This window comes from Shinella granuli, from assembly GCF_004341885.1.
Lineage (GTDB): Bacteria > Pseudomonadota > Alphaproteobacteria > Rhizobiales > Rhizobiaceae > Shinella > Shinella granuli.
Genome location: NZ_SLVX01000006.1, coordinates 166,367 through 275,780 on the forward strand (window position 1 = coordinate 166,367; position 109,414 = coordinate 275,780).

A 109,414-nucleotide genomic window follows, 5' to 3' on the forward strand; every position below is an offset into this window, starting at 1 on the left:
GTAAGGAATCCCTCCGCGACGAGCAGTTCGTAGATATCCTCCAGCCCGTAGGTCCGGCGGCCGAACATGGCCATCTCGACCGTATGCCGCCGGGCGGCGAAGTTCGCGATGTTGGATTTCGCCTCGACATTGCGGAAGACCGCCAGGGGATCGTAACAGCGCCGTGCGACCAGCGTGTCGAAGAGATCGAAGCTCTGGATGCGTGCGTGATAGTCCGAGCCGTTCTCTTCCAGGACGTGCACGACATCGGTCGCGGCATAATCCGCCGTCGGATTGTGGAAGAAGCCGGACAGCTCCGCCTTTCCGTCTTCGCAGGACCGCACCTTCAGGATGCAGGTCGCCTTGCCGTTGCCGTCGAGAATCCTGACGGTGCCTGCTTCCAGTTCCCAGGATTTCTCGTTGCCGTGCGAATAGCCGACGATGAACCCGTTCCGGTGGAAGACAAAGGATTCGCTGATCGTCGGGCCGGCCGGCTCGACCCGGAAGGTGAAGGTTCTGGACGTGAGCCATTCCGGAGTAACGTCGAAAGCATGCAGGGCTGGCGTGGAGAGCATAAGAAAATTCCCGTGATGGCCTTGCAAGAGACTACGGCGGAAAACTTGCGTCAGGCTGCCTGCTTCCCGGAAGGATTGCCTTCCATGCGCGGCTCGGGAATGCCGGTTTCAGCCGTCCCGGATGGATGCGGACAGGACTGCGGGGGGACCCGTGCCGCAGGGAACCGTTATTTCATGCTCCTCCATTAAGTCACCATTAACCACGACGCGTCTATGGTTAACGGAAACAGGGGTAGCGGTGAGGATTAAGCCTGCGCCAGGGCGTGCAACGCACGGGCAGCACGGTGGATGCTTCATTTTGCCCCGCAACGAGCCGCTTCGGGCCCGTGCTTCGGCGCGGCGGGGCTCCCATACAGTCAGTTTCGGGCAGGAGACACGCCATCGACAATGGCGGCGCGCCTGCGCATGCGTGCGGAGTAAAAAGTTGCGTAAGCGTAGCATTCGTCATGCCGGGGCCGGCCGCTTCCTCGCCTATCTGAAGCGGGAGTGGAAAATCCCCCTGGTCGTCGGCCTCGGCCTCGTCGCCACCTTTCCGACGCCCGCCGCCCATACGGACCTTGCCACCTATCTCGCCGGCCTCAACCGCAAGGGCGGCAACCAGACCATGGTGCTGACCCGCTCGCCCGCCGGTTCCATCCACGAGGTCGAGATCGCCTTCGCCGACGCCATGACGACCGGGGGCGTGGAAAGCGGCGCGGGCGTGGAGCTTCCGGGCGGCGTCACGGCGGCGCTGCGCAGCGAGCACAAGGGGAAGGGCGGTATCCCCGACGAGGACCGCGTCAACCGGCGCGACAAGAAGGGCCGCATCATCGCCGTCCTGCCGGTGACGCCGCCGAAGGGCTTTGCCGCCGGCTCGATCCTCGAGCGCACCAGTTTCCTGCTCTCGCCGGCCTTCGACACCGGCCAGCGCATGGCCTTTTCCAAGCCCGACATCAAGGGCAAGGAAATCGAGATCGCCACCGCCTTCTACAAGAAGAGGCCGGTGCACAAGGATCCCGGCGTCTCGCCGATGATCGCAAGCCTGGTCACCAACGACAATGCCGACGTGCTGGCGACCGCCTATGCCCGCGTCGAGCCGGATTATGCCCGGGAATCGCCTTTCGATTCGATCCTCAAGCCGAAGAAGGAACTCGGCCGCTTCGTGCCCGATATCTCGCCGGACGATCACGCCTGGGCGGCCACGCCGCTGCCGGCGGAGGTCTTCACCGCCAAGGAGCAGAAGTGCCTGGCCGAAGGCATCTATTTCGAGGCGCGCGGCGAGGAGCTGAAGGGCCAGGCCGCCGTCGCGCAGGTCATCCTCAACCGCGTGCGCAACCCCGCCTATCCGAAGACCATCTGCGGCGTCGTCTACCAGAACGAAAACTGGCGCAACCGCTGCCAGTTCTCCTTCGCCTGTGACCGCATCCCCGACCTGATCCTCTCGCCCTGGCACTGGAAGGCCGCCAAGGAGATCGCCATGGCGGTCACCGCCGGAAAGATCTGGTTCGACGACGTCGGCTCGTCCACGCACTACCACGCGACCTATGTGAACCCGCCCTGGGGCCGCACCATGAAGCGGGTGGCCAAGATCGGCAAGCACATCTTCTACCGTACCTATGGCGGCGGCTGGAGCTGACGGGCGGCGTGTGGTGAGTCCGCGCCACAGCCTTCGCGATTCCCGGGACGATCGGTCGCGCCCGATGCGCGATTCCGGCTAATTCATTGATTTTTCACAAAATATTTGGTGTTGCGCAAAGCTTCGCCATGCCTTGACTATGCTGGCACCTAAAACTATGTTGCGGCCGACTTCGAAAGGGGTCGGATATGGCTTGAATCCTAGCCTGCAATATGTCCGCAATGGGGCGAAAGCGCCGCGGAAGGGTATGAGGAGCACGCCATGGCCGACGATCAAAAGGAAAGTCTGGAAGACCGGCTGAAGCGCCTGGACGCGGAACTCGCGGAACGGCGCAAGGACGACGGGGCGGATAGGGCCGCAGAGGCACGGGCATCGGAGAGCCGCAAGGGCTACGCGGTGGCCATGAAGCTCTCGAGCGAGTTCGTCGCTGCCGTCATCGTCGGGGCGCTTCTGGGCTATCTTTTGGACCATTTTGCGGGTACAGGGCCGTGGGGGATGATCGTTCTCCTGCTCCTCGGCTTCTGCGCCGGCGTTCTGAACGTCATGCGCGCGGCCGGCATGGTGGCATCGCCCCATCCGGTCGACAGGCTGGCGGGGCGGGAGCCCGGCAAGGCCGGCAGCGGGCGGGACGAGACCAAACCGAAGGACGGCGCCTGACGGCGCGGTCCCATTCATGGGTGACTTCCGCCGCAAGGCGGGCAAGCGAGAGAGATAGACGGTGGCAAACGATCCGACCCATCAGTTCCTGGTCAACAAGATTGTTCCGATCGAAATCGGCGGCATCGATTTCTCGTTCACCAATGCCTCGCTCTTCATGGTCGCCACCGTCGCGGCCGCCGCGGGCTTTCTCTACTTCACGACCGGCCAGCGCGGCCTCGTTCCGAGCCGCATGCAGTCGGTCTCGGAAATGTCCTACGAGTTCATCGCCTCGATGCTCCGGGAAGGGGCGGGCAGCCATGGGATGAAGTTCTTCCCGCTGGTCTTCTCGCTCTTCATGTTCGTGCTGACGGCGAACCTGCTCGGCATGGTGCCCTATTTCTTCACGGTCACCAGCCAGATCATCGTCACCTTCGCTCTGGCCATCCTCGTCATCGGCACCGTGATCGTCTACGGTTTCTACAAGCACGGCTTCGGCTTCCTCAAGCTCTTCGTGCCGTCCGGCGTTCCCGGCGCGCTTCTGCCGCTGGTCGTCTCGATCGAGGTCATCTCGTTCCTCTCGCGTCCGATCAGCCTCTCGATCCGTCTTTTCGCCAACATGCTGGCGGGTCACATCACGCTGAAGGTCTTCGCCGGCTTCGTCACCTCGCTGAGCGCCCTCGGCGCTCTCGGTGTCGCCGGTGCGATCCTGCCCCTTCTCATGACCGTCGCCCTGACCGGTCTCGAATTCCTCGTGTCGTTCCTGCAGGCCTACGTCTTCGCAGTTCTGACATGCATGTACCTCAACGATGCCGTGCATCCGGGTGGTCACTAAGGAAACAGTCGTCGGCGCCCTCGGGCGTCGCTCATAAGCCGCAACAACCCATTCAAGGAGTTCAACATGGAAGCGGAAGCAGCAAAGTTCATCGGCGCAGGTCTTGCCACGTTCGGTCTCGCCGGCACGGCTCTCGGCCTCGGCAACATCTTCGGCAACTACCTGGCCGGCGCTCTGCGCAATCCGTCTGCTGCTGACAGCCAGTTCGGCCGTCTCGTATTCGGCTTCGCCGTTACGGAAGCTCTGGGCATCTTCTCGCTGCTCATCGCTCTCCTCCTCCTCTTCGCCGTCTGATATCGGCCGAGGACTGGACCATGGCCTCCGGGCCGTGGTCCATCGTACGTTCCGTACAAGATCTGAGAGTGCCCCCTGGAGGTGAGCATGTCCGTGACCCCGGCATCGGCCGAGTCCACCCCTTTCGAAATCGCCCAGGCGGAAACTCCTGCGACGTCGCATGAGACCCCTGCGGATACGCATGCGGCCCAGCCGGCAGGCGAAGTGCACACCGAAACGGGTGTTGCCCATGGCGACGAGCACGCCACCGGCGTTTTCCCGCCCTTCGATCAGACCACGTTCGCATCGCAGCTCCTGTGGCTGGCGATCACCTTCGGTCTGTTCTACCTTCTCATGTCGAAGGTCGTCATTCCGCGCATCGGCGGCATCCTCGAGACGCGCCATGACCGCATCGCACAGGACCTCGACGAGGCCTCCCGCCTGAAGGCGGAAGCCGACGCCGCGATTGCGTCCTACGAGCAGGACCTTGCCAGCGCCCGCGCCAAGGGCAATGCCATCGCCTCGACCGCCCGCGACGAAGCCAAGGCCAAGGCCGACGCCGAGCGCGCCAAGATCGAAGCCTCGCTGCAGGACAAGATCGCCGGTGCCGAGGCCCGCATCGCCGAGATCAAGGCCAAGGCCCTTGCCGATGTCGGCGCGATCGCCGAGGAAACCACGGCAGCCCTCGTCGAGCAGCTCATCGGCGCCAAGGCTACCAAGGCCGAGATCGCTTCCGCCGTGAAGACGGCCGCAGGCGAATAAGGAGGACACCATGGCATTCGACGCAACTTTCTATGCCTTTGTCGGCCTTCTCCTGTTCCTTGCCCTCATCGCCTACCTCAAGGTTCCCGGCATGATGGCAAAGGGTCTCGACGCCCGCGCGGAGAAGATCCAGAACGAGCTGGCGGAAGCCAAGCGCCTTCGCGAGGAGGCCCAGCACCTGCTCGCCGAATACCAGCGCAAGCGCAAGGATGCCGAGGCGGAAGCCGCCAGCATCGTCGCCGCCGCTGAACGCGAGGCGAGCGCCCTGACGGCCGAAGCCAAGCAGAAGACCGAGGAATACGTCACCCGCCGCACGGCGCTCTCCGAGCAGAAGATCCGCCAGGCCGAGGCCGACGCGATCAACGCCGTGCGCGCCGCCGCCGTCGACCTCGCCGTCGCCGCCGCCGAGAAGGTCATCGCCGCCAAGGCCGATGCCGCCACCGGCAAGGCACTGTTCGACAACGCCATCAGCGAAGTGAAGGCCCGCCTCAACTGAGGCTGCCCGCACGATCATCTGAAAAAGGCCGGAGCGATCCGGCCTTTTTTCGTTGTGTCCATGCCGTGACGACGTGTGTCATGTGCCGGCCCGATGCGCCTCGCCGATCTCGCGCTCGGTGAGAATGCGGTCGATCAGGCCCCATTCCAGCGCTTCCTCGGCCGTCATGAAGCGGTCACGATCCATGGCCTGCTCGAACTCCTCGTAGCTGCGCCCGCAATGGCGGGCATAGAGCCGCGTCATGCGCTGCTTGGTCTTCAGGATCTCCTCGGCGTGGATGAGCATGTCCGAGGCCTGGCCCTGGAAGCCGCCGGAGGGCTGGTGGACGAGGATGCTGGCATTGGGCAGGGCGGCCCGCATGCCGGGCGCCCCGGCCATCAGCAGGAACGAGCCCATCGAGCGGGCCGTGCCCATGCAGAGCGTGTGAACGGGCGCGCGGATGTAGCGCATCGTGTCGTACATGGCAAAGCCGCTGGTGACCATGCCGCCGGGCGAGTTGATGTAGAGCTGGATCGGTTTCTGCGGGCTCTCGGCCTCCAGGAACAGCAACTGCGCGCAGACGAGGGCGCTTACGGCGTCGTTCACCTCGCCGTTGAGGAAGATGATCCTCTCGCGCAGCAGGCGGGAATAGATGTCGAAGGAGCGTTCGCCCCGGCTGGATTGCTCGACGACCATAGGGACGAGTTGCATCGTTTCGCGCATGGGCGAACTCCTGTCTTCCGGATTGTTTGCGGGAGGGGTGGGTTAGGTCAGGCGGCGCGCATCAGCGTGCGCCCGTTGCCATTGTCGTTGATGGGCCGTGGCACGACGCGCGCATCCGCAAGGCCGTGGACGATCCGGAGCGTGGTGCCGCCCTGCCCGTTGGGACGGAGCTGAAACGCGACGAGGCTTTCGAGATGGGGCGGCTCATCGTCCCGCAGCCTGTAGCGGATTTCCTTGCCCGGCGTCGTCAGGACCGGCTCGGCGTCGGCGAGCGCGCCGCCCGGCAGCCATCTTTCGCGAAAGGCGGGAATGCTGATCGCCCGCCAGACCTTTTCGGTCGGTGCGTCGAGCTCGTATTCCAGCACGAGATCCGTCGCCTGCTCGGCCTGCCTGTCGCTCATTGGTCCATGTCCTTCAGCAAATCCTTCAGGGCGTCGATCCGTGCCGGCCAATAGGCCCGATATTTCGCGAGCCATCCGGCAATGCGCGCGAGCCCGTCCGGGTCGACCTCGTAATTGATGAACCGTCCCTGCCGCTCCTCGCGCACCAGCCGCGCCTGGCGCAACACCGCCAGATGCTGGGACATGGCGGGCTGGCTGATCTCCATGCCCTCGCGCAGCGCGCTGGCATTCATCGCGCCGTCCGCCAGCTTCTCGAAGATCGCGCGGCGCGTGGGATCGGCAAGCGCCTTGAATATCTCGTTCTCGATCATGAGAATGAGATAAGCATACACTTATCTGATTTGCAAGGACCCGGTCGCGCAGCCAGGAGGAAGCCCGTCCCGCCGGGCTCAGTCCTGCCGGAGCGGGCGGAAGCTCATGCGGTGCAGCCGGCAGGGGCCGATATCCGTGATGGCCCTGCGGTGCACTTCGGTGGCGTAGCCGGCATGGATGGCGAAGCCGTAGCCGGGATAGGTGTCCTCGGCGCGGGCCATCATGCGGTCGCGCATCACCTTGGCGACGATGGAGGCGGCGGCGATGGAGAGCGAGCGGGCATCGCCCTTGACGACGGCGCGGCCCTCGCAGGCAAGGCCGGGCGGCACGTCGCGGCCATCGGCCAGCACGAGCTTCGGCGCGACCTCCAGGCCCGCGACGGCGCGGCGCATGGCGTCGAGGCTCGCCTTGCGGATGTCGATGGCATCGATGCGGCGCGACGAGCTGGAGGCGACGGAGACGAAGGCCGACTGCAGGATCAGGGTGAACAGCGCCTCGCGCCTGGCGGCATTGAGCTGCTTGGAATCGTTGAGGCCGCCGGGGATGTTGTCCGGGTCGAGCACCACGGCGGCGGCGACGACGGGACCTGCCAGGGGGCCGCGGCCGGCCTCGTCTGTGCCGGCCACCGGCCAGATGCCGCGTTTCAGGGCAGCGGTTTCCATCTGGAAATCCGGCCCTTCGGGCAGGTCGAAAAGAAGGCGGGAATCGGAGGATGCGGTACGGGACATGCGGCGAACCTCGCACATCCATCCGATTCCCTGCAAGCCCTCCGGCAGGAGGCGGACGCCGGAGGAGCGCCGGTGTGCCCCGGGGAAAGGCAGACCGGAAGAAGAGGCCGGGCGCGGGCGCCCGGCGGGGTTTCGTTTTCGCAGCTCTCCTTTTCAGGCCGAACCGGATGGGCTGGGTTTCCCGGCGCCGTCAGTCCTTTCGGGAAAGCCGGGCCTGCTTTCCCCTGACGAATGCCGGCGGGGTAAGGAGCAAGGCCCCTTGCGCCTCACAGCAGCGAGAGCTGCACGCCGCTGCCCGAGGGCGGCACGAACTGGTCGCAGGCAAGGCTGCGGCGGGTGCGGGTCAGCTCCAGCCGCTTGGCCGTCATCTCGAAGCGGCGGGCGATCTGCCAGGCATAGGGACCGGCGCCCTTCATGCGCTTGCCGAACTCGGCGTCGTAATCCTTGCCGCCGCGCATGGAGCGCACCAGCGACATGACATGGCGGTAGCGGTCCGGGTAGTGGCGCAGCAGCCAGTCGCGGAAGAGGGGGCTCACCTCCAGCGGCAGGCGGAGCAGCACATAGCTCGCCTCCAGCGCGCCGGCGGCCTTGCCCGAATCGAGCACGCGCTCGATCTCGTGGTCGTTGAGGCCGGGAATGATCGGCGCCATCATGATGGCGACGGGAATGCCGGCCTGCGAGAGCGTGCGGATGGCCTCCAGCCGGCGCGGCGGGGTGGCGGCGCGCGGCTCCATGGTGCGGGCGAGCTTGCGGTCGAGCGTGGTGACGGAAAGCCCCACCCAGGCGAGGCCCCGCGCCGCCATGCGCGCGAGGATGTCGATGTCGCGCAGCACGAGCGCCGACTTGGTGACGATCGAGACCGGATGGTTGGCCGCGTCCAGCACCTCGAGGATCTGCCGCATGATGCGCCATTCCTTCTCGATCGGCTGATACGGATCGGTGTTGGTGCCGATCGCGATGGCGCGCGGCTTGTAGCCGGGCTTGGAAAGCTCGCGTTCCAGCAGCTTCGGCGCGTCCGGCTTGGCAAACAGCCGTGCCTCGAAATCGAGGCCGGCCGACAGGCCCATGAAGGCATGGGTCGGCCGGGCGAAGCAGTAGATGCAGCCGTGCTCGCAGCCGCGATAGGGATTGATCGAGCGGTCGAAGGGAATGTCGGGCGATTCGTTGCGCGTGATGATGGTGCGCGGCTTTTCCACCTGCACCTCGGTGCGGAAGGGCGGCAGTTCCTCCAGCGTCTGCCAGCCGTCGTCGACCGTCTCGCGCGTCACCGGCTCGAAGCGGCCGGTGAAGTTGAGGCCCGCGCCCCGGCCGCGCCGGCGCTCGCTGTCGACGCGCATGCCCGTCTCGGCCATCAGCGCTTCGGCAATGTCTTTCGCATGGCCGGGCGCAAGCGCGCCCTGCCTCAGGCTGGCCAGATCGTTCATGAGTGTCTCCGCCGGGGGCAGGCCCCGATTCAATGATTATATTCCTATCGCGCAAATGAGAACAATGCAAGAACAAATTTCGGGGCGCCGCTAACCATGCCGCCTAACCATGCGGGAAACTTCGCGGGTTCCCGCGGTGGCAATCGATGCTGCAATGCGGTATGGGAGGACATGCTGACCATCATCATGGAATGCCGGGACAATGAGGCCGAGCTTGCGCAGACATTGTCGGCGCTGGTTTCCGGCGCCGTCGAGGGCGTCGTGCGCGACGTGATCGTGCTCGACCACGGCTCGCGCGACGGCTCCTCCAAGGTGGCGGATGCCGCCGGCTGCCGCTTCCTGACGAGCTGGGACATGAAGGACGTGGTGCGTTCGGCCCGCGGCGACTGGCTGCTGCTGCTGGAGCCGGGCGCCCGGCCGCTGTCGGGCTGGGTGGATGCGGTCGTCGACCATGTGTCGGTCAACCGCAATCCCGCGCAGTTCCTCGGCTCGCGCAGCCATCGCCGGCCGTTCCTCCAGCGCCTTGCGCGCCGCCGCGCGCCGCTGGAACAGGGCTACCTCGTCAGCAAGCGCCAGGCCTCGGCCGCGGTGCGCACCGGCATGGCGCTCGCCGACATCGCCACGGGCGCCGGCGTGCGCCGGCTGGCCGTGGAGCTGGTTCCCGCCTGGGCCGTGAAGGCCATGCGGGCGGGGATCGATTGAGCCAGGGCAGGAAATTCATCGCGGAACAGGCCGGTGCGCCGGGCAGCGCGATTGCGAAATCGGCGCCGGCATCGATATAACGCCACGCCCCCCCGGAGGGGAGCGGGTCAGCCGGCCGTGCGCTTCAGGTGCTCGTCGAGCCGCGGCATGATTTCCACGAAGTTGCAGGGCATGTGGCGATAGTCGAGCTGCGCCTTCAGGATGCCGTCCCACGCGTCCTTGCAGGCGCCGGGCGACCCCGGCAGCGCGAAGATGAAGGTGGCGTTGAGAACGCCGCCGGTCGCGCGCGACTGGATCGTCGAAGTGCCGATCTTGTCGTAGGAGATGCGGTGGAAGACCTCGGAAAAGCCGTCCATGCGCTTTTCGAACAGCGGCTCCAGCGCCTCCGGCGTCACGTCGCGGCCGGTAAAGCCCGTGCCGCCCGTGGTGATGACCACGTCCACCGCATCGTCGCGCGTCCAGGCTTCCACCTTGGTGCGGATCGCGGCCACGTCGTCCGTCACGATGGCGCGGTCGGCAAGGCGGTGTCCGGCCTCCCTGATGCGCGCGACCAGCGTATCGCCGGACCGGTCGGTGTCGAGGGTGCGCGTGTCGGAGACGGTGAGCACGGCGATGCCGACCGGGATGAAGGGCCTCGTCTCGTCAATATGCGCCATCGTCGGCTCCCTTGCCTTGCGCTTCCAGCGTGCTCGTGGCGGTGAAAAACCAGTGCGGGTGCCGGCGCGAGAGCGCCGCCGCCGCGGTCTCGGCAGCCGCGTCCGTATCGTATAGCGCAAAGCAGGTCGCGCCGGAACCGGACATGCGCACCAGGCCGGCGCCGGTGGCCGCAAGGCTTTCGGAGATCGCGGCGATCTCGGGGCAGAGCCGGCGGGCAGGGGGCTCCAGGTCGTTGCGCAGGCGCGCAAGCGCTTCCGCCCAGCCGGCAGCGCCCGCAAGGGCGAGCGGCGGGTTGCGCCGGGAGGCAAGCGCCTGGAAGACGGCCGGCGTCGAAATGCCGACGAGCGGATTGGCCAGCACGATGGGAAGGGCCGGCAGGGCGACGGGGGTGATCGCCTCGCCGACGCCGCGCGCGCGCAGCGGGCGGCTGGCAAGGCACATCGGCACGTCGGCGCCGAGGCCGAGGGCAAGCGCATCCAGGCCGTCGGCGGGCAGCTCCGCTTTCCACAGCGAGATGAGGCCGCGCAGCGTCGCGGCGGCATCCGCCGAGCCGCCGCCGATGCCGGAGGCGATGGGCAGGTTCTTTTCGAGATGGATGTGCACGGGCGGGGCCGCCTGCCCGGTCGGGGCGAGCGCCGCGCGCAGCCGGTCGCGCGCGCGGGTGACGAGGTTGTCGGCCTCGGCCGAAAGCGCCCCGCAGAAGCGGCCGGACAGGGTGAAGCGGTCCTCGGCCGCCGGCGCAAGGCCGATGCGGTCGCCGAAGGCGGTGAAGGTCACGAGGCTGTCGAGGAGGTGATAGCCATCCTCGCGCCGGCCGGTGACGGCGAGCGCGAGGTTGATCTTGGCCGGGGCCGGCTCGACGACCACGAACCCCGACAGGGCGTCGGCGTCAGCCATGCGGCGTCAGGACTTGCGGTCGGCTGCCGTGCCCTCGGGCGAGGGGTTCTGCACCGGCTTTTCGTCCTTGGCTTCCGCGGAGGCCGGCTCGGTCTTCTGCAGTTCCGGCAGGCCGTTCTCGATCTTCAGCTTGATCTTCGGGATTTCCGCCTCTTCCGGCTTCAGGCCGAGCGCGCGGTTCCACTGGAAGGTGGCTTCCAGCTTGCGGCCGACGCGCCAGTAGGCATCGCCGAGATGGTCGTTGATCGTCGGGTCGCCCGCCTTCAGCTCCGCCGCCCGCTCCAGTTCCGCCACGGCGTCGGAGAAGCGGTTGAGGCGATAGTAGGCCCAGCCGAGCGAATCGACGATATAGCCGTCATCCGGCTTGATGCTGACGGCCCGGCGGATCATGTCCAGGCCCTCGTCGAGGTTCATGTTCATGTCCACCCAGGAATAGCCGAGGTAGTTCAGCACCTGCGGCTGCTCGGGGTTCAGCTCCAGCGCCTTGCGGAAGTTCGGCTCGGCCTTCTCCCATTCCTTCAGCCGCTCATAGGCGATGCCGCGCTGGAAGAAGATGCTCCAGTGGTTGCGTGTGGGCGCGAGGCCGATGGCGGCGACCGCGCGGTCGTAGAGACCGGCCATCTCCTTGTAGTCCTTGGCGTCCGACAGCACGCTGCCGAGCGCGAGATAGGAGCGCAGGTCCGCCGGATCGGCCTCGATCAGCTCCTGCAGATGCTTCTTCGCCTCGGGGACCTTGCCCGTATCGGCAAGGTTGAGGCCGAGCTGCAGCTCGGAAATACGCCGCATCGGCGACTTTTCCGGCACGGCGCGGTAATATTCGATCGCCCGCTCCGGCTTTTTCTGGTTCTCGGCCAGCCCGCCGAGCAGCACCAGCATGTCGTCGCTGTCCGGGTCGAGCGCGCGGGCCGCCTGCAGGTAGAGCGAGACGATGTCTTCCGCGCCGTCGCGGTTGAGCGCGCCGCCGATCGAGAAGAGCACGGCGGCGGCGCCCTGCGCGGCGGTGCGCACCTGCTGCTCCTGCTTCTCGCCGGCCTCGATGCTCTGGCGCAGCGCCTTCAGCGGCGCATAGCTGGTGATGAAGTTGTCGCCGACCGAGATGGCGTCGAGCGCCTTCTGCTTGTTGCCCTCATGGGCTTCGAGGCGGGCGAGCGCCATCACGGCGCGGATGAAGGTGTCGGGCGCGGCGCTCGCGCCGTTGCGGTCGAGGATCGCGTCGTTGAGGCGCGCGCGCGCCGTCGCCTTGTCGCCGGCCGCTGCGGCCAGCGCCCCGGCATGGTAGTTCTTGAAGATGGCGAGCCAGTCCGGCCCCTCCATGCCGCTAATCAGCTTCAGCGCTTCCTTCGGCTTGCCGTCGCCGAACTTGGCCCAGGCGAGCAGGAGGTCGTTCATCATGCGGTCGAGATCGTTCGGCCCCTTGTAGACGAGGATCTTCTCGGCGCTCTTGTATTCGCGCTTGCGGATCGCCTCCATGCCACGCACCACGGCGGTGATGCGCTCGACGGCGGGGTCGTTGCGCAGCGCGTCGGCAAGCTTCACGCCCTCCTCGAAATCGCCGTTCATCAGCTGCGTCACCATCAGGCGCTGCTTGACGTCCTTGTTGGTGGGATCGAACTGCAGGGCGATCTTGTAGAGCGCGACGGCGGTCTCGTATTCCTTGTCGTAATCGGCCGTGCGGGCGGCGAGGAAGGCGCCCGAGAAGGTGTTGACGCTCAACGGGTCGAACGGCCTTTCCTCGGCGGCGGCCGCAGGCTTTTCCTCCGCGTAAGCCGCCAGAGGGCCGGTGAGCGCGATGCTGGCCGCGATCGCCACGCCGGAGAGAAGCCGAAGGAGAAGGGAATGCCGCATCAAAATGCCTTTCGCCAGAAGCTGTGCCGAAGCCCACCATGGGGATTGCCGTGACAAATTCAGCCACGATCGTGCCCAAATCAATCACGGACTCATGACGGCAGAGAATGGCTTTTTTGGCGCGATGCGGCAAGAAAATCCTGCCGGACCGCGTATTCGCCGATCAGCTGACGCGGGCGATGGAGAAGTCGATGACTTCGAGCAGCGCGTTCTTCCAGGGCGAGGCCGGCAGGGGCGCGAGCGCGTCGCGGGCGATCATGCCGTAGTGCTGGGCGCGGGCGATGGTGTCCGTCAGCCCGCCATAGCGGGTGATGAGGCCGAAGGCGCGTTCGAGGTTCGCGTCGTCGCTCTTGCCGCCCTCGATCGCCTCGCGCCAGAAGGCGCGGTCTTCCGCCGTGCCGCGGCGCCAGGCGAGGATGACGGGCAGGGTGATCTTGCCCTCGCGGAAATCGTCGCCGGTGTTCTTGCCGAGATCGGCCGCCTTGCCGCCATAGTCGAGCGCGTCGTCGACGAGCTGGAAGGCGAGGCCGAGATTCATGCCGTAGGATTTCAGCGCGTTGCGCTCGGCCCGGCCGGTATTGGCGATGATGGGACCGACTTCCGAGGCGGCGGCGAAGAGCGCCGCCGTCTTGGCGCGGATGACCTGGAGATAGTCGTCCTCGGTCGTCTCCATGTTCTTGGCGACGGAGAGCTGCAGCACCTCGCCTTCGGCGATGACGGTGGCGGCGGTGGAGAGCACGTCGAGGGCTTCCAGCGAGCCGACCTCGACCATCATCTTGAAGGCCTGGCCGAGCAGGAAGTCGCCGACGAGCACGCTCGCCTGGTTGCCCCAGATCATGCGGGCGGTGGATTTGCCGCGGCGCATGTCGCTCTCGTCGACCACGTCGTCATGCAGCAGCGTCGCCGTGTGCATGAACTCGACGCTGGTGGCGAGCTTGACGTGCTGGTCGCCGTCATAGCCGAACATCGCGGCGGAGGCGAGCGTCAGCATGGGGCGCAGGCGCTTGCCGCCGGAGGAGATCAGGTGGTTGGCGACCTCCGGGATCATCGCGACGTCGGAGCCGGCTTTCGACAGGATGAGCTGGTTCACCCGCTCCATGTCGGCCTTTGTCAGATCGACGAGCGGCTTCACAGACGCCTGTTTGTTTTTGCCTTCTTCAAGCGGTATCACGACGCCCAAATGCCCGGACTCCTGTTCATTTTTGTTGAAAGACAATAGAAAGCGGGGCTTCCTGCGGCAAGAGGCGAATTGTCCCGCCTCGGGAATTATGGCTGGAAAACGACCGGAATGATCGAATTGATCCGCACCAACGACGCCGTCCTGCTCTCCTTCGCGGAAAGCCTGATGAAGGAGGCGGGAATCCACTGCCTGATCGCCGACCAGGCGATGAGCATCCTCGAAGGCTCCCTCGGCATGCTGCCCCGCCGCTTCCTGGTGGAGAGCGACCGGGCGGACGAGGCCCGGCGGATCCTCAAGGATGCGGGGCTCGAAGCGGAGCTGCGGGCGTGAGGGCCGTGGTTTTCACGGTGAAGGCTGCATTCGGAGCACCCCCCTCTGCCCTGCCGGGCATCTCCCCCTCAAGGGGGGAGATCGACTTGGGGCAAGGCCGTGCCACGATCCAATCTCCCCCCTTGAGGGGGAGATGCCCGGCAGGGCAGAGGGGGGATGGCCAAGCCCGGCCCCGCGCGCAGGGGACGACCTGCCCATGACCGTCACCGAAACCGTCGACGCCTTCCACTACGGCCGCTTCCATGTCGTCCAGCCGAAGGGCATCGGCCATCGTTCGGGCATGGACGCCATGCTGCTCGCCGCGCTGGTGGCGGGGAAGGGGCCGATGCGCGTCGCCGATCTCGGCGCGGGCGCGGGCGCTGCCGGCCTTGCCGTCGCCGCATGCAACGAAAGGGCCGAGGTGCTGCTCGTCGAGCGCTCGCCGCTGATGGCCGGTTTCGCCCGCAAGTCGGTGGCGCTTCCGGAAAACGCCGCCTTTTCGGCCCGCGTCGGCGTGCTGGAGGCCGATGTCGGGCTCGCGGGCACGGCGCGTGTCGCGGCGGGCCTTGCCGACGAGGTCTTCGACCATGTCATCATGAACCCGCCCTTCAACGACCGCATCGGCAGCCGCACGCCCGACGCGCTGAAGGCCGAGGCCCATGCCATGGAGCATGACCTCTTCGAACGCTGGATCCGGACGGCGGGCGCGATCCTGAAGCCAGGCGGCCAGCTCTCCCTCATCGCCCGGCCGGAATCGATCGCCGAGATCGTCGCCGCCTGCGGCCGCCGCTTCGGCGGCATCGAGATCACGGCCCTCCATCCCCGCCCCGGCGAACCGGCCCTGCGCATCCTCGTCACCGCCATCAAGGGCTCGCGCGCCAGACTGGCGCTGCGCATGCCGCTCGTCATGCACGAACCCGGCCGGCACGCCTTCACCCCCTTCGTCGACGACCTCAACAACGGCCGGGCAAGCTATCCGCGCCTGTCGCGTTGACAATTTCGGGGAGATCGAAGAACCTGTATTACAAAAGGCAGATTTTTCCATGGAAAATCAGAGGAATCTTTCCGATCCCATCACACTGAGACTGCCAAGCGAGTTGCTTGCCGAAATTGAGGCGGTCGCGCGCAGTTGCGGGCGTTCGCGCAGCTGGGTGATGGTGCGGGCGATGAAGGCCTATCTTGCCGCCGAGGGGCAGGAGATCCTTGAACTTGACAGGGCGAGGCGGGCGGCAGCTACGGATGGCGCCACGGCGCTGGACGACCTCATCGCCGAAATGGACGACAACCTGCCGGGCAACGCCGCCTGATGCGCAAGGTGCTCTTCGCGCCGCCGGCAAGGCTCTTTGTCGAACAGGAAATCCGGTATCTGCGTGATCGCAACCCCGCCGCGGCGGCCGCGTTCCGGGCAAGCATGGCACGGATTGGCAAGCAGCTCGCGCGCTTTCCATATTCGGGCTTCCTGCGCCAGGACATTCCCGTAAGCGGCATCTACCGCATCGTGCTCGGCGATTATCGCATCGACTACGAGCTTTCGGACGATGCCGTCCTCGTCCTTCTCGTTCGTCATGGGCGACAGGCCGAGCCCGGCTTGCCGGTTGATGACGATGCGGACTACGAGGCGCCCTAGGCGATTTCTGCTGCCAAATCTTGCGTTTTCGCCCGTCATGCATACATCAGCCGGGCAAACGAACAGGAAACAGGATCGCGCGATGGCCGGATTTTTGAAGACGCTGGTGCCGAAGAGGTTCCGCAAGGAGGGGGTCGCGATCCCGGTCGTCCGGCTGCAGGGGGCGATCATGGCGTCCGGCAGCCAGTTCCGGCCGGCGCTCAATCTCGCCACCGCCGCGCCCGCGCTGGAAAAGGCCTTCGCCTACAAGCAGGCGCCGGCCGTCGCGATCTCCATCAATTCGCCGGGCGGCTCGCCGGTGCAGTCGCGGCTGATCTTCCAGCGCATCCGCGCGCTCGCGGCGGAAAGGAACAAGCGCGTTCTGGTCTTCGTCGAGGACGTGGCGGCGTCCGGCGGCTATATGATCGCGCTCGCCGGCGACGAGATCTTTGCCGACCCGACCTCGATCGTCGGCTCGATCGGCGTCGTCTCGGGCGGCTTCGGCTTTCCGGAAATGCTCAAGAAGATCGGCGTCGAGCGGCGCGTCTACACGGCCGGCACGAACAAGGCGATCCTCGATCCGTTCCAGCCCGAGCGCGAGAACGAGATCGAATATCTCAAATCCCTCCAGCTCGAGATCCACCAGGTCTTCATCGACATGGTGAAGGAGCGCCGCGGCGCAAGACTGGCCGACGACCCCGATCTCTTCTCCGGCCTGTTCTGGACCGGCGGGCGCGGCCTGGCGCTCGGCCTCGTCGATGGCCTTGCCGACATGCGCTCGGAGCTGAAGAAGCGCTATGGCGAGAAGACGCGGCTCGAGCTGGTCTCCGCGCCGAAGGGGCTGTTTGGTCGCAAGGCGCCGGGCATCGGGGGGCTTTCCGGCGACATGGCGGAGCGTATAGGCTCTGCGGGCGTGGCCGCCGTGGCGGGCCTCGCGGAAGAAAAGGCGCTGTGGGGCCGTTTCGGCCTTTCCGGATAAGGCGCATGTGAAACAAGGGGAGGGGCGATGGCCCAGATCATCTTTCTGCTGCTGGTCGTCGGCCTTGCCTGGTTCGGCTATCGCAAGTTCGTGGCCGATGCCGAGCGCCTGAGCAAATTGCGCAAGCGTTCCGAAGAGGAACGTCGCACCGGCGCCACCGGCACGCTCGTCAAGGATCCGGAAACCGGCGAATACCGCCTGCGCCGCGACGACGAGTAGGGCGATTCCGGCAAAAGTGCGCAGCGGTTACGTCCGCGATTGGCGGGAGCGCCGGAAAACCGGCCGCCTTGGCGTGGCTGTGTGTCATCGCGGGATCGCAGGAAGGGGCTTGCCGTGCGGTCCCGGCACATTAACCACGCTCCGTAAGGTTAACGCGGGATTTAAGCTTTCGCAGCCGCCGGCCGGCGTTGCCCCCGCGCGCAGGAAGGCCGATCTAGCGGTCAGGGTCGCCATGGCGGCGTCCCGGCAGTGAACGGAGAATAGCCATGGCCTCGCTCGACCTCGACTGGATTCGCACCATCGTCGTGACGGGTGGTGCCGGCTTCGTCGGCTCGCATATCGTCGACGATCTCCTTGCCCATTGCCCGAACGCGCGCATCCGTGTGCTCGATGCCTTCACCTATGCCGCCGACATGTCGCATCTCGACGCCGCCTTCCGCACCGGCCGCGTGACGTTGCAGGAAGGCGATGTCGGCAATCTCGACCTCGTCACGGAAATGCTGAAGGATGCGGACCTCGTCGTGCATGCGGCGGGCGAAAGCCATGTCGAGCGTGCCTTCTCGGTGCCGGAGCGCTTCACGCTGGCCAATGCGCTGGGCACGCAGGTGCTGGTCGAGGCGATGGGCCGCCGCCGCGTGCCGCTGATGATCCATGTCAGCTCCGCCGAGGTCTATGGCACCGGCAATGGCCAGCCGGTGGGCGAGCTTGCGCCGCTCCTGCCCGACAATCCCTATGGCGCCTCCAAGGCGGCCGCCGAAATGCTGATCGCCGGCCTGCGCCGCTCCTTCGATCTCGATATCCGCGTGCTGCGCCCGGTCAACATCGTCGGCACGCGCCAGAACACCGAAAAGCTCCTGTCGCGCTTCCTCGAGCTTGCCGCCGTCGGTCGGCCGCTGCCGGTGCATGGCGACGGCTTGCAGACGCGCGGCTTCGTCACCATGGCGGATTTCTGTTCGGCGCTGCGCGCGGTAGTGGCGCGCGGGGCGAAGAACGCCACCTACAATGTCGCCGGCGACGATTTCCTCGATATCCTTTCCGTCGCGCGTCTGGTGCTCGATGCCGTGCAGGATCCGGTCTCCGGCGTCAGCTTCATCGCCGGCAGGCCGGACAATGCCGGCCGCCCGCCGCTCGACACGCGGGCGCTGAACGCGCTCGGCTGGCAGGCGAAGGGCACGCTGCGCCGCGAGCTTCCCATGCTCGCCGCCTGGTACGGCGCGCGCATACCGGCGGGCCTGCGCCGCCAGGTGCGGCAGGTACCGAACCTTGCCCCGCAGCGCGTGCAGGCCGTCACCCAGGCCGCCGGCTCCGGGCTTTTCCGCTCGCTCGAACGGCATTGATGCATGCGGGGAGAGGGGCCGAAACCCTTGACCCCCAGGGCGCATCGTGGCACCAGTCCGGCACCTTTCCAAGAATGCCCGGACGAAACCGATGACCTCTGCCGCCCTGCCTGACCACATGAACCCGACACGCTCCTTCCAGGGGCTGATCCTGACGCTGCACAATTACTGGGCGGACAAGGGCTGCGCGGTGCTCCAGCCCTATGACATGGAAGTCGGCGCCGGCACCTTCCACCCGGCGACGACGCTGCGCGCGCTCGGCCCCCGCCCGTGGCGCGCCGCCTATGTGCAGCCCTCGCGCCGCCCGTCCGACGGCCGCTACGGCGAGAACCCGAACCGCCTGCAGCACTATTACCAGTACCAGGTCATCCTGAAGCCGAACCCGTCGAACCTGCAGGAGCTCTATCTCGGCTCGCTCGCCGCCATCGGCCTCGATCCGCTGCTGCATGACGTGCGCTTCGTCGAGGACGACTGGGAAAGCCCGACGCTCGGCGCCTGGGGCCTCGGCTGGGAATGCTGGTGCGACGGCATGGAGGTCTCGCAGTTCACCTATTTCCAGCAGGTCTGCGGCATCGAATGCGCGCCCGTCGCCGGCGAATTGACCTACGGCCTCGAACGCCTCGCCATGTATGTGCAGGGCGTCGACAATGTCTACGACCTCAATTTCAACGGCCGCGAGGGCGATGAGAAGATCACCTATGGCGACGTCTTCCTGCAGGCAGAGCAGGAATATTCCCGCCACAATTTCGAATTCGCCGACACCGCCATGCTGCACCGCCACTTCATCGATGCGGAGAAGGAATGCCAGGCGCTGCTCGCCGCCGGAGCGCCGGGCGATGCGGAAAACCAGCGCCTGCACAAATGCGTGCTGCCGGCCTACGACCAGTGCATCAAGGCGAGCCACGTCTTCAACCTGCTCGATGCACGCGGCGTGATCTCCGTCACCGAGCGCCAGAGCTACATCCTGCGCGTGCGCACGCTGGCGAAAGCCTGCGGTGAGGCCTTCCTCCTGACGGATGCCGGCGGCGTGAACTGGACGAAGGACGCGGCCTGAGCCGCAACCGTTTCCAAGGGAGAGGAACATGGCGACAGAAAAAGTAGCGATCATCACGGCCGGCGGCAGCGGCATGGGCGCGGCGGCGGCAAGACGGCTGGCGGCGGACGGCTTCAGGATCGCCGTGCTCTCCTCCTCCGGCAAGGGCGAGGCGCTGGCGGCCGAAACCGGCGGCTTCGGCGTCACCGGCTCCAACCAGTCGAACGACGACTTGCAGCGCCTCGTCGACGGCGCGCTGGAACGCTGGGGCCGCGTGGACGTCCTCGTCAACAGCGCCGGCCATGGCCCCCGCAAGCCGATCCTCGACCTCACCGACGAGGACTGGCACGCGGGCATCGACGTCTATTTCCTCAATGCCGTGCGCCCGACGCGCCTCGTCACCCCGGTCATGCAGAAGCAGAAATCCGGCGTGATCATCAACATCTCGACCGCCTGGGCCTTCGAGCCGAGCTCCATGTTCCCGACCTCGGCCGTCGCCCGCGCGGGCCTCGCCTCGTTCACGAAGATCTTCGCGGACACCTACGCGGCCGACAACATCCGCATGAACAACGTGCTGCCCGGCTGGATCGACAGCCTGCCGGCGACCGAGGAACGGCGCGACGGCGTGCCCATGAAGCGCTACGGCACGAGCGAGGAGATCGCCGCGACGGTGGCCTTCCTCGCCTCCGACGGTGCCGCCTACATCACTGGCCAGAACATCCGCGTCGACGGCGGCATCACGCGCTCGATCTGAGGCAGATTCCGCGCCGCGAACCGATGATGTTTGAGGAAAACGGTGCGACATATCCCTTCGCCCCGCTTGCGGGGAGAAGGTGGCCGGCAGGCGGGATGAGGGGCCGAGCGTCTTTCGTTCAGGCGAGGGCCGAAACCTTCACGCCGAGTTCCCAGACGGGCTTCAGCGTCGGCATCGCGCCGGTGGGAAGCTGGCCGGCATAGGTCTGGAGCGCCCGGCGCACACCCTTCGGACGGTCGACCGCGGCGCCCATCGTGTAGGCGAGGAAGAGGGCGGTGAAACCGAGAACGTTGATGGTGAGGACGAGGGCTTTCATGACGGTTGCTTCAAGGTTCGTGTTGTTGGTGAAGCGACTATCGGCCAAGGCGCGCCGCCGCGCGGTTCCCGGGGTGACAGGGCCGGCGGGCGATCGTTCTGCTTGAGGAAAGGAGGCGGCCTCGGAGCCCGCGGGGGGCTTTCCTGCGGCGATGCGAATGCTAAGGTCGGGCCTGGGACAAAGAAGGAGCGGAGACTTTCATGATCGGTCTGGCAATCGCGGCGGTGGTCGTCCTCTACGCCATCATTCTCTACAACGGCCTCGTCAAAGCCCGTCAGGTGAAGGAGGAGGCCTGGTCCGGCATCGACGTGCAACTGAAGCGCCGCGCCGACCTCATCCCCAACCTCATCGAAACCGTGAAAGGCTACGCCGCGCACGAGAAGGACACGCTGGAAAAGGTGGTGGAGCTGCGCAACCGGGCGCAAGCCGTCCCGGCGGGTGACGTCGCGGGCAGGGCCCAGGCCGAAGGCCTGCTCAGCCAGGCGCTCGGCCGCATCTTCGCGCTCGCCGAGGCCTATCCCGACCTCAAGGCCAACCAGAACTTCGCCGAGCTGCAGGAAACGCTTGAAACGCTGGAAAGCGAGATTCAGATGTCGCGCCGCTACTACAACGGCGCCGCCCGCGATCTCAACGTGAAGGTCGAGAGCTTCCCCTCGAACCTCGTCGCCAGCCTCTTCAAATTCCTCAAAGCGCCCTATTTCGAGATCGAGAACCCGGCCGACCGGGCCGTGCCGACCGTAAAGTTCTAGAACGTTCGTTTTGTCGCATTTCCGAACGGAAAACCGGTATCCACTTTTCCTGGAAATGCTCTAATGCCGGAGACCTTCATGACGCGGATTGCAGCTCTCCTGGCGCTGTGGCTCTGCCTTCTGGTCGGGGGCGCGGCCCGGGCGGAGGAGTATTTCGACCGCTACCATTCCGACATCGCTGTCGCGAAGAACGGTACCCTGACCGTGACGGAGACGATCCGCGTCCATGCCGAGGGCAACCGGATCCGCCGCGGCATCTATCGCGATTTCCCGCTCACCTTCGTCGACGCCGGCGGGCGGGAGCGCGAGGTGGGCTTCAAGATCCTTGGTGTCGAGCGCGACGGGCGGCCGGAGCCCTATCGCACGGAAACCATCCGCCGCGGCATCCGCATCTATTTCGGCTCGGCCGACGTGCTCATCGATCCGGGCTTCCACGCCTATCGCCTGACCTACGAGACGACGCGGCAGATCCGCTTCTTCGACACGCATGACGAACTCTTCTGGAACGTCACCGGCACCGAATGGGCCTTCCCGATCGAGCAGGCGACGGCGACGGTGACGCTGCCGCAGGGCGTGCGGGCGGAGGAACTGACCGTCTTCACCGGCCCGCTCGGTGCCACGGGCAAGGATGCGCGCGGCGAAAACCAGGGCAACCGGGCGACCTTCGAGACGACGCGCGCGCTCGGACCGAACGAGGGCCTGACGATCGGCGTGAAAATGCCGGCCGGCAGCATCGACCGGCCGACGGCGGCGGAAGAGCGCGCGCTGTTCCTCAAGGACAACCGCAACCTCTTCCTCGCCTTCGGCGGCCTCGCGCTGGTCGTCGGCTATTATCTCTGGGCCTGGCTCTCCGTCGGCCGCGACCCGCCGCGCGGCGTCATCGTGCCGCGCTGGGATGCGCCGGAGGGCATATCGCCGGCGCTCGTCAACTATATCGACGAGAAGGGGTTCGGCGGGCGGGGCTGGACGGCAATCTCCGCCGCCTTTCTCAATCTTGCCGTCAAGGGCCTTGTCGAGCTGAAGGACCTGAAGACCTCCATCACCGTCACCCGGACGGAAAAGCCGGTCGAGGGGACCCTGCCGACGGGCGAGGCGACCCTCCTGAAGACCATGGGGTCGGCGGGAAGCACCTTCATCATCGACAAGTCGAACGGCAAGCGCGTGCAGACGCTGGGCCACGATTTCAGCCAGGCGATGGAAAAGGAGCACCGCTACAAATATTACCTCGCCAACTGGCCGCAGGTGATCTGCGGCATCCTCCTGTCGCTCGCCTGCCTTGCGGCCCTCCTGATCTTCGGCTCGCTGCCGGAGGAGGGCATCGTGCTCGTCATCCTGCCCGTCTTCGCCTCGGTCTTCGTGTCGATCTTCGCGCTGGCGCTCGGGCAGAACTTCCGGCGGGCGAAAACGCTCGGCGCGCGCATCCTCGCCGTCGTGATGATCGCCTTCGTCGGCTTCGTTCTCCTGACAGTCTTCGGCGGTGTCCTCGTCACGCTGTTCCTCACCAGCGCGGCCGCCGGCCAGATGCCGCTCTTTGCCGCCGTCGGCGGCATCGTCGTCACCAATCTCGTCTTCTTCTTCCTGATGGGCGCGCCCACGCCCCTCGGCCGCAGGATGATGGACGGCATCGAGGGCCTGCGCCAATACCTGACGCTCGCCGAGAAGGACCGCATGAACATGGCCGGCGCGCTGGAAATGTCGCCGCGCCACTACGAGACCCTCTTGCCCTATGCCGTGGCGCTCGGCGTCGAAAAACCCTGGTCGGAAACCTTCGACCGCTGGCTCGCCGCCGCCGCGGCGGCCGGTGCTGCCGCGGCCGCCTACCAGCCCGCCTGGTATCACGGCGACGGCTTTTCCTCCGGCCGCTTCTCCGATCGCATGGGCGGCTTTGCCGGCTCCATGGCGGGCACCATGACCGCCTCCCTGCCGGATCCGCCGAAAAGCTCGTCCTCCGGTTTCTCCTCCGGCGGCGGTGGCGGCTCCTCCGGGGGCGGCGGTGGCGGCGGTGGCGGCGGCGGCTGGTAGACGATCGGCGCGTCAGCCCGACTTTTCGGGTTTGGACGGATGACATTTGGCTTGAGGCTTGCTAAGTCCCCGCCAGTCGAAAAATCCATCAGTCAGTGACCCCCATGCCCGATCTTCTGCTTGAACTCCGCTCCGAGGAAATCCCCGCCCGCATGCAGCGGAAGGCTGCGGGCGACCTGAAGAAGCTCGTCACGGACGCGCTGGTGGATGCGGGCCTGACCTATGAGGGCGCACGCGAATACTGGACGCCGCGCCGCCTGACACTCGACATCCGCGGCCTCAACGCCCGCTCGAGCGACGTGCGCGAGGACATCAAGGGCCCGGCGACCTCGGCGCCCGAGCAGGCGATCCAGGGCTTCCTGCGGAAGGCGGGCCTTGCCTCTGTCTCCGAAGCCCATGTCCATTCGGACCCGAAGAAGGGCGATTTCTACGTCGCCCATATCGTCAAGCCGGGCCGCCCGGCCGACGAGATCATCGCCGAGGTGATGCCCGGCATCATCCGCAACTTCCCCTGGCCGAAGCCGATGCGCTCCGGTGCGGCTTCCGCCAGGCCCGGTTCGCTGCAATGGGTCCGCCCGCTGCAATCCATTGTCTGCACCTTCGGTTCGGAGACCGAGGAAACCCGGGTCGTGCCCTTCGAAGTCGGCGGGCTCGTCGCCGGCAATGTCACTTACGGCCACCGCTTCCATGCGCCAGGCGCGATCACCGTGCGCCGCTTCGAGGACTATGTCGCCAATCTGGAGAAGGCCAGGGTCGTGCTCGACGCCGAGCGCCGCAAGCAGATCATCGCGACGGACGCGAACAACATCGCCTTTGCGAACGGCCTCGAACTGGTCGAGGACGAGGGCCTCTTGGAAGAGGTTTCCGGCCTCGTCGAATGGCCGCAGGTGCTGATGGGCACCTTCGAGGAAGAGTTCCTGGCGATCCCCTCGGAAATCATCCGCCTCACCATCAAGACGAACCAGAAATGCTTCGTCACCCGCAAGCCGGGCGCCGAAACGCTCTCCAACCACTTCATCCTCGTCTCCAACATCGAGGCGAAGGATGGCGGCAAGGAGATCGTGCACGGCAATGGCAAGGTCGTGCGCGCCCGCCTGTCGGATGCCAAGCACTTCTGGCTGCGCGACCAGGGCGACCTGCCGGACCTCGACACGCTGAAGGCCTCCGCCGAAAAGTTCGGCCTCGACCTGAAGAAGCCGCTCGACCAGCGCATGGCCAAGCTCGATGCGCTGAACGTCACCTTCCATGCCAAGCTGGGCACCCAGGGCGCCCGCGTCGAGCGCATCCGCAAGCTTGCAGGCGAACTTGCCCCCGTCATCGGCGCCGATGCGGCGCTCGTCGACCGGGCCGTGGTGCTCGCCAAGGCGGACCTGCGCACCGAGGCCGTCGGCGAATTCCCGGAACTCCAGGGCATCATGGGCCGCAAATATGCCGGGCTCCAGGGCGAGGACGCCGCGGTGGCCGAGGCGATCGAGGATCATTACAAGCCGCAGGGCCCCTCCGACCGCGTGCCTGCGGGCAAGGTCGGCCTTACCGTCGCGCTCGCCGACAAGCTGGACACGCTGATCGGCTTCTGGGCCATCGACGAGAAGCCGACCGGCTCGAAGGATCCCTATGCGCTGCGCCGCGCTGCCCTCGGCGTCATCCGCATGCTGCTCGAAAAGAACATCCGCCTGCCGCTCGCCTCCGTCGCGAAGGATCCGGACCTCGTCGCCTTCTTCCACGATCGCCTGAAGGTCTATCTCCGCGACATGGGCGCGCGCCACGACCTGATCGACGCCGTGCTGACGCCCGAGGCCGACGATCTCCTGATGGTCGCGCGCCGCGTCGAGGCGCTGACGGCCTTCATCACCTCGGAAGAGGGCCAGAACCTGCTCGCCGGCACCAAGCGCGCCACGCAGCTTCTCGCCGCCGAGGAGAAGAAGGGCACTGTCGTCGAAGGCGCCGTCTCGGCCGATCTTCTCCTGCTCGATGCCGAAAAGGCCCTCCATGCCGCCGTCGAGATCGCGACGAAGGACGCTGCCGCCGCCGTCGCCAAGGAAGACTTCCGCTCCGCCATGGAGGCCCTCTCCACGCTGCGCGCCCCGGTCGACCAGTTCTTCAACGACGTGCTGGTCAACGACGAGGATCCCGCCATCCGCGCCAACCGCCTCGCCCTGCTCTCCGCCATCCGCGCCGCCACCGGCACGGTCTCGGATTTCTCGAAGATCGCGGGGTAAGGGAAGGGCGGTAATGGCCGCAAGGATCCTCATCAGCGCCTGCCTTGCCGGCCTGCCGGTGCGCTATAACGGTTCGGCCAGGCCGCTTGTCCATGGGGCGGTCGAGCGGTGGCGGGCGGCGGGGCGGCTGGTGACGCTTTGTCCGGAGCTTTCGGGCGGCTTCCAGGTGCCGCGGCCGCCGGCGGAGATCGAGAGCGGGCTTGACGGCGAGGACGTGCTCGACGGGCGGGCGCGGGTGCTGGAAGTATCGGGCGGGGATGTTTCGGCGGCCTATATCGCGGGCGCGCGCATCGCGCTCGACGTGGCGCGGGAAAATGGCTGCCGGCATGCGCTGCTCATCGACGGCAGCCCGTCCTGCGGCTCCGCCTTCGTCTATGACGGCACGTTTTCAGGCATCCGGCATGCGGGGCAGGGGGTGACGGCGGCGCTCTTGCGGCGCGGCGGCATCGCGGTCTATTCCGATAGGGAGGTCGATCGGCTGGTCGGCGATCTCGGGGAGAGTTGCTGATACGCTTGCGCCCCTGCTTGAGGTCAGGGGCGCAAAACGTCCGCTTTCGCGGATTCCTGTCAGCCTGGAGGGACTGAGAGGCAGGGCGCTTCCAATATGGGGTCAGTTGACCCGAAGTTCAAACCCTGCCGGATCAAACTCCCGTGAAGGGACCATGCCGGCCGTTGCCGTCTTGCCGGCAGCGGTCTCGTCGAGCGCGCTCGTGCGGGCGCCGGCATCGACGGTTTCCACGGCGGTGGCATCTGCGTCCGCCGGCTTTTCCGCCTCGGCGGCCTGATGGGCTTCCACCGGCGCCTTGCTGACGAAGAGCACCGGCGAGCCGCCCATCCAGGCTTCCGTGCGGAAGATCTTGCGCTCGCCGTTTTCCTCGCGGATCTCCACCTTCTGCGTACCGGGCTCGATGGCGTCGACATGGTAGGCGGCGGATTTCGACTTCGGCTTCAGCGCCGGGCAGTCGTCGCAGCGGATTGCCGAAATGCTCGAACCCTCGGACGACGCACTGGCAACGGGCTCGATCGAACCGGCAAGGGCGGGGGCGGCAAGAAGCAGGAAGGCAAAGGTCGGCAGCAGGGTACGCATCAACGGTTCTCCCTTATGGTTGGAGGGAGAATAGCGCCGGCCGGTTACGGTCCCGTCAGGCGAATTGGTAAAATTTGAGCGATCCGGCGTTTTTCGCGCAGGGCCTCACGCCTTTTCGCGGGCGACGGCGCGCCAGCCGATGTCGCGGCGGCAGAAGCCGTTGTCCCATTCGACCCGGTCGAGCGCCTGATAGGCCGCCTTTTGCGCCTCCGCGACGGTCGGGGCGACGGCCGTGACGTTGAGCACGCGCCCGCCGGTCGCCACCAACTGGCCGTCCTTCAGGGCTGTGCCGGCATGAAACACCTTGCTGGCCGCATCGTCGGCCGGCAGCGCGCGGATCGGCGTGTTCTTCTCGTAGGCGCCGGGATAGCCCTTCGAGGCCATGACGACGGTGAGTGCCGCGGCATCGCGCCAGGTGGCGGAAACCGTGTCGAGCCTGCCGGTTGCGGCCGCATGCAGGATCGGCAGCAGGTCGCTTTCGAGCCGCATCATCAGCACCTGGCATTCCGGATCGCCGAACCGCACATTGTATTCGATGAGTTCAGGCCCCTTGGCGGTGATCATCAGCCCGGCGAAGAGCACGCCCTGGAAGGCGTGGCCGTCGGCCGCCATGCCGCGGATCGTCGGCTCGATGATCTCCTTCATGGTGCGCGCGACCATGTCGGGCGTCATGACGGGGGCGGGCGAGTAGGCGCCCATGCCGCCGGTATTGGGGCCGGTGTCGCCGTCGCCGACGCGCTTGTGGTCCTGGGCAGAGGCGAGCGGCAGGGCGTTCGCGCCGTCGCACAGGCAGAAGAAGCTTGCCTCCTCGCCGTCGAGGAAGGCCTCCACCACGACTTCCGCCCCGGCCGCGCCGAAGGCGCCGTCGAAGCAGTCGTCCACGGCGGCCAGCGCCTCGTCAAGCGTCATGGCGACCGTCACGCCCTTGCCGGCGGCAAGCCCGTCCGCCTTGATGACAATCGGCGCGCCCTCGCGCTCGACATAGGCCTTCGCGGCGGCCGCATCGGTGAAGCGCTGGTAGGCGCCGGTAGGGATGTCGTATTTTGCGCAGAGGTCCTTGGTGAAGCCCTTGGAGCCTTCAAGCTGGGCGGCGGCGGCCGAGGGGCCGAAGACGTCGATGCCGGCAGCGCGCAGCACGTCCGCCATGCCCGCGACCAGCGGGGCTTCCGGCCCGACCACCACGAAGGTGACGCCGTTCTCCTTGCAGAAGGCGGCGACGGCCGCATGGTCGTCGATATCGAGCGCGACGAGCGTCGCGCAGTCGGCGATGCCCGGATTGCCGGGGGCGGCAAAGAGCGTTTCGAGGAGGGGGGACTGCGCCAGCTTCCAGGCAAGGGCGTGCTCGCGTCCGCCCGATCCGATCAACAGAACCTTCATGCCCATACCCTCGATCCGTCCTTCGTTGCTGGCGGGTTAAGGGGACGGGGCTGAAAGGTCAAGGGCTGTAGGTCGCGGGAGCGCGCAAGGACGGGATAATGCCGGGCTGGCGGGCAGCAACCGTCTCCCCGCAAGCGGAGGGAAGGCAAGTTGAGGAGAAGGAAGAGGAGGCCGTATTCCCCGATCCCTGCGGTTCGATGGGTCGGGAAACCGGTTCCATCCTCCCCTTCGCCCCGCTTGCGGGGAGAAGGTCGCGGCAGCGGGATGAGGGGCCACCACGAATGGGTACGGTACTGCCCCCTACAGCGTGGCAGCGCCCTTTTCTTCGACGGTACGGCCGAGGGTCTCCAGCTCCGTGTCGATCAGGTGCACGTCCTCGTACCAGCCGTCATCCTCCACCATGGCGCTCTCGGTGGCGGCGCGCTGGAGGGCGCGGGCTTCGGTGCGCAGCTTTTCCAGCTTGGCGATCTTCTCCTTGCGGGAAAGGCCGGTGTCGTTGCGGATTGCCTGCAGCTTCAGTTCCATCGTGCTGACGGTCATCGGGAAACTCCTTGTTCGTTCCCCGAAGAACGCCGGCCCGGCCGATTCGTTCCGCGTGCCGTCCCGCCGGATGGTTAGCAAAGCGGTAATGAAACGCGGCTAATGTTCACGCAATCAAAGGTTTCGGCAGCCCGCGGCGGGCCTGCCGGTGAAGCGAGGATTGTGTTTTGCGTATCCGTGTCTCGACCGCAATGACTGCGGCCGCCCTGCTTTTTGCGCCCGTTTCCGCCCGTGCCGGCGAGGGCGGCTATTTCTGGTCCGGCGACTGGTATCTGAAGGTCGGCGCAGCCGGCTTCGCCGCGCCGCGCTACGAGGGGGCGAAAAAGTACCTGTTCCAGGTCACGCCGATGATCTCGCTCGGCAAGGCGGGCAGCACCGTCCGCTTCTCCTCGCGCAACGACAACCCGTCCTTCGCGCTGATCGACAATGGCGGCTTTCGCGCCGGCGCGACCGGCAAGCTGGTCATGCCGCGCGACAAGGACGATTCGAAGGACCTGCGCGGCCTGACGCCGGTGAAGTTCGGCGGCGAGCTCGGCGCCTTTGCCGAAGCCTATCCGACGGACTGGCTGCGCGTGCGCGGCGAGGTGCGCCACGGCATCCGCAGCCATGACGGCATCGTCGCCGATATCGCGGCGGATGCCTTCGTCGATGTGCGCCCGGACGTGCGCGTCTCGGCCGGCCCGCGCCTGACGGTCGCCTCGAACGACTACATGGACACCTATTACGGCGTGAAGCCGAACCAGGTCGCCAAGTCCGGCCTTTCCGCCTACGATCCCGACGGCGGCATCCACTCGGTCGGCGCGGGTGCGGCGATCACCTGGCAGGTCAACGAGAAGATCGAGACGAGCGCCTTTGCCGAATACAAGCGCCTCGTCGGCGATGCGGCCAAGTCCAGCCTCGTCAGGCAGCGCGGCGACCGCGACCAGGTGCTGATCGGCCTTTCCGCCACCTACCGGTTCGATTTCACGCTGCCGTAGATCCTTTCGGCACGCGCGGGCGCTCCGCGGTGCGGTGCCGGCTTGACCCGCGCCGGGCGGCTTGCGATCTAGGGGCATGATCAGCTCTCCCTCCGATTCCGGCCGCGTCGCCGACGCGCCGTCCCGAAACTGGGTCTACCGCGTGCTGCCGCGCGCGGCCTGGCCCTATGCGCAGCTCGCCCGCTGGGACCGGCCGATCGGCTGGCAACTGCTGTTGCTGCCCTGCCTCTGGTCGACGGCACTGGCGGCCAATGTCTCGGCGGCGATCGGCACCTTCGATCTTGCGCGCTTCGTCACGCAGCTCTTCCTCTTCTTCGTCGGGGCCGTCGCGATGCGCGGCGCCGGCTGCACCTATAACGACCTCGTCGACCACGAGATCGACCAGGCGGTGGCCCGCACCCGCTCGCGCCCGCTGCCGTCGGGCCGCGTCACGCGCCGGCAGGCGAAGATCTTCATGGCACTGCAGGCGCTCGTCGGCCTCGTCGTGCTGTTGCAGTTCAACCTCTTCACCATCGTGCTGGGCATCGCCTCGCTGGCGATCGTCGCGATCTACCCTTTCGCGAAGCGTTTTACCGACTGGCCGCAATTCTTCCTCGGCATGGCCTTTTCCTGGGGCGCGCTGATGGGCTGGGCGGCGGAGTTTTCCGAGGTGTCGGCCGCCTCGCTGGCGCTCTACATCGCCGCCATCGCCTGGACCATCGGCTACGACACGATCTACGCCCATCAGGACAAGGAGGACGACGCGCTGATCGGCGTGCGCTCCACCGCGCGGCTCTTCGGCGAGAAGACCGCCGGGTGGCTCATCGGCCTCTACGGCCTGACGGTCGCGCTGGTCGCGCTCTCCTTCTGGCTTGCCGGCATCGGCATCGTCGCCTGGCTTGGCCTCGGCGTGGCGGCCGTCATGCTTGCCTGGCAGATCGCCACGCTCGACATCGACGATCCGGAACAGTGCCTGGCGCTCTTCAAGTTCAACGGCATCGTCGGCCTCTGCCTCTTCCTCGCGCTCACCATCGCCATCCCGTTCGCCTGATCAGCGGTGCCGCGGCCCGCGCGAGCCGGTCTGCGGGCGGTCTTCGCCGCGCCGCAGCGTCGTCGGGTGGAGGGCGATCTCGAAGCCGCGGCGCGGCGGGCGGGCGCGCTCGACGGTCGCGCTGTCGAGGGTGCGGATGCGGCCGAGGAGGGTGGTGAAGAACTTTGCCATCTGATCTGTCCCTTGCTTCGCGTTCCCAGGTAACGAACCCGGTGTGTCGAACGCTGTTTCCCATGCCGGGGGCGGGAAAAGTGTTCCCGGGGGAACAGGCGCGGGCGCACGAAAAAGCCGGCCGCAGGGAACGGCCGGCTTTTCGGAGGTCATGTCTTCGTCGCTCAGCGCCGGGCGATGATCTCCTGTCCGTCGATCTTCATCTGCACGCCGAGCTTGCCCGTGGTGCGGCGCACGAGGAAGCGCGGGCGGCGGTCGGCGAAGTAGGAGTGGCGGCGGCGCGGCTTGGCGGGGCGGCTGCCGACCGTCAGGTTGTCGTCGAGCGGCCGGGCGATGCCGTCGGCCTCGACCATCAGCATGGGGATGCGATAGGCATCGGCCCAGCTGCGCCAGTCGGCGGCGATGTCGCACAGGTCATGCGCCACGAGCAGCGGGATGCACAGGTCCGGATCGTCGTGATGCAGTTCGAGGGTGACGGTGACCTCGCCGTTGCCATGGTCGATGGCGCGCGCGGCGACGCCCTTGAAGGCGCGGGCCGGCAGGGCGATCGAGAGCGGCAGGCCGCTTGCGGGCAGGACCTTGCGCAGCACGGCGCCGCGTTCGTCGAGCGTGATGGTGGCGTCGGTTCCCTCGGCGCGCAGCTCGAATGTCACCTGCTGCGGAAAGCGCTTGGGATCGAGCCGGAGCGTGGTGCCGGCCCAGGCCGGCTTGGAAACGGTATTCAGCATGTCTTTCGCCCTTGTTTTCCTTGAGAGCCGGTGTCCGGTCTTCTCATCGGGACTTTTCGTCCTCTGAGGGCGAGAATAGGCGCCCCCCCTTCCGAGCCGCTTAAAAATCGCGGTTAAGAAAACTTTGCAGTTCCTGATGGTTAGCAAAACCGCACGGGCTAGGGTTTAGGAGAGGTGAACGCCTTCGACAGGCCGGGACAAGCCTCGCGCGCGAGAGTGGGCCCCGATCGGCCCGCCCGCATTGTCGAAAGAGATTCCCCGATGCTGTCCACCTATACGAGCTACAACCTCATCGCGCGTGACATGCTGGTGTCGCTGGACCGCACCGCGAGCGAGACGATCACCGCGCGCGAGGCTGCGTATTACAGGGAAAACATCGGCAAGGTGACCAGCGTCGACGCGTTCCTCGACGACTACCGGCTCTATTCCTACGCCATGAAGGCCTACGGCCTGGAGGACATGACCTATGCCACGGCCTTCATGCGCAAGGTGCTGGAAAGCGACCCGTCGGACGCGAGCAGCTTCGTCAACCTCCTGACGGATTCGCGCTACCGCGAGTTCGCCACCGCCTTCAGCTTCGAGGCGTCCACCGCCTCGGCGCAGACCGAGGTGCAGCTCGACGAGATCATCGGCCTCTATTCGGCGACTGTCGCCAATGCCGGCGCGGCGATCAAGGAGGAGACGCGCTACTACAATGCCGTCATCGACACGGTGACGAGCGTCGACCAGCTCCTGAACAACGACCGGCTGCGCAGCTACGTCTTCACGGCCTTCGGCATCGATCCGTCGACTTGGTCGCGCCAGACGATCCGCGGCGTGCTGACGAGCGACCTCGACGACCCGGGCAGCTATTTCAACACGCAGTTCGGCGCCAGGGCGACGGCCGCCCAGGCCGCCATCCAGGATGCCAATGACGAATTGGCGACGCTCGAACCCAACGCCGCCAATGCGGCCCGCATCGCCCAGTTGAAGGCCGAGATCGCCCGCCAGAGGGCCGTCATCGCCAGTGCCGAGAAATACGGCACGCTCGCCAGCGCCTTCAATTTCGCCGCCGACGGCACGGCCGTTGCCGGCACGGTGCAGAACGCCGGCCAGAAGACCGGCACGACGGAGCTCTACACGCTCTCCAATCCGCGCGCGACGACGGCCGCCGCGCTGATCCACAAGGAGTATTTCGAAAGCCGGATCGGAAGCATCACGACGGCGAGCGAGCTGGCCGCCGATCCGCGCCTCGTCAGCTATGTCAAGGTGGCCTTCGGCCTCGACAAGCTGTCGATCGTCAGCTCGACCATCACCAACATCCTGACCAGCGATCCCGACCCGGACAACCCCGACAGCTACATCAACAAGTTCGGCGGGGCGGACAAGGAGGCCTATTTCGCCCTGCGCGCCGCCTTCAACTTCCAGGAGGACGGCACGCTGGCGCCCGGCGATGCGCCACAGACCGCCGCCCAGACCGCGACGGTCGCCAGCAGTTACATGAACCGCTACAATGACAAGGACGACGAGGCGGACGCACTGGCCATCAAGCGCTTCAAGAGCCAGATCGGCGCGGTGAAGACCGTGAGCGACTTCGTGGGCGAGGCGAGCCTCTACGACTTCGCGTTGAAGGCCTACGGCTTCGATCCGGCCAAGGTCTCGGCCCTGACGATCAAGAACGTGCTGAAGAGCGACCTCAACGACCCGAAGAGCTATGTGTACCAGCTCGGCGACGAGCGCTTCGTCGAATTCGCCAAGGCGTTCAATTTCGGGTCGGACGGCAATATCACGGCCCCGAAGCTGGCACAGTCCGAATCCGAAATCCTCGTCATGTCGCGCGCCTATGTGACGGCGAAATCCCGTTTCGGAACGGAAGATGACAAGAAGTTGGCGGAGGAGGAGGTGAAATATTACTCCCTCCAGATGCAGAAGGTCGACAGCGTCAAGGAATTCCTCTCCGACGCGCGCCTCGTCGCCTTCGTGCTGACGGCGAACGGCGTCGACCCGAAAAGCGTCGATGCCGAGTTCATGGCCAAGATCTTTACCTCCGATCTCGACGATCCCGACAGTTTCGTCAACCAGCAGCCCGACCGCGCCTACCGCAAGATCGTCGCCTCGTTCAACTTCAATACCGAAGGGCTGGTCGAGCGGCAGGACGATGCGGAGATCCAGTCGCGCCGCGGCATCTACCAGACGATCGACAGCTATGTGCGCCAGAAGCTGGAGGAGGATGCCGGCAACGACAATGCTGGCGTGCGCCTGGCGCTCTATTTCGAGCGCAAGGCGGAAACGGTTTCCAGCCCCTACGACCTTCTGGCCGACGACGCGCTGTTCGAGGTCTTCAAGGTGCTCTTCCAGTTGCCCGACGAGATCGCGAGCGCGGATGTCGACGCCCAGGCCGACATGATCGAGCGCTATCTCGACCTGAAGGACCTGCAGGATCCGGAGAAGGTCTCCAAGATGATCGTGAAGTTCTCCGTGCTCTATGACCTTGAAAACCAGAGCACGATGGATCCCGCGCTCTCGGTGCTCACCAATTCCGGCTCCGCCGGCATCAGCGCCGATCTCATGCTGTCGCTGGCGCAGCTTCGCACCGGCGGCTGATCGCTTGGAGCAATTCCAGCAAAGGTGCGACGCGGTTTTGCGTCCGGAATTGCGTTAAACAAACAGATAGAGCGTTTTCGCGAATCGAAGAAAAGCGAAAATGCTCTAACCCCTGACGACCTTGCCGGGATTCATGATGCCGGCGGGGTCGAAGGCGCGCTTGACCCTTGCCATCAGGTCCATCTCGATCGGGGCGCGCACCGCCGCGAGCTCGTCGCGCTTCAACTGGCCGATGCCGTGCTCGGCGGAGATCGACCCGCCATAACGCAGCACGATGCCGTGCACGAGATCGTTGATCTCGCGCCAGCGGCCGAGGAAGGCCGCCGTGTCGGCGCCGACGGGCTGGGAGATGTTGTAGTGGATGTTGCCGTCGCCCATATGGCCGAAGGAGCAGATGCGCGCGCCGTCTATGGCCTTCATGACCGCCGCGTCCGCCTCCGCCATGAAGGCCGGAATGGCCGAGACCGGCACCGAGACGTCGTGCTTGATCGAGCCGCCCTCCGGCTTCTGCGCCGGCGACATGCTCTCGCGCATGTGCCAGAGCGCCCGGCGCTGCTCCTCGCTGGCGGCGATCACCGCATCGTCGACGAGCCCCGCCTCGATGCCCTCGGCCAGCAGCGCCTCCATCATGCGCGCCGCGGTCTCCGGCGCGTCCGATGTCGAGATGTCGACCAGCACGTACCAGTCGTGCCGGCTGGCGAGCGGGTCGCGCACGCCCGGAATGTGCCGCGTGGTGAAGTCGACGCCGAGCCGCGGCATGAGTTCAAAGCCGGTCAGCGCGGTGCCGCAGCGGCTGGAGGCGCGCTCGAAGAGGGTGAGCGCATCCGCGACGGATTTCAGTCCGGCGAAGGCTACCTCGTGGCCGAGCGGCCGCGGGAAGAGTTTCAGCACCGCGCCGGTGATGACGCCGAGCGTGCCTTCCGCGCCGATGAAGAGATCGCGCAGGTCATAGCCCGTATTGTCCTTCTTCAGCCGGCGCAGGCCGTTCCAGACCTCGCCCGTCGGCAGCACGACTTCGAGGCCGAGGCAGAGCTGGCGCATGTTGCCATAGGCGAGCACCGCCGTGCCGCCGGCATTGGTGGAAAGGTTGCCGCCGATCTGGCAGGAGCCTTCCGAGCCGAGCGACAGCGGGAACAGCCGGTCCACCGCCTCCGCCGCCTTCTGGATCTCCGCGAGCACGCAGCCGCTGTCGGCGACGACGACATTGCCGACCGGATCGATGTCGCGGATGCGGTTGAGCCGGGAGAGCGACAGCACGACATCCATCGCCCCCTCGCGCGGCGCCGCGCCCCCGACATGGCCCGTATTGCCGCCCTGCGGCACGATGGCCGTGCGCGTCTCGGTGGCGAGCGCCAGGATCTTCGAGACCTCCTCGACGGAGCCCGGCCGCAGCACGAGCGGCGAGGTGCCGTGATAGAGCCCCCGGCTTTCGACGAGATAGGGCGCGATGTCGCTTTCCGCGGTGAGCGCATGAGCCGGGCCGGTGATGGCGGCGAAGCGGTCGATGAGGTCGGGGGAAAGCGTCGCCTGGATCATGGCTCTGTCCTCGTTGGCGCCGTGTCGCAAGGGGCGGACGGCCTGAGTCGGAAACGGTGTGGAAACGCCTGAATTTGGCGCGCAAAGGTATGCAGCGGTTTTGCGCCAACGGCATGCCCGAAATCAAGAGGGCAGGGGCGTATGGAGCGGTCGCGATGCGGCCCGGGCGCTCTCCGGGACGGAAGAACCCACTTCGTTTCGGCGCGCCTAGCCGCGCGGCGCGGCGGCGCGCTGCAGGCGGTCGTTGATCGCCTCGCCGAGGCCGCGGGAGGGGATTGGTGCGAAGGCGATGGAGCGGGCGCCGGTCGCATCCGCCTGTTTCATGTAGCCGAAGAGATTGGCGGCCGCCTCCGCGAGGTCGCCGCTGGGGCTGAGGTCCAGCACCAGCGCCGCATCGGCCTCGCCGGGCAGCGCCGTGCCGCCGAAGCGGATCAGCACCTCGCCGGGCGCCACGTCGCGCGCATCGAGCCGCACCGGCGCATCGGGCGCGTAATGCGAGGCGAGCATGCCCGGTGCCTCGATCGCGGCGCCTGCCTTTTCGTTGCGAAGGACCGGCCGGCCGGTGACGCGCTCGACCTCGGCGGCATCCAGTCCGCCCGGCCTGAGCAGCCGGATCGTCTCGCCCTCGACCTTGATGATGGTGGATTCGAGCCCCACGACGGCCGGCCCCGCATCCAGAACCAGCTCCAGCTTCGCGCCGAAATCCTCGGCGACGTGCCGGGCGGTGGTCGGGCTGATGCGGCCGGAGGTGTTGGCGCTGGGTGCGGCGAGCGGCCGGCCGAAGGCCGACAGCAGCCGGCTGGCAAAGCCCTTGGGCACGCGGATGCCGATCGTGTCGAGCCCGGCGCGGGCAAGCGGGTGGATGGCGCTTTCCGGCCGGATCGGCAGCACGAGCGTCAGCGGCCCCGGCCAGAAGGCCTCGGCGATCATGCGCGACAGCGGATCGAAGACCGCGTGCTCCTCCGCCATGGCAAGGTCCGCCATGTGGCAGATCAGCGGATTGAAGCGCGGCCGGCCCTTCATCTCGTAGATGCGGGTGATGGCCAGCGGGTTGGTGGCGTCGGCGGCAAGGCCGTAGACCGTCTCGGTGGGAATGGCGACCGGCACGCCCCGACCGAGCGCCTCGCAGGCCCGTGCCAGCGCCGCCTCCGCATCCGTCCGCGTATCCACGATGTCCGCCATGTCGCCCTTCCTTGTCGGGGCTTCCTTTACAGGGCTTTTCCGGCAAAAGCCAAGGGTCGCCGATTGCCTAAAATGCGAGCGACCGGATTAGATCGGCCGAAAGCGGTGGCTGCTATGGAAGGTTGAAAGATCCAGCAGCAGGTTCGCAATGATGGCGCACAAGAAATCCTCGACGACCGACATCGCCTTGCGCGTCGCAACGGCCATGAAGCAGATGGGCATAGACGGGCTGCCGCGCAATTACGAGCTGGTCTACGAGGCCTATGCCGGCTGCAATCCCGATCTGGTGCGCGACTTCATCGCGCTCGGCAAATACAAGACGCAAGCCGCGCTCGACGAACTCGGCCGCAAATACCTGCCGCACCACCACGAGGCAGGCGTGCTGCAGCGCTCGGCCGGCGCCATCAGTAACGAGATGGCCAATTTCATGGACCTGCTCAGCCAGGAGCGCACCTCGCTGTCGGATTACGGCCGCCTGATCGGCGAGGCCTCGCAGGTCATCCGCGATGCCGGCAGCCTCGGGGAGGGCGCGCTCGGCTCCTCGCTGGAGGCGCTGCAGCGCGCGACGGAACTGCGCGTCACCCACACGGCGGAAATGGCGGAGAAGGTTGCCGCGCAATCGGCCGTCATGGACGGCATCCAGAAGGAGATGGCGGAGTTCGAGGCGATGAAGTTCATCGATCCGCCGACCAAGCTCGGCAACCGCCGCGCCTTCAACAAGGCGCTCGCCCGCGTCTACGCCAATCCCGATCTGCCGATGCTCTGCGGCGTCGCCATTGCCGAGGTGGATGCCGAGCGTCGCTTCTCGCCCGGCCAGATCGAGGCCCTGTCGGACCATCTCGTCACCTTCTATGGCGGCCTCATCCGCCAGGCCTTCCCGGCCGGCGAGCTTGCCGTGCGCTTCGACGGCCTGCGCTTCGGCTTCGTGTTCCACACCGCCGATGCAGGCGAGGTGACGCGGCTGATCGACCTCCTGCGCGCCGCCTTCCAGACGGTGGCGCTGCGCGATCCGCGCACCGGCCGCAATCTCGGCCGCCTGACGCTATCGGCGGGCGTGTGCATGACGGAGAGCGCCGACAGCGCGCTCGACCTTTCCGCGGCCTGCGAGCGCGCGCTGGCGGAGGCACGCAGCGCGGGCGGCGACCAGATCGTCGTCTACGGCCGCGGCGACGAGGTGCCGGCCGGCAAGGAATGGCTGATCTACCGGCCCGCCTGATGGAGGGGGAGGGAGCCTAGAGCGCGCGGATGATCTTGCGCAGCGCCTCGTCGCGTGCGCCGAGCATCAGCACGTTCTTCATGGCGAGCTTCGGATCGTCGGTGCGGAAGAGCACGCCGTTGCCGCGCACCTTGCGGTCGATCTGCAGCCGGCCTTCCTCCTCGGCCGGCGTGATGGCGACGGCGAAATACATGCGCCCCGCCTTCTTCGAGATATCGGCGAAGAACTGTTCCTCCTCGCCGATCTCGGCGAAGAAATTGGCCATGTAGAAGGCCCATTGCACATTCTTGAATTCCGCGAAGCGGGAATTGGCGACGGTGATGTGGCAATAGCCGAGATGCGGCGTCCGGGCGAGCGTGCGGTGGAAGATCAGCTTGGGAAAGCGGATCGACTGATGGAAGCCGTTGATGCGGTCATGCGTGACATTCCCGGCATTCTCCAGCTTGCGGCCGGTGCGCTCGGCCACCTCCTGGTAGCTGAGATATCGCTTCTCGCTCGGGCTCCAGCTTGTGTTCCGGTCGATGCGGCCGGTGCGCAGGAACTCGGTATGGACGGCCGGTTTCGGCTGGTTCGCGCGCTTGTAGGCGACCGCGTCGTAATAACGGAACTTGGTTTGCTGCACGCGCCGGCACTCCATCCTCACGCCCCGATGCGGTGAAGTTTATGGAAACGGCGTTAAACATTCCTTGCCGGGCCGCTCCCTCTTTTTCCGCATGTTTCGGATGGGTCGCAATATGACAATTGTGTCGGCGCGCCCGCCAGGTTGCCCCTGGCGTGGCTTTGGTGCCTGTTATTTTGGCATAATTGATTGAAATATATGCAGTAACAACCGTGATCATCTTGCCGGACGTCGTTTGTCTCCTGTCGTCAAATCGGAATGGCATGTCGCTATCTGACATGTCGTTTGCTGAATCTTGCGCTTAGATAAGAACACTCGAGGTGCCGTTCTGACGAAGAGCGGAGAATTGGGAAGCCGGTTGAAATCCGGCGCTGCCCCCGCAACGGTGGAGGAGAAAAGCGCGGCGAGACGCCACTGGACGGAAAGGTCCGGGAAGGCGCCGCGATGGTCCGGAAGGACGCTCCTGAGCCCGGAAACCAGCCTTGGGTGTGATCGTGACTGGCTGCGGCGGGCGGCCGGGAAGCGTGCAGTCCGTGCGCCCCCGCGCCCGGATGCCGTCTCCTTCCGTGCGCCTCATCCCCAATTTGATATCGAGGATCCGGCATGGACATCAGCAGCGACGTGCTCCGCAAGCTCAAGAACCGGCGCGAGGGCCACAGCCTCGAGCAGGCCTTCTACATCGACCCCGACCATTACAAGCTGGACCTGGAGACGATCTGGTATCGCGACTGGCTGTTCATCGGCCATGACTGCGAGATCCCGAAGGCCGGCAACTATTTCACCGTGCAGGTCGGCGACTATCCCGTCGTCATCACCCGCGACCGCACAGGCACCGTGCGCGCCCTGCACAATTCCTGCCGCCACCGCGGCTCGCGCGTCTGCACGCAGCACCGGGGATCCTCCGCAAAGCTCGTCTGTCCCTATCACCAGTGGACCTACGAACTGGACGGCTCGCTGCTCTTCGCCCGTCACATGGCCGAGGATTTCGACAAGAGCCAGCACGGCCTGAAGCGCGTGCACTGCGAGACCGTCGGCGGCTATATCTTCATCTGCCTTGCCGACGAGGCGCCGGATTTCTCCGCCTTCCGCGCGCTGGTCGAGCCCTATCTCGCCCGCCACCGCCTCGGCGAGACGAAGGTCGCCTTCGAAAGCACGATCGTCGAGAAGGGCAACTGGAAGCTCGTCTGGGAGAACAACCGCGAGTGCTACCATTGCGCCGCCAACCATCCCGAACTCTGCCGCACCTATCCGGAAGCCCCGAGCGCCACCGGCGTGCAGGGCGCCAAGGACGATCCTGTCATCGCCGCGCACTGGGAAAAATGCGAGGCGGCGGGCCTGCCGAGCGAATTCCGCATGTCGCCGACCGGCCAGTTCCGCGCCGCGCGCATGCCGCTCATCCAGGAGGCCGAAAGCTACACCATGTCCGGTGCCCGCGCCGTCCAGCGACCGCTCTCCAACGATGTCCTGGAAAACCATATCGGCACGCTCCTGCTGTTCCACTACCCGACGACGTGGAACCACGTGCTCGCCGACCACGCCATCACCTTCCGCGTGCTGCCGCTCGGCCCCGAGCTGACGCAGGTCACGACCAAGTGGCTCGTCAACAAGGATGCCGTCGAGGGCGTCGATTACCGCCTCGACGAGCTTACCCATGTCTGGACCGAAACCAACGACCAGGACCGCCGCATCGTCGAGGAAAACGCCTTCGGCATCCGCTCCCCAGCCTACCAGCCCGGCCCCTATTCGCCGGAGGACGAGGGCGGCGTCATGCAGTTCGTCGAATGGTACGCGAATTTCATGATCGACCGGCTCGACGGCGCCAAAAAGCCGCTCTCGCGGGTGGCCTGACATGACGATCGCCAGCCATTTCCGCCACTTCGACGAGCTTCATCCGTGGAACGACCGCCAGCACATGCTGGAATGCATCGCCGCCACGGTGGAGACATCGGATGTGATGACCTTCACCTTCCGCTCCGATCGCGACAACTGGTTCCGCTACCTGCCGGGCCAGTTCGTCACGCTGGAACTGCCGGTGTCGGAAGACGAACCCGTCATGCGGACCTATACGCTCTCCTCGACGCCCTCGCGGCCCTTCTCCGTTTCCGTGACGGTGAAGGCGCAGAAGGGTTCGATCGGCACGCGCTGGATGTTCGACACCCTGCGCCCCGGCATGCGTCTGAAGGCCTTTGGCCCGCTCGGCGACTTCTCCCTCGTGCGCTATCCCGCCGAAAAGTACCTCTTCATCTCGGCGGGTTCCGGTGTCACGCCGATGATGTCCATGACGCGCTGGATGTCGGATTGCGCGCCGCAGTCCGATGTCGCCTTCATCACCTGTGCCCGCAAGCCCGAGGACCTCTTGTTCAAGGCGGAACTCGAATGCCTCGCCGCCCAGATGCCGAACCTTGCGCTCGGCTTCGTCGTCGAGGGGCACAATCCGCGCGACGGCTGGCATGGCCTGCGTGGCCGGATCGATGCAGCGCGCCTCTCGCTGCTCGCGCCCGATTTCCGCGACCGCACCGTCTTCTGCTGCGGCCCGGAGCCCTTCATGCGCGGCGTGCGCGACATGCTGAAGGTCTGCGGCTTCAACATGGACCGCTACCACGAGGAGAGCTTCCAGCCGGCCAATGCGCCCGCCCCGGAGGCGATCGCCATCCGCGCGGGCGCCGGCGAGCAGGAGATCGATGCCAACGCCGTTTCTACCGTGACCTTCACCATGGCCGGCAAGGACGCCCAATGCCCGCCCGGCCAGACGATCCTGCAGACGGCGCGCGCTGCGGGCGTGCGCATCGGCGCGGCCTGCGAGGGTGGCCTTTGCGGCACCTGCCGGGTCATGAAGGTTTCGGGCGAGGTGGACATGCGCCACAATGGCGGCATCCTCGACGACGAGATCGAGGAGGGCTACATCCTCGCCTGCTGCTCGCGGCCCATCGGGGACGTGCAGATCGAGGCGTAGGAGCGGGACCTCAGAAATCCTGGTAGTTCAGCGGCGTGACCTCGACCAGGCGGCGGCCGAGCGTGGTGGTCGCGGTGCCCTTCGCCATGATGCCGGCGCGGACCTCCGCCGTCACGGCGACGGGAAACGAGGCCACCGCACCTGAGGCGAGCGTGACGGCGCCGGCCGTCTGCGCCCCGGTGCCGGCTTCGGCTTCGGCCGTCACCGTGGCCTTGAAGGCGCCGCCCGCCGGGATGGAGGCGGTGAGCATCTCGTCGACGGGCTCGAAGGGCTTTTCCGGCAGAAGTTCGCCGAAGGCCCAGGCCTTGCCGAGCGCCGCCTTCGTCATCGGCGCCACGTTGACGTCGATATCGGTCAGCGCGCCCTTCACCCGGTAGGGGCAGCGCCGCTTCGAGCAGTTGACGCCGGCGGAGAATTGCCAGAGCGCGTAATTGTCCCAGTTGCCCATCGGGAAGGCGCCCTCGATGCCGGGCTTGTAGCGGGCGTACCAGAGCGGCAGGCGCGAGAGGATGCGGTACTTGTCGCGGTTGAGCGCGATGTGCTGGGCGGTCGAATGGTTGGTGTAGAGCACCGGGTAGCGGCCCGTGCGCGTCCTGATATGGCCGGCGAAGACCTGGGCATCCTCCAGTGACATGTAGGCGTCGGGATCGATGCCTTCGATGTCCAGCACCATCATCTCGTCGTCCTGCGGATTGGCATAGTCGAGGAAATGATTGGCCTGGTCGACCGGATTGCCCGGCCGGGCGAGGTGATAGGCGCCCCACAGCAGCCCCTTCGAGCGTGCAAGCAGCCGGCGCGTCTGGTAGAGCTCGCGGCTCACCGCATATTTGCGCCACATGGTCTTGCAATGCGCCACCGTGTCGCCGCCATGCTCGCCCTTGCAACTGAAGCTTTCCGGCAGGCCGTCGGAGGCCTTGGAGATGAAGCCGGCGATGCGCGTGTCGGAGAGCATTTCCGACCAGTCGATCTCGTTCAGTTCATAGGCATCGATGACGATGGCGTTTTCCGGCTTCTTCCACGGCTCCACGCTGGCCGCGGTGGCGGGAAAGGGCAGGGCCGCCAGCAAGAGAAGGGCGGCGAGGCCGGAAAGATGCTTCGGGTTCATGGAGGCTCCTGGTCGATTTCGCGCCTGCGCAAGCGACCATGGTGAGCCAAACATGGTTAACGGACGGCTAACGCGCACAAAACCGCGCGCCGAGCATTGAATCGCCCACCGCAAGACCGCATATGGAACGAAAGGGACTTTGGTGCGTTTCGCGTTCAAATTGCCGTTCGAGCAAAGATCGAAAGGCACCGTTAGGGAGAAGTATCATGACGTTTCTCAACAAATGCCTGGCTGTGACCATGTCGGCGCTCTTCGCCGCCACGCCGGTCGTGCCCGCCGGCGCCATGCCGCTTGCGGTTCCCAAGGTCCAGACGACCGCGGCCGGCGGCAACGATGTGCAGCTTGTGCGTGATGGCGAGCGCCCGTTCTGGCTGAAGCGCAATTTCCGATTCGATGGCAATTCGCGCGACGTCCGGCGCAATTACAATCGCATGAGCACGCGCGAGCGCAACCGTCGCATCGAGAATTTCGGGAATCGCGACAGCGGCTGGCGCGACAACCGCCGCAATCGCGACCGGGATGTCGGCTGGCGTGACCGCGGCGACCGTTACGGCTGGTATCGCGGCCATCGCGGCTATCGCTACCAGCGCCCGGGCTATCGCTACCATGACGGTTTCTGGTTCCCGCTCGCCGCCTTCGGCGTCGGCACCGTCATCGGTGGTGCGATCGCCAACGACCGGACCTATGTGGGTGGCGGCAGCGCGCATGTGAACTGGTGTGCAAACCGCTACCGTTCATACAGGGCTTACGACAACACGTTCCAGCCCTATAATGGCCCGCGTCGCCAGTGCATCTCGCCCTATAGCTGACAGGGCGAACCTCTCCGTGCCGGATGGTCCCCCCGGCACCTGGAACGGGCTGACCAGTCTTTGACCGGCCGGCCCGTTTCCGTTTCGGGTATCGATCTTCGTTGACGTTTACGTAAAAATAAATAATCTGTCCGCCAGAAAGTCGCCCCGCCACAGCGGGCAGGGCGGTCGGGAGGAGGATAGAGATGTACAAGGCGCCGGTCGAGGAGATTGCGTTCACGCTGAAGCATGTGGCGGGCCTTGCGCCCGCGCTGGACGGCGGCCATCTCGGCGACCTTTCGGACGACCTCGTCGATGCCATCCTCACCGAAGCCGGCCGTTTCGCCACCGAGGAGGTGGCCCCGCTCGCCGAGATCGGCGACAGGCAGGGCGCCCGCCTTGTCGATGGCGCCGTGAAGATGCCCGACGGCTGGCCGGCGCTCTACAAGGCCTGGGCGGAGGGCGGCTGGAACTCGCTGACGGCCTCGCCCGATTTCGGCGGGCAGGGCCTGCCGCACATGCTGCATGTCGCCGCCCTCGAAATGTGGAACAGCGGCTCCATGGCGTTTGCGATCGGCCCGACGCTGACGATCGGCGCCATCGAGGCGCTGGCGGCGCACGGCTCGGATCACCTGAAATCCACCTATCTGCCGAAGATGGTGTCAGGCGAATGGATGGGCTCGATGAACCTCACCGAGCCCCATGCCGGCTCGGACCTCGGCGTGATGAAGACCCGCGCCGAGCGGCGCGGCGACGGCACCTACCGCCTCTTCGGCCAGAAGATCTTCATCACCTATGGCGAGCACGATTTCACGGACAACATCGTGCATCTGGTGCTCGCCCGCCTGCCGGATGCGCCCGCCGGCACGCGCGGCATCTCGCTCTTCCTCGTGCCGAAGTTCCTCGTCAATGACGATGGTTCGCTTGGAGCCCGCAACGACGCCCATTGCCATTCCATCGAGCACAAGCTGGGCATCCACGGCTCGCCCACCTGCACGATGATCTACGGCGACGGCCGCTTCGGTGACGAGCCGGGCGCCATCGGCTGGCTGGTCGGCGAGGAGAACCGGGGCCTTGCCTGCATGTTCACCATGATGAATAACGCCCGCCTTGCCGTCGGCATGCAGGGCGTGGCGATCGCAGAGGCGGCGACGCAGAAGGCGATCGCCTATGCGAAGGAGCGCACGCAGGGCAAGGCGCCCGGCTGGCAGGGAGCCGGCAAGGATGGGGGCCAGGGTTCGGGCATGAGCCCGATCATCGAGCATCCCGACGTCGCCCGCATGCTTCTGACCATGAAGGTGCTCACCCAGGGCGCCCGCGCCATCACCTATGCCTGCGCCCACGCCGTCGACATGAGCCACGGCGTGGAGGCGAAGCACTGGGCCGAGCGCGCGAGCCTGCTCACCCCCATCGCCAAGAGCTTCGCCACCGATGCCGGCGTCGACGTCGCCTCGCTCGGCGTGCAGGTGCATGGCGGCATGGGTTACATCGAGGAGACGGGCGCGGCCCGCCTCTACCGCGACGCCCGCATCGCGCCGATCTACGAAGGCACCAACGGCATCCAGGCCATCGACCTCGTCACGCGCAAGCTGCCGCTCTCGGACGGCGACCATCTGCGCGGCTTCATCGCCGAACTGCGGGAGATCGCGGCCAAGGCCGGGCAGGCGAATGCGCCAGCCCTCGGCGAGACCGCAACCCGCCTCGAGGCCGCCATTTCCGATCTCGAAGCGGCGAGCGAATGGCTGCTCGCCACGCTGGCGGAAGGGAAACAGGCCGAAGCGCTCGCCGGCGCCACACCCTACCAGCGCCTCTTCGGCCTGGTCCTGACCGGCGCCTATCTCGCCAAGGGCGCGCTCGCGGACGTCGGCGATGGCCGCAACGGCGAACGCGCCGCGCTGTGCCGCTTCGCCGCGGAGAATATCCTCAGTGAGACGGCGGCGCTGCGGGACCGGGTGGTTTCCGGTGCGGGAAGCCTGGAAGCCGCGCGTTTGGTGCTGGAATAGGAATGCTTGGACTGCCAGCGAAGTGAGAGACTGTAGCTGCCGCGACACCCCCCTCTGCCCTGCCGGGCATCTCCCCCTCAAAGGGGGAGATCAGCAGGAGGCGAAAACCTCGCTCAACCGGCAACGCCGGAGATGGGCGGAACGGCGGCCCCGACCAATCTCCCCCTTGAGGGGGAGATGCCCGGCAGGGCAGAGGGGGGATCCGGCACCCGAGTGACTGCCATTCGATGAAGGAAACCGATACCCATGACCGACCCCATCCTGATCGAGCGCCCGGAAACGGCCCCCGGCGTCCAGGTGATCCGCCTCAACCGCCCCGACAAGAAGAACGCCATCACCCGCGCCATGTACCAGGCGATGACGGACGCGCTGACGGCGGGTGATGCGGACGAGACGGTGCGCGCCACCGTCTTCCTCGGCAGCGAGGGCTGCTTTTCCGCCGGCAACGACCTGAACGATTTCCTCGCCTTCGCCATGGGCGGCACGATGGGCCGCGAGGTGATCGATTTCCTCCATGCGCTCGCCGCGCACGGCAAGCCGCTGGTTTCCGGCGTCGATGGCCTGGCGATCGGCATCGGCACGACGATCCATCTGCACTGCGATCTCACCTATGCCTCGATCCGCACCGAGTTCCGCACGCCCTTCGTCGATCTGGCGCTGGTGCCGGAGGCGGCCTCCAGCCTTCTCGCGCCCCGTCTGATGGGCCATCAGCGCGCCTTCGCGCTGCTCGCCGCCGGCGAGGGCTTTTCCGCCACCGCCGCGCGGGACGCTGGCCTTGTCTACGCCGTCGTCGAGCCCGCCGCGGTGGAAAGCGAGACGCTTGCCGCCGCCGCGCGCCTCGCCGCCAAGCCGCCGAAGGCGCTCGCCATCGCCCGCACCCTCATCCGGGGGGACGGCGCGGAAGTGGCAAGGCGCATCGACGAGGAGGCCGGACATTTCGCGGCGCAGTTGAAGAGCCCGGAAGCGCGCGCCGCCTTCGAGGCCTTCATGGCCCGCCGCTAGAGCAATTCCCGCAAAGGGCGAGCCGGTCTTTCCGGCAACAGACAGGCAGGCGGACGGATCGGCACGCTTTTCGGCGCCTTCCGTCCGGATGTCCTGCCGGCGCCTGCTTCGCAGGCACCGGGTGCACCCGATTTATGGTCTATCAATTTTAACAGTGCCTTAAACACGTTTTCCTATCGTGCGGCATTCTCCGGCTTTCCGGCCGGCGGCCGCATGATGCGCCCGATTTCCGCCTTCCGGCATGTCGTTCAGCATCGCGTCCCCGCCGGTTTCGGCGCCGGCGCCCGAAGGAACACCCTCTCCATGGCCAAGCGCTCCAATCTGATGACGCGCATCCTCGTCGTCGCGTCCCTCGTCGTCGTCGCCGCCTTCACCGGCTTCTCCCTCTATATCGACAGCCTGCAGCGCAGCGTCTTGACGAAATCCGTCGAGGAAAGCATCGATAGTTCCGGCAAGCAGGCCGCCCAGAGCATCGCCAACTGGCTGAACGCCCGCGTCTCGCTGACCGAAATGGCCGGCAATGCCGCCGGAAAGGTCGTCGACGCCGCCGGCATCGAGGCCATGCTGCAGAACGACGTGCTCGTCAGCCAGTTCATGACCACCTATGTCGGCGACGAGACGGGGCTCTTCACCATGTGGCCGAAGTCGCAGATGCCCGAGGGCTACGACCCGCGCCAGCGCCCGTGGTATCAGGATGCCGTCAAGGCCAATGCCAGCGTCCTGACCGAGCCCTATATCGACGCCTCCACCAACGATCTGATCATCAGCGCCGCGACGCCCGTCAAGCATGACGGCAAGCTGCTCGGCGTCGCCGGCAGCGACTTCTCGCTGAAGTCGCTCGTCGACATGGTCAATTCGGTCGACCTCGGCGGCACGGGCTTCGCCTTCCTCGTCAGCAAGAACGGCCAGATCCTCGTGCATCAGGACAAGGCGCTCGTCACCAGGACGCTCGTCGATGCCTTCCCGGCGGCGACGCCAGCCATCGGCGGCGGCATCGCCCACACGACCTATGCCGGCAAGCCGGTGCTGGTCTCCTTCGTGCCGGTCACCGGCCTGCCGTCGGTCGAATGGTATCTCGGCTTCACCATCGACAGCGGCATGGCCTATGCGGCGATCGACCAGTTCCGCATCGCCGCGACGATCGCCACCATCCTCGCCGTCGTCGTCATGATGGGCTTCCTCGCCACCGTGCTCTCCCGCCTCGTCGTGCGCCCGGTCAAGGACATGACCTTCGCCATGGACAAGCTCGCCTCGGGCGATGTCACCGCGGCCATTCCCGGCGAGGACCGCACCGACGAGATCGGCCAGATGGCCGCCGCCGTCGCCGTCTTCCGCGACAATGCCATCGAGCGCACCCGCCTCGAAAACGCCGCCGAAGAAGGCCGCATGCTCTCCGAAAGCGAGCGCCGCGAGCGCGAGGCCGTCAAGGCACGCGAAGCCGGCGAGATCCAGCACGCCGTCGAGGCGCTGGCGGACGGCCTCGGCCGCCTTGCCGACGGCGATCTCGCCCACCGCATCGAAGAACCCTTCGCCGGCCATCTCGATCGCCTGCGCACCGACTTCAACCACTCCCTCACCAGGCTGCACACGGCGATGACGACGGTCGGCCAGAACGCCCGCGCCATCGATGCCGGCGCCACCGAGATCCGCTCGGCCGCCGACGATCTCGCCCGCCGCACGGAGCAGCAGGCGGCTTCCGTCGAGGAAACCGCCGCCGCGCTGGAGGAGATCACCACGACCGTGAAGGACTCCACCCGCCGCGCCGAGGAGGTCGGTTCACTCGTCTCGCGCACCCGGGAGGGCGCTGAAAAATCCGGCGAGGTGGTGCGCCGCGCCGTCTCGGCCATGCAGGGCATCGAGAAGTCCTCGCACGAGATCTCCAACATCATCGGCGTCATCGACGACATCGCCTTCCAGACCAATCTTCTCGCGCTCAATGCCGGCGTGGAAGCGGCCCGCGCGGGCGAGGCCGGCAAGGGCTTTGCCGTCGTGGCGCAGGAAGTGCGCGAGCTCGCCCAGCGCTCGGCCAATGCCGCGAAAGAGATCAAGGCGCTGATCACGGCGTCCGGGGAACAGGTCCGTTCCGGCGTCTCGCTCGTCGACGAGACGGGCGCCGCGCTGGAGGCCATCGTGCGCGAGGTGCAGGAGATCAACGGCCATGTGAACGCCATCGTCCTGGCCGCCCGCGAACAGTCGACCGGCCTGCAGGAGATCAACACCGCCGTCAACACGATGGACCAGGGCACGCAGCAGAACGCCGCCATGGTAGAGCAACAGACGGCGGCCAGCCACGGCCTTGCCAGCGAGGCCGGCGCTCTCAACGCGCTGCTCGCCCAGTTCAAGCTCGGTTCGAGCGCCGCAAGCTATGCCGCCACCGCTCCGCGCCGCGCCGCGTGAGGGATACGCCTTCCCTGGAGGGCCCGGGAGCGATCCCGGGCCGTTCCGTTTTCCCGGTCTCGTCCGATGCCGGCCGCTTGTGACGTGGCCGAAGCCTCTCCATCTATAGGCGACCCCATCGCAGTACAGACAGAAGAGGCGTGAAAATGATCGAGTTACAGGGACGTACGGCCGTCATCACCGGTGCCGGCCGCGGGCTGGGGGCGGCGCTTGCCCTGTCCCTCGCGCAGGCGGGATGCAACCTTGTTTTGTGTGGCCGCAACCCGGCGGCACTGGAAACCCTGGCGGACCGGATCGCCAGCACGACGGGACGCCGCCCCGCCTCCGTCGCCGTCGATCTCGCCGACAGCGAAAGCGTGCGCCGGGCGGTCGATGCCATTACCCGGTCGCATAACCATGTCGATCTGCTGGTGAACAATGGTGCGATGTGGCTGGAGGCGCGCGACACGCCGCACAGCGCGGAGGAGGTGCTGACTGTCATCAACTCCGCCGTCACCGGCACTTTCCTCTTCACCCAGGGCCTTCTGCCGCTGCTCCGGCGCTCCGCCCATCCGGACATCGTCACCATCGGCTCGGTCAGCGGCCTGCCGAATGCGCCGCTCCAGACCGTCTCCGTCCCCTTCTACGCGGCCAAGCGCGCCCAGGCGGCGCTTGCCGACGGGTTGCGCCAGATGCTGGCGGGAACGCCGCTGCGCTCCATCGTCGTGCACCCGCCCTATCTCGATGACGTGCAGCCGGGCGAGCCCGAATGGGCGGAGGCGGCCGAGCGGGCCAAGGGGACCCGCGGCACCAACCGGGATGTGGTCGACGCCGTGCTGTTCGCCGTCACCCGGCCGCGCCACATCACGCTCTCCATCGTGCTGGATGCGGACGATGGCGGGGTGTTTCCCGCACAGGGCGGCTGAGGATCCCGGCGCCTACTTCTCCAGCACCGCCACCGCTTCCACATGCGCCGACCAGAGGAACTGGTCGATCGGCGTCACGAGGCGGATGCGGTAGCCGGCGGCGGTGAGGATGGCGAGGTCGCGGGCAAGGCTCACGGGATTGCAGGAGACGGCGACGATGGTCTTGACGCCGGAGCGGGCGAGTTCCCGGCACTGGTCCTCCGCGCCGGCGCGCGGCGGGTCGAAGACCACGGCATCGAACACCTTCAGCTCGGAAGCCATCAGCGGGCGGCGGAAGAGGTCGCGCCGCTCCACCGTCACCGGCTTCAGGCCTTGCGTGTTGCGCGCCGCCTGGTCGAGCGCCTTCAGCGCCTTTTCCTCGCCCTCCACCGCATGCACCTTGGCCTGCCGCGCGATGCGCAGCGCGAAGGTGCCGGAGCCGGCGAAGAGATCGGCGACGCGCTTGGCCTTGCCGAGCGCCGCCAGCACCAGGTCCGCCATGGCGTCCTCGGCCGGCTTCGTCGCCTGGGTGAAGCCGCCGGCGGGCGGGAAGACGCGCACGCCGGAAAAATCGATCACCGGCTTTTGCGGCTCGATGAGAACTTCCCCGTCGCTGGAAACGCGGGCGATGCCGCGCAGCGACAGGATGCATTCGGTGACGGCGCGCCGCTCCTTGTCGCCCACCTTCTTGACGCCCTCGAAGGCGAGGTCGAGGCCGGAGAGCGTTTCGAGCACGGTGACGCGGAAGGGCTCGGCCGAGGTGGCGATGGCGGCGGCCACCCGGCGGATCGCCGCCAGCATGGAGACGATGCCGTCGCTCGAGATCGGACAGTGGTCGATGGAGACGATGTGGTGGCTGCCGGCCTGGTTGAAGCCGAGCAGCATCTCCTTTTCCGTCCGGCGCACGGTGAAGACGACGCGGCGGCGTTCGCCCGGCCGGGCGATGACGAGCGGGGCGACCTCGGGCGCGAGGCCCTTGGCCTTCAGCGCGTTGACGACGAGGCTGCGCTTGAAGTCGTGGTAGAGCGCATCGGAAGCGTGCTGCAGCGTGCAGCCGCCGCAGGTGCCGTTCCTGCCGTCCGGGCCGAAATGCACGCAGGGCGGCTCCACCCGTTCGGGCGAGGCGACCGACATGGACATGACAGTGCCGTGGTTCTTCACCCGCGCGACGGCTACCGTCTCGCCGGGTAGCGTGAAGGGCACGTAGACCGGGCCGCCGGCCGCCTCCGCGATGCCGTCGCCGCCGCTGCCGAGCCGCGCGATGGTGAGCGTTTCCGTCGTCATGGCTTTCGGCCTCCCAGAAGAAATTCGTGATTGCCGTCGCCGCCGGTGATGGGCGAGGGGATAAGGCCGAGGCTTTGCCAGCCCATGTCCTCGACGAGCCAGCGTTCCAGCTCGGCCGCAACGGCGGGCGCGCTCTCCGGGTCCTTCAGCAGCCCCGCCTTGCTGATCGCCTCGCGCCCCGCCTCGAACTGCGGCTTGACGAGCAGGACGCAGAAGGCGCCGGGCTCGGCGAGCATGAGCGCCGGCGGCAGCGCCAGCTTCAGCGAGATGAAGGAGACGTCGGAGACGACGGCGCCGATGGCGCGGCCGTCGAGATGGTCCGCATCGAGCACGCGGGCGTTCAGGCCCTCGTGGCTGGTGACGCGCGCATCCGTCAGGAGCCGCGGGTGAAGCTGGTCATGGCCCACATCGACCGCGACGACATGGCTGGCGCCGCGCTCCAGCAGGATTTCGGTGAAGCCGCCGGTGGAAGCGCCGATATCGAGACAGTCGAGGCCCGCAGGATCGAGCCCGAAGGCGTCCAGCGCGGCCTTCAGCTTCAGCGCCGCGCGCGAGACATAGGCCTGGGCGGGGTCGTCGATCTCGATGACGGCGGAGGAGGAAAAGCTCGAGCTCGGCTTGGTGACGACGCGGCCGTCGACGCGCACGGTGCCGCGCGTGATGGCGTCGCGCGCCCGCGAGCGGCTGGCGACGAGGCCGGCATTCAGCAGAAGCTGGTCGAGGCGGATGGTTTCTCTAGGTTGGGACATCGCCTCTCATGACGCCTCGCGCCGCAGGTGGCAAGCCCCATGCGCAAAGCCGGGCGATGCGGCCCGGGAAATTCCGCAGCGAGCCGAGGCCGGCGAGGGCGGAAAGGCCCTGCGACGCCCCGCCCATCGCTTCTGCTCAGCCGGCGACGCCCACCCCGACGGCCTTCTGGCCGAGCGCCTGGAACACGGTGGAGACGATGCCCGCGCGGTCGAGGCCGGCCTTGGCATACATCGCCTCGGGCTTGGCCTGTTCCATCCAGATGTCCGGCAGCACCATCGGGCGCACCTTCAGGCCATGGTCGAGCAGGCCCTCGAGCGCCAGGAACTGCAGCACATGGCTGCCGAAACCGCCGATGGCGCCTTCCTCGATGGTGATCAGCACCTCGTGGTGGCGGGCGAGCTGGCGGACGAGGTCGTGGTCGAGCGGCTTGGCGAAGCGCGCATCGGCGACCGTCGTGGAAAGGCCGGCGGCATCGAGGTCTTCTGCGGCCAGCAGACAGTCGGCGAGCCGCGTGCCGAAGGAGAGAAGGGCCACCTTGGAGCCCTGCTTGACGACGCGGCCCTTGCCGATCTCAAGGATCTCCCCGCGTGCCGGCATGTCGACGCCGACGCCCTCGCCGCGCGGATAGCGGAAGGAGATCGGGCCGTCGTCATAGGCGGCGGCCGTGCGCACCATGTGCTTCAGCTCCGCCTCGTCGGCGGCGGCCATCACCACGAAACCGGGCAGGGTGGCGAGGTAGGTCGTGTCGAAGGAGCCGGCATGGGTCGGCCCGTCGGCGCCGACGAAGCCGGCGCGGTCGATCGGGAAACGCACCGGCAGGCCCTGGATGGCGACGTCGTGCACGACCTGGTCGTAGCCGCGCTGCAGGAAGGTGGAATAGAGCGCGCAGAACGGCTTGTAGCCTTCGGAAGCAAGGCCGGCGGCGAAGGTCACGGCGTGCTGCTCGGCGATGCCGACATCGAAGGTGCGGGCCGGATAGGCCTTGGCGAACTTGTCGAGCCCGGTGCCGGAGGGCATGGCGGCGGTGATGGCGAGGATCTTCTCGTCGAAGCCTGCTTCCTGCACCAGCGCCTCGGCGAAGACGGAGGTGTAGGCGGGCGCATTCGGCTTGGCCTTGGCCTGCGCGCCGGTGATGACGTCGAAGGTGTTGACGCCGTGATACTTGTCGGCGGCGGCCTCGGCTGGCGGATAGCCCTTGCCCTTCTGGGTGACGACGTGGATGAGCACCGGCCCCCTGGAATTGTCGCGCACATTGCGCAGCACCGGCAGGAGATGCTCGAAGGAATGGCCGTCGATCGGGCCGATATGGTAGAAGCCGAGCTCCTCGAACAGCGTGCCGCCGGTGACGTAGCCGCGCGCGTGCTCGACGGCGCGGGTGATCGCCCGGTCGACCGTCTTGCCGAGATAGGCCGTCAGTTTCTTGCCGAGTTCGCGGAAGCCCATATAGGTGCGGCCGGAGGCGAGGCGCGCGAGATAGGCGCTCATCGCGCCCGTCGGCGGGGCGATCGACATGTCGTTGTCGTTGAGGATGACGATGAGGCGCGCATCGAGCGCGCCGGCATTGTTCAGCGCCTCATAGGCCATGCCGGCCGACATGGCGCCGTCGCCGATGACGGCGATGACGTTGCGGTGCTCGCCGGAAAGATCGGCCGCCACCGCCATGCCGAGGCCGGCGGAGATCGAGGTCGAGGAATGGGCGGCGCCGAAGGGGTCGTATTCGCTTTCCGCCCGGCGGGTGAAGCCGGACAGGCCGTCCTCCTGGCGCAGCGTGCGGATGCGCTCGCGCCGGCCGGTCAGGATCTTGTGCGGATAGCACTGGTGGCCGACGTCGAAGATCAGCCGGTCCTTGGGCGTGTCGAAGACCTTGTGGATGGCGATGGTCAGTTCCACCACGCCGAGGCCCGCGCCCAGATGCCCGCCGGTGCGCGAGACGGCATCGACCATCTCGGCGCGCAGTTCGCTGGCCAGTTGCGGCAGGTCGCGATCGTCCACGGCCTTCAGGTCGGCGGGAACGCGGACCTTGTCGAGCAGGGGTGTGGCGGGTGCTTGTGTCACTCTCATGCCTCGTGTTCTCGCCCGCATGCCCTGGCTCCGTTGCGGAACCCGGCCCGGACATGCGGTCTCATGCCGCGCTCACCTGTCACATGCAGAATGCGGCGTGCGATTTCAACCGTTTCAGCAAGTCTAGAGCGTATTTCGCCGGATTGATACCGCGCAATCCGACGCATTCCCGCGTTCTTCCGGGCAATTGGGGCATTTTGCGGACACGGAGGCCCGCCGCACGCCGGTTGTCGTGATTCCCGGACGCCGGTTCGGCTATGCCTTCTTCGAACGCGACTTGGCGCGCGCGGTTCCATTCAGCGCCACCGCGGCGCGGATCAGCGCCTTGAAGGCGTCCTCGTGGATGACGTCGCCCTCGCGGAAATCGATGGCGCGGCGGGTGTTGCCGTCCAGGCTGGAATTGAAGAGGCCCGCCGGATCCTCCAGGGAAGCGCCCCTGGCGAAGGTCAGCTTCACGACGGCCTTGTAGGTCTCCCCGGTGCAGACGATGCCGTCATGCTCCCAGACCGGCACGCCGCGCCATTTCCATTCCTCCACGATATCGGGATCGGCCGCCTTCACGAGTGCGCGCAGCCGGGCGAGCGTCTCGCCCCGCCAGTCGGCAAGTTCGGCAATGCGCGCGTCGATCCGCGTGGAAGGGGTGGCCGTTTCGCTTTCCGCCTTGTCCATTGTCCTCGTGTCCTTCGTCACATGCGCTCGCCCGGAAGCCGGCTCGCCTGCCGGATCCAGTCGGCAAGCGGCGTCTTGTCGAGGTCGTCGCCCTCATGGATGTGGAAATAGCGCGTCTCCGGGGTTTTCGAGGCGACCGGCGGCACGGGATCGAGCGACGTGCCGCGGAAGAAGGTCAGCTTGATGTATTTCGCAAAGCAGTGGTAGCTGAGAAACCAGCCGTCGCCCTCGATGCCGTAGAACGGCGAGTTCCACTTCACCGCCTTGTGGACGTCAGGCACCGTCTTGACGATCAGCGCGTCGAGCTTGCGGCCGACACCGCTCTTCCAGCCCGGCATGGCCGCGATATAGGCCTGGACCGGTCCGTCGCCATACCCCTTGGCGATCTGCGGATTGCCGCCCGAAAGGAGTTTTGGTTCCTCCGGTGCCTTGGTCATCGCAGGCCCTCCGGGCTGCGGCGCCGCGCCAGATAGGGCAGGGCGAAGAGATAGAGCCCGCTTGCGAGCAGCAGGATGAGCGGGAAGAGCGCAAGAAGGCCGATCCACAGGGCCGGGGTCTCCTGCGTCATGGCCGCGATGTTGATCAGCACCGCGACGGTGAAGACGATCGAGAGCCAGCGGTGTATCTGCCGGATCCGCATGTTCCAGTTCATTGTTGCCTCCTCAAGCGACAAGCGAGCCCGCCGTTCAGTCCAGATTGTCCAGGACGCGGTCGAGATTGTCGAGGAACCGCGGCCAGCCGGCCTGGGCACCCTGGAAGTAGCGCGGCTGGTCCGGCTTGAAACCGGTCTGTTCCATGCGCAGGGTCGTGCCCGTGCCGACGGGCGTCAGCGTCCAGGTGACGATGCTCTTCAGGCGCGAATCGCCCCATGTGTAGGAAAGGCTGCGGTGCGGCTCGACCTCCAGCACCTCGCAGTTCACCGAGCCCCATTCCGCCCGGAAATCGAAGCGATGGCCGACACTGGCCGCGAAATCCGTCTCCATCAGCCATTCGGCGATCAGATGGGGCTGGGTCAGTGCGCGCCAGATCTTTTCCGGCGGATGGGGGATTTGCCGTTCCAGGACGACGGAAAGGGTTTCTGTCATTGATCCATTCTCTTCAGGAGGTCTTCCAGGCGATCGAACCGGCTCTGCCAGAAGCCGGCCATCTGGCTCGTCCAGTCGACGAGCGGGGCGAGAGCATCGAGTTGCGCGCTGTAATGCGTCTGCCGGCCCTCGTGCCGGTCGCGCACCAGGCCCGCCTGCTTGAGCAGGGCGAGATGCTTGGAGACGACCGGCTGGGAGACGCCGGCCTGCGCCGTCAGCGCCCCCACCGTCTTCTCCCCCTCGCGGCACAGCCGCTCGAAAAGCGCCCGGCGGGTGGGGTCCGCAAGCGTGCGGAAGAGCATGTCGTGTGCTTCGGCCACGTTGATCCATACCTCGATAGCTATGGATTTCCTATAGCCGATTGACTATGAATAAGTCAAGTCAGCCATAAGAAACCGAAAGGGACCGCTTCCTTATGCCGGCAATATATGTTTATCCGTCTATATATCAGCCGGCCGGCAGCGGCACGAATTCCTCTTCGTCGCCGGGCACGATATCGAAGCGGCCGCTGCGCCACTCCTCCTTGGCCTGTTCGATGCGCTCCTTCGAGGAGGAGACGAAGTTCCACCAGATATGGCGCTTGGAGCCGAGCGGCGCGCCGCCGAACAGCATGATGTGACAGCCCTCCGGCCCGGCCTTCAGCGTGATCGCATCGCCGGGGCGGAAGACGAGCAACTGGTCGGGCGCAAAGACGTCGCCGGCAACGTCGAGCGTGCCCCACAGCACATAGACCGCCCGTTCCTCCCAGTCCGCCGCAAGCGGCGCGGAAGCGCCCGGCGCCAGCGTCAGGTCGGTGTAGAGCGTCTGCGTCGGCACGCCGACCGGCGAGGTGTAGCCCTCGTAGGAGCCGATGATCGTGCGCCCGGTGATGCCGTCCGCCGAGAAGGCCGGAAGCTCCGCCTTGGTCGTGTGGGCAAAGACGGGCGCCATCTCCTCGTGGCTGTCGGGCAGCGCCAGCCAGGTCTGCAGGCCGGAAATCGACTGCGGCCGGCCGCGCAGGTTCTCCGGCGAGCGCTCCGAATGCACGATGCCGCGCCCCGCCGTCATCAGGTTCACGTCGCCGGGTTCGATGACCATCTCGGTGCCGAGGCTGTCGCGGTGCTTGATCTCGCCGTCGAAGAGATAGGTGACGGTGGACAGCCCGATATGCGGATGCGGCTTGACGTCGATGGCCTCGCCGGCGCGCAGCAGCGCCGGCCCCATGCGGTCGAAGAAGATGAACGGCCCGACGAGCCGGCGCTTGGCCGTCGGCAACGCCCGCCGCACCTCCAGCCCGCCGATATCGCTCGTGCGCGGAATGATCAGATGCTCCAGCGCATCGCACGCCGCCGCATCGCCGGCCTCCGGGTCCTTTCCGGGAAAGAAACTCATCGCGCCCTCCTGTCGTTGCTTCGTGCCTGCATGCTAGCGGGCGGGGAGGGGCGTGGATAGGGCAGCGGGCGTTGACGGTGTGTCACCGGGTTCGGCCATTGCCTCTATCAGGTGTCGTCCGGGAGCTGCACAGCAGCACGCTCGGCGTCGATGATCAATGTGGGCAGGCGTTCGGTCACGATCGACCAGACGATTTCCTCATCGACATTGTCATAGGCGTGGCGAAGGATATTGCCGAGATCGCGGATTTGCCGCCATGGATGGTTTGGAAGCAGCGTTTCGGCGGTTCCACCGAGCTTGCTGGCCGCCTCGGATATCCACTCCAGGCACCGTTCCACCGCATCGCGGACCAGGTTGTTGCGTGCGAAAGCCTCTCGATCCATGCCGGTGGTATAGGTGAGGATGCTCGTCGCATTCTCGACGATGTCCTGGAGACGGGTCTTCGGCCGCTCAGTAGGCAATGACGCGCTCCCGCTCGACATTCTGCCGGAGCCTTTCTCTCTGGATCGGCTCGGGAAGCACGTCCACCGGCCGACCGGTGAGGTTTTCGATCATCTCCTTGAGATCGACAAGGGCGCCAAAGTAGCCGAAGCCGGACTGCCGGACCGGCTCCGAAAGCTTGACCAGAACGTCGATGTCGGAGCCGGCGGTGGCAGTTCCGCGCGCCACCGAGCCGAACAGCGAAATATGCTCCGCCCCCGCCGCCTCAAGTTCGGCGCGGTGTTCCAGAAGCTTCGCGATGATCTCGTCCCTGGTCATGGGAAAATTCTACCACGACGCGAGAAGGGCGTCGAGTTGGGGGCCTATGCCCCGTCGAGCGGCTCCGTGCCCTGCGGCTTGCCGGCGCGGTCGAGGCGGATCTTCTCGATGCGGTTCTCGGCGGCCGAGAGCAGCGTCTCGCAATGCTTCTTCAGCGCCTCGCCGCGCTCGTAGATCTCGATGGAGCGGTCGAGCGGCACGTCGCCGCGTTCAAGGGCGGCGACGATCTTCTCCAACTCCTCCACGGCCTGTTCGAAGGAGAGGGCGGAGACGTCAGGGGCGGCGGCGTTGGTCATGGTCAGCCTCTCATCAGGCGAAAGATATGGGTGGCGGCGGATTCGGCGAGGCCTTGCAGGTCGTAGCCGCCTTCCAGCAGGCTGACCACCCGGTTGTTCGCCGATTTTTCGGAAAGCTCCATCAGCTTGGCGGTCGCCCAGTCGAAATCGTCGGCGACGAGATTGATCTGCGCCAGGGGGTCGCGGTGATGGGCGTCGAAGCCGGCGGAGATGATGATCAGGTCCGGCCGGAAATCGGCGACGCGCGGCAGGACGCGCGACCGGAAGGCGTCGCGGAAATGGTCGCTGCCGTCGTTCATCGAGAGCGGCGCATTGACGATGTTGCCGGCGCCCGTCTCGTCCTTCGCGCCGCTGCCGGGATAGAGCGGCATCTGGTGCGTCGAGCAGAACAGCACCGAGGGGTCGTCGTAGAAGATGTCCTGCGTGCCGTTGCCGTGGTGCACGTCCCAGTCGACGATGGCGACGCGCTCGGCGCCGTGCGCCTTCTGCGCATGGCGGGCGGCGATGGCGGCATTGTTGAAGAAGCAGAAGCCCATTGCCCTGTCGCGCTCGGCATGGTGGCCGGGCGGGCGGGCGGCGACGAAGGCATTGTCCGCCTTGCCGGTGAAGACGGCGTCGATTGCGGCGATGGCGCCGCCGATGCCGGTCAGCGCCGCCTGCAGCGTCGCGGGGCTCGCATAGGTATCGGCCTCGACCTGGTTGATGTCCTCCTCCGGCATGGCGGACATGACGGCGGTGAGGTGGCGCTCGGGATGGGCGAGCAGCACGACGTCCTCGTTCGCCTGCGGCGCCTTCTCGCGAACGAGCGGCGAAAAGCGCTCGTGCTCGAGCGCGAGGTTGATCGCCCGGATGCGGTCCGACCGCTCCGGGTGGCCCTCCGGCGTATGGTGCTCGAGGAAGATCGGGTTCTCGAAGAGAAACGTCGTCATGGCCGGAAGCTACCCATTGCGGTTCACGAGGTCCACGGGAAATGGGCCGTGTCCACGGCTTTTCAACCGTCAGGGGGCGAGAAGCAGCTTTCCGGTGCGCGCGGGATCCTCCTGCCGGGCGAGCGCGGCGGAAAGGTCGGAAAGGGGAAAGACGCCGTCGACGGCCGAGCCGAGGACGCCGGCGCGGATGCCCGCAAAGCTGCGCGCGAAGGCCGCCTCGATCGCCGCGCGCGGCGCCGAATGCACCCAGTTGCGCAGCCAGAGGAAGGAGAAGGCCACCGTCTCGCGCCGGCTCGCCACCAGCGCGGCATCGAGCTGCGCCCCGCTCAGCGCGCCATACTGGATGAAGGCGCCGCCGTCGCGGACCTGCCGGAACAGCGCATTGCCGGGCTCCCCGCCGACCGCGTCGAGCACCGCGTCGAGCGGCGGGGCGGCGTGGGGAACGACCTCGCCGGCAAATGTCTCCGCCAGCCGCGCCGCGCTCGCCGCGCTGCGCACGAGGGCGACGGGCTGGAAGCCGGCCTCGGCCAGCAGCGCCAGCAGCATGCCCCCGATGGCGGAGGCCGCGGCCGTGACGCCGACACGCTGGCCCCCTGCCGCACCGAAATGCGTCCTGGCGGCCTCGACCAGCCGGAAGGCCGTCAGCGGGTTCACATAGGCCATGGCGGCGGCCTCGTCGGAAAGGTCGTCCGGCACGGCAAAGCACCAGTCGGCCGGGCGGAGAAGAAAGGGCTGCCACAGCCCGCTCGCGCCGATCGGCAGCACGCGCTGGCCGAGGGAAAGCCCGCTGACGCCCTCGCCGAGGGCAGAGATCTCCCCGACGCCCTCGAAGCCGGGCACGAAGGGCAGCACCGTGCGGCTGCGATAGGCACCGGTGACGGGGATGAGGTCGGAGGGGTTGATTGCCGCGCGGCGGATGCGGATTTGCACTTCGCCGGGGCCGGGCGCGGTGCGCTCGGCTTCTTCCAGGCGGATCACTTGCCGGGGATCGCCGAACGCTCTAACAACGGCACGGAACATGGCTTAACCCCGGGACAGGACGTGGAACAGGCGGCAGACATCACGGTCAGCGAGGTCCGGATACCCTTCCGCGATATAGACATGCACGGCCACATGCACAATGCCGCCTATTATGCCCATGCCGAGGCGGCCGTCGCCGGGCTCTGGCGGCACCGGCCGCACGGCGCTGATGATCCGGTCTATTTCGTGCGCAAGTCCGGCTGCACCTTCCATCGCGGCCTGAAGCTCGACGATCTCGCCTGCCTGAAAGTGTCCGTCACGCGCATCGGCGCGACCTCGCTGAGCTTCGCGGTCGCGATTTCCGCAGAAGGCGCGCCGGTCGCCGACCTGGAGATCGTCTGGGTCGCCGTCGATCCGGCAAGCCGCCAGCCCGTCAACGTGCCGCAGCCAGTGCGCGACTGGCTGAAGTCATTCCTCGCCTGACGCCGTCCCGACCCGCAGCCAGCCCGGCCGGCAATCCTCGAAGGAATGGTATTGCGGCGCAAGCACCGGATCGGCCGGATCGTCGAAGCCGCCGATCAGCAGCGCCACGACCGGTTCGTCGTCGATCGCGCCGATGGAGCTGCCGCAGGCCGGGCAGAAGGCACGGCTGGAATAGGCGGAGGAGCGCCAGGTGGCGGGCCTGCCGCCGCTGCCGGTCCAGGCGAGGCGCTCGGCGGGAAACTCCACCCAGGCGGCGGTCGGCGCGCCCGTATGCCGCTGGCAGAAGCGGCAGGAGCAGGTATGCGGCCTTTCCGCCACGCCCCGCGCCTCGAAACGGATGGCGCCGCACAGGCAGCCGCCGGCATGGATCTTCTCGCCCATGGTTCCCCTCACGGTTTCCGGAAAAGCGTCACGATCCCCATGCCGCCGCCGATGCCCATCATGGCAAGCGCCTCGGCGCCTGCCTCCGCCGTCCGCATCTGCGCGAACAGCCGCGTGACGAGGATCGCGCCGGAGGCCCCATAGGGATGGCCGAGCGCCAGCGCGCCGCCCTCGCGGTTGACGGCGGCGGGATCGATGCCGAGCGCATCGAGGCTGGCGAGCACCTGGGACGCGAAGGCCTCGTTGAATTCGATGAAGGGAACGCGCGCTGCGTCGAGGCCGGGATGGCGGGCGGCGAGCTTCTGCATGGCCGGCACGGGGCCGAGGCCGAGCAGGTTCGGATCGACGCCGGCGACCGCGCTGTCGACGATTTCCAGCAGCACCGTCAGGCCCAGTCTCTGCGCCTCGGCGAGCGACGTGACAAGCATGACGGCGGCGCCGTCATTGACCGGGCAGGCATTGCCCGCCGTCACCGTGCCGCCGGGGCGGAAGACGGGCTTCAGCGCGGCGAGTTTCTCCAGCGCGGTGTTTTCGCGCGGGCATTCGTCGCGGGAGACGGTGCCGGCGGGCGTGTCGACCGGCACGATCTCGCCGGCAAAACGCCCGGCCTTTTGGCGCGCCACGGCGCGGCGATGGCTTTCGAGCGCGAAAAGGTCCTGCCGCTCCCGGCTGATGCCGGCATGGGCGGCGACGTTTTCGGCGGCGATGCCCATGTCCGGATCGCCCACCGTATCCGGCGCCATGCGGGCGCGGCGGAGCGGCTCGGGCGTGCCGCCCGGCGTCGACGGCGGGCGGAAGCGCAGATGGGCGCGGCTGGTGCTCTCGGTGCCGCCGGCAAGGTAGAAGCGCCCGGCGCCCGCCTGCACCAGCCGCGCCGCCAGCGCGATCGCCTCCAGCCCGGCGCCGCATTGCCGGTCCACCGTCATGCCGGGCACGGAAATCGGAAGGCCCGCCTCCAGCGCGGCAAGGCGTGCGAGATTGCCGGCGCTGTTGGCGGCATTGCCGAGGATCACGTCGTCGACGGCATCCGGCCGCAGTCCCGTCTCGGCAAGGATTTTCCGGATGAGCGGCACGGCGAGGCTGGCCGGCTCGATGGCCGAAAGCGTGCCGCCGATGCGGCCGATCGGCGTGCGGAAGGCCGCGGCGACGACGGGGATACGGTCAGAGGAAACGGTCGAGCGCATCGTTCTCCTCCGCCACCCATTGCCGCACGGTCTTCGCCGCCACCTTGCCGGAGGACGTCACCGGCATGGCGCGGCACAGCCAGATGCGGCGCGGCTGCTTGTAGCGCGGCAGGAATTCCGAGAGCGCGGCCGTCAGCGCCCAGGGCGTCAGGCCCGGCCGTTCCGGCTCGATCACCGCGACGAGCTCGCTGCCGAGATCGGCATGGTCGATGCCGAAGACATGGGCGGCGCGCACGAGGCTGGTGTCGCACAACGCTGTCTCCACCTCCGAAGGATAGATGTTGTTGCCGCCGGACAGCACCATGCCGCCCGAGCGGCCGAGCAGGTGCAGCATGCCGTCCGTCTCCAGAAAGCCGAGGTCGCCGACGGTCGCGCGCGCGCCGAAGCGGGAAAGTCCCGCCCCGTCGCCCTGCCCGAGATAGCCGGTCGCGACCAGCGGGCTCTCGACGAAGACCGTGCCCGTCTCGCCCGCCGGCAGCGGCCTGCCGGCATCGTCGAGCACGGCGATCCTGACGCCCGGAAAGGCCCTGCCGACCGCCGTGGAGGAGGCGGCCTCGCCCGGCGCGGTAACGGTGACGAAGCCGAGTTCGGAGGCACCGTAATATTCGCGCAGCGCCGCCTTGGGGAAATGCGCCGCGCAGAGCGCATGGTCCGCCGCCGTCAATTTCGCACCGGCGATCGTGATGGCCGTGACGCCGGTCACCGGGGGCTCCGCGGCGAGCCGGCGCAGCATGGTCGGCACCAGGACGAGGCGGCGGATCGTGTTCGCCCCGATCGTCGCCAGCGCGGCATCCGGATCGAAATGCGCGGCAGAATGGAAGGCGCCGCCGGCAAGCAGCGTCTCGGTCATCGCATAGAGCGCAAGGCCATGGGCGAGGGGGCCGGGAGCATAGGTGCTCACCGTTTCGTCGATGCCGAAGAAGGGGGCGCCCGTGGCAAGGCTGGTCCGCCAGGAGCGCCGGTCGCGGATGATCGGCTTCGGATCGGCCGTCGTGCCAGAGGTGAAGACGATGAGGAACGGATCGTCGGCTGCCCCTTCCGGCAGGGGCGGCGCGTCCAGCGCGGCGCTTTCGGCGATCACGTCCCACGCATCGCCGTGCCGGCTCTCGACGACGAGGTCCGCTCCGTGGGCCGTGACAAGAAGGTCGGGGTCGATTTTCCGGATCAGGCGCTGGCGCTGGGCTTCCGGCAGGTGCGGATCGATCAGCGCGGCGCAGTTGACGCCGGCCGTGGCGGCCGTGAAGGCGGCGGGAAAGAGCGCGTGGTTGCCGGTCATGATCGCGACCAGCCGGTTTTCCGGCCCGATGGCGCTGCGGCCTTGCGGGGCGAGGTCGGCGAAGGCGGCGTGGAACCGCCGGGCGGTCGCCGTGAGCGCGCCGTAGGAAAGAACCCGGTCCTCCAGGTGGAAGGCCGGGTTTGAGGGGCTTTCGGCGGCGTGCCGTTCGAGGGCGCCGGAAAGCGGCATCGGCTCAGGCGCGCTGCGGCAGCAGCGGATAGCCGGCGAGCACCGCGCGGCCGGCCAGCATGGCGACGAAGGCCTTGATGAGGTCGCCGGGCACGAAGACGAGCGAGGCGAGGGCCGTCTCGAAGAAGGCCTTGCCGCTCATATAGGCGAGCCACGGAACGCCGAAGAGGTAGACGACCGCGATGCCGCCGACGACGGAGGCGGCGAGGAAGGTGAGGAACTGCGCCAGCTCCGGCTGGTCTTCCTTCGCGAAGCGCTCGGCGATCAGGCCGCAGACATAGGCGCCGAAGAACCAGCCGACGAGATAGCCGGCCGTCGGCCCGGCAAAGACGGCAAGGCCGCCGCGCCCGCCCGACAGGACCGGCAGGCCGATCGCAACGAGCAGCAGCACGAGCAGCACGGCCGCCGCGCCGCGCCTTGCGCCGAGAATGCAGCCGGCGAGCATGACGCCGAGCGTCTGCGCGGTGATCGGCACCGGAATGAAGCCGAGCGTGAGCGGCGGCAGCAGGCCCAGCACCACGATAATCGCGGCGAAGAGAGCGACGAGGACGATGTCTCTGGTGGTCATGTCAGGTTCCCCGGTGGACAAAATTGGGTCGAATGCTTAGTGCCGCCGAAAGCCGCGCGCGTCAATCGCCATGGCGATCGTGTCGGCGTCCTTCAGCGTCAGGATGATGAGCGGCACGAGGGTGGTCAATGGCCGGACCGGCAGGCCGCGCGCCCGGTGCGCATCGGTTATCTCGCCGTAACGTGCGAAGATCTCCGGCACGAAGCGGATGACGAGGCCGACCGCGAGACTCACATCGGCCGCGCGCACGAAGCCGAATCGTTCGAGCGGCGTCAGGAGCCGGGTGATCTCGTCCATGAAGGCGGAGATGGAGGTCGTGGCGGTGACGGCGGCGGCGAGCAGAACCAGCGCGCTCAGCCGGCAGAAGACGACCAGCGCCTCGTGCAGCGAATGGAAGGCATAGTTCGCGGCCGCGACGAGCAGCACCGTGAAGAGCACGAAGCGCACGCGCCGCAGGGCCTCGCGAAAGCCGATGCCGGTCGAAAGGTAGAGGATGGCGGAAAGCCCGAGCGCCGGCACGAGGATGCGCAGGTCCGAAACGATAAAGAGCCCGATCGCGGCGGCGAAGAGCAGGACCAGCTTGCCGCGCACGGGCATCAGGTGCAGCGGCGAATCGCCCTCGATGTCGAGCCCGTTCAGCATGCCGCGATCTCCCGGTAGGCGCGAATCGCCTCCGCCGGCCGGTCGTCGGCCGCAAGCCGGCCCTCGTGGAAGACCAGCACCCGGTCGAAACCGTCGAGCAGCGCGAGATCGTGCGTGATGACGAGCACCTGCTCCGGCAGGCCCGCCACCGTGCGCTCGATAAGCGCGCGGTTCTTCAGGTCGAGCTGGTTGGTCGGCTCGTCGAGGATCAAGAGGTCCGGCCCGGTGACGAGCACGCTGGCGATCGCGCCGAGCTGCGTCTCGCCGCCGGAAAGCTCGTGCACGCGCCGCCGCGCCAGGTGGGATATGCCGAAGCGGGCGAGCACCGCCTCCGTCCGCTCGGCGATCTCCGCCTTGCCGAAGCCGCGGTTCTTGAGGCCGAAGGCGATGTCCTCGGCAAGGATCGGCAGGATCATCTGGTGCTGCGGGTTCTGGAAGATGAAGCCGGTCTTGCCGCGCGCGGCCGCTTCGTCGGCCACCGTGTCCAGCCCGTCGACCGTCACCGTGCCGCCCGTCGGCTTGACGAGGCCGTTGATCAGCCGCGCCATGGTGGTCTTGCCCGATCCGTTGAGCCCGACCACGCCGATGCGCGATTCGCTCAGCGCAAGCGTGAGCGGATGAAGCGCGGCGCGTCCGGCATAGGTCACCGTTGCGGCGGAGAAGACGATATCCAAAAGCGGGGTCCCGTTTCGTGGATGGTGGGGGAGCTATAGGCAATTCTACCGCACCTGCGAAGAGGTTTTCCGCACCGGCCCGTGCGATAAGCGACAATCCGGCAAGGGGCAAAGCGGCCGATCCCGCGTTACTGTCGAAATCGGGTGGAACAAACCAAGAATATGTGCCTATCATCCACCATGACGATTCTCCTCTCCAACGCCGAGGCCCGGCGTATCTTTCTCGCCCGGCAAGGCCTGAGCGCACCGCCCGGCCGGCTTCTCGGCAAGGCGGACCTGCTGAACCTCATCCACGACATCGGCTTCGTACAGGTCGACAGCATCGCCACGGTGGAGCGGGCGCATCACCAGATCCTGTTCTCGCGCAACCAGACCTACCGGCGCGAACACCTGACGGCGCTGCTGGAAAAGGACGGCGAGCTCTTCGAACACTGGACGCACGATGCCTCCATCATTCCGAGCGCCTTCTTCCGCTACTGGAAACATCGCTTCCGCCGCAAGGAGGCCTCGATCGCCGAACGCTGGCGCAAATGGCAGGGGGAAGGCTTCGACAAGGCCTTCGACGAGACCTACGAGCGCATCGCCTCCGGCGGCGCCGTGCTGTCGCGCGATCTGAAGGCCGACGATCACAAGTCGGGCGGCTGGTGGAACTGGCATCCGAACAAGACGGCGCTGGAATATCTCTGGCACACCGGCAAGCTGGCGATCGCCCGGCGCGAGAATTTCCAGAAGGTCTACGACCTCGTCGAGCGCGTGCTGCCGGCCCATCACCATGCGCCGGATGTCGAGCACGACGCCTTCCTCGACTGGGCCTGCCGCAGCGCCCTGGAACGGCTGGGTTTTGCCACCCATGGCGAGATCGCCGCCTTCTGGGCCCTGATCACGCCGGACGAGGCCAGGGCCTGGGTCGAGGCGCATCGCGAGGAACTGCGCCCCGTCGCCATCGTGCCGGCGGATGGCGGCAAGCCGCGCGCCTGCCATGCCTTCGCTGATTTCCCGGCCTACCTCGGCGACGTTCCCGATCCGCCCGCCCGCCTGCGCGTGCTCTCGCCCTTCGATCCGCTGATCCGCGACCGCAACCGCACCGAACGGCTGTTCGGCTATTTCTACCGCATCGAGATCTTCGTGCCGGAGCCGAAGCGGCAATACGGCTACTATGTCTTCCCGCTGCTCGAAGGCGACCGCCTCGTCGGCCGCATCGACATGAAGGCCGACCGCAAGGCCGGCACGCTCGATGTCAAGCGGCTGTGGTGGGAGCCGAAGGTCCGCGCCTCCACGGGCCGGCTGGAAAAGCTGGACGCGGAACTGGCGCGCGTGGCGAAGTTCGCCGGCGTGGAAACGGTGCGTTATCTCGATGGATGGCGCGGGGAGACGGGTTAGGCCGTCACCGGCCGTCCACCGAAGGCGGCCTTGCCTCGTTCCGTCAGCGCGCGGAACTTGTCCGAAGCGCCCGTCAGCTTGGCGTCCCATTCCGGGTCGGGCACCTGGCCGCGGATCGTGTCGAAATAGACCGCCATCAGCGCGGCGATCGCGAAGGGCTCCAGCACGGCGGCCTTGAAGGCCCAGGCGAAGACGATGGCAACGACGAAGGCGTAGCCCGCGATCTCGCCGGGGAAGGCGTAGAGGATCGCGCCGGCGGGGGCGAGGGCGAGCAGGAAGACGACGATCGACAGCACCCAGAGGAAGACGGCGAGCCAGACGGCGTTCTTCACCATCGTCAGCCCGTTCTGTGCATAGAGCACGAGGCCGCGGCGGGCGCTGTCCCAGGCATTATCGCTGTTCGTGCGGATGTTGTAGCCGAGGATGATCTCGTCGACATAGGTCAGCGACAGGCGGATGACCGTGTTGGCGAAGCGGGCGATGGCATCGAGGCCGGGGATCGGCAGGAAGGCGGCGATGCCACCGATGAGCCCGGTAATGGCGGCGATCACGCCCTTGACGAGCTGGTCGAGCGCGAAGAGCACGTTCGCCTCGCCGAAACGGGCAGTGACGATCTCGCGGCCATAGGCGACCTGGCCCTTGCCATCCGGCAGCGCCTCGCCGTCGATCAGCTTGACGATGACGGCGATATGGGCGGCCTTGACCATGTAGAGCAGCCATTCGCGCGCCCAGTAGACGACGGTGGCGATGAAGCCCATGCCGATGAAGCCGCCCCAGACGGCATAGGATTCCGGGCTTTCGCCGAGCGAGCCGACGCCGTAGCCGATGCCGGCCCCGGCACCCGTGGCGAGGATGAAGGCGAGCGTGATGACGAAGTAGATCACCATGCGCAGGAGGATGAACGGCATGGTCTTGGTGAGGATGCCGATGGTCCTGCCGATGCTGAAATCCCACATGCCCCTGTCATCCCCCAAGAAAATCCGGCGGTCCCCGATCGCCGCGTGAAAGGCAGACGTTTCGGGGAGGCCGTATATTCGGGCTCAGCAGAGGTCGGTGGCGCTGATCTTGATGCCGAAGCCTTCGAGGCCGACATAGTGGCGCTCGCGCGAGGCCATCAGGCGGATCGAGGAGATGCCGAGATCCTTCAGGATCTGCGCGCCGAGGCCGATTTCCAGCCATTCGCTCTCGCGCGCCTGCGCCTCGTCATGGCCTTCGCGGTCATGTTTGCCCTTGCGGGCGGTCGAGGACTGGCCGACGCCGACGGAGCCCTCGCGCAGGTAGACGATGACACCGCGCCCCTGTTCCGCGATGCGCTTCATGATCGCATCGATCTGGCGGTTCGCGCCGAAAACGTCGCCGCCGACATTTTCGAGATGCAGGCGCACCGGAATGTCCACGCCGTCGCGGATGTCGCCGAAGACGACGGCAAGGTGCTGCATCGGGTCCCAGGGCAGGGTGTAGGTCAGCGCCTTCGCCTTGCCGTAGGGCGTGTCGACGTCGAAGTCGCCGACCTGCTCGATCAGGGTTTCCTTGCGCTGGCGATAGGCGATGAGGTCGGCGACGGAGACCTGCTTGAGGCCATGCTGCTCGGCAAAGTGCGCGACCTGCGGCCCGCGCATGACGGTGCCGTCGTCGTTGACGAGTTCGCTGATCACGCCGATCGGCGGCAGGCTGGCGAGCCTGCAGAGGTCGACGGCGGCCTCCGTGTGGCCCGAGCGCATGAGGACGCCGCCCTCGCGTGCGACGAGCGGGAAGATGTGGCCGGGACGCACGAAATCCGTCGGGCCGACATTGGGATTGGCAAGGTTGCGCACGGTCAGCGTGCGGTCGTCGGCCGAAATGCCGGTCGTCGTGCCGTGCTTGAAGTCGACGGAGACGGTGAAGGCGGTGGTGTGCGCCGAATCGTTCTCCGCCACCATGGCGTTGAGGTTCAGGCGCTTGGCCTCCTCGCGCGGCATGGGCGTGCAGACGATGCCGGACGTGTGGCGCACGATGAAGGCCATCTTCTCCGGCGTGCAGTGCACGGCGGCGACGATGAGGTCGCCTTCGTTCTCGCGGCCGTCGTCGTCCATGACGACGACGATCTCGCCGGCCTCGAAGGCGCGGATGGCATCGACGACGCGGGTCTGGTCGTAGCTCATGGCAAGGTTCCTATTTCAGACGGCCCGTCTGGCCGCGGTCACGGAGATAATGGTCGGCAATGGCGCAGGCAACCATCGCCTCGCCGATCGGCACGGCGCGGATGCCGACGCAGGGATCGTGCCGGCCCTTGGTGCGCACGTCGACATTGTTGCCGTCGGCGTCGATCGAGCGGCGCTCGGTAAGGATCGAGGAGGTCGGCTTGATGGCGAAGCGCGCGATGACCGGCTGGCCGGTGGAAATGCCGCCGAGAATGCCGCCGGCATGGTTGGACAGGAAGATCGGGTTGCCGTCGTTGCCCATGCGCATCTCGTCGGCATTCTCCTCGCCGGTGAGTTCCGCGCTCGCAAAACCCTCGCCGATCTCCACGCCCTTGACGGCGTTGATCGACATCAGCAGCGAAGCGATGTCCTGGTCGAGCTTGCCATAGATCGGCGCGCCGATACCGGCCGGAACGCCTTCGGCGGCGACCTCCACGACCGCGCCGATGGAGGAGCCTGCCTTGCGGATGCCGTCGAGATAGTCCTCCCAGACGGGCACGATGGCGGGGTCGGGCGCGAAGAACGGGTTGTTGTTGACCTCGTTCCAGTCCCAGTTGCTGCGGTCGATCCTGTGCTTGCCGATCTGCACCAGCGCGGCACGCACGGAAAGACCCGGCACCACCTTGCGGGCAAGGCCGCCGGCGGCCACGCGCGCCGCCGTCTCGCGGGCGGAGGAGCGACCGCCGCCGCGATAGTCGCGGATGCCGTATTTGGTGTCATAGGTGTAGTCGGCATGGCCGGGGCGGTAGCGCCGGGCGATCTCGCCGTAGTCCTTGGAGCGCTGGTCGGTGTTCTCGATCAGCATGGAGACGGGCGTGCCGGTGGTGATCATCGTCTCGCCGTCGTCGTCCATCATCACGCCCGACAGCACCTTGACGAGGTCGTCCTCGCGGCGCTGCGTCACGAAGCGCGACTGGCCGGGTTTGCGCTTGTCGAGCCAGGCCTGCAGTTCGGCCAGGGTGAAGCGGATGCCGGGCGGGCAGCCGTCCACCACGCAGCCGAGCGCGGCCCCATGGCTTTCGCCCCAGGTGGTGACGCGGAAGAGATGACCGAAGGTATTGTGCGACATGAGCGGAACCGGACCCCACAGGAAAGTGCGCCCTCTCTTAGGGGAAAAGGTGGGGTCGGGACAAGGGTTTCGCGTGGGTGAGGCGGTTTTGGCGCTGTCCCGGACGCTAGGACGCCAGCTTCCACCGCATTTCGCTGCCGAAGGCGAGGAAGGCGTCGCGGGAGAGCGGCCTGGCGAAGGCGTAGCCCTGCAGGAGGTCGCAGCCGAGCAGGCCGAGCATTTCGGCATGCTCCATCGTTTCCACGCCCTCGGCGACGATCTCGATGCCGAGCGAGCGGCCGATCTCGATGATCGAGCGCACCAGCGCCTGCTCGTTGCGTGCGGTGAGGATGGGCGCGACGAGCTGGCGGTCGATCTTCAACCGCTTCGGCTTCAGCTTGAGCAGGCTGACGATGGAGGTATGGCCGGTGCCGAAATCGTCGATCTCGATGTCGATGCCGAGCGCCTTGATGCGTTCAAGGTTGGCGAGCACCACGTCGTCGCTCTCGTCGAGGAAGATCGATTCCACCAGCTCGAAGGCGATCTGGCCGGGCTGGATGGACAGGCCCGTCAGGCTGTCGATCAGGCTCTCGTCCCTGAGACGCCGGGCCGAGACGTTGACCGAGATCTTCGGCATGATCAGTCCCTGCGCGGCCCAGCGCGCGCAATCGAGCAGCGCCTTTTCCAGGACGATGCGGTCGAGCGTCGCCATGACGTTGAGGTCCTCGGCGATCTTCAGGAAGTGGTCGGGCGTCAGCAGGCCCTCGCGCGGATGGTTCCAGCGGATGAGCGCCTCGGCGCCGGCGAGCTTGAGCGTGCCCGCGTCGATCTGCGGCTGGTAGTAGGGCACGAACTCGTTGTTCTCGATGCCGGCCAGGATGTCGTCGGCGATGCGCTTGTTCGAGATGATCTCGGCCTGCAGCGCCTCGGTGAAGAATTCGTGCCGGTTGCGCCCGAGCGCCTTGGCGCGGTAGAGCGCGATATCGGCATTGACGAGCAGCTTGGCCGTGTCGATCGACCGGCCTTCGGCAAGGGCGATGCCGATACTGACGCCGAAGCGGCAGAGATGGCCCTCATATTCGACGGGCTGCTGCATCAGGCTGATGATGCGGCGCGACAGCGCGCTGAGATAGACTTGGTCGGTCGTGTTGGTCACCACGACGACGAATTCGTCGCCGCCGATGCGCGCCACGAGGTCGCCGGCATGCACGCAGGCGCGCAGCACCTGCGAGGCATGCACGAGAAGCGCATCGCCCGCGGCATGGCCGAGCGTGTCGTTGATCTGCTTGAAGCGGTCGAGATCGATGTGCAGGATGCCGACGCGGGCATCCTTCGTCTCGCTGCGCGTGGCGATGTCCGTCAATTCGTCATCGAGCTTGCGGCGGTTGCCGAGCCCGGTCAGCGGGTCGTGCAGCGCATTGTGCTCGATGCGGACCTTGGCCTGTTCCAGCTCGATGTTCTTGGCGTCCGCCTGTTCCTTGGCCGCCTTCAGGTTTTCCTTCAGGATCACGTCTTCCGTGACGTCGAAGGCAAGGCCGATCAGCTTGCGGCCGCCGTCCTGGCCGTGATGCACCTTGCCGACGGAACGGACATGGCGGATCTCGCCGTCCGGCAGCACCACGCGGGCCTCGTGCATATAGGGCAGGTCGTGCTCGACGCAGTGGTTGACGGTCTCGACCGTCGCTGCCCGGTCGTCCGGATGCATCGCGGCGAGCCATTCCTCGTGCGTCACGATGCCGTCGGTGAAGACGAGGCCGTAGAGCTGGTGCATGCGCTCGTCCCAGTAGGTCCGCCGGAGGTCGAGATCGGCCTCCCACAGGCCGCACTGGTAGGAATCGAGCGCAAGGTCGAGGCGGCGGCTGGTCTGTTCCAGTTCGGCGTTCTGCCGTTCGGACTGTTCCTTGGCCTGCCGCAGGCGGGCGGTCATCTGCATGTCTTCGGTGACGTCGAAGGCAAGGCCGACCAGCTTGCGGCGGCCGTCCTGCCCGATATGCAGCTTGCCGACGGACTGGACATGGCGCACGGACCCGTCCGGATGCACGACGCGCGAGGTGCGCGAATAGGGCACGTTCTCGTCGATGGTCCGGGCGGCCTTGCCCTCCGCCTCCTCGCGGTCATCGGGGTGGATGGCGTTGATCCAGGTCTCGTGCGTGATGCGCTCGCCGGTGTTCGTGATGCCGTAGAGCTGGTGCATGCGGTCGTCCCACAGCGTCAGCCCGTCCTCCAGGTCGGCCTCCCAGAGGCCGCATTCATAGGAATCGAGCGCGAGATCGAGACGCTGCGTCAGCTTGGCGAGCTCGGCATTCTGTATCTCGGCATGTTCCTTGGCGCGTTTCAGCGCCTCGTTCAGCAGCACGTCCTCGGTGACGTCCCAACTGATGCCGGTCAATTTGTCCTCGCCGTTCGGGCCGGTGAGGCGCGAGCCGACATTGCGGATGTGGTGCCAACTGCCGTCGGGCATGAGGATGCGGTACTGCGACTTGTAGTCGTTGCCGCCGGCGCGGATCCGGTCCATCTCGCCCTTGGCGCTGGCGACGTCGTCGGGGTGGAGGACGGAGCGCCATTCCTGGTCGTTCGGCGTCTCGTTTTCCGGGAAGCCGTGCAGGCGGTGCATCTGTTCGTCCCAGTTGCGCGCGCCGGTCGACAGCTCGACTTCCCATATGCCGATCTTGGAGGCATCGAGCGCGATGTCGAGGCGCTGGGAGAGCGACTGCACCTGCCGCTCGCGTGCCCGCAGCCGGGCGATGTTGCGCTGGCGCTCGCTGACGAGGCCGCCGGTGAGGAAGATCGGCACGATGATGACCAGCGCGGCCGCCACGATGATCAGACGGATCTGGGTGAGGTTTTCCGGCGGATGATGCCAGCCCCTGGAGGGTATGGCCGCCAGTTGCCAGCGACCGCCCGGAAAATCCAGCGTCTGCAGGACGGGATCCTTCTCGAAGACCTCCGCATCGCCGAGGAACGGGTCGACGATATTGTCGGGCACGCTGACATCGCGGATGGCGAGCTGGATATCGGTCTTGTGCCGTTGTGCGATGTGCAGTGTGGGCTGGTCGGGTTCGAAGAGGCCGGCATCGGTGAAGAGCTTGCGCTCGTCGATCAGCCCGTCGATGTAGCCCCAGAAATGGTGCCGCGCGTCGACAGTGGTGAAGACCGGTATGAAGAGGTTGAAGCCGCGGCCGCCCTTGGCGAACTGCACCGGCCCGAACATCAGCGGGCGCCCGCGCGAGCGCTCGATCTGGGCGGCCCGGCGGAAGGAGGGGAAGCGGTTGAAATCGGTGCCGAGATAGTGCTGGTTGCCGTCGAGCGGGAAGGCCTGCCGCACCTTGCCTTCCGGCGCGGCGCCGACGCGGCGGAAATGGGTGTTCTGCAGCATCAGCTTGCGGGCGAAGACGTTGAATTGCAGCGTGGCCTGCTCCGGCGCCACCGCGAACATGTTAGCGACGGAGCGCAGGGCCGCCACGTTGCCGTTCACCTGGCTCTGCAGCCGGGCGCCGACCAGCGCGAGGTCGCCCGCCACATGGTTCTGCAGTTCGTTGCGATAGACGCGCTCGTTCTGCCGCTCGTAGACGATGCCCGCCGTCAGGATGACGCTGCCGGCAATCGCCGCCGGAACGAGCGACGGTTTCGCCCATTCTGCTATGGACGCCAGGGCGTGGCGAAGGGCGGCTGGAACGTGCAAAAAGATGATCCCCGATGGTCGCAAAACGGTACGGGAGGCTTCCTTAAGATTGAATTTATAAGCAACTGAAATACTTGCATTTCCGTCCCGATACGAGAGAGCGGGGCGCGCGCGCATTCCGGGCCTTGCGCCGCTTTTGTCCGACAATTCCGGGGATGAGCGGGCGGCCCGCCTTGATTCGCATGATCTTTCCGGCCATCCATTCCACCAGGGCAAGCGGGGGCGGGCGAATTTCGCCATATTTGGGGGGCATCTGACATGACCGGTAAAAAGACTGATTCATTTCCAGGGATATGCAAGATGCGCTTTCTGATCGCCGCGCTGATGGCCACGGCCGTTTTCCTTTCGCCGCTCGCCGCCTCGGCCGAGAGCGCCGACGTTGAGGCCGTGATCACGAATGTCGATACCACGAATCTCAGCCTCTCGCTCGATGACGGCAAGAAGTACCAGGCACCGGAAGAGTTCAATTTCGACGGGCTGGAACCGGGTGTGAAGGTGCTGGTGTTCTATACCGAAGTCGACGGCAAGCGCGTCATCAACGATCTCGAGATCGTCCAGTAAAAGCGGGCGCAGGCCCTCTCAAAGCCAGTGCATGCCCGTCGCGTCGATGCGCAGCAGGCGGTCCTGGTGGATCGGCGTGTTGGCCGCCTCTTCCTCGTCCATGCCATTCAGCCGGAAGGCCGCGCGGAAAACGCCGCCATGGCTGACGCAGACCGTCGGCCGGGTGACATCGGCAAGCCAGGAGGCGATGCGCCAGGAGAGGATTTCGTAGCTTTCGGCCGCCTCGCCGGGCGGAATGAAGTTCCATTTGGCGCGGCTGCGTTCCTCGACCCGCGCCGGCGCCTCGGCCATCAGCTCGGGCAGCGTATGGCCTTCCCAATCACCGAAGGAGAGTTCGACGAGACGGTCGTCCGTGCGGTAGGCGAGGGGATCGAGCCCCATGGCGCGGCGCAGGATTTCCATCGTCTCGCGCGTGCGCCCCAGCGGGCTTGCGACGAAATCGAAACCGGCAACCGTGGCGCCGAGAATGCCCTTGAGGGCGGCGCCGTTGCCGGCCGCCTGGCGGCGGCCGGTCTCGTTCAGCGGAATGTCCTTCTGCCCCTGCAGCCTGCCCTCTGCATTCCACGCGGTCTGGCCGTGACGGATCATGTAGATGAGCAAGGCGGAAAACCTCGGGGCGGACGTTCGTATCAGTCCTTGACGACGGAGATGTCGGGCGCGTCGACCGCCTTCATGCCGACGACGTGGTAGCCGCTGTCCGCATGATGGGTCTCGCCGGTCACCGAGCGCGACAGGTCGGACAAGAGGTAGAGGCCGACATCGCCCACTTCCTCGATGGTGACGGTCCGGCGCAGCGGCGCATTGTACTCGTTCCACTTGAGGATATAGCGGAAGTCGCCGATGCCGGAGGCCGCGAGCGTCTTGATCGGGCCGGCCGAGATGGCGTTGACGCGGATGTTCTTCGGGCCGAGGTCGACGGCGAGATACTTCACGCTCGCTTCCAGCGCGGCCTTGGCGACGCCCATGACATTGTAGTTCGGCATGACCTTCTCCGCGCCGTAATAGGTCAGCGTCAGCATCGAACCGCCATCGGTCATCAGCTTCTCCGCGCGGCGGGCGACGGAGGTGAAGGAATAGACCGAGATCTGCATGGTCTTGGCGAAATTCCCCGGCGTCGTGTCGACGTAGCGGCCGGTCAGTTCGTCCTTGTCGGAAAAGCCGATGGCATGCACGAGGAAGTCGATCTTGCCCCAGGTCTTCTCGATGTTCTCGAAGACGGCGTCGATCGACGCCTCGTCGGAAACGTCGCAATCGCCGGCCAGTACTGCGCCGATCTCGACGGCCAGCGGCTCCACGCGCTTCTTCAGCGCATCGCCCTGATAGGTCAGGGCGATCTCGCCGCCCTGTGCGTGGATAGCCTTGGCGATGCCCCAGGCGATGGAACGGTTGTTGGCGACGCCCATGATGACGCCGCGCTTGCCCTTCATCAGACCAGATGCCTGAACCATGGTTTGCCCCCTGATACTTAAGTCAGATTTGCCTATGGCATAGGCGGCAATGGCGTTCAAGCGCGGGAGGGTTCAGGAACTGTTAGCACCCGTAACAATGGGTGCATGTTTTACGAAAGCGTCACAAAGAGCTCAAAGATAAAGGCCTTCGCGCAGGCTGCGCATCAGGTCGATCATCTTGTCGTCGGGCTTTTCCCACAGGAGAAGGCGGATTTCGGCGACGAGATCGCCCCGCTCGCCGTTTTCCATGAGAAGGCCTTCGCCGGGAATGCGGATCTGATGGTCGGAGCCCGACCAGGCCGGGACCGTCACGGCGAGCGGCCCGAGCGGGCCGTCGATGGTGGTCTCGCAGCCGAGAACGGCATTCTCGATCGTCACCGGCAAATCCACCTTGAGGTCGAAACCGTCGACCCGGAAGCGGCCGGGCGCCACGCGCAGCGTGATCACGGCATCGCCCCGTCTCAGGCCTTCGATGCGGTATCCGGTCTCCTTGAGGCGGATCACCTGGCCGTCCGTCGAGCCCGCGCCGACCGGCACGCGCAGCGTCTGCCCGTCCGGCGTCTCGAGCGTCGGGCGCACCTTGTTGAGGATGTCCTCGACGCTGACGGTGACGTCGGCGACGAAGTCCGGCGCCGTTTCCGCCTTGGCGCGGCTCCCGCGGATGCGGCGGATGATGGCGGAGATGAGGTTGGCCGCCGGGGCGAGGCTGCGGCCTGGCGCTGCCTCTTCCGCCTCCGGCTCGTCGGCTGCCTTGCGGGCGTCCTGTGCGGGGCCGGCGGCCGCCTGCGCCTGCTGCTGCGGGCGGGGCTGGGCCTGCGATTGCGCCTGAGCCTTGGCTTCCGCAGGCTGGCCGCGCGAATCGACGCCGAAGATGCGGGCGATCATGTCCTCGGCATCCTCGTTCGACATGCGCGGCGGGGCTTCGCTCCTTGCCTTGCGCTCGGCCTGCTGGCGGCGCATCTGCTCCATGCGGCGCAGTTCGGCCTCGCGCTGCTGGCGGTCGTAGCGGCTGCGCTTGTCGGGATCGCGCAGGATGTCATAGGCGCGGCCGGCCTCCGTGAAGCGCACGGTGGCGTTGGGGTCGTCATGGTTCTGGTCGGGATGCACGGCTTTTGCCAGCGAACGCCAGGCCGCCTTGATTTCCTCCTGCCCGGCGTTCCGCTTCACGCCAAGCACCGAATAGGGGTCACGCATAACTTCCACCCGTTGCCGTTTTGTCGGCCATGATAGTGGCGAACGTCCTAATCACTGGTTACGGGCCAGAGTTGAAAAATGGCAAATATCGCGCCTCTTCACCCCTGCAGGTCGAAAGCGAGCAGCAGCCATTCGCCGGAACTGCCAAGGCAGGTGCGGCCGGAATAGTTGGCGATGCCCTGGTAGGAATGGCGCGTCGTCACGAAATCGCGGCAGGGCCGCCCGGCATTGTCGCGGTTCTCCGCAATGCTGCTGATGACGCCGGCGCTGCCCGAGGCGGAATTCGCCCAGGGGATGGGGCTGCCGCCGGTGCGCGCCAGATCGGCGGAGGAGACGGCATTGCGCACGGTGATCTCGTCGGTCAGCCGCTCCGTGCCCGATGGCACGGCGCTGGTGCGCACGGTATCGACCTTGCTGCCGTCGAAGATGTCGAGACCGCTCATGCAGCCCGAGAGAGAGGCGCCGCACAGGGTCACGACAACAACCGCAAGGCAATGTGCCGGGTATGGCTTTGTCTGCGCTCGCGACTTTGCTATGACGTCCACTCCAACCTGCCTCATGCAGCCAATAGATCGGCATTGAATCGAATATGAGCGAAAATGCGTTAACAAGCGGTGACTTCACCGAGGAAAACGAACCCTATTCCCTCTTCGGCGCATGGCTGGAGGAGGCGGGAAAGACCGAGCCGAACGACCCGAACGCGGTGGCGCTCGCCACCGTCGACGAGACGGGCCTGCCGAATGTGCGCATGGTCCTGCTCAAGGGGTTCGATGCGCGCGGCTTCGTCTTCTACACGAATTTCGAGAGCCGGAAGGGCGTGGAGATCCTTGGCGCGCGCAAGGCCGCCATGTGCTTCCACTGGAAGTCGCTGCGCCGCCAGGTGCGCATCCGCGGGGAAGTGGAGATCGTCACCGATGCCGAGGCGGACGAATATTACGCCTCGCGCCCGCGCGGCAGCCGCATCGGCGCCTGGGCGTCAAAGCAGTCGCGCCCGCTGGAAGGCCGTTTCGCGCTGGAAAAGGCCGTCGCCGAATACACGGCCCGCTACGCCATCGGCGAGATCCCCCGCCCGCCGCACTGGTCCGGCTTCCGCATCAAGCCCGTCTCGATCGAGTTCTGGCACGACCGCCCCTTCCGCCTGCACGACCGCGTGGAATTCCGCCACACGGAGGACGGCGCCGGCTGGACGAAGGTCAGGATGTATCCTTGAGGCCATGATATGCGTGCCGAAGACGTTCTCAGTCGATACGAGGCTCTGATCAACCGGCACGATTTCGATGTCCTCCTGCCTTTGATCTCGGAAGAGGCGATCTTCTGGTTCAATGACGGCTCCCATTCGGGCCTTGCCGAAATTCGCAAGGCCTTCGAGGAGACCTGGCGAAAATTCCCGCTCGAGCGCTATTGGCTCGAAGACCGGTGCTGGCTTGCCATGGGCGAAGGGGCGGCCGGATGCATCTATCGTTTCTGCTGGCAGACGACGCGGGACGGCAGGGTTCTTTCAGGCGGCGGCCGAGGCACGACGCTCCTGCGCGCCGAGGCCGGCACATGGCGCATCGTTCACGAGCACCTCAGCCAGTTTCCGAAGTGAAGCGTTGGCTCAGCGCCGCATCAGCCGGAAGGGAATGCCCGAGGCCAGCGCGCCGACATATTTCGGCTTCTGGTAGTGCCCGTTCAGCGAGATGCGGGGCAGGGTCGTCGGCGCGTCGAAGGAGCGGGCCGAAAGCGTGCCCGGATCCGTTGTGACGGCGACGCGGAAGCCGAGGTCCCTTGCAAGCTTGTGCTCGCGCGGCGAGACGGCGGCGCGGTCGCCATAGGGGTAGGCGAGGGTGTCCGGCCGGTGGCCGATGATGGCGGCGATGTGCGCGGCCGACTGGTCCATCTCCAGGTGCGCCTCCTCGTCGCCGAGGCGTGCGAGGGCCCGGTGGCTCACCGTATGGGCACCGATCGATACGAGGGGATTGACGACGAGGCTCTTCAGTTCCGGCTCGCGCATGACCAGCCGTTCGGTGATCATCAGCGGATCGATGCCGTGGGCCCTTGCCGCCGCGTCGAGCCGCTCGATCGCCGCGGCCTCCTCCATCTCGCTCTGGATGAAGCGGGCAAGCCGGGCATAGGCCGCCTGTTTCTGGAAGGGCGTCGCAAGCGGCATGGTGATCGCACCGGAGCCGAAATCGAATTCCAGATGGGGCGCGACGCGCAGAAGCTCCGTCAGCGTCTCCCACCAGATGCCGTGCGTCTTGCAGGCGAAGCCCGGCGAGACGAAGACGGTGAAGGGTACCTTGTGCCGCGTGAAGACCGGCTGGGCATGGACCGCATTGTTGCGGTAGCCGTCGTCGAGCGTGAAGGCGGCGAAGCGCTCGCCGGCGCGCGCGATGGCAAGCCGCGCCGGCATGTCGGCCAGTGCCACGAACTGGTAGCCTTCTTCCGTGAGGTATTCGATCGCCGCATCGAGAAATTCCGGTGTGACCTCCAGATGCGCATTCGGATCGAAGGCCTGCGGCGTCTTCGGCCGCACATGGTGCAGCGTGAAGATCGCGCCCATGCCGCGGGCGGACGCCATCAGCCCGACGCGCTCGGCCAGATGCGCGAACTCCAGCCCGCCGGTGATCACGGCGCGCCTCAGTCCCTGTCGCATGACACTGCGGATCGGCATGTCGTCTTCATCGTCCCTTTTCGTCTCTCGCGGCCGTTATCGCACCCGGTCGGTATCCGAGTGGTTAACAACGGCTTTCCTGTGGCGCGGCGGCGCCGGCCGCCCGGCCTGGAAGGTGAGGATGCGGATGACATCCATGAAGATGCGGGTGATGGGGTCGAACATCGTCGTTCTCCGTGTTTCGGTCTGCACGGAGTGTCCGCCCGCTTGCCCCTGCGGCTCAAACGAGTTTATCGTCGATTTCGGATGACTTGAGGTTATGCGATGAAACGCGGACGGCTGCCGCTGACGGCGCTCAGGAGTTTCGAGGCGGCGGGCCGGCTCGGCAGCTTCACGCTGGCGGCCGAGGAACTGCTCGTCTCCCAAGCCGCAGTGAGCCGGCAAGTCAAGGAACTGGAGGCCGAGCTCGGCAAGCCGCTCTTCGAGCGCCGCCACCGCAACGTGCGCCTCACCTCCGCCGGCGAGGCGCTGCTCGACGTCCTGTCGCGCGCCTTCGACGCGATGGATGCGAGCCTGTCGGAGATTCGCGGCCGGCGCGGCGGCGGGCTCCTGGAGATCAGCTCCGAGCCGTCCTTCGCGGCAAGCTGGCTCGTGCCGCATCTCGACGATTTCCATGCGGACCATCCCGAGATCGACGTCGTGGTCGAATCGGACATGCGGCTCATCGAATTCCGCACCCACGAGGCGGAAATCGCCATCCGGCACGGCATGGATGCCAGGGCCTGGCCGCGCGTTGCGGCCGAGCATCTGGCGGATGTGGAACTGGTGCCCGTGATCATGCCCTGCCTGATGGCGGAGGGGACGCCGCTGCGCGCGCCGGCCGATATCCTCGCCTATACGCTGCTGCACGAGGAGAACCGCAGCGCCTGGCAGCGCTGGTTCGCTGCCGCCGGCCTGCCGGACGTGCCGCCCGGGCGGGCGCAGATCTTCACCGAGGGCAATCTCGTGCTGCAGGCGGCGCTGCGCGGCCACGGCGTCGCGCTGGTCGACCGCGCCTTCGCGGCCGAGGACATCGCCGAAGGGCGTCTCGTGCAGCTCTTCGACATCTCGATCCGCTACGGCGCCTACTGGCTCGTCGCCCGCGATTTCAAACGCCTCTCCCCGAAGGCCCGCGCCTTCCGGCAATGGCTGTTGCAGCGCTTTGCCGCCTCTGGCGGTTCCTGAGGTCGAGGTTCCGCTGCCCCCTCATTCAGGCGAAGGGGATGTGGCATGGGTTTCCCCAACCAATGACGTCAGGGGGGCCGGAAAGCGGGCATCCTTGCCTTCTCCCCGCCTGCGGGGAGAAGGTCCCGGCAGGCGGATGAGGGGCCGTGGAATGGTAGGCGGGATCAGGCCTTGGTGCCGCCCACCGTCACCTGGTCCATGCGCAGGTGCGGCTGGCCGACGCCGACCGGGACCCATTGGCCGGCCTTGCCGCAATTGCCGATGCCGGTGTCGAGCTTCGTGTCGTTGCCGACCATCGAGACGCGGCGCATGGCGTCCGGCCCGTTGCCGATCAGCATGGCGCCCTTGACCGGCGCCGTCACCTTGCCGTTCTCGATGAGATAGGCTTCCGTGCAGCCGAAGACGAATTTTCCGGAGGTGATGTCCACCTGCCCGCCGCCGAAGGAGACGGCATAGAGGCCGTTCTTCACCGAGGCGATGATTTCCTCCGGCGTCCGGTCGCCCGAGAGCATGTAGGTGTTGGTCATGCGCGGCATGGGGCGATGGGCGTAACCCTGCCGGCGGCCGTTGCCGGTCGCCTTCATGCCCATCAGGCGGGCATTCTGCCGGTCCTGCATGTAGCCGACCAGCTTGCCGTCCTCGATCAGCACGTTGTAGGCCGAGGGCGTGCCCTCGTCGTCGACGGTGATCGAGCCGCGGCGGTTGTCGATCGTGCCGTCGTCGACGACGGTGACGCCCCTGGCGGCGACCTGCTCGCCCATCAGCCCGGCAAAGGCCGAGGATTTCTTGCGGTTGTAGTCGCCTTCCAGCCCGTGGCCGACCGCCTCGTGCAGCATGACGCCCGGCCAGCCGGAGGAAAGCACCACGTCCATCGTGCCCGCCGGGGCCTCGACGGCTTCCAGATTGACCAGGGCCTGGCGAAGCGCCTCGTCCGCGCCGAAACGCCAGCTCTCCTCGGTGAGGAAGGCATCGAAGGTGGTGCGCCCGCCGACGCCGTAGCTGCCGGTCTCCTGCCGGTCGCCTTCGCCGACGACGACGGAGATGTTGACGCGGGTCATGGGCCTGACATCGGTGACGCGGTGCCCGTCGGCGCGCAGGATGTTGACCACCTGCCAGCTCGCGGCGATGGAGGCCGTCACCTGCCGCACCTTCGGATCCTTGGCGCGCAGATACGCGTCGATCTCGGTGAGGAGGGCGACCTTCTGCTCGAAGCTCGGTGCGCCGATCGGGTTGTCCGGGGTATAGAGCTGGCGGTTGGTGCCCTGCGGCGCGGCGGCATAGTCGCCGGAATAGCCGCGTGTGACCGCGCCCGCCGCATCGACCGCGCGCTTCAGCGCCGAAAGCGTCATCTCGCCCGAATGCGCATAGCCCACCGCCTCGCCGGCGACGGCCCGAAGGCCGAAACCCTGGTCGGTGTTGAAGCTGCCGCCCTTGAGGCGGCCATTGTCGAAGGAGAGGGATTCGGCCTGGGCGTGCTCCAGGAAGAGCTCGCCGTCATCGGCGCTCTTCAACGTCTCCTTCAGCACCGCCTGCACGGATGCCTCGTCGGCATCGAAAAGGGAGAGGAGGTCGGTGTTCATGGGAGGCTCCGCAAGCATTGGACTTGGGGCTCATGTAAGTCCCCGGGAGGCAGGCGGCAAGCCCGCCCGGGGGGCGGACTTACGGCAGCGTGTCGTAGCCTTCGCCGAAGCCCTTGAGGTCGACGGGGATGCCGATGCCTTCCTCGGGCGACTGGAAGACGATGAAAGTCGCCGTCGCGCCGGAGCGGAAGGTCTTCAGCAGTTCGTCCTCGAGCACGACCTCGGCATAGCAGCCATCGGAGAAGCAGCGCACGAAATAGGCGCGGCCGATATCCTTGCCGTCGACATTGAGGCCGAGGCCGTTCGGCAGCAGCACGCCGAGCGGTGCGAGCACGCGCAGGATCTTCGCCTTGCGGTCGGCGGTCTTCAGCACGACGACGGAGAGGCCGAGCTCGGGCCGGTCCTCGGCCAGCACGTTCTGCATCAGCGCGCACTGTTCGCTGGACGCGCCGGCCGGCTGGTCGCAGACGATCGACCAGGCGCCATGGTTCGATTTCACCGTGCCGGGCTGCTGGGCTGCCGAAAGGGAAGGAAGCGCGAGAGCGCCGAACCCGAGCGCGGCAAGGCCAAGTGCCGCGCGGGACAGCCGGGAGAGGGGAGCAAAACCCATGAAAACCTCGGAATCTCGAATCAGTCGGGCTATCTTTGAAGGGGCGGGGGCGAAATGAAAAGCCCCGAGGGCTCATTTCCAATTGATTGAAGGCGGAAATTGGACCGGCGCGCCACTCATTATAATAGAGGCCGTCCACGGCGGCGGCAGGGCGATGCGGGCGCCCGCATCGGGCCGGGCGAGGGGCCTTCCGGCGACATCGCCGCAGCCAAACCTTTCATGCTATAGGGAATTATGAAGAAACTGTGGGGAGCGGGCCCATGCTTTTGCTTTTGCGCAAAAATGCCGCATGGGGTGTCCCCCATGGCTGTTGCGGCGAGCATGAAACTGTGGTTTTAAGCACTCAGTATAGCAGGGATTCTGCGCGTCTGTTTGATCCCGATCAAACGCCTTGGGGAGATACGTTGTGAAAAACAAAGCTTTTGCAGTTCTGGCCGCGATCGGCTGTCTGCTCTTTGCTTCCACCGCTTTCGCTGATCAGCCGTTCGACTGGCAGAAGGGCCTCCAGCCCGCCGCGACCTCGATCATGGAAGAGATCCGCTGGTTCGAGCAGTATACACTGTGGTTCATCGTCCCGATCACCCTGTTCGTTCTCGCCCTGCTCATCGTCGTCGTCGTGAAGTTCCGCGAAGGCGCGAACCCGGTCCCGTCCAAGACCAGCCATAACACGGCGATCGAAGTCGTCTGGACGCTCGGCCCGGTCATCGTTCTCCTGTTCCTCGCCGTTCCCTCCTTCCAGCTCCTGACCAAGCAGCTCGCCCCGACGGAAGAGCCGGAACTGACGATCAAGGCCACCGGTTACCAGTGGTACTGGGGGTATGAATACCAGGTCGGCGAGAGCCCGCTCTCCTTCGACAGCATCCTGCTGCAGGAAGGCGATCGCGCCGCCGCCGGCAAGGAAGACAAGGGCGTCTATCCGCGCCTTCTGGCCGTCGACAACGAAGTCGTCGTTCCCGTCGGCAAGCATGTCCGTCTCCTCGTCACCGCTGCCGACGTGATCCACGCCTTCGCGATGCCCTCCTTCGGCGTGAAGATCGACGCCGTGCCGGGCCGCCTCAACGAAACCTGGTTCAAGGCCGACCGCGAAGGTCTGTTCTACGGCCAGTGTTCCGAGCTGTGCGGCAAGGACCACGCGTTCATGCCGATCGCCATCCGCGTCGTCTCGCAGGAGAAGTACGATACGTGGCTTGCCGCCGCCGCGACGAATCTCGGCGACGCAAACAAAGCCCTGATGGCGTCGGTCGACGATGCGGCGAAGGCCGTCAACGTCGCCGCCAACGCCGCGCAGTAATTCCAAGGGAGTCGAGACCATGGCCGGAACATCCGCTGCCCACGGCGATCACCACGATCACCACGAACACAAGCCGCTCACCTTCTTCCAGCGTTGGTTCCTGTCGACCAACCACAAGGACATCGGCACCCTCTACCTGATCTTCGCGATCTGTGCGGGCATCATCGGCGGTACGCTGTCGGTGGTGATGCGCATGGAACTGCAGGAGCCGGGCATCCAGATCTTCCACGGTCTCGCCCAGATGGTCTACGGCTTCGAGGGCGATGCCGCCATCGACGGCGGCAAGCACATGTTCAACGTCTTCACGACGGCGCATGCGCTCATCATGATCTTCTTCATGGTCATGCCGGCGCTCATCGGCGGTTTCGCCAACTGGATGGTGCCGATCATGATCGGCGCGCCGGATATGGCCTTCCCGCGCATGAACAACATCTCCTTCTGGCTGATCATCCCGGCCTTCCTGCTGGTCCTGCTTTCGATGTTCGTCGAGGGCCCGGCGGGCGCCTACGGCGCGGGCGGCGGCTGGACGATCTATCCGCCGTTCTCCACCTCGGGCCAGCCCGGTCCCGCCATGGACTTCGTGATCCTCGGCCTGCACATCGCCGGCGCCTCGTCGATCCTCGGCGCGATCAACTTCATCACGACGATCCTCAACATGCGCGCCCCGGGCATGACGCTGCACAAGATGCCGCTCTTCGCCTGGTCGGTGCTGATCACTGCGTTCCTGCTGCTGCTCTCGCTGCCGGTCCTGGCAGGCGGCATCACCATGCTGCTCACCGACCGCAACTTCGGCACGGCCTTCTTCGCGCCGGAAAACGGCGGTGACCCGATCCTCTTCCAGCACCTGTTCTGGTTCTTCGGCCACCCGGAAGTGTACATCCTGATCCTGCCCGGCTTCGGCATCGTCAGCCACATCGTGTCGACCTTCTCGCGCAAGCCGATCTTCGGCTATCTCGGCATGGCCTATGCCATGGTCGCCATCGGCGCCGTCGGCTTCATCGTGTGGGCGCACCACATGTACACGGTCGGCATGTCGCTCGACACGCAGCGCTACTTCGTCTTCGCCACGATGGTCATCGCGGTTCCGACGGGCGTGAAGATCTTCTCCTGGATCGCAACGATGTGGGGCGGCTCGATCCGCTTCACCACGCCGATGGTCTGGGCGATCGGCTTCATCTTCCTGTTCACCGTCGGCGGCGTCACGGGCGTCCAGCTCGCCAATGCCGGCCTCGACCGCGCCCTGCACGACACCTACTACGTGGTTGCCCACTTCCACTACGTCCTGTCGCTCGGCGCCGTCTTCGCCATCTTCGCGGCCTGGTACTACTGGTTCCCGAAGATGACCGGCTACATGTATTCGGAATTCCTCGGCAAGCTGCACTTCTGGGTCATGTTCGTCGGCGTGAACCTGATCTTCTTCCCGCAGCACTTCCTCGGCCTTGCCGGCATGCCGCGCCGCTACATCGACTACCCGGATGCCTTCGCCGGCTGGAACGCGGTGTCGTCCTACGGCTCGTACATCTCGGCCTTCGCCGTCGTGATCTTCCTCTTCGGCGTCTTCGAAGCCTTCGCCAAGAAGCGCATCGCCGGCGACAATCCGTGGGGCGAGGGCGCCAACACGCTGGAATGGCAGCTCTCTTCGCCGCCGCCGTTCCACCAGTGGGAACAGCTCCCGAAGATCAAGTAAGACATTCGGGGCCGCCGGAAACGGCGGCTCCTCGACTTGCAGGACTACCGGCGGAGGCCGGGGCAGCGGGCGGCAGCAGTGGCTGCAGCAACAGCAGCGGTAGCTGTAGCCCACAGCCGACACCCCACCCTCCGTCATCCTCGGGCTTGACCCGAGGATCCACGCCACGTCGTCAGGCGTGCCGTGGGGAGTGGATCCTCGGGTCAAGCCCGAGGATGACGAAGGAGAGGGAAGGGCATGAAGCCCATCGCTCTCGGACAAAAGAACGGAAAGAACATGGCGGTCATCGAGCATCACGAAACGGTTCCGGGCGGCGGCGAGGTCTACCTCTCCGAAGCGTCGCCGCGTGATTTCTTCGAGCTCCTGAAGCCGCGCGTCATGTCGCTCGTCGTCTTCACGGCCTTTGCCGGCCTCATCGTCGCGCCGGGCGAGATCAACCCCTTCATCGCCGCCATCGCGATCCTCTGTATCGCCGTGGGCGCCGGAGCCTCCGGTGCCCTCAACATGTGGTACGACGCGGATATCGATGCGGTCATGACCCGCACCGCCAAGCGTCCCATCCCCTCCGGCCGCATCCGCCCGGAAGAAGCGCTCGCCTTCGGCCTGACGCTGTCGGCCTTCTCGGTCGCGATCCTCGGCCTTGCGGTCAACTGGCTGTCGGCCGGCCTGCTCGCCTTCACCATCTTCTTCTACGCCGTCATCTACACGATGTGGCTGAAGCGCTCGACGCCGCAGAACATCGTCATCGGCGGCGCGGCCGGCGCCTTCCCGCCGATGATCGGCTGGGCCTGCGTCACCGGCGGCGTCTCGATCGAGAGCGTCGTGCTCTTCCTCATCACCTTCCTGTGGACCCCGGCGCATTTCTGGGCGCTCGCCCTGTTCAAGATGCGCGACTACGACGCCGTCGGCGTGCCGATGCTGCCGAACGTCGCCGGCGAGTGGACCACCAAGGTGCAGATCCTGATCTACGCGGTGCTGACCGCCGTCATCGCCGTGGTCCCGACCGTGCTCGGTTTCGCCAGCCTCGGCTACGGTCTCTTTGCCGCAGCGCTCGGCCTCGGCTTCGTGTGGTACTCTGTCGGCGTGTTGCGCATGCCGGAAGGCGACCGCGCGATGGTGCCGGCCAAGAAGCTCTTCGCCTTCTCCATCGTCTATCTGTTCGCGGTCTTCTCCGGCCTGATGGTCGACCACATGATCGCGTCGCTCGGATGGGGGCTGTAATGGAAACCGTAAACCTCACGGAAAACCAGAAGAAGGCGCGCCGCGGCCGCAATATCGCGCTCGGCGCCGTGCTTCTGGGCCTCGTCGTGCTGTTCTACATCGTCACGCTGGTAAAATTCTCCGGCGGAATGGCAGGCTGACGATGAGCGAGATGCAAAAGACCGAAAAGAGCGGACTGGGCAACGGCACGATCGTCGCCATCTGCTGCTCCTTCGTCATCGGCATGGTCGGCATGGCCTATGCCGCCGTGCCGCTCTACGAGATGTTCTGCCAGGTCACCGGCTACGGCGGCACGACGCAGCGCGTCGAGCAGGCCTCCGACGTCATCCTCGACAGGACGATCAAGGTACGCTTCGACGCCAATACCGGCCCCGGCCTTGCCTGGAGCTTCGAGCCGGTGCAGCGCGAGGTCGAGCTGAAGATCGGCGAGACCGTGCAGATCCTGTACAGGGCGCGCAACAACGCCTCGAGGCCGACGACCGGCCAGGCGACGTTCAACGTCACGCCCCAGGCCGCCGGCGCCTATTTCAACAAGGTCCAGTGCTTCTGCTTCACCGAGACGACGCTGAAGCCGGGCGAGGAACTCATCATGCCCGTCGTCTTCTTCGTCGATCCGGCGATCGTCGAGCCGGTCGAGACGAAGGGCATCCACACGCTCACGCTGTCCTATACCTTCTATCCGCATGAGGCGTCGAAGCCGGTGGCTTCGGCTGCGGAAGTGAAGGCGGACGACGCGAACAAGCTTTGAAAGACCATGCGTTTCCGGCTATGCCGGGAACGGAACGCGATACATTGGGGATACGTCAGATGGCCGATGCGCATCAGAAGAAACACGACTACCACATCATCGACCCAAGCCCGTGGCCGTTGCTCGCCTCCATCGGCGCCTTCGTGCTGGCCTTAGGCGGTATCGGCTACATGCGCTACCTCTCGGGCGGCGCCTTCAGCCTGTTCGGCATCAACTTCGCCAATCCGTGGATTTTCTACATCGGCCTCGTGATCACGCTCTATACCATGTATGCCTGGTGGGCGGATACGGTGAAGGAAGCCCATGAGGGCCACCATACCCGCGTCGTCTCGCTGCACCTGCGCTACGGCATGATCATGTTCATCGCCTCCGAGGTGATGTTCTTCGTCGCCTGGTTCTGGGCCTTCTTCGACGCCAGCCTCTTCCCGGGCGAGGCCATCCAGGCCGCCCGCGTCGAGCATACCGGCGGCGTCTGGCCGCCGAAGGGCATCGAGGTCCTCGATCCCTGGCACCTGCCGCTCTACAACACGGTCATCCTGCTGCTCTCGGGCACCTGCGTGACCTGGGCGCACCACGCGCTGCTGCACAACGACCGCAAGGGCCTCGTCAACGGCCTCGCGCTCACCGTCGCGCTCGGCGTGCTGTTCTCCTTCGTCCAGGCCTACGAATACGCCCACGCGCCCTTCGCCTTCAAGGAATCCATCTACGGCGCGACCTTCTTCATGGCGACCGGTTTCCACGGCTTCCACGTCCTGGTCGGCACGATCTTCCTGATCGTCTGCCTCATCCGCGCCATGCGCGGCGACTTCACCCCGAAGCAGCATTTCGGCTTCGAGGCGGCCGCCTGGTACTGGCACTTCGTCGACGTCGTCTGGCTCTTCCTGTTCTTTTCCATCTACATCTGGGGTGGCTGGGGCGCACCGGTCTTCCACGGCTGATCCGGCAAGGACGCGATTTTCGAACGGCCGCAGCAATGCGGCCGTTTTCCGTTTCGGGGCCGTTTGTCGCGGCCTTTCGATTGGACGGGGCAAGGACAGGGCGGTATAGGAATGTATGCGCCGGTTTGGCCCCTCATCTCCCGGAAAACGGGGCGAAGGGGCAGAACGGCGCTCCATCGCTCCTCGCCCCGCTTGCGGGGAGAGGATGCCGGCAGGCAGGTGAGCGGCCTTGCCGCCTGAAGCATGAGCCCGCGGCCGCCCGCCCGGGCGTGAACACACGGACAAGACCATGGACGAGGACAAGGCACTCTATCCCCCCGTCGACCCCTTCAGCGCCGGCCTGCGCGGCTGCTGCCCGCGTTGCGGCCAGGGCAAGCTGTTCGACGGCCTGCTCAAGGTGAAGCCGGCCTGCGCGAGCTGCGGGCTCGACTATTCCTTCGCCGATTCGGGCGATGGCCCGGTCGTCTTCGTGCTGCTCATCGTCGGCTTCATCGTCGTCGGCGCGGCGCTGTGGATGGAGGTGAACGTCAACCCGCCGCTCTGGGTGCATTTCCTGCTGTGGATCCCGCTCGTCATCGTCCTCGGCCTCGGGCTGACGCGTATCCTCAAGGGCCTGCTGATCGCGCTGCAATACCGCAACAATGCGCGGCCGGGCGAGATCGACCGTGGCTGAGGTCCCGGCCGGCGCCATGCCGCGCAAGGGCAGGGGCAAGGCGATCCTCACGGGAACCGCCTTCGTCATCGCCCTCGCCATCCTCCTGTCGCTCGGCACCTGGCAGGTCCAGCGCCTCTACTGGAAGGAGCAGCTTCTCGCCGACATGGCCGCGCGCCGCATCGCCGCGCCGGCGCCGCTCGCCGATATCGAGGCGATGGCGACACGGGGCGAGGATATCGAATACCGCCCCGTCACGGTTTCCGGCACCTTCGCCAACAACAGGGAGCGGCACTTCTTCGCCACCTGGCACGGCCGGACCGGCTATCACGTCTACACGCCGCTCCAGCTCGCCGACGGCCGCTTCCTCTTCGTCAACCGCGGCTTCGTGCCCTTCGAGGCGAAGGAGCCGGAAATGCGCAAGCAGGGCCAGCTCACCGGCGGGCAGACCGTGGTGGGCCTTGCCCGCGCCCGCCTTGCCGAAAAGCCGTCCTCCATCGTGCCCGATAACGACCTGTCGAAGAACATCTTCTACTGGAAGGACCTCGACGCGATGGCGTCGAGCACCGGCATTCCGGCCGACAGGCTCGTGCCCTTCTTCGTCGATGCGGGCGATGCGTCGAACCCCAAGGGCCTGCCGATCGGCGCCGTCACCCAGTTCGACCTGCCGAACAACCACCTGCAATATGCCGTCACCTGGTATGGCCTTGCGGCCGCGCTGGTCGGCGTCGGCCTCTTCGCCGTGCTGCGGCGCAAGGCGGCCTGAAAGCGCGCGACCAGGTTGTTTTTTCTTGGCGCGGCGCCGCTTGCCGGCCTATATGGGGCGCAAGGCCCGACCATTGCCGGATACAAGAGAAGCATGATTGATACCCGACCGGACTTGACCATCAGGCTGTGCGGCCCGCGCGGCTTCTGCGCCGGCGTCGACCGCGCCATCCAGATCGTCGTCCTGGCGCTGAAGGCCTATGGCGCGCCGGTCTATGTGCGCCACGAGATCGTGCACAACCGCTATGTCGTGGAGGGCCTGGAGGCCAAGGGGGCGATCTTCGTCGAGGAGCTCGACGAGATCCCGGAAGAGCATCGCCAGCAGCCCGTCGTCTTTTCCGCGCACGGCGTGCCCAAATCGGTGCCGGCGGATGCCGAGGCGCGCAGCCTCTTCTATCTCGACGCGACCTGCCCGCTGGTTTCCAAGGTGCACAAGCAGGCGATGCGCCACCAGCGCCTCGGCCGCCATGTCGTGCTGATCGGCCATGCCGGGCACCCCGAGGTGATCGGCACGATGGGCCAGTTGCCGGAGGGCTCCGTCTCGCTGGTCGAGACCGTCGAGGATGCCGACAGATACGTGCCGCCGGATCCGGACAATCTCGGCTTCGTCACCCAGACGACGCTCTCGGTGGACGACACGGCCGGCGTCATCAAGCGCCTGCACGAGCGCTTCCCGAACCTCACGGCCCCGGCCGCCGATTCGATCTGCTACGCCACCACCAACCGGCAGGAGGCGGTCAAGCAGGCCGCGCCCGGCTGCGACCTCTTCCTCATCGTCGGTGCGCCGAACTCGTCCAATTCCAAGCGCCTCGTCGAAGTGGCGCTGAGGGCCGGGGCGACGAAATCCGTGCTCGTCCAGCGCGCCGCCGAGATCGATTGGGAGACCATCGGCGACATCCGCACCGTCGGCCTCTCGGCCGGCGCATCGGCGCCGGAGGTCATCGTCAACGAGATCATCGAGGCTTTTCGCGCGCGCTACAATGCTGTCGTGGAGCTTGCCGATACCGTCGAGGAGAACGAGCACTTCCTCGTCAACCGCGAGCTTCGCGCGATCGAACTCACCCCCGCCGACATGGCCTTCGTCAATGGGGAATAGGGTGGTGCAGGTCCTGCCGTGGTTTGCCCCTCATCCCCCTGCCGGGACCTTCTCCCCGCAAGCGGGGCGAAGGGGCAGGACGGCGCGCCCATCGTTCCTCGCCCCGCTTGCGGGGAGAGGATGCCGGCAGGCAGGTGAGGGGCAAAGACCCGCTTGTTTGTCAATTGATTCCACTCTGCAAACCTGAGACCCGCCGTGGCCGTCTACACCGATATCACCGAAGACGATCTCTCCCGTTTCCTCACCGCCTATGACGCGGGCACGCTGCTCTCCTACAAGGGCATCGCCGAGGGGGTGGAGAATTCCAACTTCCTGCTGCACACCACCAGGGGCGCCTTCATCCTGACGCTCTACGAAAAGCGCGTCGATCCGAACGACCTGCCGTTCTTCCTTGGCCTGATGCACCATCTCGCCGAACGCGGCCTGTCCTGCCCGCTGCCGCTGCCGCGCAATGACGGCGCGCTGCTCGGCGAACTCTCGGGCCGTCCCGCCGCGATGATCTCCTTCCTGGAGGGCATGTGGCTGAGGAAGCCCGCGGCGAAACATTGCCGCGAGGTTGGCCGGGCGCTGGCCGAAATGCATCTGGCCGGCGAAGGCTTCGAACTCACCCGCGCGAATGCGCTCTCCGTCGGCGGCTGGCGGCCGCTGTGGGAAAAGTCCGCGGACCGGGCCGATGAGGTGGAGGCGGGCCTGCAGGACGAGATCGCCGGTGAACTCGCCCTCCTGGAGGCGAACTGGCCGAAGGACCTGCCGTCGGGTGTCATCCATGCCGACCTCTTCCAGGACAATGTCTTCTTCATCGGCGACACGCTGTCGGGCCTCATCGACTTCTACTTCGCCTGCAACGACCTGCTTTCCTACGACGTTTCCATCTGCCTCAATGCCTGGTGCTTCCAGAAGGACGGCGCGTTCAACCTGACCAAGGGCATGGCGCTGCTGGAAGGCTACGAGAGCGTGCGCCCGCTTTCGCCCGGGGAGGCGGCGGCGCTGCCGCTGCTCGCGCGCGGCTCGGCCCTGCGCTTCTTCCTGACGCGGCTCTACGACTGGCTGACGACGCCGCCGGGCGCGCTGGTCGTCAAGAAGGATCCGCTGGAATATCTGCGCAAGCTGCGCTTCCACCGCCAGATCCGCAACCCCGCCGAATACGGTCTGTCGCGATGAAACATGTCGATATCTTCACGGACGGCGCCTGCTCGGGCAATCCCGGTCCCGGCGGCTGGGGCGCGGTGCTGCGCTACGGCGAGGTCGAGAAGGAGATGCTCGGCGGTGAGGCGCTGACCACCAACAACCGCATGGAGCTTTCCGCCGCCGTCGCCGCGCTCGGCGCGCTGAAGGCCCCGTGCGAGGTCGATCTCTATACGGACTCGAAATACGTCATGGACGGCATTTCGAAATGGATCTTCGGCTGGAAGAAGAACGGCTGGAAGACGGCCGACAAGAAGCCGGTGAAGAACGGCGACCTCTGGCAGGCGCTCGACGAGGCGCGGGCGCGCCACAAGGTGGAATGGCACTGGGTCAAGGGCCACGCCGGCCACCCGGAGAACGAGCGCGCCGACGAACTGGCGCGCCAGGGCATGGCGCCGTTCAAAGGCGTTAGGAGTTAGGCAGTAGGAATTAGGAATTAGGAATTAGGGGAACCGGCTATCTTCTCTACTGCCTACTGCCTAAATCCTCTTCAAAGCTGCTCGATCATCGCCGCGGCACCGGAGACCGTCGCCTGGCCGGGGCTTTCCTCGATGTTCAGAGCCTTCACCACGCCGTCCTCGACAAGCATGGAATAGCGCTTGGAGCGCACGCCGAGCGTGCCGGCGGAAAGGTCGATATCCAGGCCGAGCGCCTTGGTGAAGGCGGCGTCCCAGTCGGCGAGGAAGCGCAGCTTGCCGGCGCCGCCCGTGGAGGTCGCCCAGGCGCCCATCACATGGTGGTCGTTGACCGCGACGACGGCGATGTCGTCCACGCCCTTGGCGAGGATCGCGTCGCGGTTTTCCAGATAACCCGGAAGGTGGTTCAGCGAGCAGGTCGGCGTGAAGGCGCCGGGTACCGCGAAGAGCACGACGCGCTTGCCTGCGAAAAGGTCCGCGGTCGAGATGTCGGCGGGACCGTCCGGCGTGCGTTCCTTGAGCGTGAGGTCGGGCAGCTTGTCTCCAACGGAAATGGTCACGGCGTCTCTCCTGTCTGATATGGGATGGCGAAGGGCCGGAAGGGCCCGCGGGCGGCACTATAAGCAGCGCCGGCAAAAGTGCGAAGTGGTTTTCCGCCGGGAATGGCGGGGGCTCACTCGATGGCGAGCGGGCCTTCCATCGTCTTCTCGCCGGCCCGGAGCGTCAGCCGTATCGGGTTCTTCGCAAGGTCGAACACCTTCGGCCGGTGCAGCACCGGCACATCGGAGACGAAGGCGTCGCCATCCCGTCGCACGGGGCCGGCCGGGCCGAATTCGAACGGGGCGCCGGAGAGGAAGACGTCCGTGGAGGCTCCGTCCGCCGGCGCCTCGAAGCGCACCGAGATCGTCTTGCCGTCCGCCGACCAACGGCCGTCGAGCGGCCGGAAGCCATCGCCCGCCGCGCCGGGAAGCGTCGCCTCGGCCGCGGCGATCGCGGTCTCCTCCAGCGGATTGGTGAAGCCTTCGCCACCCGTCTCCACCTTGAGGTCCGCCTGCACGGGAATACAGATGTCCTTGCACACGCCGAGGAAGACCGTGGCCGTCACCGTGCCGCCCAACGCCCCGAGTGTCATCGGCAGGCGTACCGGCGCGTCATAGCCGATATAGTGGTTGGCCTCCTCACCGAGCCGGCGCGGCGCGGGGAAGCCGATCGAGGTCAGCGTTGCGCCGGAGACGGCGATCGACGGCGGGATGCCGCTGCCGCCGGGGTCGCGCCAGTAGGTCTTCCAGCCCGCGTGCAGGCGGATGTCCAGCATGGCGCGCGCCGAGCCGCCGGCATCTGCCGGAAGCACCACCAGGCGCACGTCGCCGCCCGGCGTCTCCACCCAGGGCGAGGTTGCCGCCGTGGCGGCGGAGGACAGGAAAAGCAGCGCGATTGCAGCGGTTTGCAGGCGTTTCATGCCTCAACATCTAGCGCCGGGGGGCAGGGCTTTCCAGCACCAAAGCGCATGGGAGCGATCATAAAAGCTTGATCGCCCGCCGCAGCACCATACCTCTCTTGCAGGGCTGGCGCGTCGTGTCGGCGAAAAGAACGCTTTTCATTTGATGGCGAATTGGTAGGCTAGTTGCATTATGGCTATGTCGGTTCTGAAAAACAGGCGAGAACGCGGCTTCCTTGACGGTCAGTTCCTGATCGCCATGCCGGGCATGGTCGACGCCAATTTTACCCGCACGGTCGTCTATATCTGCGCCCATTCGGAGGACGGGGCCATGGGCTTCGTCATCAACCGTCCGCAGCAATTGAACTTTTCCGACGTGCTGCTGCATCTCGATCTCGTCGGCGAGGACGAGGTGATCCGCCTGCCGGGCGCGACGCTGGACTTCCCTATCCGCTGCGGCGGGCCGGTGGAGAGCGGACGCGGTTTCGTGCTGCATTCGGATGACTACATGTCCGAATCCTCCATTCCCGTCAGCGACGACATCTGCCTGACGGCGACGCTCGATATCGTGCGCGCCATTTCCCGCGGCCGCGGCCCGCAGAAGGGCCTGATGATGCTCGGCTATGCCGGCTGGGGCGCGGGCCAGATCGAGAACGAGATCGGCGCCAATGGCTGGCTGTCCTGCCCGGCGCAGGAAGAGCTGATCTTCGACACCAATCTCGACAGCAAATACGAACGGGCGCTCGGCCTGATGGGCATCACGCCCGCCATGCTCTCCGCCGAGGCCGGCCACGCCTGAGCGGAACGGCAAATTTTCTCCGATGCCACCGGAACTTGTTGCAGCGCACGCCGTTAATTTAGTGCGTCAACAAATGCGCCTCTAACAAGGAGTACGATGGTGGGTAGCACGAGCGACAAGATCAAGGGCACGGCCAACGAACTGGCAGGCAAGGCCAAGCAGGCCGCGGGCAAGGCCGCCGGCAGCCCGAAGCTGCGCGCCGAGGGCGCCGTCCAGGAAACCAAGGGCAAGACCCAGAAGGCGGTCGGCAAGGCCAAGGATGCCGTGAAGGGCGCGGTGGACCGCCTCTGATCGACGACCAGGGATGGGGACTGCGTCATCCCGCCGTTGCAAAGCCGAGATACCCGTATCGCCATTCGCCGATGCGGGTATTTTGCCGTAAACGCCATCGCCGGATCGGGAACATCATGAAACTCTTCACCTGCAGCACCTGCGGCCAGACCACCTATTTCGACAACCGCGTCTGCGTGCGCTGCGGCTCGGCGCTCGGCTTCCTTGCCGAGGACATGGTGCTGCATGCCCTGGTGCCGGACGGCGAGGGATTCTGGAGGATCGCCCCGCGAGAGGGCGTCTACCGCTTCTGCGACAATGCCGTGCACGACGTCTGCAACTGGCTGCTGCCGGCCGATAGCCCGCACGCCTTCTGTGAAGCCTGCCGCCACAACCGCATCGTGCCCACCACGGATCCGAGGGGACTGGAGCGCTGGCGGCGCATCGGCGCGGCGCAGCGCCATCTCTTCTATTCCATCCTGCGCTGGAAGCTGCCGCATCCGACCCGCGAGGAGGACCCGGCCGGCGGCCTGGTCTTCGATTTCCTCGCCGACGAGGTGGATGCCGGCGGCAATGTCCTGCAGGCCGCGATGACCGGCCACGAGGACGGACTCATCAGCCTGCGCGCCGCCGAGGCCGACGACGAGGTGCGCGAAAGCGTGCGCGTCTCGATGGGCGAGCCCTATCGCTCGCTGCTCGGCCATTTCCGCCACGAGATCGGCCATTTCTACTGGACCCAGCTCGTGCGCGACGAGGCGACGCTGGACGAGGCCCGCCGCCTCTTCGGCGACGAGCGCGAGGATTATGCGGCCGCCCTTCAGCGCAACTACGAGCAGGGCCCGCCGGCCGACTGGCCGCAACATTTCATCAGCACCTATGCCAGCTGCCATCCGGCGGAGGATTTTGCGGAATGCTGGGCGCATTTCTTCCACATCGTCGACACGCTGGAAACCGCCCGCGCCTTCGGCCTCATCACCGACCCGAAGGGCCACGAGGAACTGGAGGCCGAGGTCACCTTCGATCCCTACCGCGCCCCCGATGCCGGCCGCCTCGTCGAAGCCTGGATCCCGCTCAGCGTCGCCATGAACGCCATCCAGCGCTCGATGGGCCAGCCCGACAGCTACCCCTTCGTCCTGCCGCCGCCGGTTCTGGAGAAGCTGGATTTCATCAATGGGCTGGTGAGGGAAGCAGGCAATAGGAATTAGCCAATAGGCAGTAGGTGTTGCCCTATTGGCTACTGCCTGACGCCTAATCCCTCCTCACGCCCGCTTCATCAGCGGAAAGCGTTCCTTCAGCAGCCGCAGCACGGAATCGTAGCCGATCGGCGGGCCGAAGAGGTAGCTCTGGCCGAATTCGCAGCCCATGTTGCCGAGCTCGATCGCGTCCTCTTCGGATTCGATGCCCTCGGCGACGACCTGCATTTCGAGTTCCCGCGCCATGGAGATGACGGAGCGCAACAGGACGGTGCGCTTGTCGGAGCCGTCGCGCACCAGCGCCTTGTCGATCTTGATCGTATCGAAGGGGAAGCGGGTGAGGTAGGAGAGCGAGGAATGGCCCGTGCCGAAATCGTCGAGCGCCAGGCCAAGGCCGACATCCTTCAGCTTGTTGAGGATCAGGCGGGCCTGTTCCGGGTTCTCCATCACGACGGATTCGGTCAGTTCCAGCTTCAGCTTTTCCGGCGCGCAGCGCGTCTTGGCGAGCGCGGCGCGCACGTCGTTGTAGAGCTCGTTGTTGAGCAACTGGGCGCTGGAGAGGTTCACCGAGACGAAGACGGGCAGGTCGCCGGTCTGGAGCTGCCAGTCCATCAGGTCGCTTGCCGCCTTGTCGAGGGCGAAGAGGCCGAGCTGGTTGATGAGATCGGAGCTTTCCGCGATCGGGATGAATTCCGTCGGCGAGATGTTGCCGCGCTTGGGGTGATCCCAGCGCATCAGCGCCTCGAAGCCGGCGATCTCGGCGTCGGAAAGGCGCACGATCGGCTGGTAGACGAGCGAGAGTTCCTTGCGCTCGATGGCGCGGCGCAGGTCCGTCTCGATCTGGAGGCGGTCCGCGCCGAAGGTGCGGAAGGCGGGGCGGAAGGGCTCGACGCGGTTGCCGCCGCCCTTCTTGGCCCGGTACATGGCCAGTTCCGCATCGTTGAGCAGGCCCGGCGCGTCCTCCTGCTGGTCGACCCAGGAGACGAGGCCGATCGAGGCGGTCAGGATGATCTCGCGGCCGCCGAAATTGATCGGCACCATGATCGCCTTGCTGACCGCATCGGCGAAATCCGCCACCTTGGCGGGGTCGCGCTCGGACATCAGGATCAGGCCGAACTGGTCGCCGGAAAGCCGCGCCAGCGTGTCCTGCGGCTTCAGGAGACGGCGCAGGCGCCGGGTCAGCGCGATGAGGATGTTGTCGCCGGCGGCAATGCCGAGCGCATCGTTGACCTGCTTGTAGCGGTCGATGTCGATGGTCAGCACGGTCGGGCGCACATTGTCGGAGCTTGCGGTCAGCGACAGGAGCGACTGGAGGCGGTCGAGGAAGACCTGGCGGTTCGGCAGGCCCGTCAGGTTGTCGTGCAGGGCGTCCTGGAGGAGGCGGTCGACGGAATTCTTCTGCTCGGTGATGTCGATGATGGTGCCGACGCAGCGGATGATCTCGCCATTGGCGCCGAGCACCGGCCGGGCGCGGATCGACAGCCAATGGTAATGGCCATCCTCGGCGCGCACGCGGAATTGGTGGTTGAGCCGGCCCTTGCGGTGTTCGAGCAGCACGTCGAGCGTCGCGCGAAAACGGTCGCGGTCGTCGGGATGGAGGCGTGGCAGCCAGTTGCGCGCAGGCCCGTGCATCACGCCGGGCGCAAGGCCGAGCTGGATGGAGATGTCGGGAATGGTGACGACGCGGTCGCGCGCCACGTCCCAGTCCCAGACCGTATCGCCGGAGCCCGTCAGCGCCAGCGACTGGCGTTCGAGATCGGAGAACAGGCCCTGGCTGTAGGCGCCGCCGGCAAAGGCGTGCTGCATGACCGTGAAGCCGATGAGGAGCACGATCAGCACGAGCCCGCCGCCGAGCGCCGGCTGGATGATGTCGTTGTTGAGCTGGCCCGTCACCGTCAGCCACGCGCCGAACAGCCAGACGAGGATCAGCGCCCAGGCAGGCACCAGCAGGATGGCGCGGTCGTAGCGGTTGAAGCCGAGATAGGCGATGAGCACGATGCCGACCGTGCCGGTCAGCGCGAAGGAGAGGCGGGCGATGCCGGCGGCGATCGGCGGATCGTAGATCGCGACCCCGAAGAGCAGGCCGAGGCCGAGGATCCAGGCGAGCGTCGCATAGGAGAGATGCGCGTGCCAGCGGTTGAGGTTGAGATAGGTGAAGAGGAAGACGACGAGGCCGGCGGCGAGGAACACCTCCGTGCCGGCGCGCCAGATGCGCTCGTCCCCTGCCGTGATGCTGATGAGCTTCGACAGGAAGCCGAAATCGACGCAGATATAGCCGAGCACCGCCCAGGCGAGCGCGGCCGTCGCCGGCAGCATGGAGGTGCCCTTCACCACGAAGAGGATGGTGAGGAAGACGGCGAGCAGGCCCGCGATGCCGAGCACGATGCCGCGATAGAGCGTGAAGGCGTTGACCGTGTCCTTGTAGGAATCCGGCGCCCAGAGATAGATCTGCGGCAGGTCGGGCGTCGCCAGTTCCGCGACGAAGGTGACGACCGTGCCGGGGTTGAGCGTGATGCGGAAGACGTCGGCCTCGTCGCTCGGCTGCCGGTCGAGCGCAAAGCCTTCGCTCGGGGTGATCGAAAGGATACGTTTCGCGCCGAGGTCCGGCCAGAAGAGTTTCGACTGCACGAGGCGGAAATGCGGGGCGACGATCAGGCGGTCGATCTGCTCTTCCGAAACGTTGGCGAGCGCGAAGACGGCCCAGTCGCCCTGGTGGTCCTGCGAGGTGGCGCGCACCTCGATGCGGCGCACGATGCCGTCCGTGCCCGGCGCGGTGGAGACCTGGAAGGCCTCGCCCCGGCCCGTATAGATCTCCGTGGTGGCGGTGAGGTCGAGTGCGGTGTCGTCACGGGAGATTTTGACGGGTTCGACGGCGAAGGCACGCCCCGTCATCATGCCGGCGAGGAGCATCGTGGCGAGGAGGATGAGGGCGAGCAACCGGCTGGCATGCAGCGTTTGCGGCACGGATAAAGACTTCATTGAAACTGCATGGTCCTTAGGTCTGCCTGTCCTGCCGCGCCCGGGTGCCGCCTAGGGCCGCCTGTCGGCCGCCAGAAGCGAAAACATCACGTGGTCGCGCCACTCCCCGTTTATCTTCAGATACTCCCGAAGGTAGCCTTCCTGCCGAAAGCCGGCCTTTTCAAGGAGACGGATGCTTCTCTGATTGTCTGGAATACAGGCTGCCTCGATACGGTGCAACTGAAGGCTGGAAAAGATATAGGGTATGGCCAGTTTCAGGGCGCCATGCATGTGGCCCTGGCCGGCATGCCGCTCGCCCATCCAGTAGCCGATCATGCAGCATTGCGCCGCGCCGCGCCGGATATAGCCGATGGTAAGCCCGCCGAGCAGCGCCTTCTCCTCGCGCGCGAAGACGAAGAGCGGCACGGCCTGGCCGGAGGAAAATTCCTGTTCATTCCTGAGAACGCGGGCGCGGAAGGCGCTCTCCGTCAACTCGTCGTTGCGCCAGGTCGGTTCCCACGGTTCGAGGAAGCGCCGGCTTTCCGAGCGCAACTGATACCATTGCCGGTAATCCTGGAAACGGGGCAGGCGCAGCAGGTGCCGATCGTCGGCAAGTTCCACGGTGTCGGACTGCCGGGACAGAAACCGAAAAACCGACCGTGCCATTCGCCCTCCGCGCGCGCCGATCCGTGGCGTGCCTTGTCCTTGAAGACTATGCCGAGAGGCTCGCCGGCGTCAAATGGTCGACGGGGTGCGGGCAGGCAGGCGGCCGGAAAAACCCCTGAAAAACAAAACCCGCCTTGCGGCGGGTTGCGTCTTCGAAGCCATGTGCGCTTCACCTTGCGGCAAGGGCGGGACGACCGGTGCGAGCCGCTTTGGTCAAGCGTGCCCCGTCATCAGGCCGTGGCGCCAGGCTCTCTTGCCGGGTGGCTCAGCCGAAAACCGTGAGGCCCTTGACGGCGGACTGGATGTTCGAGCGCGAGATGCCGAGGTCCTGCAGGGCGCGGTCGTCGAGGGCGCTGAGTTCACGGACGGCACGGCGGTCGGCGGCGTTCTTCTTGAGCTTTGCGAAGATGTTCATTGGTCAACTCCTTTGGGTTGCCCATGATATAAACAATCGCGTGCCCGGAAAAATGCACATGCTTGCAGCGGAGGCATGCGCCTGATGCATGGCGGACGCTGGCGCTGTTCCAGGACGGGATGGACGCGCCATTTTCATCCCGGCATCGTCGGCGGAAATGTCTGCCGGCGGCGGTGAGGGAAGGGGCCTCAGCTCGCCGCGCGGTCGGGCAGGGGCTGGCGCGACAGCGAGCGCGTGATGTCGCCGGCCGGGACCAGATGCTCCAGCGGGCCGATGGCCGAGATGGTCGGCAGCGTGTCGAAGAACAGGCGGCCGGCAAGGTCCGTCAGGCGCTCGATGGTGATGCCGGCAAGGCGCTCCATCAGCTCCTCGTTGGGGATCGGGCGACCGTAGAGCATCATCTGGCGGGCGATCTGGCCGGCGCGGGCGGCCGGGCTCTCCTGGCCCATCAGGAGCTGGGCGCGGATCTGCGCGCGGGCGCGCTCGATTTCCTGCTGCTCGATCGTTTCCGAGGATTTCTTCAATTCGTCGAAGATGACGGGCATCAGCTCGGGCAGGTTCTCGCCGCCGGTCGCGGCGTGGATGCCGAAGATGCCGGTGTCGGAAAAGCCCCAGTGGAAGGCGTAGATCGAATAACACAGGCCCCGGTGCTCGCGCACCTCCTGGAAGAGGCGGGAGGACATGCCGCCGCCGAGGATGTTGGCGAGGATCTGCGAACAGTAGAAGTCGCGGGCGTGATAGGCCTTGCCCTCGAAGCCGAGCAGCACCTGCGCGTCCATCAGGTCGCGCGTCTCGCGGATGTCGCCGCCGGTATAGCGGGCCGGCTCGAAGACCGGCGAGATTTTCGGCGCGGTCGGAAGCGAGGAGAAGCGGTCCTCGACCTGGCGCACGAATTCCTGGTGGTCCACGGCGCCGGCCGCCACGACGAACATGCGGTCCGTCGTGTAGTTGCGGTCGAGATAGGAACGGATCTCGCCGGGCGAGAAGGACAGCACCGATTCCGGCGTGCCGAGGATGGCGCGGCCGATGATCTGGTCGCGATAGGCGACCTCGGAGAACTTGTCGAAGACCACGTCGTCGGGCGTGTCGTTCGCCGCGCCGATCTCCTGCAGGATGACGTGCTTCTCGCGGCGCAGTTCCTCCTCGTCGAAGACGGATTCCGTCAGGATGTCGGCGAGGATGTCGACCGCGAGCGGGACGTGGTCCTTGAGGACGCGTGCATAGTAGGAGGTGGTTTCCGTCGAGGTGGCGGCGTTGACCTCGCCGCCGACATTCTCGATTTCCTCGGCGATCTGGCGGGCGGAGCGGCGCTCGGTGCCCTTGAAGGCCATGTGTTCCAGAAGGTGGGCGATGCCGTGCTCGTCCGTGGTTTCGTTGCGTGACCCCGACTTGATCCATACGCCGAGAGCCACGCTCTCGAGATGGGGCATGTTTTCGGTCACCACGGTCAACCCGGACGCAAGCCGGGTGCACTCAACTTTCATCATGCGCACTTTCTGCGTTCCACATTCGCGTGCCCCTTCGAAACCCGCAAATGCTCTTCCTGTGTCACACGATCCCGAACGCAAACCGCCCCGGAACCGCTCAGCTCCGGATTCGCGAGTGGTCGCCGATGAAGGCTTCCACGACGTCGAGTTCCGCACTCAGCACGTCGAACCGCTCCTCCCGCTGCATGAGGTCAGCAAGCCACGTCGGAAGCGCCGGGTCAATACCGCATGCCGATTTTACTGCGGCGGGGAATTTCGCCGGATGGGCGGTGGCGAGCGTCACCATCGGCGCACCGGGTTTCTCGTGCTTGGCGGCGACGAAGACGCCGATCGCCGAATGCGGGTCGAGCAGGTAGCCGGTCTCGGCGAGCGTGTCCTTGATGGTCTTGGCGACCTGTTTTTCCGAGGCGCGGCCGGCACGGAACGTCTTGCGGATCGCCTTCAGCGCGCTGTCCTTGATCTCGAAGGCGTTCGACTGCTTCAGGCTTTCCATCGCGCGGCGCACGGCGCCGGCATCGCGGCCATGGGCTTCGAACAGCAGGCGCTCGAAGTTCGAGGAGATCTGGATGTCCATCGAGGGCGAGGTGGTGGCCTTCACCTCCTTCATCTCGTAGCGGCCGGTCTTCAGCGTGCGGGCGAGGATGTCGTTCTCGTTGGTGGCGATGACGAGCTTGTCGATCGGCAGGCCCATGCGCCTGGCGGCATAGCCGGCGAAGATGTCGCCGAAATTGCCGGTCGGCACGGTGAAGGAGATCTTGCGGTCCGGTCCGCCGAGCGCCACGGCGCTGGTGAAGTAATAGACGATCTGGGCCATGATGCGCGCCCAGTTGATGGAGTTGACGCCGGAAAGCTTCATCCGGTCGCGGAACTTCGTGTCGTTGAACATCGCCTTGACGAGGTTCTGGCAGTCGTCGAAATTGCCCTTGATGGCGAGCGCGTGGACGTTCTTTTCCTTGGAGGTCGTCATCTGGCGCTGCTGCACCGGCGAGACCTTGCCTTCGGGGAAGAGGATGAAGATGTCGGTGCGCTCGCGGCCGGCAAAGGCGTCGATCGCCGCCCCGCCGGTATCGCCCGAGGTGGCGCCGACGATGGTCGCGCGCTCGCCGCGTACGGCCAGCGCATGATCCATCAGCCGGGCAAGCAACTGCATCGCCACGTCCTTAAAGGCGAGCGTCGTGCCGTGGAAGAGCTCCAGGACGAAGGAATTCGGCCCGGTCTGCACCAGCGGCGCGATCGCCGGATGGCGGAAGGTCGCATAGGCCTCGTCGATCATCGTACGGAACGTGTCGGCCGGGATGTCGCCCTCGACGAAGGGCGAGAGCACCGTGAAGGCGATCTCCTCGTAGGACTTGCCGCGCAGCGCCCGGATCGCCTTCTTGGAGAAGGTCGGCCATTCACGCGGCACATAGAGGCCGCCGTCGCGGGCAAGGCCCGCCAGAAGCGCATCGGAGAAGCCGAGGGAAGGGGCCTCGCCCCGCGTCGAAACATAGTCCACGTTCATACGTCCTTGGGAAGGTTGATGATTTCGAGCGACGAAAATCGCAGGAACCGACTGTCGCTTCGTACCAATGCTCTGCCGCCCAGTCTAGCGAAAGGCCACGCAAGACCGCAGGTCTCTTTGCGGCAGATCGTGGCAATCCCGTTGCATCCGGCCCGTAGCGGGCCTTGTCGAAATTCTGCGGGCGGGTTCAATCGACAATCGATTTTTCGCCACGTCGCTGCTATAGACCATCGCCTAGGGTTATGAAAAGGCCCGCAAAAGAGTTCCGAAAGGCTTGCACGCCGGGGGCGGAGCCTGATCGCAGGGGTTACAGTATCGTGTTTGGAATGAATATCCGCCGCTTTCTCGGCATATCCCTTCTCGCCGTCATCGCCGGCTGCAATCAGACCGACAAGCCCGCCGATCTCGGCGTGACGAGCGACCCGTCGGGCGTGCAGACCGCCACCCAGCAGCAGACGGGCACCGCCGTCGTGCAGGGCTCGTGCCCGCAGGTCTATCTGCGTGACGGCACGGCCGTGCTGCGCCGCTACGCCAAGGGTGCCAAGGACGATCCGCAGAAGCTGCTCTATCAGGTCACGCTTGCCGACTCGACCCGCCAATGCGTGCTGAACCAGAGCCAGCTCGTCATGACCGTGATGGTGCAGGGCCGCGTGGTGCCGGGGCCGGCCGGCAGCGGCGGAACGGTCAACGTGCCGATCCGCGTCGCCGCCACGGACGGCAAGACGACGCTCTATTCCGAACTCGTCCAGTATGCCGTGAACACGGATGCCGGCCAGTTCATCTTCACCAAGGGCGATGTCGCGCTGCCCGGCGGCTTCACCAAGGTCTATGTCGGCTTCGACGAAGGGCCGTACAATACGAAGTGAGGAATTAGGCGATAGCCAATAGGCCGTAGGGGTTGACGCTGACTTCCAGCCTCGCGACGCAGGCCTACTGCCTACTGCCTACTGCCTCAAATCGCTTCCTGCCATTCCGCCAGCGCCGAGATAACCCCTGGCAGCTCGCTCATGCGCGAGATCACGGTCTCCGCGCCGGCTTCCGTCAGCCGGTCGGCATGGGAGGGGTAGGTGTGCGAGGCGCCGGTGAAGCCGACGACGCGCATGCCGGCAGCGCGCGCGCCGGCAATGCCATGCACCGAATCCTCGATGACCAGCGTGTTGGCCGGGTTCGCGCCGAACTGCTTGGCGCCGTGCAGGAAGATGTCCGGCTTCGGCTTGACGCGATCGGCGCCGAGGTCCTTGGCCGAATAGACATAGGGGCCGAAGACCTCCCGCAGGCCGACCTTCGAGAGCATCATGTCGAGGCGGTGCGCGGCGGAATTCGAGCAGATGCAGTAGGGCTTGCGGATGCGCGAGAGCATCAGCTTGACGCCGTCGATGACCTTCACCTCCTGGGCGAGCCGTGCATCGAGCAGCTTTTCCGACTTGTCGAGCAGCGATGCGGAGAGCGGGATGGCGGCCTCGCGCTCGACGGCAAGCAGGATGTTCTGCCAGGTCATGCCGGCAAAGCGCTCGCCCATCTCCTCGACGCCGATCGGGTAGCCCGCCTCGGTGAGGAGCCGGGATTCCACCTCGGCCGCGATGATTTCCGAATCGACCAGGACCCCGTCGCAGTCGAAGATGATGAGATCGAAACCGTCCATGACAAACCGTCTTTCAATGGCGCAATTGCCCGCAAGGGCGGGACGCGGGTGGGCGTCGGGAGTTGCGGATAGAACGAAGGGGCGGGATCGCCCGTGAAGCCGCGGTTTCCCTACACGAAAGGGCGCGCCGGGACAATTGCCGATTCCGGGCGTGAGCTATGCGGCGATTTGCGGGCAGGGGCAGCGGTCACTCCGGAAACAGCGCCAGGAACCGCCGCTCGCCCTCGGCGGTGAAGCGGATGGCGCGGCTGTCCTTTTCGCGCTTCGCCCAGCCATCGGCGATGAAACGGGCGAGCAGCGCCTCGCCGAGCGCGCCGGAAAGATGCGAGCGCCGCTCGCTCCAGTCGAGGCAGGTGCGGCAGAGGGGGCGGCGCTGGGTCTTCAGCGCGGCAAGGTCGATGCCGATGGCGGCGATGCGCGCTTCTCCGGCCGGTGTCAGCGCTGCCTCCTCGCCGTCGAGCGCCACGTCGCCGTCGGCCACCAGCCGGTCGAGCATGCGCACGCCGAAATCGCCGGCAAGATGGTTGTAGCAGACACGCGCCTTGCGCAGCGCCGGGTCCTTCGGGCCGGGGCGGGTGCGCATCAGCCCGCGGTTGGCCGCAAAGCCCATGATGTTTTCCAGCAGCAGCCCCACCTCGTCGTCGGCGAGCGCGAAATAGCGGTGCCGGCCCTGCTTGCGCTGGGCGATGAGCCCGCCGGCCTCCAGCCGGGAGAGATGGGTGCTGGCGGTCTGCAGCGTGACGCCGGCCGCGCCCGCAAGCTCGCTCGCCGTCAGCGCCTGCCCGCCCATCAGCGCGGTCAGCATGTTGGCGCGGGCGGGATCGCCGATCAGCGCGCCGATCTGGGAAATGTCGGGGCCTTCTTTCATACTTCGATGATAGTCGAAGCATTCGCGTCCGGCAATGTGGGAAAAGGGGGCATCGCAGACACGGGCAATTCCGGCAAGGGGATTGCGCCAAAACGAGGAGACGACGATGATCACCTGCTTCATCCGCTACCGGATCGACCCGTTCCGCAAGGACGCCTTCGCCGCCTATGCCCGCAACTGGGGCGAGGCGATCCCGCGCTGTGGCGCCGATCTCATCGGCTATTTCGCCCCGCACGAGGGCTCCGCCACCACCGCCTATGGCGTCTACAACATCGAAAGCCTCGCTGCCTACGAGGCCTATCGTGCCCGCCTCGCCGCCGACCCGCTCGGCCGGGAGAATTACGACTTCGCCCGCAGCGAGCGTTTCATCCTGAAGGAGGACCGCCTCTTCCTGAAGAACGTCTCGCTGCCGCATGCGCCGAAGGTGGCGTCATGATCGCCGTCATCTTCGAGGTGGTCCCGGCACCCGGCCGCATCGACCTCTATCTCGACACCGCCCGGGACCTGCGCCCGCTGCTCGACGACATCGACGGTTTCCTCTCGATCGAGCGCTTCCGCAGCCTCACCGACCCGACACGGCTCCTGTCGCTCTCCTTCTGGCGCGACGAGGCGGCGGTGACGGCCTGGCGGAACAGCGAGCAGCACCGTGCCGCGCAATCCCTCGGCCGGCACGGCGTCTTCGACAATTACCGGCTGCGCATCGCCAGCGTCGTCAGGGACTACGGCCTCAACGACCGCAACGAGGCACCGGAGGACAGCCGCACCTTTCATGCGGCATAGGGGAATTTGCGGGAAAGCCCACTCCGGCCTGCGGGCCCTCTCCGCCTTGCGGGCGGGGCGACATGAATGCGGCATCGCGCTTTTCTCCTTCTCCCCCGCGGGGAGAAGGTGGCCCGAAGGGTCGGATGAGGGGGTGGCTCGGACGGATCGGTTACGCCTTCGCCATCCCCCTCATCCGCCTGCCGGCACCTTCTCCCCGCGGGGGAGAAGGGGATGTGTGGCAACGGTTTCCTTCCATAGGCAATTGCCCTGCCCGCAAGGCGGAGAGGGCCGGCAGGCGGGGCCGGCTTTGCCCCGCTTCCGGCTTACTGCACCGTCACTTCCGAGCGCTCGCCGGCCTTCACCGTCGCCTTGGCCTCCTTGGGCGCGGTGTCGCCCTCGTATTTCACCGCCACGACATAGTCGCCGGGCGGCAGCGTGTCCTGCCATTCGGCGCCGTAATTGTAGGACATGGACGTCCGGTTGCCCTGGATGTCCTTCGTGGCGCTGAGGATCTCGATGAAGTTCGCGCCCGGTGCGGTGATCGCCAGCACGCCGGCATTGATGTTGACGGTGATTTCCTTCGTTTCCCCGGCCTTGATGGTGAAGGGGACCTCGCCCGTTGCCGAGCCGAGTTTTGCCGTCAGCACATGCTCGCCCGGCGGCACGTCCAGCTTCGTGCCGGTGCCGTAATTGTAGGCGATGCTCTTGCGGGTGCCGTCGATGTTCTTGTTTGCGGCGACGACCTCGAAGAAGACGTTGCCGGAATCGACCGCCGTCCCGCCCTCCGCATAGACCGCCTTGTTGAGCACGACGCCCGAGCCGATGACGAGGTCGCGCTCGACCGTCTCGCCCGCCTTGACGGGCACCGTCTGCGCGACGACCGACGGGCCGATCTTGCCGGTCAGCGTCACCTCGCCGGCGGCGGCATAGAACCTGGCCGTGCCGTAATAGGTGGTGGAATAGCCGCCGAAGGCGATCTCGACCGCCGCGTTCTCGTCGTCCTCGGCATCCTCGGGCGTGCGCTTGGGATGGATCGTCACATGGCCGGCGTCGAAATTGACGAAGGGCGTGGCGACCGCGCCGTCCTTCACCTCGAAGGGGACCTCCCGCTTGATCGCGCTCTGCAGCGTCGCCACGGCGACATACTTGCCCGGCGGGTAGTTGCCGGAGAACTTGCCCTTGTACTGGCTTTCCAGATGGTCGCCGGCCGGCTTGCCGCCCGCATCCGCCTTGTAGACCTGCCAGAACACGTTGTCGTTGTCGCCGAGCGAGGGGCCGCCCTCGGACAGGACGCTGTCGAACTCCGTGTTGAATTCGACGGCGGGCTCCGGCTCGGGCTCTGCCGCCGCGACCTCCTCGACCGGCTTTGCCATCGGCGCTTCGGCCACCGTCGCCGTCAGCGCCGCCACGAGCTGGGCGGCATCGGAGGCCTGGAAATAGGTGCCGCCGGTGTTCTCGGCAAGGCAGGCGACCTGCCGGCCTTCCTCCTCCGTCAGGCCGAAGCCCACGACATGGGTGGTGAAGTCGACGCCCTTGCTTTCGAGCGCCGAGGCGAGCGCGCAGGGATCGGCCTCGCAGGTCTCGAGCCCGTCCGTCACCAGCACGACGGTCGCCTTGTCCTCGGTATATTTGAGGATGTCGGCCGCCTGCTCGACGGATTGCGTGAGCGGCGTCCTGCCCTTGGGGCTGAGCCCCGAAACGAAGGAGGTGATCGCCTCCCCGGTGCCCGCGCCCGGCGGCACGGCCAGCTCGATGTCGCTGCACGAGCCCTTTTCGCGGTGGCCGTAGACCATCAGGCCGAGCTCGGTGCCGGCAGGCACGGATTTCAGCACCGTGCCCAGCGTCTCGCGGGCGATCTCGATCTTGCTGCGCCCGCCGATCTGGCCCCACATGGAGCCGGACGCGTCGAGCACGATCATCGTCTTGTCGGCGGCAATCGTCTCGGTGGCGGCAAGAAGCCCCGCCAGAAGCATGAAGGCGGCTTTCAAACGCACGTCTATCCTCCTCGTTTTCCCCGCAAACGCCAGCCGTCCACGCCGGCAAGGCTCAGCGATGCTGTTTCATGACGGGTGAGGCGGGGCGTCTATTCGATCTTGCCGACAAGCGTCTCGATCGCGGCGCGCAGGGCCGGCAGGTCGCGCATGACGACAGTCCAGAGCATGTCGAGCATGTCCTGGAGAACCGGTCCGACATCCCGCGCCATCAGAAGATGCGGATCGCCGATTGTTCGATCCGGTCCCTCAGCCGCGGATGCAGGCTGTCGCGCGTCGTCATGTCGACATCACCGCCGAATTCATCCTCCAGCAGCAGCTTGATGCGGGCAAGGTCGACCAGCGAGAAGGCGTTCCCGCTGTCGTGATCGATGAAAAGGTCGAGATCGCTCGATGGGCCGGCCTCGTTCCGCGCCACCGAACCGAAGAGATAGAGCGAGGTCGCACCGAGCGCCCGGACGGCATCGGCCTGCTGTTTCAGCCTCGTTATGGTTTCGCTCTTCGTCATGCCGGCATTCCAGCGCAGCCGCCGGAGCAACGCCATGCCCGGAAAATTTCCCGTAATCGTTCAAGGGCTTCAGTCTTTGGTAACCATCTTCGGTAACCATAAGCGCCAGTTCAGTT

The 109,414-nt window shown here is 66.4% G+C and carries 118 protein-coding genes and 1 riboswitch (1 of these 119 only partly in view); of the genes, 55 read left to right on the top strand and 63 right to left on the bottom strand.

From position 1 onward, the window contains the following. Positions 1 to 242, bottom strand: the 5' portion of a protein-coding gene (locus EV665_RS12390) for a hypothetical protein (RefSeq protein WP_162853045.1). The gene continues 1,204 nt to the left of window position 1, outside the view; only the first 242 of its 1,446 coding nucleotides appear in the window; it begins with the start codon at positions 240 to 242; its stop codon lies off the left edge, out of view. Between EV665_RS12390 and EV665_RS32305 the strand changes: the two genes are divergently transcribed. The 7 genes from EV665_RS32305 (at position 207) to EV665_RS12420 (ending at position 5,171) form a co-directional block, all read left to right on the top strand. Beyond that, positions 207 to 743, top strand: coding sequence for a hypothetical protein (locus EV665_RS32305; protein WP_162853040.1), 537 nt, complete (start codon positions 207 to 209; stop codon positions 741 to 743). The genes EV665_RS12390 and EV665_RS32305 overlap by 36 nt on opposite strands. 250 nt (positions 744 to 993) lie before the next feature. Further along, on the top strand, positions 994 to 2,169 hold the full coding sequence (locus EV665_RS12395) for a cell wall hydrolase (protein ID WP_380685523.1): 1,176 nt from the start codon (positions 994 to 996) through the stop codon (positions 2,167 to 2,169). Between the two features lie 261 nt (positions 2,170 to 2,430). Further along, positions 2,431 to 2,826, top strand: a complete 396-nt coding sequence (locus EV665_RS12400; protein ID WP_064329230.1) for an AtpZ/AtpI family protein — start codon at positions 2,431 to 2,433, stop codon at positions 2,824 to 2,826. A gap of 61 nt (positions 2,827 to 2,887) precedes the next feature. Beyond that, on the top strand, positions 2,888 to 3,640 hold the full coding sequence (locus EV665_RS12405; protein ID WP_064329231.1) for a F0F1 ATP synthase subunit A: 753 nt from the start codon (positions 2,888 to 2,890) through the stop codon (positions 3,638 to 3,640). Positions 3,641 to 3,706: 66 nt separating this feature from the next. Then, complete coding sequence (locus EV665_RS12410) at positions 3,707 to 3,934, top strand: F0F1 ATP synthase subunit C (protein WP_024270186.1); 228 nt, start codon at positions 3,707 to 3,709, stop codon at positions 3,932 to 3,934. Positions 3,935 to 4,021: 87 nt separating this feature from the next. Then, complete coding sequence (locus EV665_RS12415; protein ID WP_133034347.1) at positions 4,022 to 4,675, top strand: F0F1 ATP synthase subunit B; 654 nt, start codon at positions 4,022 to 4,024, stop codon at positions 4,673 to 4,675. 10 nt (positions 4,676 to 4,685) lie between these two features. Further along, complete coding sequence (locus EV665_RS12420; protein WP_064329233.1) at positions 4,686 to 5,171, top strand: F0F1 ATP synthase subunit B; 486 nt, start codon at positions 4,686 to 4,688, stop codon at positions 5,169 to 5,171. A 78-nt stretch (positions 5,172 to 5,249) separates the two neighbouring features. Here the strand turns inward: EV665_RS12420 and EV665_RS12425 are convergent, their stop codons facing one another. From EV665_RS12425 to EV665_RS12445, 5 genes are all read right to left on the bottom strand, one after another. Beyond that, complete coding sequence (locus tag EV665_RS12425; RefSeq protein ID WP_064329234.1) at positions 5,250 to 5,873, bottom strand: ATP-dependent Clp protease proteolytic subunit; 624 nt, start codon at positions 5,871 to 5,873, stop codon at positions 5,250 to 5,252. Between the two features lie 47 nt (positions 5,874 to 5,920). After that, a complete protein-coding gene (locus EV665_RS12430; protein WP_133034348.1) occupies positions 5,921 to 6,274 on the bottom strand; it encodes an SRPBCC family protein in 354 nt (117 codons plus the stop codon). Beyond that, positions 6,271 to 6,585 (bottom strand): ArsR/SmtB family transcription factor, encoded by a 315-nt coding sequence (locus EV665_RS12435; RefSeq protein ID WP_064332416.1) that lies wholly within the window; start codon positions 6,583 to 6,585, stop codon positions 6,271 to 6,273. The genes EV665_RS12430 and EV665_RS12435 overlap by 4 nt, the downstream gene beginning before the upstream one ends. 78 nt (positions 6,586 to 6,663) lie before the next feature. Next, positions 6,664 to 7,332: a ribonuclease HII gene (locus EV665_RS12440; RefSeq protein WP_133034349.1), complete on the bottom strand. Its 669-nt coding sequence runs from the start codon at positions 7,330 to 7,332 to the stop codon at positions 6,664 to 6,666. A gap of 248 nt (positions 7,333 to 7,580) precedes the next feature. Beyond that, a complete protein-coding gene (locus EV665_RS12445) occupies positions 7,581 to 8,738 on the bottom strand; it encodes a PA0069 family radical SAM protein (RefSeq protein ID WP_133034350.1) in 1,158 nt (385 codons plus the stop codon). 171 nt (positions 8,739 to 8,909) lie between these two features. Here EV665_RS12445 and EV665_RS12450 point away from each other — a divergent pair, with 171 nt between their 5' ends. Beyond that, positions 8,910 to 9,440: a glycosyltransferase family protein gene (locus tag EV665_RS12450; RefSeq protein ID WP_133034351.1), complete on the top strand. Its 531-nt coding sequence runs from the start codon at positions 8,910 to 8,912 to the stop codon at positions 9,438 to 9,440. Between the two features lie 107 nt (positions 9,441 to 9,547). On the opposite strand, the gene moaB is transcribed toward EV665_RS12450, so the two are convergent. The 4 genes from moaB to EV665_RS12470 form a co-directional block, all read right to left on the bottom strand. Beyond that, positions 9,548 to 10,096: a molybdenum cofactor biosynthesis protein B gene (gene moaB, locus EV665_RS12455; protein ID WP_133034352.1), complete on the bottom strand. Its 549-nt coding sequence runs from the start codon at positions 10,094 to 10,096 to the stop codon at positions 9,548 to 9,550. Continuing rightward, the gene (locus tag EV665_RS12460) at positions 10,083 to 10,994 is read right to left on the bottom strand and encodes a 4-(cytidine 5'-diphospho)-2-C-methyl-D-erythritol kinase (RefSeq protein WP_133034353.1); all 912 of its coding nucleotides are present in this window, start codon (positions 10,992 to 10,994) and stop codon (positions 10,083 to 10,085) included. The genes moaB and EV665_RS12460 overlap by 14 nt, the downstream gene beginning before the upstream one ends. A gap of 6 nt (positions 10,995 to 11,000) precedes the next feature. After that, complete coding sequence (locus tag EV665_RS12465; RefSeq protein WP_064329241.1) at positions 11,001 to 12,839, bottom strand: tetratricopeptide repeat protein; 1,839 nt, start codon at positions 12,837 to 12,839, stop codon at positions 11,001 to 11,003. Positions 12,840 to 13,002: 163 nt separating this feature from the next. After that, complete coding sequence (locus EV665_RS12470; protein ID WP_064332417.1) at positions 13,003 to 14,019, bottom strand: polyprenyl synthetase family protein; 1,017 nt, start codon at positions 14,017 to 14,019, stop codon at positions 13,003 to 13,005. A 108-nt stretch (positions 14,020 to 14,127) separates the two neighbouring features. Here EV665_RS12470 and EV665_RS12475 point away from each other — a divergent pair, with 108 nt between their 5' ends. The 9 genes from EV665_RS12475 (at position 14,128) to EV665_RS12520 (ending at position 20,256) form a co-directional block, all read left to right on the top strand. Further along, positions 14,128 to 14,349, top strand: a complete 222-nt coding sequence (locus EV665_RS12475; protein ID WP_064329242.1) for a putative signal transducing protein — start codon at positions 14,128 to 14,130, stop codon at positions 14,347 to 14,349. A 196-nt stretch (positions 14,350 to 14,545) separates the two neighbouring features. Further along, the gene (locus EV665_RS12485) at positions 14,546 to 15,322 is read left to right on the top strand and encodes a tRNA1(Val) (adenine(37)-N6)-methyltransferase (protein ID WP_210234630.1); all 777 of its coding nucleotides are present in this window, start codon (positions 14,546 to 14,548) and stop codon (positions 15,320 to 15,322) included. Positions 15,323 to 15,371: 49 nt separating this feature from the next. Then, positions 15,372 to 15,635, top strand: coding sequence for a CopG family ribbon-helix-helix protein (locus EV665_RS12490; RefSeq protein WP_064329244.1), 264 nt, complete (start codon positions 15,372 to 15,374; stop codon positions 15,633 to 15,635). Beyond that, positions 15,635 to 15,955, top strand: coding sequence for a type II toxin-antitoxin system RelE/ParE family toxin (locus EV665_RS12495; RefSeq protein WP_133034354.1), 321 nt, complete (start codon positions 15,635 to 15,637; stop codon positions 15,953 to 15,955). The genes EV665_RS12490 and EV665_RS12495 overlap by 1 nt, the downstream gene beginning before the upstream one ends. Positions 15,956 to 16,037: 82 nt before the next feature. After that, positions 16,038 to 16,913, top strand: coding sequence for a S49 family peptidase (locus tag EV665_RS12500; protein WP_064329245.1), 876 nt, complete (start codon positions 16,038 to 16,040; stop codon positions 16,911 to 16,913). A gap of 27 nt (positions 16,914 to 16,940) precedes the next feature. Next, the gene (locus EV665_RS12505) at positions 16,941 to 17,132 is read left to right on the top strand and encodes a hypothetical protein (protein WP_064329246.1); all 192 of its coding nucleotides are present in this window, start codon (positions 16,941 to 16,943) and stop codon (positions 17,130 to 17,132) included. A gap of 266 nt (positions 17,133 to 17,398) precedes the next feature. Next, entirely contained in the window at positions 17,399 to 18,469 is a 1,071-nt protein-coding gene (locus EV665_RS12510; RefSeq protein WP_133034355.1) for a dTDP-glucose 4,6-dehydratase, read from the top strand. Positions 18,470 to 18,560: 91 nt separating this feature from the next. Continuing rightward, a complete protein-coding gene (locus EV665_RS12515) occupies positions 18,561 to 19,523 on the top strand; it encodes a glycine--tRNA ligase subunit alpha (RefSeq protein ID WP_064329248.1) in 963 nt (320 codons plus the stop codon). A 28-nt stretch (positions 19,524 to 19,551) separates the two neighbouring features. Continuing rightward, positions 19,552 to 20,256, top strand: a complete 705-nt coding sequence (locus EV665_RS12520) for an SDR family oxidoreductase (protein WP_133034356.1) — start codon at positions 19,552 to 19,554, stop codon at positions 20,254 to 20,256. 118 nt (positions 20,257 to 20,374) lie between these two features. Here the strand turns inward: EV665_RS12520 and EV665_RS12525 are convergent, their stop codons facing one another. Further along, entirely contained in the window at positions 20,375 to 20,572 is a 198-nt protein-coding gene (locus EV665_RS12525; RefSeq protein WP_133034435.1) for a hypothetical protein, read from the bottom strand. Positions 20,573 to 20,772: 200 nt separating this feature from the next. Here EV665_RS12525 and EV665_RS12530 point away from each other — a divergent pair, with 200 nt between their 5' ends. The 4 genes from EV665_RS12530 (at position 20,773) to EV665_RS12545 (ending at position 26,070) form a co-directional block, all read left to right on the top strand. Then, the gene (locus EV665_RS12530; RefSeq protein WP_064329251.1) at positions 20,773 to 21,321 is read left to right on the top strand and encodes a LemA family protein; all 549 of its coding nucleotides are present in this window, start codon (positions 20,773 to 20,775) and stop codon (positions 21,319 to 21,321) included. Positions 21,322 to 21,399: 78 nt separating this feature from the next. Further along, positions 21,400 to 23,343, top strand: a complete 1,944-nt coding sequence (locus EV665_RS12535; protein ID WP_133034357.1) for a DUF2207 domain-containing protein — start codon at positions 21,400 to 21,402, stop codon at positions 23,341 to 23,343. Between the two features lie 104 nt (positions 23,344 to 23,447). Beyond that, complete coding sequence (gene glyS / locus EV665_RS12540; protein WP_133034358.1) at positions 23,448 to 25,562, top strand: glycine--tRNA ligase subunit beta; 2,115 nt, start codon at positions 23,448 to 23,450, stop codon at positions 25,560 to 25,562. A gap of 13 nt (positions 25,563 to 25,575) precedes the next feature. Next, positions 25,576 to 26,070 (top strand): 2-thiouracil desulfurase family protein, encoded by a 495-nt coding sequence (locus tag EV665_RS12545; protein WP_133034359.1) that lies wholly within the window; start codon positions 25,576 to 25,578, stop codon positions 26,068 to 26,070. A 102-nt stretch (positions 26,071 to 26,172) separates the two neighbouring features. Here the strand turns inward: EV665_RS12545 and EV665_RS12550 are convergent, their stop codons facing one another. From EV665_RS12550 to EV665_RS12560, 3 genes are all read right to left on the bottom strand, one after another. Beyond that, on the bottom strand, positions 26,173 to 26,649 hold the full coding sequence (locus EV665_RS12550; RefSeq protein WP_064329253.1) for a plant virulence effector HPE1-like domain-containing protein: 477 nt from the start codon (positions 26,647 to 26,649) through the stop codon (positions 26,173 to 26,175). Between the two features lie 105 nt (positions 26,650 to 26,754). Beyond that, positions 26,755 to 28,026 carry a phosphoribosylamine--glycine ligase gene (gene purD, locus EV665_RS12555; protein ID WP_133034360.1) on the bottom strand — a complete coding sequence of 424 codons (1,272 nt, stop codon included), beginning with the start codon at positions 28,024 to 28,026 and terminating at the stop codon, positions 26,755 to 26,757. A gap of 300 nt (positions 28,027 to 28,326) precedes the next feature. Beyond that, positions 28,327 to 28,566, bottom strand: a complete 240-nt coding sequence (locus EV665_RS12560) for a hypothetical protein (RefSeq protein WP_064329254.1) — start codon at positions 28,564 to 28,566, stop codon at positions 28,327 to 28,329. Between the two features lie 167 nt (positions 28,567 to 28,733). On the opposite strand from EV665_RS12560, the gene EV665_RS12565 reads away from it, so the two are divergent. Continuing rightward, positions 28,734 to 29,543 carry a MipA/OmpV family protein gene (locus EV665_RS12565; protein ID WP_371328586.1) on the top strand — a complete coding sequence of 270 codons (810 nt, stop codon included), beginning with the start codon at positions 28,734 to 28,736 and terminating at the stop codon, positions 29,541 to 29,543. A gap of 76 nt (positions 29,544 to 29,619) precedes the next feature. Further along, the gene (gene ubiA / locus EV665_RS12570) at positions 29,620 to 30,573 is read left to right on the top strand and encodes a 4-hydroxybenzoate octaprenyltransferase (protein ID WP_133034361.1); all 954 of its coding nucleotides are present in this window, start codon (positions 29,620 to 29,622) and stop codon (positions 30,571 to 30,573) included. Here the strand turns inward: ubiA and EV665_RS32310 are convergent, their stop codons facing one another. Together EV665_RS32310 and EV665_RS12575 are read right to left on the bottom strand one after the other, a co-directional pair. Continuing rightward, positions 30,574 to 30,744, bottom strand: a complete 171-nt coding sequence (locus tag EV665_RS32310; RefSeq protein ID WP_162853046.1) for a hypothetical protein — start codon at positions 30,742 to 30,744, stop codon at positions 30,574 to 30,576. A gap of 164 nt (positions 30,745 to 30,908) precedes the next feature. Then, positions 30,909 to 31,472 (bottom strand): DUF6101 family protein, encoded by a 564-nt coding sequence (locus EV665_RS12575; protein WP_064329256.1) that lies wholly within the window; start codon positions 31,470 to 31,472, stop codon positions 30,909 to 30,911. Positions 31,473 to 31,733: 261 nt separating this feature from the next. On the opposite strand from EV665_RS12575, the gene EV665_RS12580 reads away from it, so the two are divergent. Beyond that, entirely contained in the window at positions 31,734 to 34,055 is a 2,322-nt protein-coding gene (locus tag EV665_RS12580) for a DUF1217 domain-containing protein (RefSeq protein WP_064329257.1), read from the top strand. Positions 34,056 to 34,160: 105 nt separating this feature from the next. Here the strand turns inward: EV665_RS12580 and EV665_RS12585 are convergent, their stop codons facing one another. Together EV665_RS12585 and EV665_RS12590 are read right to left on the bottom strand one after the other, a co-directional pair. Further along, positions 34,161 to 35,591: an FAD-binding oxidoreductase gene (locus tag EV665_RS12585; protein ID WP_133034362.1), complete on the bottom strand. Its 1,431-nt coding sequence runs from the start codon at positions 35,589 to 35,591 to the stop codon at positions 34,161 to 34,163. Positions 35,592 to 35,798: 207 nt separating this feature from the next. After that, on the bottom strand, positions 35,799 to 36,773 hold the full coding sequence (locus tag EV665_RS12590) for an L-threonylcarbamoyladenylate synthase (RefSeq protein ID WP_133034363.1): 975 nt from the start codon (positions 36,771 to 36,773) through the stop codon (positions 35,799 to 35,801). Between the two features lie 148 nt (positions 36,774 to 36,921). On the opposite strand from EV665_RS12590, the gene EV665_RS12595 reads away from it, so the two are divergent. Further along, on the top strand, positions 36,922 to 37,989 hold the full coding sequence (locus tag EV665_RS12595) for a diguanylate cyclase domain-containing protein (RefSeq protein ID WP_133034364.1): 1,068 nt from the start codon (positions 36,922 to 36,924) through the stop codon (positions 37,987 to 37,989). A gap of 16 nt (positions 37,990 to 38,005) precedes the next feature. Here EV665_RS12595 and EV665_RS12600 read toward each other — a convergent pair whose 3' ends face one another. Further along, positions 38,006 to 38,611: a DUF6656 family protein gene (locus EV665_RS12600; RefSeq protein ID WP_245507703.1), complete on the bottom strand. Its 606-nt coding sequence runs from the start codon at positions 38,609 to 38,611 to the stop codon at positions 38,006 to 38,008. Positions 38,612 to 38,909: 298 nt separating this feature from the next. Further along, positions 38,910 to 39,107: riboswitch (cobalamin riboswitch) on the top strand. A gap of 104 nt (positions 39,108 to 39,211) precedes the next feature. Between EV665_RS12600 and EV665_RS12605 the strand changes: the two genes are divergently transcribed. Beyond that, positions 39,212 to 40,456 (top strand): aromatic ring-hydroxylating oxygenase subunit alpha, encoded by a 1,245-nt coding sequence (locus EV665_RS12605; protein ID WP_133034366.1) that lies wholly within the window; start codon positions 39,212 to 39,214, stop codon positions 40,454 to 40,456. A gap of 1 nt (position 40,457) precedes the next feature. Further along, the gene (locus tag EV665_RS12610; RefSeq protein ID WP_133034367.1) at positions 40,458 to 41,561 is read left to right on the top strand and encodes an FAD-binding oxidoreductase; all 1,104 of its coding nucleotides are present in this window, start codon (positions 40,458 to 40,460) and stop codon (positions 41,559 to 41,561) included. 10 nt (positions 41,562 to 41,571) lie between these two features. On the opposite strand, the gene EV665_RS12615 is transcribed toward EV665_RS12610, so the two are convergent. Next, positions 41,572 to 42,666, bottom strand: coding sequence for a glycoside hydrolase family 25 protein (locus EV665_RS12615; protein ID WP_133034368.1), 1,095 nt, complete (start codon positions 42,664 to 42,666; stop codon positions 41,572 to 41,574). Between the two features lie 239 nt (positions 42,667 to 42,905). On the opposite strand from EV665_RS12615, the gene EV665_RS12620 reads away from it, so the two are divergent. From EV665_RS12620 to EV665_RS12645, 5 genes are all read left to right on the top strand, one after another. After that, positions 42,906 to 43,475, top strand: coding sequence for a BA14K family protein (locus tag EV665_RS12620; protein WP_425376497.1), 570 nt, complete (start codon positions 42,906 to 42,908; stop codon positions 43,473 to 43,475). Between the two features lie 185 nt (positions 43,476 to 43,660). Next, on the top strand, positions 43,661 to 45,457 hold the full coding sequence (locus tag EV665_RS12625; RefSeq protein ID WP_133034369.1) for an acyl-CoA dehydrogenase family protein: 1,797 nt from the start codon (positions 43,661 to 43,663) through the stop codon (positions 45,455 to 45,457). Between the two features lie 246 nt (positions 45,458 to 45,703). After that, entirely contained in the window at positions 45,704 to 46,459 is a 756-nt protein-coding gene (locus tag EV665_RS12635) for a crotonase/enoyl-CoA hydratase family protein (protein ID WP_133034370.1), read from the top strand. 303 nt (positions 46,460 to 46,762) lie between these two features. Next, entirely contained in the window at positions 46,763 to 48,856 is a 2,094-nt protein-coding gene (gene mcpU, locus EV665_RS12640) for a methyl-accepting chemotaxis protein McpU (protein WP_133034371.1), read from the top strand. A 146-nt stretch (positions 48,857 to 49,002) separates the two neighbouring features. Beyond that, entirely contained in the window at positions 49,003 to 49,761 is a 759-nt protein-coding gene (locus EV665_RS12645) for an SDR family oxidoreductase (RefSeq protein WP_064329266.1), read from the top strand. 12 nt (positions 49,762 to 49,773) lie between these two features. Here EV665_RS12645 and EV665_RS12650 read toward each other — a convergent pair whose 3' ends face one another. The 14 genes from EV665_RS12650 to EV665_RS12715 all read right to left on the bottom strand — a co-directional run bounded on the left by EV665_RS12650 (position 49,774) and on the right by EV665_RS12715 (position 59,964). Then, positions 49,774 to 51,024 (bottom strand): class I SAM-dependent RNA methyltransferase, encoded by a 1,251-nt coding sequence (locus tag EV665_RS12650; protein ID WP_133034372.1) that lies wholly within the window; start codon positions 51,022 to 51,024, stop codon positions 49,774 to 49,776. Continuing rightward, on the bottom strand, positions 51,021 to 51,773 hold the full coding sequence (locus EV665_RS12655) for a TlyA family RNA methyltransferase (protein WP_133034373.1): 753 nt from the start codon (positions 51,771 to 51,773) through the stop codon (positions 51,021 to 51,023). The genes EV665_RS12650 and EV665_RS12655 overlap by 4 nt, the downstream gene beginning before the upstream one ends. Positions 51,774 to 51,909: 136 nt before the next feature. Next, positions 51,910 to 53,829, bottom strand: coding sequence for a 1-deoxy-D-xylulose-5-phosphate synthase (gene dxs, locus EV665_RS12660; protein WP_162853051.1), 1,920 nt, complete (start codon positions 53,827 to 53,829; stop codon positions 51,910 to 51,912). Positions 53,830 to 54,090: 261 nt separating this feature from the next. Further along, positions 54,091 to 54,525, bottom strand: coding sequence for a DUF1801 domain-containing protein (locus EV665_RS12665; protein ID WP_380685455.1), 435 nt, complete (start codon positions 54,523 to 54,525; stop codon positions 54,091 to 54,093). Beyond that, the gene (locus EV665_RS12670; protein ID WP_133034376.1) at positions 54,522 to 54,941 is read right to left on the bottom strand and encodes a DUF1801 domain-containing protein; all 420 of its coding nucleotides are present in this window, start codon (positions 54,939 to 54,941) and stop codon (positions 54,522 to 54,524) included. The genes EV665_RS12665 and EV665_RS12670 overlap by 4 nt, the downstream gene beginning before the upstream one ends. Beyond that, complete coding sequence (locus EV665_RS12675) at positions 54,938 to 55,156, bottom strand: hypothetical protein (RefSeq protein WP_133034377.1); 219 nt, start codon at positions 55,154 to 55,156, stop codon at positions 54,938 to 54,940. Before EV665_RS12675 ends, EV665_RS12670 begins: the two co-directional genes overlap by 4 nt. Before the next feature lie 34 nt (positions 55,157 to 55,190). Further along, the gene (locus EV665_RS12680) at positions 55,191 to 55,589 is read right to left on the bottom strand and encodes an SRPBCC family protein (RefSeq protein ID WP_133034378.1); all 399 of its coding nucleotides are present in this window, start codon (positions 55,587 to 55,589) and stop codon (positions 55,191 to 55,193) included. Then, positions 55,586 to 55,891 carry an ArsR/SmtB family transcription factor gene (locus EV665_RS12685; RefSeq protein ID WP_371328598.1) on the bottom strand — a complete coding sequence of 102 codons (306 nt, stop codon included), beginning with the start codon at positions 55,889 to 55,891 and terminating at the stop codon, positions 55,586 to 55,588. The genes EV665_RS12680 and EV665_RS12685 overlap by 4 nt, the downstream gene beginning before the upstream one ends. 145 nt (positions 55,892 to 56,036) lie before the next feature. Beyond that, positions 56,037 to 56,960 (bottom strand): pirin family protein, encoded by a 924-nt coding sequence (locus tag EV665_RS12690; protein WP_133034379.1) that lies wholly within the window; start codon positions 56,958 to 56,960, stop codon positions 56,037 to 56,039. 107 nt (positions 56,961 to 57,067) lie between these two features. After that, a complete protein-coding gene (locus EV665_RS12695; RefSeq protein WP_245507704.1) occupies positions 57,068 to 57,421 on the bottom strand; it encodes a HepT-like ribonuclease domain-containing protein in 354 nt (117 codons plus the stop codon). After that, a complete protein-coding gene (locus EV665_RS12700; protein WP_133034381.1) occupies positions 57,411 to 57,719 on the bottom strand; it encodes a nucleotidyltransferase family protein in 309 nt (102 codons plus the stop codon). Before EV665_RS12700 ends, EV665_RS12695 begins: the two co-directional genes overlap by 11 nt. 44 nt (positions 57,720 to 57,763) lie before the next feature. Next, positions 57,764 to 58,015, bottom strand: a complete 252-nt coding sequence (locus EV665_RS12705; RefSeq protein WP_133034382.1) for an exodeoxyribonuclease VII small subunit — start codon at positions 58,013 to 58,015, stop codon at positions 57,764 to 57,766. A 2-nt stretch (positions 58,016 to 58,017) separates the two neighbouring features. Further along, positions 58,018 to 58,944: a histone deacetylase family protein gene (locus tag EV665_RS12710; protein ID WP_133034383.1), complete on the bottom strand. Its 927-nt coding sequence runs from the start codon at positions 58,942 to 58,944 to the stop codon at positions 58,018 to 58,020. 69 nt (positions 58,945 to 59,013) lie between these two features. Next, a complete protein-coding gene (locus EV665_RS12715; RefSeq protein ID WP_133034384.1) occupies positions 59,014 to 59,964 on the bottom strand; it encodes a zinc-dependent alcohol dehydrogenase family protein in 951 nt (316 codons plus the stop codon). Between the two features lie 21 nt (positions 59,965 to 59,985). Between EV665_RS12715 and EV665_RS12720 the strand changes: the two genes are divergently transcribed. Further along, entirely contained in the window at positions 59,986 to 60,387 is a 402-nt protein-coding gene (locus EV665_RS12720) for an acyl-CoA thioesterase (protein ID WP_245507705.1), read from the top strand. Here the strand turns inward: EV665_RS12720 and EV665_RS12725 are convergent. Genes EV665_RS12725 through EV665_RS12750 form a run of 6 tightly spaced genes read right to left on the bottom strand, consistent with a single transcriptional unit; the run spans position 60,373 to position 65,301 of the window. Further along, positions 60,373 to 60,768 (bottom strand): GFA family protein, encoded by a 396-nt coding sequence (locus EV665_RS12725; protein ID WP_133034385.1) that lies wholly within the window; start codon positions 60,766 to 60,768, stop codon positions 60,373 to 60,375. The genes EV665_RS12720 and EV665_RS12725 overlap by 15 nt on opposite strands. 8 nt (positions 60,769 to 60,776) lie before the next feature. Then, positions 60,777 to 61,952 carry a thiolase family protein gene (locus EV665_RS12730; RefSeq protein WP_133034386.1) on the bottom strand — a complete coding sequence of 392 codons (1,176 nt, stop codon included), beginning with the start codon at positions 61,950 to 61,952 and terminating at the stop codon, positions 60,777 to 60,779. Further along, positions 61,930 to 63,417 carry a class I adenylate-forming enzyme family protein gene (locus EV665_RS12735; RefSeq protein WP_133034387.1) on the bottom strand — a complete coding sequence of 496 codons (1,488 nt, stop codon included), beginning with the start codon at positions 63,415 to 63,417 and terminating at the stop codon, positions 61,930 to 61,932. The genes EV665_RS12730 and EV665_RS12735 overlap by 23 nt, the downstream gene beginning before the upstream one ends. A 4-nt stretch (positions 63,418 to 63,421) precedes the next feature. Next, complete coding sequence (locus EV665_RS12740) at positions 63,422 to 63,985, bottom strand: biotin transporter BioY (protein WP_064329284.1); 564 nt, start codon at positions 63,983 to 63,985, stop codon at positions 63,422 to 63,424. A gap of 36 nt (positions 63,986 to 64,021) precedes the next feature. Next, a complete protein-coding gene (locus EV665_RS12745; RefSeq protein ID WP_133034388.1) occupies positions 64,022 to 64,627 on the bottom strand; it encodes an energy-coupling factor transporter transmembrane component T family protein in 606 nt (201 codons plus the stop codon). Continuing rightward, complete coding sequence (locus tag EV665_RS12750; RefSeq protein ID WP_064329286.1) at positions 64,621 to 65,301, bottom strand: energy-coupling factor ABC transporter ATP-binding protein; 681 nt, start codon at positions 65,299 to 65,301, stop codon at positions 64,621 to 64,623. Before EV665_RS12750 ends, EV665_RS12745 begins: the two co-directional genes overlap by 7 nt. 180 nt (positions 65,302 to 65,481) lie before the next feature. Here EV665_RS12750 and EV665_RS12755 point away from each other — a divergent pair, with 180 nt between their 5' ends. Continuing rightward, the gene (locus EV665_RS12755) at positions 65,482 to 66,681 is read left to right on the top strand and encodes a winged helix-turn-helix domain-containing protein (RefSeq protein WP_133034389.1); all 1,200 of its coding nucleotides are present in this window, start codon (positions 65,482 to 65,484) and stop codon (positions 66,679 to 66,681) included. On the opposite strand, the gene EV665_RS12760 is transcribed toward EV665_RS12755, so the two are convergent. The 4 genes from EV665_RS12760 to EV665_RS12775 all read right to left on the bottom strand — a co-directional run bounded on the left by EV665_RS12760 (position 66,678) and on the right by EV665_RS12775 (position 73,591). Continuing rightward, positions 66,678 to 67,637: a hypothetical protein gene (locus tag EV665_RS12760; RefSeq protein ID WP_133034390.1), complete on the bottom strand. Its 960-nt coding sequence runs from the start codon at positions 67,635 to 67,637 to the stop codon at positions 66,678 to 66,680. The genes EV665_RS12755 and EV665_RS12760 overlap by 4 nt on opposite strands. A gap of 84 nt (positions 67,638 to 67,721) precedes the next feature. Then, positions 67,722 to 68,822, bottom strand: a complete 1,101-nt coding sequence (gene ribB / locus EV665_RS12765; protein ID WP_064329289.1) for a 3,4-dihydroxy-2-butanone-4-phosphate synthase — start codon at positions 68,820 to 68,822, stop codon at positions 67,722 to 67,724. Positions 68,823 to 68,832: 10 nt separating this feature from the next. Next, positions 68,833 to 69,930 (bottom strand): chorismate synthase, encoded by a 1,098-nt coding sequence (aroC, locus tag EV665_RS12770; RefSeq protein WP_133034391.1) that lies wholly within the window; start codon positions 69,928 to 69,930, stop codon positions 68,833 to 68,835. Between the two features lie 106 nt (positions 69,931 to 70,036). Then, the gene (locus EV665_RS12775) at positions 70,037 to 73,591 is read right to left on the bottom strand and encodes a bifunctional diguanylate cyclase/phosphodiesterase (RefSeq protein ID WP_162853047.1); all 3,555 of its coding nucleotides are present in this window, start codon (positions 73,589 to 73,591) and stop codon (positions 70,037 to 70,039) included. A gap of 300 nt (positions 73,592 to 73,891) precedes the next feature. Here EV665_RS12775 and EV665_RS12780 point away from each other — a divergent pair, with 300 nt between their 5' ends. Next, positions 73,892 to 74,152, top strand: coding sequence for a DUF1344 domain-containing protein (locus tag EV665_RS12780; protein ID WP_064329292.1), 261 nt, complete (start codon positions 73,892 to 73,894; stop codon positions 74,150 to 74,152). An 18-nt stretch (positions 74,153 to 74,170) separates the two neighbouring features. Here the strand turns inward: EV665_RS12780 and EV665_RS12785 are convergent, their stop codons facing one another. From EV665_RS12785 to EV665_RS12800, 4 genes are all read right to left on the bottom strand, one after another. Further along, positions 74,171 to 74,752 (bottom strand): histidine phosphatase family protein, encoded by a 582-nt coding sequence (locus tag EV665_RS12785; protein ID WP_133034393.1) that lies wholly within the window; start codon positions 74,750 to 74,752, stop codon positions 74,171 to 74,173. A 29-nt stretch (positions 74,753 to 74,781) separates the two neighbouring features. Then, the gene (gene fabI, locus EV665_RS12790) at positions 74,782 to 75,600 is read right to left on the bottom strand and encodes an enoyl-ACP reductase FabI (protein WP_064329294.1); all 819 of its coding nucleotides are present in this window, start codon (positions 75,598 to 75,600) and stop codon (positions 74,782 to 74,784) included. A gap of 132 nt (positions 75,601 to 75,732) precedes the next feature. Next, positions 75,733 to 76,794, bottom strand: a complete 1,062-nt coding sequence (locus tag EV665_RS12795; RefSeq protein ID WP_133034394.1) for a DnaJ domain-containing protein — start codon at positions 76,792 to 76,794, stop codon at positions 75,733 to 75,735. 98 nt (positions 76,795 to 76,892) lie between these two features. Then, entirely contained in the window at positions 76,893 to 77,339 is a 447-nt protein-coding gene (locus tag EV665_RS12800) for an RT0821/Lpp0805 family surface protein (protein ID WP_380685475.1), read from the bottom strand. Between the two features lie 44 nt (positions 77,340 to 77,383). On the opposite strand from EV665_RS12800, the gene pdxH reads away from it, so the two are divergent. Further along, the gene (pdxH, locus tag EV665_RS12805; RefSeq protein WP_064329297.1) at positions 77,384 to 78,004 is read left to right on the top strand and encodes a pyridoxamine 5'-phosphate oxidase; all 621 of its coding nucleotides are present in this window, start codon (positions 77,384 to 77,386) and stop codon (positions 78,002 to 78,004) included. Positions 78,005 to 78,013: 9 nt separating this feature from the next. Further along, positions 78,014 to 78,382: a YybH family protein gene (locus EV665_RS12810; protein ID WP_133034396.1), complete on the top strand. Its 369-nt coding sequence runs from the start codon at positions 78,014 to 78,016 to the stop codon at positions 78,380 to 78,382. 9 nt (positions 78,383 to 78,391) lie between these two features. Here EV665_RS12810 and EV665_RS12815 read toward each other — a convergent pair whose 3' ends face one another. Together EV665_RS12815 and EV665_RS33095 are read right to left on the bottom strand one after the other, a co-directional pair. Beyond that, complete coding sequence (locus EV665_RS12815) at positions 78,392 to 79,447, bottom strand: polysaccharide deacetylase family protein (RefSeq protein WP_133034397.1); 1,056 nt, start codon at positions 79,445 to 79,447, stop codon at positions 78,392 to 78,394. 36 nt (positions 79,448 to 79,483) lie between these two features. After that, positions 79,484 to 79,612, bottom strand: coding sequence for a hypothetical protein (locus EV665_RS33095; RefSeq protein WP_023512265.1), 129 nt, complete (start codon positions 79,610 to 79,612; stop codon positions 79,484 to 79,486). A gap of 99 nt (positions 79,613 to 79,711) precedes the next feature. On the opposite strand from EV665_RS33095, the gene EV665_RS12820 reads away from it, so the two are divergent. Further along, positions 79,712 to 80,611 carry a LysR substrate-binding domain-containing protein gene (locus tag EV665_RS12820; protein ID WP_133034398.1) on the top strand — a complete coding sequence of 300 codons (900 nt, stop codon included), beginning with the start codon at positions 79,712 to 79,714 and terminating at the stop codon, positions 80,609 to 80,611. 164 nt (positions 80,612 to 80,775) lie between these two features. Here the strand turns inward: EV665_RS12820 and tldD are convergent, their stop codons facing one another. Continuing rightward, positions 80,776 to 82,191: a metalloprotease TldD gene (gene tldD, locus EV665_RS12825; protein ID WP_133034399.1), complete on the bottom strand. Its 1,416-nt coding sequence runs from the start codon at positions 82,189 to 82,191 to the stop codon at positions 80,776 to 80,778. A gap of 79 nt (positions 82,192 to 82,270) precedes the next feature. After that, positions 82,271 to 82,801, bottom strand: a complete 531-nt coding sequence (locus EV665_RS12830; protein ID WP_064329301.1) for an invasion associated locus B family protein — start codon at positions 82,799 to 82,801, stop codon at positions 82,271 to 82,273. Between the two features lie 406 nt (positions 82,802 to 83,207). Between EV665_RS12830 and coxB the strand changes: the two genes are divergently transcribed. From coxB to rnhA, 11 genes are all read left to right on the top strand, one after another. Further along, entirely contained in the window at positions 83,208 to 84,092 is an 885-nt protein-coding gene (coxB, locus tag EV665_RS12835; RefSeq protein WP_133034400.1) for a cytochrome c oxidase subunit II, read from the top strand. A 19-nt stretch (positions 84,093 to 84,111) separates the two neighbouring features. Continuing rightward, a complete protein-coding gene (ctaD, locus tag EV665_RS12840) occupies positions 84,112 to 85,779 on the top strand; it encodes a cytochrome c oxidase subunit I (RefSeq protein WP_133034401.1) in 1,668 nt (555 codons plus the stop codon). A gap of 276 nt (positions 85,780 to 86,055) precedes the next feature. After that, a complete protein-coding gene (locus EV665_RS12845) occupies positions 86,056 to 87,000 on the top strand; it encodes a heme o synthase (RefSeq protein ID WP_133034438.1) in 945 nt (314 codons plus the stop codon). Next, complete coding sequence (locus tag EV665_RS12850) at positions 87,000 to 87,140, top strand: hypothetical protein (RefSeq protein WP_023512272.1); 141 nt, start codon at positions 87,000 to 87,002, stop codon at positions 87,138 to 87,140. The genes EV665_RS12845 and EV665_RS12850 overlap by 1 nt, the downstream gene beginning before the upstream one ends. Before the next feature lie 2 nt (positions 87,141 to 87,142). Further along, positions 87,143 to 87,748, top strand: coding sequence for a cytochrome c oxidase assembly protein (locus EV665_RS12855; RefSeq protein WP_064329304.1), 606 nt, complete (start codon positions 87,143 to 87,145; stop codon positions 87,746 to 87,748). A gap of 59 nt (positions 87,749 to 87,807) precedes the next feature. Continuing rightward, a complete protein-coding gene (locus tag EV665_RS12860; protein ID WP_133034402.1) occupies positions 87,808 to 88,686 on the top strand; it encodes a cytochrome c oxidase subunit 3 in 879 nt (292 codons plus the stop codon). 289 nt (positions 88,687 to 88,975) lie between these two features. Then, positions 88,976 to 89,359: a DUF983 domain-containing protein gene (locus EV665_RS12865; RefSeq protein ID WP_133034403.1), complete on the top strand. Its 384-nt coding sequence runs from the start codon at positions 88,976 to 88,978 to the stop codon at positions 89,357 to 89,359. Positions 89,360 to 89,375: 16 nt separating this feature from the next. Next, a complete protein-coding gene (locus tag EV665_RS12870; protein WP_245507710.1) occupies positions 89,376 to 90,104 on the top strand; it encodes an SURF1 family protein in 729 nt (242 codons plus the stop codon). Between the two features lie 93 nt (positions 90,105 to 90,197). Next, entirely contained in the window at positions 90,198 to 91,199 is a 1,002-nt protein-coding gene (gene ispH, locus EV665_RS12875; protein ID WP_133034405.1) for a 4-hydroxy-3-methylbut-2-enyl diphosphate reductase, read from the top strand. 195 nt (positions 91,200 to 91,394) lie between these two features. Beyond that, the gene (locus EV665_RS12880; protein WP_133034406.1) at positions 91,395 to 92,360 is read left to right on the top strand and encodes a homoserine kinase; all 966 of its coding nucleotides are present in this window, start codon (positions 91,395 to 91,397) and stop codon (positions 92,358 to 92,360) included. Further along, complete coding sequence (gene rnhA, locus EV665_RS12885; RefSeq protein WP_133034407.1) at positions 92,357 to 92,803, top strand: ribonuclease HI; 447 nt, start codon at positions 92,357 to 92,359, stop codon at positions 92,801 to 92,803. The genes EV665_RS12880 and rnhA overlap by 4 nt, the downstream gene beginning before the upstream one ends. A 71-nt stretch (positions 92,804 to 92,874) precedes the next feature. Here the strand turns inward: rnhA and EV665_RS12890 are convergent, their stop codons facing one another. Both EV665_RS12890 and EV665_RS12895 read right to left on the bottom strand, forming a co-directional pair. Further along, on the bottom strand, positions 92,875 to 93,360 hold the full coding sequence (locus EV665_RS12890; protein WP_064329310.1) for a peroxiredoxin: 486 nt from the start codon (positions 93,358 to 93,360) through the stop codon (positions 92,875 to 92,877). A 113-nt stretch (positions 93,361 to 93,473) separates the two neighbouring features. Next, positions 93,474 to 94,259, bottom strand: coding sequence for a protein-disulfide reductase DsbD domain-containing protein (locus EV665_RS12895; protein ID WP_064329311.1), 786 nt, complete (start codon positions 94,257 to 94,259; stop codon positions 93,474 to 93,476). 172 nt (positions 94,260 to 94,431) lie between these two features. Between EV665_RS12895 and EV665_RS12900 the strand changes: the two genes are divergently transcribed. The 3 genes from EV665_RS12900 to EV665_RS12910 all read left to right on the top strand — a co-directional run bounded on the left by EV665_RS12900 (position 94,432) and on the right by EV665_RS12910 (position 96,512). Then, positions 94,432 to 95,037, top strand: coding sequence for a YqgE/AlgH family protein (locus tag EV665_RS12900; protein ID WP_064329312.1), 606 nt, complete (start codon positions 94,432 to 94,434; stop codon positions 95,035 to 95,037). Positions 95,038 to 95,136: 99 nt separating this feature from the next. Then, entirely contained in the window at positions 95,137 to 95,328 is a 192-nt protein-coding gene (locus tag EV665_RS12905) for a CsbD family protein (RefSeq protein WP_064332426.1), read from the top strand. A 116-nt stretch (positions 95,329 to 95,444) separates the two neighbouring features. Continuing rightward, entirely contained in the window at positions 95,445 to 96,512 is a 1,068-nt protein-coding gene (locus EV665_RS12910) for a zinc-binding metallopeptidase family protein (protein WP_133034408.1), read from the top strand. Between the two features lie 54 nt (positions 96,513 to 96,566). Here EV665_RS12910 and EV665_RS12915 read toward each other — a convergent pair whose 3' ends face one another. The 5 genes from EV665_RS12915 to thrC all read right to left on the bottom strand — a co-directional run bounded on the left by EV665_RS12915 (position 96,567) and on the right by thrC (position 103,527). Then, positions 96,567 to 99,410: an EAL domain-containing protein gene (locus EV665_RS12915; protein ID WP_245507711.1), complete on the bottom strand. Its 2,844-nt coding sequence runs from the start codon at positions 99,408 to 99,410 to the stop codon at positions 96,567 to 96,569. A 120-nt stretch (positions 99,411 to 99,530) separates the two neighbouring features. Next, positions 99,531 to 100,124, bottom strand: a complete 594-nt coding sequence (locus tag EV665_RS12920; RefSeq protein ID WP_064329317.1) for a GNAT family N-acetyltransferase — start codon at positions 100,122 to 100,124, stop codon at positions 99,531 to 99,533. A 265-nt stretch (positions 100,125 to 100,389) separates the two neighbouring features. Next, positions 100,390 to 100,539, bottom strand: a complete 150-nt coding sequence (locus EV665_RS12925; protein ID WP_064496052.1) for a DUF1127 domain-containing protein — start codon at positions 100,537 to 100,539, stop codon at positions 100,390 to 100,392. Positions 100,540 to 100,727: 188 nt separating this feature from the next. Next, on the bottom strand, positions 100,728 to 102,026 hold the full coding sequence (locus EV665_RS12930; RefSeq protein WP_133034410.1) for a M16 family metallopeptidase: 1,299 nt from the start codon (positions 102,024 to 102,026) through the stop codon (positions 100,728 to 100,730). 97 nt (positions 102,027 to 102,123) lie between these two features. Continuing rightward, positions 102,124 to 103,527, bottom strand: a complete 1,404-nt coding sequence (thrC, locus tag EV665_RS12935; RefSeq protein ID WP_210234631.1) for a threonine synthase — start codon at positions 103,525 to 103,527, stop codon at positions 102,124 to 102,126. A gap of 317 nt (positions 103,528 to 103,844) precedes the next feature. Between thrC and EV665_RS12940 the strand changes: the two genes are divergently transcribed. Then, entirely contained in the window at positions 103,845 to 104,393 is a 549-nt protein-coding gene (locus tag EV665_RS12940) for a hypothetical protein (protein WP_380685495.1), read from the top strand. 86 nt (positions 104,394 to 104,479) lie between these two features. Here the strand turns inward: EV665_RS12940 and EV665_RS12945 are convergent, their stop codons facing one another. Both EV665_RS12945 and EV665_RS12950 read right to left on the bottom strand, forming a co-directional pair. Beyond that, a complete protein-coding gene (locus EV665_RS12945; RefSeq protein WP_064329319.1) occupies positions 104,480 to 105,169 on the bottom strand; it encodes an HAD family hydrolase in 690 nt (229 codons plus the stop codon). Positions 105,170 to 105,356: 187 nt separating this feature from the next. Continuing rightward, positions 105,357 to 106,037 carry an ArsR/SmtB family transcription factor gene (locus tag EV665_RS12950; protein WP_133034412.1) on the bottom strand — a complete coding sequence of 227 codons (681 nt, stop codon included), beginning with the start codon at positions 106,035 to 106,037 and terminating at the stop codon, positions 105,357 to 105,359. A 106-nt stretch (positions 106,038 to 106,143) separates the two neighbouring features. Here EV665_RS12950 and EV665_RS12955 point away from each other — a divergent pair, with 106 nt between their 5' ends. Further along, entirely contained in the window at positions 106,144 to 106,473 is a 330-nt protein-coding gene (locus EV665_RS12955; protein WP_064329320.1) for an NIPSNAP family protein, read from the top strand. Then, a complete protein-coding gene (locus tag EV665_RS12960) occupies positions 106,470 to 106,817 on the top strand; it encodes an antibiotic biosynthesis monooxygenase family protein (protein WP_133034413.1) in 348 nt (115 codons plus the stop codon). Before EV665_RS12955 ends, EV665_RS12960 begins: the two co-directional genes overlap by 4 nt. Before the next feature lie 305 nt (positions 106,818 to 107,122). Here the strand turns inward: EV665_RS12960 and EV665_RS12965 are convergent, their stop codons facing one another. Continuing rightward, positions 107,123 to 108,793: a vWA domain-containing protein gene (locus EV665_RS12965; RefSeq protein ID WP_245507706.1), complete on the bottom strand. Its 1,671-nt coding sequence runs from the start codon at positions 108,791 to 108,793 to the stop codon at positions 107,123 to 107,125. Positions 108,794 to 109,001: 208 nt separating this feature from the next. Then, positions 109,002 to 109,298: a nucleotidyltransferase family protein gene (locus EV665_RS12970; RefSeq protein ID WP_133034441.1), complete on the bottom strand. Its 297-nt coding sequence runs from the start codon at positions 109,296 to 109,298 to the stop codon at positions 109,002 to 109,004. Positions 109,299 to 109,414: the final 116 nt, after the last annotated feature.

Bases quoted from the DNA above. Each gene is read 5' to 3' on its own strand.
- EV665_RS12930 (WP_133034410.1), bottom strand. From the start codon at position 102,026: ATGATGAAAGTTGAGTGCACCCGGCTTGCGTCCGGGTTGACCGTGGTG.
- EV665_RS33095 (WP_023512265.1), bottom strand. From the start codon at position 79,612: ATGTTCGACCCCATCACCCGCATCTTCATGGATGTCATCCGCATCCTC.
- EV665_RS12550 (WP_064329253.1), bottom strand. From the start codon at position 26,649: ATGCGTACCCTGCTGCCGACCTTTGCCTTCCTGCTTCTTGCCGCCCCC.
- EV665_RS32310 (WP_162853046.1), bottom strand. From the start codon at position 30,744: ATGGCAAAGTTCTTCACCACCCTCCTCGGCCGCATCCGCACCCTCGAC.
- EV665_RS12610 (WP_133034367.1), top strand. From the start codon at position 40,458: ATGACGATCGCCAGCCATTTCCGCCACTTCGACGAGCTTCATCCGTGG.
- EV665_RS12535 (WP_133034357.1), top strand. From the start codon at position 21,400: ATGACGCGGATTGCAGCTCTCCTGGCGCTGTGGCTCTGCCTTCTGGTC.
- EV665_RS12400 (WP_064329230.1), top strand. From the start codon at position 2,431: ATGGCCGACGATCAAAAGGAAAGTCTGGAAGACCGGCTGAAGCGCCTG.
- ctaD (WP_133034401.1), top strand. From the start codon at position 84,112: ATGGCCGGAACATCCGCTGCCCACGGCGATCACCACGATCACCACGAA.
- mcpU (WP_133034371.1), top strand. From the start codon at position 46,763: ATGGCCAAGCGCTCCAATCTGATGACGCGCATCCTCGTCGTCGCGTCC.
- EV665_RS12505 (WP_064329246.1), top strand. From the start codon at position 16,941: ATGGCCCAGATCATCTTTCTGCTGCTGGTCGTCGGCCTTGCCTGGTTC.
- EV665_RS12675 (WP_133034377.1), bottom strand. From the start codon at position 55,156: ATGAACTGGAACATGCGGATCCGGCAGATACACCGCTGGCTCTCGATC.
- EV665_RS12690 (WP_133034379.1), bottom strand. From the start codon at position 56,960: ATGAGTTTCTTTCCCGGAAAGGACCCGGAGGCCGGCGATGCGGCGGCG.
- EV665_RS12855 (WP_064329304.1), top strand. From the start codon at position 87,143: ATGAGCGAGATGCAAAAGACCGAAAAGAGCGGACTGGGCAACGGCACG.
- pdxH (WP_064329297.1), top strand. From the start codon at position 77,384: ATGAGCGAAAATGCGTTAACAAGCGGTGACTTCACCGAGGAAAACGAA.
- EV665_RS12845 (WP_133034438.1), top strand. From the start codon at position 86,056: ATGGCGGTCATCGAGCATCACGAAACGGTTCCGGGCGGCGGCGAGGTC.
- EV665_RS12760 (WP_133034390.1), bottom strand. From the start codon at position 67,637: ATGTGGGATTTCAGCATCGGCAGGACCATCGGCATCCTCACCAAGACC.
- EV665_RS12430 (WP_133034348.1), bottom strand. From the start codon at position 6,274: ATGAGCGACAGGCAGGCCGAGCAGGCGACGGATCTCGTGCTGGAATAC.
- EV665_RS12420 (WP_064329233.1), top strand. From the start codon at position 4,686: ATGGCATTCGACGCAACTTTCTATGCCTTTGTCGGCCTTCTCCTGTTC.
- EV665_RS12955 (WP_064329320.1), top strand. From the start codon at position 106,144: ATGATCACCTGCTTCATCCGCTACCGGATCGACCCGTTCCGCAAGGAC.
- EV665_RS12950 (WP_133034412.1), bottom strand. From the start codon at position 106,037: ATGAAAGAAGGCCCCGACATTTCCCAGATCGGCGCGCTGATCGGCGAT.
- moaB (WP_133034352.1), bottom strand. From the start codon at position 10,096: ATGGCGCATATTGACGAGACGAGGCCCTTCATCCCGGTCGGCATCGCC.
- EV665_RS12500 (WP_064329245.1), top strand. From the start codon at position 16,038: ATGGCCGGATTTTTGAAGACGCTGGTGCCGAAGAGGTTCCGCAAGGAG.
- EV665_RS12730 (WP_133034386.1), bottom strand. From the start codon at position 61,952: ATGCGCTCGACCGTTTCCTCTGACCGTATCCCCGTCGTCGCCGCGGCC.
- ubiA (WP_133034361.1), top strand. From the start codon at position 29,620: ATGATCAGCTCTCCCTCCGATTCCGGCCGCGTCGCCGACGCGCCGTCC.
- EV665_RS12960 (WP_133034413.1), top strand. From the start codon at position 106,470: ATGATCGCCGTCATCTTCGAGGTGGTCCCGGCACCCGGCCGCATCGAC.
- EV665_RS12865 (WP_133034403.1), top strand. From the start codon at position 88,976: ATGGACGAGGACAAGGCACTCTATCCCCCCGTCGACCCCTTCAGCGCC.
- EV665_RS12735 (WP_133034387.1), bottom strand. From the start codon at position 63,417: ATGCCGCTTTCCGGCGCCCTCGAACGGCACGCCGCCGAAAGCCCCTCA.
- EV665_RS12580 (WP_064329257.1), top strand. From the start codon at position 31,734: ATGCTGTCCACCTATACGAGCTACAACCTCATCGCGCGTGACATGCTG.
- EV665_RS12605 (WP_133034366.1), top strand. From the start codon at position 39,212: ATGGACATCAGCAGCGACGTGCTCCGCAAGCTCAAGAACCGGCGCGAG.
- EV665_RS12615 (WP_133034368.1), bottom strand. From the start codon at position 42,666: ATGAACCCGAAGCATCTTTCCGGCCTCGCCGCCCTTCTCTTGCTGGCG.
- EV665_RS12415 (WP_133034347.1), top strand. From the start codon at position 4,022: ATGTCCGTGACCCCGGCATCGGCCGAGTCCACCCCTTTCGAAATCGCC.
- EV665_RS12450 (WP_133034351.1), top strand. From the start codon at position 8,910: ATGCTGACCATCATCATGGAATGCCGGGACAATGAGGCCGAGCTTGCG.
- EV665_RS12920 (WP_064329317.1), bottom strand. From the start codon at position 100,124: ATGGCACGGTCGGTTTTTCGGTTTCTGTCCCGGCAGTCCGACACCGTG.
- EV665_RS12715 (WP_133034384.1), bottom strand. From the start codon at position 59,964: ATGTTCCGTGCCGTTGTTAGAGCGTTCGGCGATCCCCGGCAAGTGATC.
- EV665_RS12435 (WP_064332416.1), bottom strand. From the start codon at position 6,585: ATGATCGAGAACGAGATATTCAAGGCGCTTGCCGATCCCACGCGCCGC.
- EV665_RS12685 (WP_371328598.1), bottom strand. From the start codon at position 55,891: ATGCTCTTCCGCACGCTTGCGGACCCCACCCGCCGGGCGCTTTTCGAG.
- EV665_RS12475 (WP_064329242.1), top strand. From the start codon at position 14,128: ATGATCGAATTGATCCGCACCAACGACGCCGTCCTGCTCTCCTTCGCG.
- EV665_RS12670 (WP_133034376.1), bottom strand. From the start codon at position 54,941: ATGACCAAGGCACCGGAGGAACCAAAACTCCTTTCGGGCGGCAATCCG.
- EV665_RS12485 (WP_210234630.1), top strand. From the start codon at position 14,546: ATGACCGTCACCGAAACCGTCGACGCCTTCCACTACGGCCGCTTCCAT.
- EV665_RS12860 (WP_133034402.1), top strand. From the start codon at position 87,808: ATGGCCGATGCGCATCAGAAGAAACACGACTACCACATCATCGACCCA.
- EV665_RS12545 (WP_133034359.1), top strand. From the start codon at position 25,576: ATGGCCGCAAGGATCCTCATCAGCGCCTGCCTTGCCGGCCTGCCGGTG.
- EV665_RS12925 (WP_064496052.1), bottom strand. From the start codon at position 100,539: ATGAACATCTTCGCAAAGCTCAAGAAGAACGCCGCCGACCGCCGTGCC.
- EV665_RS12440 (WP_133034349.1), bottom strand. From the start codon at position 7,332: ATGTGCGAGGTTCGCCGCATGTCCCGTACCGCATCCTCCGATTCCCGC.
- EV665_RS12645 (WP_064329266.1), top strand. From the start codon at position 49,003: ATGATCGAGTTACAGGGACGTACGGCCGTCATCACCGGTGCCGGCCGC.
- EV665_RS12445 (WP_133034350.1), bottom strand. From the start codon at position 8,738: ATGAACGATCTGGCCAGCCTGAGGCAGGGCGCGCTTGCGCCCGGCCAT.
- EV665_RS12795 (WP_133034394.1), bottom strand. From the start codon at position 76,794: ATGCGTGACCCCTATTCGGTGCTTGGCGTGAAGCGGAACGCCGGGCAG.
- EV665_RS12650 (WP_133034372.1), bottom strand. From the start codon at position 51,024: ATGACGACGGAAACGCTCACCATCGCGCGGCTCGGCAGCGGCGGCGAC.
- EV665_RS12945 (WP_064329319.1), bottom strand. From the start codon at position 105,169: ATGGACGGTTTCGATCTCATCATCTTCGACTGCGACGGGGTCCTGGTC.
- EV665_RS12585 (WP_133034362.1), bottom strand. From the start codon at position 35,591: ATGATCCAGGCGACGCTTTCCCCCGACCTCATCGACCGCTTCGCCGCC.
- EV665_RS12710 (WP_133034383.1), bottom strand. From the start codon at position 58,944: ATGACGACGTTTCTCTTCGAGAACCCGATCTTCCTCGAGCACCATACG.
- EV665_RS12655 (WP_133034373.1), bottom strand. From the start codon at position 51,773: ATGTCCCAACCTAGAGAAACCATCCGCCTCGACCAGCTTCTGCTGAAT.
- EV665_RS12815 (WP_133034397.1), bottom strand. From the start codon at position 79,447: ATGCCGATCCGCAGTGTCATGCGACAGGGACTGAGGCGCGCCGTGATC.
- ispH (WP_133034405.1), top strand. From the start codon at position 90,198: ATGATTGATACCCGACCGGACTTGACCATCAGGCTGTGCGGCCCGCGC.
- EV665_RS12495 (WP_133034354.1), top strand. From the start codon at position 15,635: ATGCGCAAGGTGCTCTTCGCGCCGCCGGCAAGGCTCTTTGTCGAACAG.
- tldD (WP_133034399.1), bottom strand. From the start codon at position 82,191: ATGAACACCGACCTCCTCTCCCTTTTCGATGCCGACGAGGCATCCGTG.
- EV665_RS12745 (WP_133034388.1), bottom strand. From the start codon at position 64,627: ATGCTGAACGGGCTCGACATCGAGGGCGATTCGCCGCTGCACCTGATG.
- thrC (WP_210234631.1), bottom strand. From the start codon at position 103,527: ATGAACGTGGACTATGTTTCGACGCGGGGCGAGGCCCCTTCCCTCGGC.
- EV665_RS12525 (WP_133034435.1), bottom strand. From the start codon at position 20,572: ATGAAAGCCCTCGTCCTCACCATCAACGTTCTCGGTTTCACCGCCCTC.
- EV665_RS12830 (WP_064329301.1), bottom strand. From the start codon at position 82,801: ATGGGTTTTGCTCCCCTCTCCCGGCTGTCCCGCGCGGCACTTGGCCTT.
- EV665_RS12490 (WP_064329244.1), top strand. From the start codon at position 15,372: ATGGAAAATCAGAGGAATCTTTCCGATCCCATCACACTGAGACTGCCA.
- EV665_RS12810 (WP_133034396.1), top strand. From the start codon at position 78,014: ATGCGTGCCGAAGACGTTCTCAGTCGATACGAGGCTCTGATCAACCGG.
- EV665_RS12590 (WP_133034363.1), bottom strand. From the start codon at position 36,773: ATGGCGGACATCGTGGATACGCGGACGGATGCGGAGGCGGCGCTGGCA.
- glyS (WP_133034358.1), top strand. From the start codon at position 23,448: ATGCCCGATCTTCTGCTTGAACTCCGCTCCGAGGAAATCCCCGCCCGC.
- EV665_RS12755 (WP_133034389.1), top strand. From the start codon at position 65,482: ATGACGATTCTCCTCTCCAACGCCGAGGCCCGGCGTATCTTTCTCGCC.
- fabI (WP_064329294.1), bottom strand. From the start codon at position 75,600: ATGGTTCAGGCATCTGGTCTGATGAAGGGCAAGCGCGGCGTCATCATG.
- EV665_RS12780 (WP_064329292.1), top strand. From the start codon at position 73,892: ATGCGCTTTCTGATCGCCGCGCTGATGGCCACGGCCGTTTTCCTTTCG.
- EV665_RS12895 (WP_064329311.1), bottom strand. From the start codon at position 94,259: ATGAAACGCCTGCAAACCGCTGCAATCGCGCTGCTTTTCCTGTCCTCC.
- EV665_RS12870 (WP_245507710.1), top strand. From the start codon at position 89,376: ATGCCGCGCAAGGGCAGGGGCAAGGCGATCCTCACGGGAACCGCCTTC.
- EV665_RS12465 (WP_064329241.1), bottom strand. From the start codon at position 12,839: ATGCGGCATTCCCTTCTCCTTCGGCTTCTCTCCGGCGTGGCGATCGCG.
- aroC (WP_133034391.1), bottom strand. From the start codon at position 69,930: ATGTCGCACAATACCTTCGGTCATCTCTTCCGCGTCACCACCTGGGGC.
- purD (WP_133034360.1), bottom strand. From the start codon at position 28,026: ATGAAGGTTCTGTTGATCGGATCGGGCGGACGCGAGCACGCCCTTGCC.
- EV665_RS12915 (WP_245507711.1), bottom strand. From the start codon at position 99,410: ATGCTCCTCGCCGGCATGATGACGGGGCGTGCCTTCGCCGTCGAACCC.
- EV665_RS12910 (WP_133034408.1), top strand. From the start codon at position 95,445: ATGAAACTCTTCACCTGCAGCACCTGCGGCCAGACCACCTATTTCGAC.
- EV665_RS12530 (WP_064329251.1), top strand. From the start codon at position 20,773: ATGATCGGTCTGGCAATCGCGGCGGTGGTCGTCCTCTACGCCATCATT.
- EV665_RS12705 (WP_133034382.1), bottom strand. From the start codon at position 58,015: ATGACCAACGCCGCCGCCCCTGACGTCTCCGCCCTCTCCTTCGAACAG.
- EV665_RS12460 (WP_133034353.1), bottom strand. From the start codon at position 10,994: ATGGCTGACGCCGACGCCCTGTCGGGGTTCGTGGTCGTCGAGCCGGCC.
- EV665_RS12820 (WP_133034398.1), top strand. From the start codon at position 79,712: ATGAAACGCGGACGGCTGCCGCTGACGGCGCTCAGGAGTTTCGAGGCG.
- rnhA (WP_133034407.1), top strand. From the start codon at position 92,357: ATGAAACATGTCGATATCTTCACGGACGGCGCCTGCTCGGGCAATCCC.
- EV665_RS12520 (WP_133034356.1), top strand. From the start codon at position 19,552: ATGGCGACAGAAAAAGTAGCGATCATCACGGCCGGCGGCAGCGGCATG.
- EV665_RS12595 (WP_133034364.1), top strand. From the start codon at position 36,922: ATGATGGCGCACAAGAAATCCTCGACGACCGACATCGCCTTGCGCGTC.
- EV665_RS12740 (WP_064329284.1), bottom strand. From the start codon at position 63,985: ATGACCACCAGAGACATCGTCCTCGTCGCTCTCTTCGCCGCGATTATC.
- EV665_RS12575 (WP_064329256.1), bottom strand. From the start codon at position 31,472: ATGCTGAATACCGTTTCCAAGCCGGCCTGGGCCGGCACCACGCTCCGG.
- EV665_RS12850 (WP_023512272.1), top strand. From the start codon at position 87,000: ATGGAAACCGTAAACCTCACGGAAAACCAGAAGAAGGCGCGCCGCGGC.
- EV665_RS12635 (WP_133034370.1), top strand. From the start codon at position 45,704: ATGACCGACCCCATCCTGATCGAGCGCCCGGAAACGGCCCCCGGCGTC.
- EV665_RS12425 (WP_064329234.1), bottom strand. From the start codon at position 5,873: ATGCGCGAAACGATGCAACTCGTCCCTATGGTCGTCGAGCAATCCAGC.
- EV665_RS12680 (WP_133034378.1), bottom strand. From the start codon at position 55,589: ATGACAGAAACCCTTTCCGTCGTCCTGGAACGGCAAATCCCCCATCCG.
- EV665_RS12970 (WP_133034441.1), bottom strand. From the start codon at position 109,298: ATGACGAAGAGCGAAACCATAACGAGGCTGAAACAGCAGGCCGATGCC.
- EV665_RS12725 (WP_133034385.1), bottom strand. From the start codon at position 60,768: ATGGGCGAGAAGATCCATGCCGGCGGCTGCCTGTGCGGCGCCATCCGT.
- EV665_RS12620 (WP_425376497.1), top strand. From the start codon at position 42,906: ATGTCGGCGCTCTTCGCCGCCACGCCGGTCGTGCCCGCCGGCGCCATG.
- EV665_RS12510 (WP_133034355.1), top strand. From the start codon at position 17,399: ATGGCCTCGCTCGACCTCGACTGGATTCGCACCATCGTCGTGACGGGT.
- EV665_RS12410 (WP_024270186.1), top strand. From the start codon at position 3,707: ATGGAAGCGGAAGCAGCAAAGTTCATCGGCGCAGGTCTTGCCACGTTC.
- EV665_RS12900 (WP_064329312.1), top strand. From the start codon at position 94,432: ATGGCTATGTCGGTTCTGAAAAACAGGCGAGAACGCGGCTTCCTTGAC.
- EV665_RS12560 (WP_064329254.1), bottom strand. From the start codon at position 28,566: ATGACCGTCAGCACGATGGAACTGAAGCTGCAGGCAATCCGCAACGAC.
- ribB (WP_064329289.1), bottom strand. From the start codon at position 68,822: ATGAGCTACGACCAGACCCGCGTCGTCGATGCCATCCGCGCCTTCGAG.
- EV665_RS12625 (WP_133034369.1), top strand. From the start codon at position 43,661: ATGTACAAGGCGCCGGTCGAGGAGATTGCGTTCACGCTGAAGCATGTG.
- EV665_RS12515 (WP_064329248.1), top strand. From the start codon at position 18,561: ATGACCTCTGCCGCCCTGCCTGACCACATGAACCCGACACGCTCCTTC.
- EV665_RS12700 (WP_133034381.1), bottom strand. From the start codon at position 57,719: ATGACCAGGGACGAGATCATCGCGAAGCTTCTGGAACACCGCGCCGAA.